The following is a 109,969-nucleotide window of genomic DNA, read 5'->3' as shown; positions in this document are numbered from 1 at the left end:
ATGAGATAACCGGTGGGGGTTTTGGTGTAGCGTGGTGTGGCTTCAGTGACACATTGCATAGGCGCTGCCGTCGCAGTGGGTGCGGTTTCTGCAACCGCCAGTGGGGAAAATGTTGAATTGATCAGAACGGCAGCGGTGACCGCCAACATCATCTTGGAGAGACGCAGTGTCGGGTGAAGTTGAACGTGCATGAGACTTCCTCTGTTTTTGTTGTTGTGGGCTACAGCGTTTTTTGAGGCGAGCGTATCCGGCGCCTATTTTTCGATAGGCGACGGAGTTGCTATTAACGGTGGGCGTTAGTGCGGTGACTTACAGCGCGTCACGGCTGCTGACACCGTCAACCAGTCGGGCAATGCTCAACGGGTTGGCGTTCTTCAGCGCGTCCGGCAACAAGCTGTCGGGGCAGTTCTGATAACAAACGGGACGCAGAAAACGATCAATCGCCAACGTTCCGACCGAGGTACCGCGAGCATCCGAAGTGGCCGGGTACGGTCCGCCGTGAACCATGGCATCGCAGACTTCCACCCCGGTCGGATAACCATTGAACAGCACGCGCCCGACTTTCTGTTCCAGCAAGGTCAGCACTTCGTTCAGGGTATTGAGGTCCGAATCTTCGACGATCAGCGTGGCGGTCAACTGACCGCGCAAACCGTGCAGTGCCTGGAGCAACTCGGTCTGGTCGGCGACTTCCACCACGATAGTGGTCGGGCCGAAGACTTCTTCCTGAAGCAACTCATCACCGTTGATCAACAGGCTGACGTCGGCCTTGAACACTTGCGGCTGCGCCTGGTTGCCCTGTTGTGCGGCGCCGGCCAGGTGCGTCATGCCAGCGTGAGCGCGAAGATTGTCCAGGCCGTGGCAATAGCTTTTCAGCGCGCCGACGTTGAGCATCGTTTGCGCGGATTGCTCGCCCATCAAACCGGTGAAACGTTCGAGGAAGGCCGTGAACTCTGGCGAACGAATGCCCAAAACCAAGCCGGGATTGGTGCAAAACTGACCCGCACCCAGCACCACGGAAGCGCTCAGCTCGGCAGCGACCTTGTCACCGCGCGCCTTCAGTGCTTCGGGCATCAACAACACCGGGTTGATGCTGCTCATCTCGGCGAACACCGGGATCGGTTGAGGCCGTGCCGCTGCCATGTCACACAAGGCCCGGCCACCGCGCAATGAACCAGTGAAACCCACCGCCTGGATCGCCGGATGCTTGACCAGTGCCTCGCCGACGCTGCCGTAGAGCATGTTGAACACGCCATCAGGCATTCCGGTTTTTCTGGCCGCGCGAGTGATCGCATCGGCGACGTAATCGGCAGTTGCCATGTGACCGCTGTGGGCCTTGAACACCACCGGGCAGCCCGCTGCGAGGGCGGAGGCGGTGTCGCCGCCGGCAGTCGAGAAGGCCAGCGGGAAGTTGCTGGCCCCGAACACGGCGACCGGACCGAGCCCGGTGCGGTACTGGCGCAGGTCGGGGCGAGGCAACGGTTGGCGGTCCGGGAGCGCTCTGTCGATGCGGGCGCCGTAGAAATCGCCGCGACGCAGCAGGGTGGCGAACAGGCGCATCTGGCCGCTGGTACGTGCCCGCTCACCTTGAATACGGCCGGCGGGCAGGGCGGTTTCCCGGCACACGAGGGCAATGAACGAGTCGTCCAGCGCCTCAAGCTCAGTGGCAATAGCCTCCAAAAACTGAGCGCGTCGGGCAGCTGAAAGGTTACGAAAGATCGGGTAAGCCGTGGCCGCCGCTTCTGCGGCCGCATTCACTTCTTCCACGGTCGCCTGATGGAAGCGATACGGCAGTGCTTCGCCGGTACTGGCGTCGTGGCTTTGCAGAGTGCTCGAGCCTTTAGCCGAACGAGCGCCAGCGATGTAGTTGTGGCCTGAAACTTCAAACATGGGAACTCCTGAAAGGCTGTTCAATGAGGGTCAAGTGAGCCGGTAAATGCGTCGGGCGTTGTCATGAAACAGGGCGAGCCGATCCGTCAGGGAGCGGTCGCTGACAATCGTTTTGAAGCCTTCGAAGATCTCGCTCATGCCGTTCACGACGCCGTCGACCGGGTAATTGCTGGCAAACGCGCAGCGACTGACATCGACAATCGAAATCGCGTCGTTCACCACCACGCGGTTCGACTCGACGGGCCACGCCTTACCGGGGATGCAAATGCCGGAAATCTTCAGGGCGACGTTCGGCTCCCGTGCCAGCAACGCGAGGTTTTCACGCCAGCCGGCTAACCCTTCTTCCGAACGATCAGATGGCAGCGCCGTGTGATTGACCACGATGGTTACGTCAGGAAAGTCTCTGGCCAGCTCGGCCGCTTCCGCCAGATGCCACCATGGCGCCTGCAACTCGAAATGCAGGCCGTTTTCAGCCAGTTGTGCGTAGCCGTCGCGCCAGCGGGGATCGCGCATGGAGCCTGGCGCGACGAAATCTTCGCGCCATGCCTCAAGGGTGGTGACCGCAGGTTTGTGGCGCACGCCGCGCACCAACGGATGATCGCCGTAGCGGCGCAAGAGGTCCGATGCGTCTTCACGGTCAAGCCAGGCCTGCGCCACCATCGCTGCCAGGGTCGGTTCGTTTTGTGCCAGTGATTCGACAAACCTCACCTCATCGGCGGGCGTCGCAGGGTCCCATTCACCCTCGATGACGACGGTCTGCACGATGCGATGGTTGCCCGTCAGCCGGCGATAGTCTTCAGGCAGGAAGTTGCGGCAGATCGATGAGTAATCGCCGTAACGAAAGGGGCGCAGCGGGCGGTCGTTCAGCCACGGGTAGTAATGCTTTTCGATGTCGAAATAATGTTGATGAGCGTCGACGATGGGTAAGTCCGCATCCTCGCCGCTGGCCAGAAAGCGCGCGCGCCAGTCGATCACCGATGGGTTATCCATGCTGTTCCTCCAGACGATAAAAGCGTTGTGCATTGCCGGCGAACACCGCTTCCTGCACGGCACGCCCCAGTGGCGCGAGCATCGCGGCCACGCCATCGGCAATCGTGTCGTAGGACGCGCGCAATCCGGCGACCGGGAAGTTGCTGGCGAACATGCAGCGCTCGGGGCCGAAGATCTCCAAGGCGGTCAGCACCACGATCCGGTTGTCGTCGTAGTTCCAGGGCGAGTCTTTGAGCCCGAACTCCGACAGCTTGATGTGCACGTTGGGCTGCAAGGCCAGTGCTTCCAGGCCCTTGCGCCAGCGGGTCATGCCTTGCGGGCTGCGATCCCAGGCGAAACCGGTGTGATTGAGGGCGATCCGGATCTGCGGAAACATCGCCGCCACTTCGGCGGCCTCGACCAGGTGCCACGGCGGTACGCGCAGGTCCCACGACAGATCGTGGTCAGCCAGACGCGAAAAGCCTTCCAGCCATTTCGGGTCCTGCATGGTGCCCTTGGCGCCGGCAATCGACACCTCCGGCGATGCCGAGGTCACTGGTTTGGAGCGTATGCCTTTTACCAGCGGCCTGGCGGCCTGAGCCGCGAGAATGTCCGCGCTGTCCTCACGGTCGAACCAGGCGTGGGCAACGATGGCATTCGGGAAGCCGTAACGGGCATTCACTTGTTCCAGCCAGCGTGTCTCGGCGACTTGCTCATCGCGAGCACGTTCGGCCTCGACATGCACCGTTCCCACCAACCGTTGTCTTTCGGTCAGGGCAAGAAAGTTTTCCGGCAAGAAATCACGGCACAGGCTGTGATAGTCACCGAGAAAAAAATCCTCGTGATAGTCGTCCTGCAGCCAGGGATAACGACCGTTGCCCAAGTCCCACAAGTGGTGGTGAGCATCGACAATCGGTAGCGCATCCTCGGCTGCAAGGTTGGGCAAGCCATTGCGTTCGTGCAGCGTGATCATGACGGGGTCCCTTGCTCAGCGCGACGCGGCGAATTGGGAAGGGTTGAGCACGCTGTCTTCAACTTCCCCTGCGGCGGCCGCCTCGGCCTTGGCCTGAACGCGGCTGCGCAGTTTGGCGACGTTCACCACCACCCGGGTATGCGCCGCCGTGGCCACCAGCTCGACGTCATCGCGCACTTCGACGTTGAAGGTGACGCTGCGACCTTCGATCCGGGTAACCGTGGCGACGATGCTGACCGACATGCCGAGCAGTGTGGCTCCGACATGGCGGATATCGACTGCCGCACCGACGGTGTTTTCGCCTTCATCGAGGAAGGTGAGCAGGTAATCAAGGCAGGTCCGTTCGATATCGTCGACCAACCGTGGCGTGGCGTAGATGCGCAAGTCTTCGCCGAGAAACGAGATGGTGCGCTCCTTGTCGACGATCAGTTGGCGTTCGGTGGCGGTGCCGGCTTCGAGTGTTGAAAAGTTCATGAGAAACCTCGTATTTACGTGCTGACAGTCAGAAAGTGATTCAGGCGTTGGGCAGGAAACCGATGGAAATCCATGGCACGGCGATCAGCACGCCCAGGGCTACAACGAGTGCGCCGAGATACGGCCAGACCCGGCGCATGGCGCCGCTGGGGTCGACCTTGGCGATGGCGCAAGCGGCATAGAAGCCCACGCCAAACGGTGGGGCGAACAAACCCAGGCCCATGGAGAAGATCGCGACCATGGCGTAATGCACGTCGTTGATGCCCATGGCCTTGGCAATCGGAAACAGCAGCGGCCCGAACAGCACGATGGCCGGGATGCCTTCCAGAAAACTGCCCAGAAGGATGAACGCCACGGCGGAGATGATCAGGAAGCCCATCGCGCCACCCGGCACCGTCGACATCACCTGCGCCAACTGGTGCGAGAAGCCCGACTGGGTCAATGCCCAGGCCATGGCGGTCGCGCTGCCGATGATGATCAGGATCGCGCCGGACAGTGACGCGGTGCTGACCAGAATCGGATACAGCCGGCGCCAGTCAAAGCAGCGGTAGCACAGCAAGCCGACGACAAAGGTGTAGGCCACGCCGATGGCGGCGACTTCGGTGGCGGTCGCGACCCCTTCAACCACCGCGGTGCGGATCACGAAGGGCAGGGCCAGTGCCGGTAATGCGACCAGCAGCGAGTGACCGATTTCCTTGCCTGAGGCGCGTTTACCGGTGGAGGCTTCGCCTTTGCGGTTTTTCCACCAGATCACGGCCGCCATGGCGATGGCACCCACCACCGCCGGCATGAAACCACCGGTGAACAGGGCGGAAATCGACACGCCGGTCACCGAGCCAATAGTGATCAGTACCAGGCTCGGCGGAATGGTTTCCGACATCGCCCCGGAGGCATTGAGCATCGCCACCAGTTCGTTTTCATCCTCACCGCGTTTCTTCATTTCCGGAAACAGCGCCGGCGCGATGGCGGCCATGTCGGCAGCCTTGGAACCGGAAATGCCGGAGATCAGGTAGATGGCCCCGATCAGCACGTAAGACAGGCCGCCACGTACATGGCCGATCAACGAGCAGAGGAAGCGGATCATCGCTCGGGCCATGCCCATGGCTTCGATCAACGCTCCCAAAAACACAAACAACGGGATGGCCAGCAAGATCAGGCTCGCCATGCCTTCGTCCATCCGACCCACCACCAGGGTCAAGGGCGTGCTGGTCATGGTCGACAGGTAAGCCACCGTCGCCAGGCCGAATGCGACCATGATCGGCACACCGATGACGATCATGGCCATCACGCCAATCATGAAGAAGACGACCAGGTTCCAGTTGCCCATCAGCAGCAGGGAGCCTTCAGCCACCCACAACAATGCGGCCAGGGAGGCCAGCATCGCCACCGACACGGAGAAGTCGATCAGCCGGGCGCTGGTCAGCAGGCGCGCGACACAGGTCATCAGCATCAGGCTCAGGCCGACCGCGATGGCGGACACGCGAAAGGCGTTGGGGATTTCAAGGGCGGCGGTGGTGATGATCCACTCGTCGCTGACGTACTCCCAGGCCGGCGTGAACAGCAACCCGATGAACGTGATGACGATCACCGCGCCCAAGGTGTCGACAAAGGCGCGTTTTTCCAGCGGCAGGCGCCCGATGAACGAGGTCAGCCGCATGTGCTCGCCTCGACGCATCGCCACCACTGAGCCGAGCATCGCCAGCCAGAGAAACAGCAGCGAGGCCAGTTCGTCGCCCCAGACGATGGGTTGATTGAGCACGTAGCGCGAGAACACATTGCAAAACAGCAGCGTGACTTCGATAACCACCAACAACGCTGCGCTGCCCTCGGTCAGCCAGCGCAGCCCGGTGTCCAAAGCGCGACCGAGACGAAACGTGGTGGGGCGGGTGCTGAGTCCTTCAGCGGGAGAAACATCCGTCATTGGTATTTCGCTTTTCATGACCTTGTCTCCGGCTTAGGACAGTTGACCCGCGTACTGCTCCAGCAAGCTCCAGGCTTCATCGCCGTACTTTTCTTTCCATTGGGTGTAGAAGCCTTTGGACTGCAATTCAGTCCTGAACAATGAACGGTCGACTTTGTTGAAGGTGATGCCGTGGGCGGTCAGGGACGGCTCCAGGCTGGAGTTGAGATCGATCACCTGTTGACGCTGAATCAGCGCGGCGGCGTTGATTTGCCGGGAGACGATTTCCTGCACATCTGCGGGCAGTTTTGGAAAGGTCTTGCCCGAGGCGACGATCCAGAAACCGCCCCAGATGTGGTCGGTCATGGAGCAGTATTTCTGCACTTCATAGAAGCGTGCGGCTTCGACAACCACCAGCGGGTTTTCCTGGCCGTCGACCACTTTGGTCTGCAACGCCGAGTAGGTCTCGTTGATGCTGATGCCGGTAGGGGAGGCACCGAGGGCGCTGAACATGGAGGTCCACAGCGGGCTCACCAATACGCGCAATTTGAAACCGGCCAGGTCTTGTGGTGTGTAGATCGGTCGCGTCGAACTGGTGATCTGGCGGAAGCCGTTGTTCCAGACTTTCTCCATCGGGATCAGGCCGACCTTCTCGGTCTTGGCGCGCACGTATTCGCCCAGCTTGCCGTCCAGCGCGGCCCAGACACTGTCGTAGTCCTTGAATGCGAACGGCATGCTTTCGATCGACATGGCCGGCACCAGCGTGGAGAGAATCGCGCCTGGCAAGGGAATGAAATCGATTGCCCCGGCGCGCACCTGGGACAGCATGTCGGTGTCGCCGCCCATGGCGCCGTTGGCGTACACCTGCAGGTCCACGGCACCGTTGGTTTCAGCCTTGATGGCCAGCGAAGCCGCCTTCATTTGGATGTTCAGTGGATGGGTGTCGGGCAGGCTGCTGGTGTAGCGCAACACAATGGGTTTGGTCGCGGCGAAGACGCTGGAGGGCAGCAGGTTGGCGGCGAATGCACCGCCAACGGTGACGCCGGCAGACACTAGAAATGATCGGCGGCTGACGGCCTCGGTCAAGATACGGCTCATGATGTTCACCTTATTGTTTTTGTAGTTGTTCTAACTGTGGGAGCGAGCTTGCTCGCGATGGACCTGAGGGCGCCGCGTTTATCCAGGAAGCACGCGTTATCGTTAACGCCCATCGCGAGCAAGCTCGCTCCCACAGGGTTTTCGGTCTGGTTCAGGACGCGAGTGCCACGACGGCCTGGGTTCGAATCAGTTCGTCGATTTCATCTTCCGCGTAGCCGCTTTCTTTCAGCACTTCGCGGGTGTGTTCACCGAGCAGCGGGGCATGCCGACTGGTCGGCGGCGCAGCGTTGTCCATGTCGGAGAAATGAATCGGCAGGCCCATGCCACGTACCCGGCCTTCGGTCGGGTGTTGGGTCTCGACGACCATGCCGCGTGCTTCGGTTTGCGGATGAGCCAGCGCCGCCGCGATATCGAGGACCGGCCCGGCAGGCAGGCCGAGGCTGTCGAACAGCACCATCCATTCATCGGTGGTGCGCGCGACCAGGACTTCGTTGAGGATTTCCACCAAGGCCAGACGGTGCTCCATGCGCAACGCGTTGCTGGCGAAGCGTGGGTCGGCTTCGAGTTGTGGCACGGCGAGCGCCTCGACCAGCCGTTCGTAGTTGGCCTGGTTGGCGGCACCAATGTTGATCCAGCCATCCGCGGTGCGGAACACCTGATACGGCGCGCTGGTGGAGTTGGCCGAACCCATCTTTGGCAGGATGGTGCCGTCGGCGAAATACGCCGCCGCCGGCCAGTACATCTGTTGCAGACCGGCTTCGAACAGCGAGGTGTCGACCATCTGCCCCAGGCCAGTTTTCTGCTTGGCAGCGTAGGCGGCGCAGATGCCGAGGGCGGCGAGAATGCCGGAGTTGATGTCAGCGACTGGCGAACCCGCCTTGACCGGCTCACGCCCGGCTTCACCGGTCATGCTCATCATGCCGCTCATGCCCTGGGCGATCAGGTCGAAGCCGCCTTTCTCGCCGAACGGCCCACTACGGCCGTAGCCGGAGATCGCGCAGTAGATCAGCCCTGGATTGAGGGTTTTCAGCGTTTCATAGCCCAGGCCGAATTTCTCCATGGTGCCGGCACGGAAGTTTTCCGTGACCACATCGGCGTCCATCAACAGGCGGCGCAACACGTCGCGCCCGCCCTCGGTTTTCAGGTTCAGGCCAATGCCGCGCTTGTTGCGGTTCACCACCATGAACGAAGCCGATTCACCGCTGGCCATGATCGGCGAGAAGCGGCGCGAATCATCACCGCCCGGGACTTTCTCGACCTTCACCACGTCGGCACCCATGTCGGCCAGCATCATTCCGCACACCGGGCCGGACATGATGTGAGCCAGTTCTACCACGCGCATTCCTGTCAGCGGTCCCATGTTATTTCCCCTTGAATTGTGGTTTGGCTTTCTCGATGAAAGCGTTCAGACCGATCTGAAAATCTTCGGTGTCGTAGCAGAAGTAACTCGCGTCAATCTGCTCGACCGTGGGTGCAACGCCGGTCTCAAGCTGGCGTGCGGCCTGGCGATGCCAGCGGGCGACGAGGGGCGCTCCGTTGGCGATGCGCTTGGCGGTAGCGAGGGTTTCGGACTCGACCTCGGCATCAGGTACGACGCGGGTCACAAGGTTTTTTACGTAGGCGTCATGGGCGTCGAGAATGCGACCCTCGAGGAGAATCTCCAGGGTCGTCGAGCGTCCGGCCAGCGCCACCAGACCGGCCATTTCGTCATACGACATGACCAGCCCCAATTTGCCGACCGGCGCGCCGAAACGACTGGAGGTGCCGCAGATACGCAGGTCGCACAGCGCAGCGATTTCCAGGCCGCCGCCGACACACACGCCATGGATCATCGCGATCACCGGGTGTGGGCAGTCGGCGACAGCGCGCATGGCCGCCGAGGTGACTTCGGCATACTCCCGGGCTTGTGCCAGGTTGGCGCGCACGGTCGGAAACTCGCTGACGTCGGCGCCGGCGGCGAAGGCTTGTTCGCCAGCACCGCGCAACACGACGCAGCGCACGCTGGCGTCGGCGGACAACTCGGTCATGACATCACCCAGGTCCTGCCACATGGACAAGGTCAGGGCGTTCATTTTCCCCGGGTGGCTGAGGGTGACGGTGGCAAGGCTGTCTTGCCGGTCGATCAGGACGGTGGGCTTCATGATTGTTGCGCTGGCGTCGGTTCAACCGACGACGCGGCTGCCTCCTCATTTTTTATTGTTGGATAGCGACGGTTACAACGACTGCGCGAGCATCGACAGGTAGTCCGCGGACGATGCTTCGCGGGGGTTGGTCTTGTGGCTGTGATCGTGCAATGCGCCTTCGACGATGCCGGCAAACAGGCTTTCGTCGACGCCGATTTCGCTCAGGCGGGTCGGCAGGCCCAGGCGTCGGGTCATGTCTTCGATGGCCGTACCGATGTTTGCGTCGGCCTCAAGGCCCATGGCATGTCGCAGGCGTTCAAGCTTGCGTTCGTCGCGAACGGTCGGGGCGTTGGCGTTGAAGTCCACGACCGCGGGCAGAAAGATGGCGTTCAAGGTGCCGTGGTGCAGCTTCGGATTGATGCCGCCCAAGGCGTGGGACAGGCTGTGCACGCAGCCCAATCCCTTCTGAAAAGCGAGTGCGCCTTGCATCGACGCGCTCATCATGTTCATCCGGGCTTCGCGATCACCGGGTTCGGCGGTAGCACGCTCGATGTGTTCCCAGGCACGCCACAGGCCATCAAGGGCGATGCCATCTGCCGCGGGGTTGAAGGCCGGCGCCATGAACGTCTCGATGCAATGAGCGATCGCGTCCATGCCGGTGGCGGCGGTCAGCATCGGTGGCAGGCCCAGGGTCAGTTCCGGGTCGCAGATGGCCACGCGAGGCACCACATAAGGTGAGATTACGCCCACCTTGCGACCATCGTCGAGGATCAGGATGGCGCCACGGCCGACTTCGCTGCCGGTGCCCGCCGTGGTGGGAATGGCAATCAGCGGCGCGGTGGCAGAGGTGATGCGATCCAGTCCGCCTTCGATCACCGCAAAGCTGTGCAGAGGACCGTCGTGCGTGGCGCAGACAGCCACGCCTTTGGCCAGATCGATGGAAGAACCACCGCCGACCGCGATGATGCCGTTGCACTCGTCGAGGTGGTATTGCGCCACGGCTTCACGTACGGCGTGTTCGTTGGGGTTGGACGGGGTGGCGTCGAAAATCGAAGGAGGGAGACTGGCGCCGAGGGCCGCGATGACCTTGTCGACGATGCCGGCATTGCGCACACCGATGTCGGTGACAATCAGCGGCCGGGTAATGCCCGCGCGCTCGGCTTCGGCTGCGAGATGCTGCAGGCTGTCGTAGCCGAACTGGATCTTGGTGACGTAATTGATGAGGGACATGATTCACCACAAGTTATACAGGATTGTTATTGTTGCAATCGGTCTGCGGCAGGAGGGCTTTCGCTCTCTGGTCAAACCCATTGCATTGCCTGGTTGTGGAGCGGACTATAGGGCCGTCGTGGCGAGCCTCGATACTGACAACTTTCGATACCTCTATAACTTTTAGTTAACCCTGATGACGCCCTCACTCAATTCGATCATGTCCCGCCTGCACATCAAGCAGCTGCGCTTGTTGATAGCCCTTGATGAACACGGCTCCTTGCTGGGCGCGGCCAAACAGGTCGCGCTGACCCAGCCCGGCGCCAGTAAAGCCCTGCAAGAAATTGAAACCACCTTCGGCACCTCGCTGTTCACCCGCACTAACCGCGGGCTTGAACCCAACGATGCCGGACGCTCGGTTATTCGTTACGCACGCTTGATCCAGACCGACCTTGCCCATCTGCGCGAAGAGATCATCGGCATCATGAGCGGAGAGGGCGGACGGGTGTCCGTCGGCACCATCATGGGCGCCGTCCCGCTGCTGACCACCGCGATCAGCCGGGTGATTGCCGACCACCCCAAGCTGTCCATCGAGATCGTCGAAGACACCAGCGCCGCACTGCTCAGCCAGCTTGACGCCGGGCGCCTCGACCTTGCGATCTGCCGTACGACCATCAGCACCACGCCCTACTTGTATGAGAGCTCGACCTTCGTCGAAGAAACCCTGGCGGTGATCGCCAGCACTCAGCATCCGTTCGCCTATGCCCGGCAGCTGTCGCTGAAGGACCTCGTGGATTACCGCTGGGTGGTCTATCGGGCCAACATGCCGATGCGTTTGCTGCTGGAGCGTGAGTTTCACGAGGCCGATCTGCGTTTTCCGGTGCACCTGCTGGAAACCACGTCGGCGTTTGCCACCCTGTCGTTACTTCAGGAAAACCCGACCCTCGTCGCGTTGGTGTCGACCGACGTGGCGAAGTTCTGCTCCGGCTACGGCTTCACCACCACGCTGCCGCTGCCCATCACCTCGCGCAGCGAACCGTATGAGCTGGTGTCGCGCAAAGGCGTGCCGGACTCGCCGGCAGCCAGGCTGTTACGAGAGGCGTTGTTGAACCCCGTTTGAGCTCAGGACCGGTTGAAACAGGCGCTTGCGATAGTGCCCGGCTTTGGAGGCGTGCATTCGTGCGTTTCAGGCAAATTTGATTTGCGGCAGGCGCGGTGTTTGAAACGGACCCGCGCCGCGATACTTCGCCGGGATTTTGCCTGCCCAATAATTGGCCCACGGATGGCCGTTGCGAGGTTAGAACAATGAATGTGTCCAACCGACTTGCGCTCTTGATGACCACTGCCGCGCTGCTCACCGCGTGTGGTGAGTCTTCCAAATTGCCGTCTCAGGCCAGCGTCGGTCCATCCCCGCAATTGCCTGAACCCACCACCTCGTTGATCCCTACGTTAAAAGTGTCCAAAGCGATCGGCTGGGCGGGTAGTGACATGCCCAAGGCACCCGCAGGTTTTAAAGTGACCGCGCTGGCCGAAAACCTCGATCACCCGCGCTGGGTGTACACGCTGCCCAATGGCGATGTCCTGGTTGCCGAGAGCAACCACCCGCCGATGCCGGAAGGCGCGACTGACGGTGGCACCGGCCCGATCGCCTGGGCAAAACGCACCGTCATGGGTTTTGTGATGGGCCGTATCGGCGCTGATGCACCCAGCGCCAATCGCATTACCTTGTTGCGCGATGCCGACGGTGATGGCCACGCGGAAGTCCGGAAGGTATTCATGAGCAACCTGGCGTCACCTTTTGGCATGGCGTTGGTGGGCAATGACTTGTTTATTGCCAATGCCGATGCACTGGTCAAGGTGCCGTACAACGCGGGTCAGACCGAGGTGAATGCGACGCCGGTGAAAGTGACCGATCTGCCCGCAGGCATTAATCACCACTGGACCAAGAATGTCATCGCCAACGCTGAGGGGACCAAGCTTTACGTCACGGTAGGTTCCAACAGCAATGTCGGCGAGAACGGCCTCGATGCGGAAGAAGGGCGCGCGGCGATTTGGGAAGTTGACGTCACAAGCGGCGACAAGCGCTTGTTCGCCAGCGGCCTGCGTAACCCCAACGGCTTGGCCTGGAAGCCGGGTTCGACGCAGTTGTGGACCGTGGTCAACGAGCGCGACGAAATCGGCAGCGACCTTGTGCCGGATTACCTGACGTCGGTGCAGGACGGTGCGTTCTACGGCTGGCCGTGGAGCTACTACGGCGATCATGTCGACACCCGTGTCGAGCCACCGCGTCCGGACAAAGTGGCCAAGGCCATCGCGCCGGACTACGCGCTGGGCACCCACGTTGCACCGTTAGGCCTGACGTTCTCTGATGCCCGAGGCATGCCCGCCAATTTTGCCAATGGCGTGTTCGTCGGTGAGCACGGCTCTTGGAACCGTAACCCCCAGGCCGGTTACAAAGTGGTGTTCATTCCCTTCAGCGACGGCAAACCTTCGGGGCTGCCGGTGGACTTCCTGACTGATTTCCTCAATGCCGACGGCGAAGCGCAAGGGCGTCCGGTGGGCGTCACGCTTGATCAGAGCGGAGCGTTGTTGGTGGCCGATGATGTCGGGAACAAGGTTTGGCGTATCGCAATCGCAAAGCCCTAGAGATGGGGTAGGCCAGTTAGATGGATGCTGGATGAGCTACCGTCATCGCGAGCAGGCTCGCTCCCACATTGGTTTTATGTTGTTCGCGAGATTTGTGGCCGACACCGGGCCCTGTGGGAGTGAGCCTGAACTGGCCTAATGATTTTGGACACTTCAATCGGGCGCTATGATGGCGCCCAAATCTGAGGTGTCTGGATATGCGTAAATCTTATTCGAGTGAGTTCAAACTCAAGGCTGCCAGTATGGTGCTGGACGAGGGGCAGTCAGTTCCCGACGTCTGTGCCAGTCTGGATATTGGCCCTACCGCCTTGCGCCGTTGGGTCGATCAGGTTCGCAAAGAACGCTTAGGTTCAACCCCGGAGGGGGCCAAGGCAATCACCGCCGATCAGCGAGAGATTCAGCAGCTCAAAGCGTTGCTCAGGCAAAAAGACCTGGACATTGAAATCTTAAAAAAGGCCAGTGCTCTCCTGCTTTTGGACTCCAAAGATCATTCTCGTTGATCAATGAGCTGGACGAGCAGTACGGCGTTAACAATTGCTGTCGGGCGTTTGGAGTCAACCGCAGCAGCTTTTACGCCTGGCGTCAGCGCCAAGGCAAGGTGAAGCCTGAGCGGGAGAAACTTAAAGCCGTGCTGGTCGAGCATCACAAGGAATCCAGAGCGTCTGCGGGGTCTCGCACCCTTTCCAAGGAGCTGCAAGCAAAGGGGCATCGTGTCGGGCGGCATATGGCTCGCAGTTTGATGCGCGAAGCCGGTGTTGCCAGTCATCAGCGGCAGCGGCACAAGTACAAATCTTCCGGCGTGGAAGCGTTGGTGGCGCCGCATGTGCTCAAGCGCAAGTTTGATGTCACGGCGATCAACCAGGTGTGGTGTGGCGATGTGACGTACATCAAGGTGGGCAAGCGCTGGATGTATTTCGCGGCGGTGCTGGATTTGTTTGCTCGCCGGATCGTGGGGTGGTCGTTTTCAATGATTTCCGATGCCACGCTGACCTGCGAAGCGTTGCGAATGGCGGTTCAATTGCGAGGTCGTCCAAAAGAGGTGCTGTTTCACTCTGATCAAGGTTGCCAATACACCAGCCACAAATTCAGGAATGAGATGCGTAAGCACGGACTCCTGCAAAGCATGAGTCGTAAAGGTGAGTGCTGGGACAACGCCCCGATGGAGCGTTTCTTTGGGAGCCTGAAATCAGAGTGGGTACCAGAAAACGGCTACAGCTCGGAGCATGAAGCACGCGTGGATGTGCAGCGTTATGTGATGCGTTACAACAACGTCAGACTCCATAGCTACAACGACTACCGGTCGCCGGTAGCCATGGAGAAATTGGCTGCGTGAACCTTAACTGGTGTCCAGAATTACTTGACCAGTTCAGCCTGCTCGCGATGGCGGTGGCACAGTCAAAAAATACTGTCGCCTGACACACCGCTTTCGCGAGCAAGCTCGCTCCCACATTGGTTTTATGTTGTTCGCGAAATTTGTGGCCGACGCAGGTCCCCTGTGGGAGCGAGCTTGCTCGCGATGGCGTCAGCCGGGGCACCGCATAAACCTGTTTAACGACATGCGTTTAAAGACACTCGGTGTTACGTCATAAGCGGCTACAACACCTTGCGTCGTTACCTACGCGTACGCCAGAATCCGCCGGCTTGTGCGGCTGTGGGGTGGGCTATATCGTTTCCGGGTCACTGCAAAACAGTGATCGGGTTTGGTAGCCCGTTGTAACAGCCGTATGGCAACGCCTTATGACGTCTCTTTTTTGGGACTCTGTTTTATATGGTGGTCATGCGTGGGGCTCCTTAGTGAGCGCCGGTTTTTCCTGTTGCACCGGTCTACCAATCCGCGCATGGCCGCCACCCTCGTTTGGTAGCGAGCGTGATGGCTTCTTAAGATTTGCAATAAGGAGTTTCATCTATGTTCAAAGTCACACCCAACCCCCCGAATACCAGTCCGTTACCCTACGACGCCTTTCTCGATCTTGACCCCAAGAAAATGACAGAGGCGGCCGACCGCGCACTCAGCTTCTACCTCAACCCCGGGGCGTCGAAAACGCAGATACCGCCCCGCAAACCCAGCACCATTTTCACCATCGACGCAGCGGTGGATGACGAAACGTTGCTCGTCGAGGCCTGTGAATCGTTGGCATCAGCCAGCGCCATGGTCAACGATCTCGCCGACGTAACGGACGGCCCGCGACGGCAAACGGTGCTGGTGCTGCAACGGGTGATCATGTTGGGTGAGTTAGCGGTCAATCGGGTTTTGGATAACCACAAGCCTGGGTAGCAGCCAGGCACTGTAGGAGCAAAGCTTGCCCGCGATGAACGATCACGCGGCGTGTCAGGCCTGACGCCATCGCGAGCAAGCTTTGCTCCTACAGCACTCGCATTACTCGTGACAATCCAGAACAAATGTATTGCCCATTCCTGTCTGTTTCCCCACAGAAGGGCTGCGTACCTTGGGTCCACTGCAACTTCACAAGGACCCCCCCTCATGCTGAATCGATTGGTACTGCCGTTTGCCCTGTTGTTCACCCTCAATGCCGCCCACGCCGCGGATGCCGAAAAATGGTATCCGTCAAAATACGGCGCCAACGATGAAATCGGTGCTCTGAATCTGCTCAACGCCGAGTCGGTGCTCAACGCCGCCAAACTGATCAAGACCGGCAAAACCTACCCCTTGGCCGTGCCCATCGACAAAACCCTGCCAGCCTTCCGTCATCGCAGCTTTCACCTGACCAACATCCAGCCAGGCGAAGCGGGCGGCACCACGATGGGGCCGAATAAATTCACCTTCAACGATGAACTGGTGGTGGGCTGGACCGGCGTCGGCACTCAGCTCAACGGCATCGGCCACATCGGCATCGACAACGTCTATTACAACGGCAATCGCGCCGCCGATTTCGTGACCGTCGAAGGGGTGAAAAAGCTTGGCATCGAAAAGGTCCCGCCGATCGTCACCCGAGGCGTAGTGCTGGACATGACAGCGGTGTATGGCAGCGCCATCGTGCCGGAGAAAACCGAGTTCAGCGTTGCCGACATTCAGAAGGCGCTGGACCTGCAAGGCATCAGCATTCAGAAGGGCGATGTGGTGTTGTTCAACACCGGTTGGCTGGAGCTGCTGGGCAAGGACAACGAGAAATTTCTCGCCGTGGAACCGGGCATCGGCATGGCCGCAGCCAAATGGTTGGTGGACAAGCAGATCGTCGCGTTCGGCGGTGACACCTGGGCTTCGGAAATCTACCCGGCCAAAGACGGCCAGGAGTTTCCGGTCAACCAGTACATGCTGGCCAAGAACGGCATCTACAACCTGGAGTTGATCGACAGCCGCGCGCTGGTGAAAGACAAGGCGTGGGAGTTTATGTTTGTCCTCGGCCAGCCGCTGTACAAGGGTTCGACCCAGGTCAACATCAACCCGGTCGCCATTCGCTGACAGCCACGCAACCGTAGCAGCTGGCGAAGCCTGCGTTCGGCTGCGGAGCAGTCGTAAAACCTGAGCACGCGGTTTTTCTGAAACACCGCATTGCCTGATCTCACGACTGCTCCGCAGCCGAACGCAGGCTACGCCAGCTGCTACAAAGTGGGCGTTGCCGCAGTCATTGGTTTACCTCTTGAATCGAGAACACACGGACATGGTTCCTTCCCTTTGCAGCATCGCTGCACGCTTGCGCCTCAAACAACTGCGTTTGCTGATCGCGCTGGATGATCGCGGCTCCTTGCACAAGGCCGCCGAGAAGATTTCGATTTCGCAGTCCGGCGCCACCAAAGCGCTGCATGAAGTCGAGTCGTTGCTCGGCATGCCGCTGTTCGAACGTCAGCCCAAAGGTCTGGTGGCCAACGAAATGGGTCGTTGCATGATTCGTTACGCACGGTTGATCTACAGCGATGTCGAGCATCTTCGCGAAGAAATGCTCAGCATCATGCAAGGCCAGGGCGGGCGGCTCTCGGTGGGGGTGATCATGGGGGCGGTGCCGTTGCTGACCCGAGCCCTGACCGAGTTGCGCCTCAAGCAGCCGGAGCTGTCGGTGGAACTGGTGGAAAACACCAGCGCCGCGTTGCTTGGGTTGCTGGATCAGGGACGGCTGGATCTGGCGATTTGTCGCACCAGTGTCGGCCAGCGCTCGGACGCTTACGACTGCATCGAACTGAGTGAAGAACCCTTGGCGGTGGTCGCCAGCAAGGACCATCCACTGGCCAGTGCCAAGTCTTTGCAGCTGTCGCAGTTGAGCGACTACCGCTGGGTGGTCTATCCCAAAGATATGCCGATGCGTCAGACCCTGGAGCGTGAGCTGAATGAGGCAGGGCTGGGGACTCCCCGTTATCCGCTGGAAACCTCGTCGATTTTCGCCACCATTTTGTTGGTGCAACAAGACCCGACCTTGTTGGCGGTGATCCCGGTGGAAGTGGCCAGGTTCTGCGAGCAATTCGACTTGCTGGTAAAGCTGCCGGTGTCGATGCGTGCATTGATCGAGCCTTACGGCGTGATCAGCCGGGCCGGCGCCGACTTGTCCCCGGCGGCGACCTTGCTGATCAACGAACTGCAGCAGGACCTGATTACTTGATCACGATCGGATTCACTGGTGCACCCGTGCCGCCCACGACCTTCAATGGCGCGGCGGTGTAGAGGAACTGCCACTGGCCGTCTTCGGCGCAATCACTGGCCAGATCATCGAGCATCGCCACTTCGGTGAAGGTCACGCCGAGATTGCGCATCAAGGCATTGTGCAGCGGGATCAGCACGCCTGAAGTGGGGTCGACCGCCACTTCGTTGGCCATGGTGTCGGTCACCAGGTTGGGGATTTCCATCTGGTGAAACCACTCCACCAGCTCGCGGCTGAAGGTCAGGCCCGGCTCGGCGAAGTCCTTGTAAAACTCTTCCGGCTCACGCTCATAAAACGAGCCGATCCAGCCGGTGCGGATGATCAGGATGTCGCGCTTCTGGATCTCGATGCCCTGGGCTTTTGCTGCGGCCAACAGGTCCAGGTGATTGAAGGTTTCGCCCTTGTCCAGCACCGCTTTGCCGCGATGGCGGGCCATGTCGATCAACACGGCGCGCCCGACAATCCCGCGCTCGGCAATCGGCAGGATGCTGGCCTTGTCCATGCTGCCGATGGTGCTCATGGCGTCATAGCCATTCCACAGTTTGTTGTCGTGCCAGACGTGGCCCAGCGCGTCGTATTGGGTCGAGCCTTGCAGGTGCATGAAGATCACGTCATCGGCATATTCCACATGGCCGTCGAAATGGGTCTTGCCGGCCAGGAAATGGCCCTTGTCCAGTACGTTGACCCGCATCGATGGACGTCGGCCGGGCCACAACGGCTCTCCTTTGGGATGGCCGATCTGCACTTGCAGGGTAAAGGTTTTGCCTTGGCGGACCGAGGCGATACCCCGGAGGATTTCCGCGCTTTGCAGGTAATTCAGGGCGCCGACTTCATCGTCCGGGCCCCATTTGCCCCAGTTGGTGGGCAGGCCTTCGAGCAAGGCTTTGATGTCGGGAGAACGGTCAGCGGCGGTGTTATTGGGATTGTGGTCGCACATGAGGTTGTCCTTGGGTTGAACGGATGCCGATGGTGACCTTGCAGACCTCCACAATCCCTGTGGGAGCGAGCTTGCTCGCGATAGCGGCGAGACAGTCGACATTGATGTTGAATGATCAACCGCAATCGCGAGCAAGCTGAACTGGTCAAGTAATTCTGGACACCAGTTAAGGTTCACGCAGCCAATTTCTCCATGGCTACCGGCGACCGGTAGTCGTTGTAGCTATGGAGTCTGACGTTGTTGTAACGCATCACATAACGCTGCACATCCACGCGTGCTTCATGCTCCGAGCTGTAGCCGTTTTCTGGTACCCACTCTGATTTCAGGCTCCCAAAGAAACGCTCCATCGGGGCGTTGTCCCAGCACTCACCTTTACGACTCATGCTTTGCAGGAGTCCGTGCTTACGCATCTCATTCCTGAATTTGTGGCTGGTGTATTGGCAACCTTGATCAGAGTGAAACAGCACCTCTTTTGGACGACCTCGCAATTGAACCGCCATTCGCAACGCTTCGCAGGTCAGCGTGGCATCGGAAATCATTGAAAACGACCACCCCACGATCCGGCGAGCAAACAAATCCAGCACCGCCGCGAAATACATCCAGCGCTTGCCCACCTTGATGTACGTCACATCGCCACACCACACCTGGTTGATCGCCGTGACATCAAACTTGCGCTTGAGCACATGCGGCGCCACCAACGCTTCCACGCCGGAAGATTTGTACTTGTGCCGCTGCCGCTGATGACTGGCAACACCGGCTTCGCGCATCAAACTGCGAGCCATATGCCGCCCGACACGATGCCCCTTTGCTTGCAGCTCCTTGGAAAGGGTGCGAGACCCCGCAGACGCTCTGGATTCCTTGTGATGCTCGACCAGCACGGCTTTAAGTTTCTCCCGCTCAGGCTTCACCTTGCCTTGGCGCTGACGCCAGGCGTAAAAGCTGCTGCGGTTGACTCCAAACGCCCGACAGCAATTGTTAACGCCGTACTGCTCGTCCAGCTCATTGATCAACGAGAATGATCTTTGGAGTCCAAAAGCAGGAGAGCACTGGCCTTTTTTAAGATTTCAATGTCCAGGTCTTTTTGCCTGAGCAACGCTTTGAGCTGCTGAATCTCTCGCTGATCGGCGGTGATTGCCTTGGCCCCCTCCGGGGTTGAACCTAAGCGTTCTTTGCGAACCTGATCGACCCAACGGCGCAAGGCGGTAGGGCCAATATCCAGACTGGCACAGACGTCGGGAACTGACTGCCCCTCGTCCAGCACCATACTGGCAGCCTTGAGTTTGAACTCACTCGAATAAGATTTACGCATATCCAGACACCTCAGATTTGGGCGCCATCATAGCGCCCGATTGAAGTGTCCAAAATCATTAGGCCAGTTCAAGCTCGCTCCCACATGGACTGCGCTGCCCATCGGAGCTGTGTTGGGATTATTTGATGGGGGAGAAATCCGCGGCGATCAGCAGTTTCGATTCCATCTTTTCCAACATCGGGAACGCCTTCGGCACGAAGCCTTCAAGCCAATCCGGATCCTGATACAGCGCGGCCCTTTTCTTGATCCGGTCATCGAGGCTCTCGTAGGCCCAGATGTGGATGACCTGATTCAGCTCGCCGATTTCGGTGTACCACCAGCCCACCAGCGTGGTGTAGCGGGAGATCACCGGCAGACCGGTTTCTTCGAAGTGCTTGAGGTAGGTCTGCATTTTTCCGATTTGAATCGTGTAGGTGCGCATTTCGTAAAACATGGGAGTCGTCTCTTAGGAATGAGTGCCGTGCCAGGCGTTGCTGATGATTCGTTCGATATCGGCGGCGGTGGTCAGGCGTGGGTTGACCAGCACGTTGCCGCTGCGCATCGAGTCGCTGACCATTTGCGGCATGTAGTCCAGGTCCACGCCCAGGTCCTTGATGTTGTCGGGAATGCCGATGGCCTTGTTCAACGCCACCACGTGCTCCACCACTTTTAGCCCGGCGGCGGCAACGCTCAGGCCATCGACGTTCTCGCCCATGGCCATGGCGATTTCACGGAAAAGCTCCGGGCAGGCCGCCAGGTTGTATTCGATGACGTAGGGCAGCAGCGTCGCGTTGGCGATGCCATGGGGAATGTTGAACACGCCGCCGAAGGTGTGGGAGATCGCGTGCACGTTGCCCAGTTTCGATTGAGCGAACGCGACGCCAGCGAGGAACGAACCGAGCAGCATCTGTTCCCGGGCGTGCAGGTCGGAGCCGCTGAAAAATGCTTTGGGCAGGTGGGTGCAGATCATCTTGATCGCTTGCAGCGCCAGGGCCTGGCTGACCGGGTTGGCCTGCTTCGACACGTAGGATTCAATGGCGTGGGTCAACGCGTCCATGCCCGTGGCAGCGGTGATCGACGGCGGCAGTTTGAGCGTCAGTTCGGCGTCGAGAATCGCCAGCTTCGGAAACAGCGCCGGGCTGATGATCACGGTCTTGAACAGGGTTTTGGTGTTGGTGAAAACCGTGGAGGCGGTGCATTCGCTGCCGGTGCCGGAGGTGGTCGGAATGGCAAAGATCTGCAGAGGCGGGTGCAGCAGTTTGTCGTAGCCCTCGTAGTCGAGGATGTTGCCGGGGTTGGTGGCCATGGCCGCCACACCCTTGGCGGTGTCGATGCTGCTGCCGCCCCCGACGCCGATCACCGAATCGCAGTCGTGGTTTTTCAGGAATGCCACGGCGCGTTCCAGCACGTCGGTGGTGGGGTTGGGTTCTACGCCGGAAAACACTTCGTAATGGATGTCACTGTCGGCCAACGAGGCGAAAAAACCTTCCATCACGCCCGAGGCCATCAAGCCTTCATCGGTGACCACCAGCAGTTTCTTTCGAACATGCGGCTTGAGCAGCGCACCGGCCTGGCGCACCAGGCCGTTGCCGCTTTTCAGGGTCGTGGGGAAGTAAAACTGGAACGGGTTCATGTGTGTCTCCGGTTCTTATTGGTCTGGAGACAGTAATAAGCGTGGGAGGCGGCTGATAATGAAAAGGTCTGATCTGGGGATCACTGTTTGTCATCACTTGTCGGTGGGGGGCAAGTCAGTGAGGATGTGTCCGCTTCAAGATCCAGCCCCTCACCCCAGCCCTCTCCCCACGGGGGAGAGGGGGAAAGGGAGCAGATCTCCATGCTTTTCAAACCGTGAGTTCGACTTGATATCTCAGGTCGCAATATTCCGGACAAACGCCGCGGTCAGTTCCCTCTCCCCCCGGGAGAGGGCTAGGGTGAGGGCTGGTTCCGAAGGCTGGTGCAAAGTCCAGAAACACCACGTCCTCACCCTAAACGCATGTCTTCCTCAACTCACAACCAACAGGAGCACCATCATGGATTTGGCTATTTCGGGTCGCTGGGCCATCGTCTGCGCCGCCAGCAAGGGCTTGGGTCTGGCCTGTGCGCGAGCCTTGGCGAAGGAGGGCGTCAACCTGGTGATCAACGCCCGTGGCAACGAAACCTTGCAGGCCGCTGCCGAAGAATTGCGCCAACTGGCACCGGGCATCGAAGTGCGCACAGTGGCCGGGGACATCAGTACGCCTGCGGTGCGCGAGCAGGTGTTGGCGGCGTGTCCGCAGGTGGACATCCTGATCAATAACGCTGGCGGTCCGCCGCCGGGTGACTTCCGAGACTGGCAGCGCGAAGACTGGTTGAAAGCGCTGGATGCCAACATGCTCACGCCCATCGAACTGATCAAGGCCTGCGTCGATAGCATGGCCGAGCGCGGTTTCGGGCGCATCGTCAACATTACGTCTGGCGCGGTGAAGGCGCCAATCGATGTGCTGGGCCTGTCCAACGGCGCCCGCAGCGGGCTGACCGGATTCATCGCCGGGCTCGCGCGCCAGTCGCGGCTGGCCGGGCACAATGTGACCATCAACAATTTGCTACCAGGCCCATTCGAGACCGAGCGCTTGCACAAAACCCTGAGTGCCGCTGCCGAAGCCAACAGCACCACGGTCGAGAGCATCAGCGAACAGCGGCGCAAGCACGTGCCGGCCCAGCGTTTCGGCCAGCCCGACGAGTTCGGCGCCTACTGCGCGTTCATCTGCAGCGCTCACGCTGGTTTCCTCACCGGGCAAAACCTGTTGCTGGACGGCGGCAGTTACCCCGGTACGTTCTGATCTTTTGGGGGGGATGACGATCGGTGATCCCCCAATCAGATCCCCTCATTATTCAGCTGTCGGGTGCGTGATTAGAGTGGGGCCGCTTGTCTCCACAACAATAAAGAGCGCCCCTCATGAACAACCCGAGTGCCGAAACCCTGCGGCTGACCGCCGCGTCTGCAACCGAGCGCCCGACCAGTGTGCGCTGGCGGATCTTCCTCATCATGTTGCTGCTGACCGCGATCAACTACATCGACCGCGCTTCGCTGTCGGTGGCCTTGCCGCTGATTTCCAGTGAGTTCCAGATTCCGCCGGCGCTGGAAGGCTTGATGCTCAGCGCGTTTTTCTGGTCTTACGCGTTGATGCAGATTCCCGGCGGCATGTTGCTGGATCGTTTTCAGACCCGCCGTGTGATCGTCATCGCGACCGTCGCCTGGGGCGCCTTTCAAGCACTGGCCGCCGGCGCGCACAACTGGATCACGCTGCTGATCACCCGCATGGGCCTGGGCATTGCAGAGTCGCCGATCATGCCGGCCGGGGCCAAGCTCAACGGCGCCTGGCTGACCCCTAACGAACGGGGGCGCGGCGCGGTGCTGGTCGACGGCGGCGCACCGCTGGGCAGTGCCTTCGGCGCGATCATCATCGCCGGCCTGATCGGCTGGTTCGACTCCTGGCGCATCGCCTTCGTGATCGCCGGCATCGGCACCATGCTCGCCGGCGTGCTGGCCTGGAAATACATCCGCAACCATCCCAGCGAACACCCCGGAGTCAACGCCGCAGAACTGGCGCACATCACCGAAGGCAATATCAAAGTCAGCCAACCCGGTGCGGTCACCAGCATCCCATTCAAAGAGCTGCTCAAGGATCGCTCGGTATTGGCCATGTTCGCCGGTTATTGCTGCATTCTCAGCGTGTTCTACGGCTTGCTGACCTGGATGCCGAGCTACCTGCACCAGACCCACGGCCTGAACATTTCGAGCATGGGCGGGGCGACGTTCCTGATCTTCATGTGCGGTTTCGTCGGCGAGCTGGTCGGCGGTTATCTGGGGGATAAATGGAAGTCCAGCGGCGCCTCGCCCAATCTGGTGATGCGCAGCATGTTCAGCGGCTCGGCGCTGGTGGCGGCCCTGTGCATGCTGGCGGTGGCGTATGCGAGTGAGGCCAGCAAAGCGATCGGCTTGCTCTGCGTGGCGATGTTTTTCATTCGCTGGTGCGGCATGTACTGGTGCATTCCGTCGATCCTCGGCGGCACTTCGAAAACCGGCGTGCTGGCCGGCACCATGAATTTCTGCGGGAACATGGCCGGGGTGATCGTGCCGATCCTGATCGGGCTGATCGTGCAGTTCACCGGGTCGTACTTCCTGGTGCTGATCTTCTTCGTGGTCATGGCCATGCTGCTGGCGATATTCTCCAGCCTGATCGATTATCGGGAACGAGGGCTGGCGTGAAAGGAGCGGAGGGCAGGTGAGCGTCGATATCGAGTGCGTGGTGGTCGGGGCCGGTGTGGTCGGGCTGGCGGTCGCCAGAGCCCTGGCCCGCAGCGGGCGGGAAGTGATCCTGGTCGAGGCGGGCGAGGGGATTGGCGTGGGCATCAGTTCGCGCAATTCGGAAGTGATCCACGCCGGCATTTACTACCCGAGCGGCAGCCTCAAGGCGCAAGTGTGCGTGGAGGGCAAGCAACGCCTTTACGCCTTTTGCGATGAGCGCGGCGTCGATTACCAGCGCCTGGGCAAGCTGATCGTGGCCACGGATGACGGTCAGTGTGCGGCCTTGCAGAAGTTGTTGGCGCAGGGTCGCAGCAACGGCGTCGATGACCTGCAATGGCTGGACGCCGAACAGGCGCGGGAACTTGAACCGGCAGTGTCCTGCGTTGCTGCGCTCTGGTCGCCGTCCACCGGAATTGTCGATTCCCATGCCTTGATGCTGGCGCTTCAGGCGGATGCCGAGGCCAGCGGCACGTCGCTGGTTTTTCATACGCCGCTGGCGTCAGCCCGTTGCACCGAGCAAGGTTTCGAACTGCAGATGGGCGGCGCCCAACCGATGACCTTGAGCTGCCGCGAGTTGATCAATTGCGCCGGACTGTCCGCGCCTGAGGTGGCGAGCCGGATTGAAGGTTTGCCGTCGCAGCATGTTCCCGAGGCACGATTGTGCAAGGGCAGCTATTTTAGTTTCAGCGGCCGGGCGCCGTTCCGGCATCTGGTGTATCCGGCACCGGAGAGCGCGGGGCTGGGCGTGCATATGACGCTGGATCTGGGCGGTCAGGCGCGCTTCGGGCCGGACGTCGAATGGATCGATCAGGTCGATTATCGTGTGGATCCACGCCGAGCCGATGGCTTCTACGAGGCGATCCGGCGCTACTGGCCGGCGTTGCCCGATAACAGTCTGCAACCGGCCTACAGCGGCATCCGCCCGAAAATCACCGGTCCGACCGAGCCGGCGGCCGACTTCGTCATTAGTGGCCCGGCTGAGCATGGTGTGCCGGGACTGGTGAACCTGTTCGGTATCGAATCACCGGGCTTGACCAGTTGCTTGGCGCTGGCCGATCGGGTGACGACGATGCTAGCCACACCACGACCTATGTAGCAGCTGCCGAGCCTGCGAGGCTGCGTTCGGCGGCGAAGCCGTCGCCAATTCAGACTCTGCGGTTAATCAGGTAAACCGCGTGCACAGGATTCACGACGGCTTCGCAGCCGAACGCAGCCTCGCGTTGCTCGACAGCTGCTACACAGGTCGTGAAGTGACCGGTAATCAGCGTTTGCAATGCAGCTCGCCCTGAGGGCTATGCTTGGCAGTGCGCCCATCACAATGGGAGACCTGCGATGATTAACGTACGCACTGCCCGCATGCTTGCCGATTACAAACGCTGGGCCAATCAACGCCTCTTTGACAGCCTGACCGCCTTGCCACCGGGTGAGGTCAATAAAGAGCGCGTGTCGGTGTTCAAGAACATGATCGGCACCCTGAACCACCTCTACGTGGTGGACTGCATCTGGCGGGCCCACCTCGAAGGCCGAGGGCACGGCTTTAAAACTTCACACGATCTGCTGCATCCCGACCTCGCTGAGTTGCGCCTGGCGCAAAAGGACATCGATCACTGGTACTGCGACTGGAGCGAACGGCAGACCGATGCCTCGCTGGATAAACCCGTCGAGTTCAGTTTTGTCTCGGGGGAAAGCGGCACCATGAGCGCTGGCGCGATACTGATGCATGTGGTCAATCACGCCAGTTATCACCGCGGCTGGGTGATCCAGATGTATTTCGAGATCCCGGTCATGCCGCCGGTCACTGACCTGCCGGTGTACCTGCGCGAGACCGACCCCGTATCTTTCCAATCGATTAATGCCCCGGCAGCGGCGCCGACATGTGTTGGGAAATTCGCGAGCGCAACCAACGTTCTGCCGGATCGTTATCGTTGACCCCGTTCCAGACCATGGACAGTTCGGACAGCACGATGTCAAACGGCGGGTCGTCGGCCCGCAGCTGGCTGCTGCCTTCGATCAGCGCGCACGCCGCGTAGTCCGGCACCGTGGCGAGCATGTCGGTGCCGGCCAGCAAGGCGCGCAGGCCGGCGAACTGCGGCACCGCCAGCACCACCCGGCGTGATCGGCCGATACGTGCGAGGTCGTTGTCGATGGCCCCAGTCAGATCCCCGGAAAACGACACCAGCGCGTGCGGACGTTCGCAGTATTCATCCAGGGTCAGGGTGCCGGGACGATTGTCGCCGCGCAGGATCTTCACGCTCAGATCACGTAACTTCTTGCGCTTGGCGTTGGCCGGCAGCTCCGTGGTGTAGCTGATCCCGACGGAAATCTCCCCGGTGGAGAGCATCGACGACATCAGCAGGAAATTCACCCGCCGCACCACCACCACAACGTTCTGCGCCTCTTCGCGTATTTGCTTGAGCAGCGGCGGAAACAGGCCGAACTCGGCGTCGTCGGACAGGCCGATGCGAAACACATCGCGGCTGGTGGACGGGTCGAAATCCTTGGCCCGGCTGACCGCGCCGGAGATGGTGTCCATCGCCGGCTGCAATTCCTGGAGAATCGCCAGGGCCCGCTGGGTCGGCTCCAGCACGCGACCGTTACGCACCAGCAGCGGGTCATCGAACAGGTCGCGCAACTTGGCCAATGAGGCACTGACGGCGGGCTGGCCGAGAAACAGCTTCTCCCCGGCCCGGGTCAGGTTCTTTTCGAACATCAGGGTTTCGAAAATCACCAGCAGGTTCATATCGACGCGGCGCAGGTCGTTGCGGTTCATGCAGGCTTCTCGCTGGGTTTCGGGATCTTTTCAGTAAAGCACCATGGGAACGATCATGTGGTCGGGCCCGGTTCTGTCAGCACTTTCCTGAACGTCTCCACCAGCGGTCGCAAATTGATCCGGTGCCACGCGGCCCACAGCGGCGTGGTGAAGGAAATCCACGGCACTTCCCGCAGCACCACGCCGGGCGGGGCGTTGCGGCTCAAACCTTTCTGGATCATGGCGATGCCCAGCCCCGACGCCACCAATCCCAACGCGGTAAACGGTTCAGTGGCTTCCATACGAATGTCCGGGGTGAAACCTGCGCGGATGCAGGCGCTGACGAAGTCGTCGCGGCTGGCGGCGTCCTGGCGGGGTTGCACGCCGATCCATTCCTGATCGGCCAGGTCTGCCGGGGTCAATGTTGGGTTGTTCGCCAAAGGATGATGTTCGGGCAGGGCCAGCAGCATCGGATCGTCCAGCACCTGAAAACCCAACAGGTCCGGGTCGTCGGCGACGGGCGGTTCGCTGACCAGTGCGATATCCAGACTACGCTGACGCAGGCCTTCGAGTTGTTCGGCGGAATTCAGGTTGTACAGCGCGACATGCACGTTCGGCCGGTCGACCCGCAGCACCCGCAAGGCATTCGGCAGGACGCCGGCGTGCATGGCGTTCTCGATGTAGCCGATGCACAAGCCGCCTTCTTCGCCACGGCCGAGGCGCTTGCCCAGGGATTCCAGGCGATTGGCGTGGGTCAGCAGGGCACGGGTTTCAGCCAGAAAAGTCTGGCCATCGCGGGTCAGGCGAATGCGTTGCTGGCTGCGTTCGAACAGGGTCAGGCCCAGGCGTTCTTCGAGCTGTGCAATCTGCCGGCTAAGCGGCGACTGGGAAATGTGCAGGCGTTCGGCGGCGCGACCGACGTGTTCTTCTTCGGCGACGGCGACGAAGTAGCGCAATTGGCGGATGTCGATCATGTCAGACCTATAGGGACTCAAGTGCTGCGCATTATGTCTTGGACGGTCCGATCATCGCAATCTAGGATCTGCTCAACGGTCACCTCTGATGACCCCTGACACTCAAGAGGAAAAACCCATGAGCTTGAAAGACAAACTACCTGGCGCCCTCGGTTTCGGCACCGCCCCATTGGGCAACATGTTCCGCGCCATTCCTGAAGAAGAGGCGATGGCCACCGTCCACGCTGCCTGGGATGCCGGCGTGCGTTACTTCGACACCGCGCCGTTTTACGGCTCGGGCCTGTCGGAAATTCGTCTGGGCGCCGCGCTGGCCCAGTACAACCGCGATGACTATGTGCTGAGCAGCAAAGTCGGCCGAGTGATTCTCGATGAAGTTGAAGATGCGGCGGCCCGTGACTTGGGCGAGAAGAGCGGGGTGTTCGAACACGGTCGCCCGAACAAGATCGTCAACGACTACAGCGCCGACGCCACGATGCGCTCCATCGAAGACAGCCTCAAGCGCCTGCAAACCGATCGTCTGGACATCGTCTGGGTGCATGACATCGCCCAGGACTTCTACGGCGATCAATGGCTGGAATACTTCAACCAGGCCCGCACCGGCGCCTTCAAAGTACTGACCCGCTTGCGCGAAGAAGGCGTGATCAAGGGCTGGGGCCTGGGCGTGAACAAGGTTGAACCGTGCGAACTGACCCTTGATCTGACCGAAGCCCAGCCGGACGGTTTTCTGCTGGCCGGTCGCTACACGCTGCTCGACCACGATCGTGCCTTGCAACGTCTGATGGACGCCGCGCTGGCGCAGAATGTCGAAATTGTGGTCGGTGGTCCTTACAGCTCGGGCATTTTGGCCGGTGGTGCACACTTCGAGTACCAGAAAGCCAGCCCGGCGATCATCAACAAAGTCGAGCAGATCAAACGCATCGCTGCCGCGCATGGCGTCGACATAAAAGCGGCTGCGTTGCAGTTCTCCCTGGCTAACCCGGCCGTGGCGGCGGTGATTCCAGGTTCCAGCCGTCCGGACCGGATTGCTGAAGACGTTGCGGCGATGTCGGCCGTCATTCCCGCCGCTTTCTGGCAGGCGATGCGCGACGCGAAACTGGTGTCTGAACGTGCGCCATTGCCGATTATTGGAGGTTGAGCATGAAAATCGATCTGACTGGAAAACTCGCCATTGTCAGCGGTAGCACCGCCGGTATTGGCCTGGGCATCAGCAAGGCGCTGGCCGAATCCGGCGCCACGGTGGTGGTGATCGGCCGTGAGACGGCCAAGGTCGAACAGGCGCTGGCGAGCATTCGCCAGAGCGTGCCGGACGCGCAGTTGCGTGGCCTGACCGCTGACCTCGGCACGGCCGAAGGCGCCGAGTTGTTGTTCGCCGCCGAACCGCGGGCGGACATCCTGGTGAACAACCTCGGGATCTTCAACGACGTGGACTTTTTCGACACGCCAGACAGCGAGTGGACGCGGTTTTATGAGGTCAACGTGATCTCCGGCGTGCGCCTGTCACGGCATTACGTGCCAGACATGGTCAAGCAGGGCTGGGGCCGGGTGATCTTCCTGTCCTCGGAATCCGGGATCGCCATTCCGGCCGACATGCTCAACTACGGCGTGACCAAAAGCGCCAACCTGGCGGTGTCCCATGGTTTGGCCAAGCGGCTGGCGGGCACCGGAGTGACGGTTAATGCGATCCTGCCTGGCCCAACGTTGACCGATGGCCTGGAGCAGATGCTCAAGGACGCCACCGCCGAATCCGGGCGCAGCGTTCGGGAAGAAGCCGACGCCTTCGTGCGCAAGGCCCGGCCGACCTCGATCATCCAGCGGGTGGCGGATGTCGAGGAAGTCGCCAACCTGGTGGCCTACATCGCCTCGCCACTGTCGTCGGCCACCACCGGCGCGGCTTTGCGGGTCGACGGCGGCGTCGTCGACAGCATGGCGATTTGAACCTTATTGATTGAGAGAGAATATTTCATGGCTACAGCATCAGCATTCATCGACATCCCGGCGACCGCCGACCAGGTTTGGCAATTGATTGGCGGCTTTAACTCGCTGCCGGACTGGCTGCCGTTTATTCCCAAAAGCGAGCTGAGTGAAGGCGGCCGGGTGCGTAGCTTGCAAACGGCGGATGGGGCGGTGGTGGTTGAGCGGTTGGAGGCGTTTGATAACGCTGGGAAGACTTACAGTTATTCGATATTGCAGGCGCCGTTTCCGGCTACTGACTATCTGGCGACCATCAGTGTTGAAGCGCAGGGGCAGAGCGCGCGAGTGACCTGGTCTGGGCGATTTGCACCTGTCGGTGTGAGTGACGAGGAAGTGGTGGCGCTGTTTACCGGTATCTATCAGGGTGGCCTGGAAGCTCTGCGCGCCAACTACCCGGCCTGACCCTGAACTGATCGTTCCCACGCTCCGCGTGGGAATGCCTCAAGGGACGCTCCGCGTTCCAGCTCTCGAAAGGGACGCGGAGCGTCCCGGGCTGCATTCCCACGCGGAGCGTGGGAACGATCATGTTACTGAGCCGGCAATCTAAGCTCCGCGCACAACCCACCCCCTTCACGATTACTCAACGTCAACGATCCCCCGATCGCCAACGCCAACTGCTGTGCAATCGCCAACCCCAACCCGGTCCCGCCGGTACTGCGGTTGCGCGAATTCTCCACGCGATAAAACGGTTCCATCACCTGAGCCAATTCTTCCTCGGCAATCCCCGGACCACGGTCCATCACCTTCACCGACAAACTGCCATCAGCCTTCGCTTCCACCCTCAATTCGGCGGCGCCAGCGAACTTCAGCGCGTTGTCTGTCAGGTTCACCAGCACTCGCCGCAAGGCGTGCGGCCGAGTGTTGATCACCGCGTCACTTTTACCGCCCAGCTGAACGTCTTTGCCCATGTCCTGATAGTCGAACACCAGGCTGTCGAGGAACGAATCCAGATTGGTGCGGCGACTTTCCTCGGTGGCGCCATGCACGCTGCGGGCATAGGCTACGCCTTCGCGCACCAGGTGTTCTATCTCGCCAAGGTCATTCCAGAGTTTGTCTTTCTCGGCGGAGTCGTCCATGAATTCGGCGCGCAGTTTCATGCGGGTGATCGGGGTTTGCAGGTCGTGGGAAATCGCCGCCAGCAGTTGCATGCGCTCCTTGAGGTAGGCGGCGATGCGCGCCTGCATCGAATTGAAGGCCATCGCGGCATGCGCGACTTCGGTCGGGCCTTTTTCGTCCAGGTGCACCGCGTGGGTGTTGGGGTCCAGGGCCTCTACCGCTTGGGCGAGGCGGGTGAGGGGGCGGATGGCGATTCTGACGGCCAGCCAGGTGCAGATGAGCATCAGTGCCAGTTGCCCGAGCAACACGATGGGTAACCACGGCGACAGCGGCACCATCGAGGGACGCACGTCGATGGTCACCGGGCTGCCGTCCGCCAGTTTCAGGTGGACCTGAAAATGTTTTTCCGGCCCGGGGATGTCGGTCACCGTCATCGGGTAATCCTTGCCGATGGCCTCTTTGATCGACGTCATCGCTATGGGCGAATCGCTCATGGGCATGCCCGGCGAACCTTCGTTCAACAAATAGCGGTAGTTACGTCGATCCAGTTGTTGCAGCCAACTCATGCGTTCTTCGGCCGGCAAGCGGTCGAGGATGGCGATGGAGGTCGAGACGTCGGTTTCCAGATTGCCCAGCATGGTGTTCTTCGTGCTTTCGTAGCGCTCGTAGTATTGCGCGCCGAAAGACAGCGCCTGCGCGAGAATCAAGCCGATCAGGAAGATCAGCGACAGCCGCGAGGCGAGGGTGCGAGGCCAGCGCATCGAGAGGTTCATGAGGGCGCCCCGAGGACTTCCACCGGCAGAGAAAATACATAGCCTTCGCTGCGCACGGTTTTGATGTAGGCCGGTTCGCGGGCATCGTCCAGCAAGCGCTGGCGCAAGCGGCTGACCAGCAAGTCGATGGAGCGGTCGAACAGGTCGGCATCGCGGCCTTGGGTCAGGTTCAGCAATTGATCGCGATTGAGTACCCGCTGCGGGTGATCGAGGAACACCCGCAACAGCCGATATTCCGCACCACTGAGCGCGACCATCGTGCCGTCTTCATCGAGCAAGTGCCGGGCCGAGGTGTCCAGGCGCCAGCGCCCGAAGGCCAGCAGGCGACCGCTTTCGGTGACCACCAGGTTGGGCGGCAGCATCCGCGTGCGGCGCAGCACGGCGTTGATTCGGGCGAGCAGTTCACGGGCGGCGAATGGCTTGACCAGGTAATCGTCGGCGCCCATTTCCAGGCCGATGATGCGGTCGGTTTCATCGTTGCGCGCGGTGAGCATCAGCACCGGCGTCGCCTTGTGTTTGCCAGCGCGCAACTCACGGCACAGCATCAGGCCATCGTCGCCCGGCATCATGATGTCGAGCACGATCAGGTCCACCGGCGTGGACTCCAGGAACGTGCGCATTTGCCGTCCATCCGCGACGACGGTGGTGCGCAGGCCGTTTTTCTTCAGGTAGTTGCCTACCAGCTCCCGGATCTCGCGGTCATCGTCCACGATGAGAATGTGATCGACGTGTTCCATTTGGCCAGGCCTTTGTAGGTGGGGGATGTCGCGCAGTCTATCGAGCCTTGGCCCGCTTGCCCGCAGTCCTTTGTATTGCAGTGTATCTGGCCTGTCGGCGGATACACGTGGACGTAAAAACACCCATTTTCAGGGCTTTTGTATCGCTCTGTATCCCGGCCCGGTTTTGATACGTACCGATTTACACGCGCCTGTTCCCGACACATATGGGATACCTCGCGAGCTTCTAATAGGTTCCATCGAGGCAAGCCAAACCGCCTCGGCCCAATCAACGATTGCCCTATTGAAGCCTTGAGGAAACCACCATGAACACCAAAGCCGTCTACGCCGCTTGCCTGTTTGCCGCCCTGAACATCTGCACCTTGTCGGCCCGCGCCGAAGCCGATGTCACCGCTAAAACCTACACCTACGGCTCGCACCTGGACATCAAGAAAGTGGTGTCGCTGAAACAGGACGCCTCGACTTCCTGTGGGGTTGTGGATGCCCAGCTGACTTACCTGGACTCCCATAACAAAACCCAGGTTCTGGACTATCGCAAATTGGCTGATGGCTGCAACTCAGACAACTGAGTCCTGCACTGACCCATTGCCCATCCCCATTGAAACAGGAAGAACATCATGAACAACGTCACCCGCTTTTTGACTGCCTTTGCCTTCTCCGCGGCTGGCGCCGCTGCCCATGCCAACGCGGCTGTTGAACAGAAAAGCTGTGGCAGCGCGACTTGCTTCCAGCTGACGCCGGTGGGGGAGAAGGGTGGGAGCGCCTTTTTGGCAGAGGATGGTTCGAGCCGTACGCCGCAGGGGCAGGTGCTGGATACCCAGACGGCTTGAGGGTGTCAGTGGAATCGACCCCTCACCCCAGCCCTCTCCCCATGGGGGAGAGGGGGAAAGGGGGCAGATCTCCTTGCTTTTCAAATCTTGAGTTCGACTCGGTATTTCACGTCGCAGCAGCTCGGACAAACCACTCGGTCAGTCCCCTCGCCCCTCCGGGGAGAGGGTTAGGGTGAGGGGTGGATTTCGAATCCTAACCACCATTTTCAAGGTGACAACTATGTTTCTCATCGCTTTCCTGGGCGGCATATTGACCGTCCTCAGCCCTTGCATCCTCCCGGTCGTGCCGTTCCTGTTCGCCGGTGTTAAACGTACACGTTCCTCGATCCTGCTCACCCTCGGCGGCATGGTCCTGACCTTCGCCCTGATCTCCAGCCTGGCCGTGGTCAGCAGCGAGTGGGTGATACAAGCCAACAACACCGGTCGTCATGTGGCCCTGATCGTGATGGTGCTGTTCGCCCTGTCGCTGATTTCCGCCCGTGTCGGTGACTGGCTGGCCCGTCCCTTCGTGGCGCTGGGCAACCGCCTCGATCCGGACACCCGCAAAATGTCCGGCCCGTTGGGTTCGGTCATGATCGGCGTTGCCACCGGTCTGCTCTGGGCACCGTGTGCCGGCCCGATCCTCGGGGTCATCCTCACGGGCGCCATGCTGCAAGGCGCGAACGCTCAAACCAGCCTGTTGCTGGTGGCGTACGGCCTGGGCAGCGCATTGTCCCTGGGCACCTTGATCTTCGCCGGTCGCGGCCTGGTCAATCGCTTGAAAGCGTCGATCCCGGTCACCGGTTGGCTGCGTCGTGGCGCGGGTGTTGCGGTGCTGGCGGCGGCGGCGGTGATTTCCACCGGTGCCGACAAAACACTGCTGGCCGGCACCTCGTCCGAAGGCGTGACGACGGTTGAGCAACGCGTGCTGGAAACCGTGCCGAAAGTCGTCGATTACTTCGTCAGCAAGGTCAAGGCAGACTCGTCCATGGACAACGCCAAAGGCGCCATGCCGTCCATTGCCGGTGCAGTGCAATGGCTTAACTCGCCAGCCCTGACCAACGAGTCCCTGAAAGGCAAAGTGGTGCTGGTGGACTTCTGGACCTTCGACTGCATCAATTGCCAACACACCTTGCCGTACGTGAAGGACTGGGCGAAGAAATACGAGAAGGATGGTCTGGTGGTGATCGGCGTTCACACCCCTGAATACGGTTTCGAACGTATCATCGACAACGTCAAGGATCAGGTGAAAAAGCTCGGCATCACCTACCCGGTGGCCATCGACAACAACTACGCGATCTGGCGCAATTTCGACAACCAGTACTGGCCGGCTCACTACCTGATCGACGCCAAGGGTCAGGTGCGTTACACCCACTTTGGTGAAGGCAGCTACGAGACTCAGGAGAAAGTGATTCAGCAGTTGCTGGAAGAGGCTAAAGCACCCGCTGCGTAATACTTCAAATCAATGGCTCACAGGCTGCACGCTGTGGGCCATTGGTTTTTTCTCCTGACTGCGCCGCCACGCCGCCGGTGGCGCTCCATACTCTCGACGAAAGGCCCGACTGAATGCCGTGTCAGTCTGGTAGCCCACCTCTTCGGCAATCCGCATTAATGAACTGTTACTGCTGCGTAACAGGTTGGCCGCCAGCAACATCCGCCATTGCGTCAGGTACTGCATCGGCGAACTCCCCACCAGTTGCTGGAAGCGCTCCGCCAACACCGACCTTGAAGTGCCGGCCGTGCGCGCCAGTTCATCCAGCGTCCAGGCGTGACACGGTTTTTTGTGCAACGCGTTGAGGGCGGCGCCGACAATCCGGTCGCTCACACCCGCCAGCCAACCGGTGCGACCTTCGCCCTGTTCGTGCATGTACAGACGCAGCACCTCGATGAACAACACCTCGGCCAGTTTCGCCAGTACACCCTCGCCGCCGGGGCGGGGCGAACGCGCTTCAGCCAACGCATAACGGACCGACGATTCCAGCCAGATACCGGCATTCGAGCCGCGCACATTGACCCGGACCACCGCCGGCAACCCGGTCAGCAACATGCCGGCCAGACGGGTATCGCATGCCAGATAGCCGCACACCAGACGCGTTACCGCGCCGCCACCGCCATAGCTCAATTGCCGTGGACGGCGCGCCAGCACCACGTCCAGCCGCGCACCCGTGGCGGGCGCGAGCCCCGGTTTAGAGCTCATGCGATGGGCATCTCCCTGAGGGAAAACCACCACATCGCCGGCCGTCAGCAGGAGCGGGGGATCATCACCCAGTTCGACATAACACTCGCCTTCGGTGATCAAGTGGAAGATCACCACGCGTTCGGCGCCGGGCTCCAGAAACGGCGCCGCCGTGTCGGCGCTCGGCGACTGGTAGCACCAGGGGGCAGTGAACCTGGCATTGATGAAAATCGCGCCGACCAGGCGGACGACGCGCAGGGTCTGGGACAGGGCGTCCATGGAGGTTTTCCCGTGTAGGCGGCTGCTTTGGGTGGTGAGCTTGATTGTGAGCCTGTCGCCGCAAGCCGTGAAATCTCCGGACGATCGGGCAGGGTTGGCCGACGATCGGGCAGGACGCCAGCGTTGCCCGGCGCGATAGTTGGCACACAGGGTCTGCCGACCCTGTCATCAATAACAAGAATGAGAGGTTGCCATGCCTAAGTTCGTTATAGAACGCGAGATTCCGGGTGCTGGAACACTGTCAGAAAGGGATTTGAAAGCCGCTTCGCAAAAGTCCTGCAGGACGTTGCGCGACTTGCCAGAGGTGCAGTGGCAGCAGAGTTATGTCACCGGTGACAAGCTCTACTGCGTGTACATCGCGCCCAACGAAGAGTTGATCAAGGAACACGCCAGGCAGAGCGGTTTTCCGGCCAACCGCATTTCCCAGGTCACGGCCATCATCGATCCCACCACGGCCGAATAAGCCGGGTTGCGTTCCAACCCGCAACGGAGCGGAATTCATGAGTACACCCATTGATCTTACTGCCTTGAAAAACCGTCAGATGGCCTCTTGGGCCAGTGGCGACTATGCCGTGATCGGCACTACCTTGCAGATTGTCGGCGAGCAACTCGCCGAAGCCTGCGACCTGCTTTGCGATGAACGCGTGCTCGACGTGGCCGCCGGCAACGGTAACGCGACGCTCGCTGCCGCGCGCCGTGGTTGCCTCGTCACGTCTACCGACTACGTGGCCGCGCTGCTGGAGCGCGGCGAAGACCGGGCCAGGGCAGAGCGCCTGGAAGTGACGTTTCAAGTGGCCGACGCTGAAGCCTTGCCCTTCGAGGATGCCAGCTTCGATGCCGTGCTTTCCACCTTCGGGGTGATGTTTACGCCGGACCAACCCAAGGCCGCCGCGGAACTGGCGAGGGTCTGTCGCCCCGGAGGGCGGATCGGCCTGGCGAACTGGACGCCCGAAGGGTTTGTCGGCCAGATGTTCAAGACCCTCGGCCGCCACCTGCCGCCACCGCCAGGCGCTCAACCGCCTTCGCAGTGGGGCACCGAAGCCTGGCTGCACACGCAGTTCGACGAACGTGACTTTCTGCTCCAGGTGACGCGCAAGACCTTCAACTTCCGTTACCGCTCGGCCGCGCATTTCATCGACACGTTCCGCACCTGGTATGGCCCGGTCCACAAGGCCTTCGCGGCGCTGCCTCCTGAAGGCGCCCAAGCGCTGGAAAGCGACCTGACCGAACTGATCAACCGCATGAACAGAGCGGGAGAGAAATCGCTGGTGGTGCCGAGTGAGTACCTTGAGGTGGTGATTACCCGGCGTTGACCTGAACGAGCTTCATGACAATGCAATACCCCTGTGGGAGCGAGCCTGCTCGCGATGAGGGCCTTACATTCAACATTGATGTTGACTGAAAGTCCGCCATCGCGAGCAGGCTCGCTCCCACAGGGTTATGTGGTGTCCGGTAGATCAATTATTCATCCAGCCGCTCGGTGTACACCACCCAAACGCTGCACGGCATTTTGTACAGCAGATGCTCCACCGTACTGCCGATCAGCCGGCCCATGCCGCGATGGCCGATCCGGCCCATGACAATCACGTCAACGTCATAGGCATCGACATAGCGGGTGAGGACCTTGGCCGGGTTGCCCATGATCATATGCCGCTGCTCCGGCGCGATGCCGTTGCGCTCGGCCAGGTCGTTGAAGGCATCCTCCTGGTAATCGAACACGGTCCTGGCCTTGCCCGACGAGAAGAATGCCGACCCGTTGTCGAAGCCGAATTCGTCGGCGCTGATGGATGAAAGGTCATAGGCGTAGACCACATCGAGCTCCGCATTACAGGAGCTCGCCAGTTTCGCCGCCTCGTGAAGGATTCGATCGTTGAAGGTTTTGTAATGGTCATCGCGATGAAAGGGGTCGACCGCCGCGACGATCTTTCGCGGCAAGGCGTGCACGGCGTGGCTGACGAAATGCAGCGGCACCGGGCATTCGCGCAACAAATGCACATCGAGCGGGGTAAACATCAACCGCGACAGCAGCGATTCGTGCTCCAGCGCCTTGATCAGCACGTCCATCGGCTGCTCTTTGAGGTGAATCAGGATTTCCTCCAATGGGCGTTCGACCCAGGCCACTTCGGTGGTTACATGCACCCCGATTTTGCGCAATGGGCGGGCCTGTTCCTCAAGCCATTGGCGGTGGCGCTCGACATAGCCCACGCGCATCTGTTCCAGGGCCTTTTCGTTGACCAGACTGGCGGTCGCCAGGCCTTCCAGATAATCGAAGGCGACGATGTGCAGCGCGGCGTCTTCGGCCTTGGCCAGTGCAGCGGCCCTGTCGAAAGCGGGGCTGTGTTCCATCAGCGGTGATGCAACCAGCATGAAGCGGGATTGACCAGACATGACGAACCTCCCGTGGAATAGCCGCCCGACGTGCGGCTCGTGCGACGTACATCCAGTCTCTAAGTATTGACCATGATCAACCTCCCGTCCGTAAACCGGGTGCAGGCTGAGGTTCGTGCTGAACTCACGCGCACGTGAACGCTCAGGAGAGCCCCGATGGCAACCATGAAAGCCGCGATATTCGTTGAGAAAAACCGCATCGTGCTGGATGACAAACCGATCCCCGAAGTCGGGCCGCTGGATGCGCTGGTCCGCATTACTACCACGACGATCTGCGGCACCGACGTGCACATCCTGCGGGGCGAATACCCTGTAGCCAAAGGGCTTACCATCGGTCACGAACCGGTGGGCGTCATCGAGCGGCTGGGCTCGCAGGTGCGTGGTTTTGTCGAAGGCCAGCGTGTGATTGCCGGCGCCATTACCCCCAGCGGACAAAGTTATGCGTGCCTGTGCGGTTGCAGCTCACAGGATGGCCCGGACACCCGCCATGGCTTCCGCGCCGCTGGGGGCTGGAAGTTCGGCAACACCATTGATGGCTGCCAGGCCGAGTACGTGCTGGTGCCGGATGCGTTGGCCAACCTGTGCCCGATCCCCGATGGCCTCAGCGACGAACAGGTGCTGATGTGCCCGGACATTATGTCCACCGGGTTTTCCGGGGCGGAGCGCGGCGAGGTCAAGATTGGCGATACCGTGGCAGTCTTCGCCCTCGGGCCGATCGGCCTGTGTGCCGTGGCCGGTGCGCGCCTCAAGGGCGCCAGCACCATTATCGGCATCGATACCGTCGCTGAACGGATGAGCGTCGCCCGGCAGTTGGGAGCGACCCATGTGGTCAATTTCAAGGATGGCGACGTGGTCGCACAGATCATGGCCCTGACCGACGGTCGAGGTGTCGACGTGGCCATCGAAGCGCTGGGCACCCAAGGTACTTTCGAGTCCGCACTGCGGGTGCTGCGCCCCGGTGGTCGTTTGTCCAGCCTGGGGGTTTATTCCAGTGATTTGCGCATTCCACTCGAAGCCTTTTCCGCGGGGCTCGGGGATTTCAGCATCGTCAGCACCCTGTGCCCCGGTGGTAAAGAACGCATGCGACGGCTGATGGCGGTGGTGCAAAGCGGTGGCGTCGACCTGTCGCCGCTGGTGACGCATCGCTTCAAACTCGACGACATCGAAGCTGCCTATGAGTTGTTTGCGCATCAGCAGGACGGGGTGATGAAGGTTGCGATTACGCCTTGAGGTTGCCCTCAGGGCTTCCAGATATCGACGTCTTTCGCATCCACGGCCTTGGGCAGTAAACCGGCGGCAAAAAAAACGTCGGCGATTTTCTGCTGCTCACCCAGTTGATCGCCTTTCACCGGCTGGACCTGGTAGCTGCGATGGGTGTTTGCCGTCTCGACGGTGTCCACATCAAGGTTGCCCCACAGTGGGCTGAGTATTTGCGCCGCGTCACGTGGGTGGGTTTTTACCCAGTCGCCCGTCTTGTGCAGTTGATCGTAAACCAGCTTGAGCACTTCGGGATGCGCCTTGGCGTATCTCGTGCTGGTCAGGTAATAGCGTTTGTAACTGGCCAGGCCTGCGCCGTCCGCCAGGGTGCGCGTCGGCAGTTGACGTTGTGCGCTGGTGAGGAAGGGTTCCCAGGTGACCCAGGCGTCGACCTTGTTGTTCTCGAAGGCCGCTCGGCCATCGGCGGGCGACAGGTAGGCGGGCTGGATGTCCGAAAACGCCAGGCCTGCTTTGTTCAGGGCGGCGATCAGCAAATAGTGGGAGCCGGCCGCCTTGGTGACCGCGACTTTCTTGCCTTTCAAATCCGACAGTTGCTTGAGGGGCGAGTCCTCACGCACGACGATTGCCTGGGCTGAAGGCGAGGGTGCTTCCTGCGCAAAGTAGGTCAGCTTGGCCTGCGCCGCCTGGGCAAAAATCGGCACCGTGTCCGCCACGTCAGCGCTGATATCGACATTGCCGACATTCAGCGCTTCGAGCAGTGGCAAACCACTTGAAAACTCATGCCAGCTCACGTCGATGTTCTTCTGCGCGAGGGTTTTTTCCAGCGTGCCTTGGGTTTTCAACAAGGTGATGAGGGTCGAGGATTTCTGGTAACCGATTCGTACCGTTTCCCGGGCCTGGGCAGGGAGGGCGAACGACAAGGCCAGTGCAACGACCAGACCGGCCAGTACCGGACGACGGAGTTTCGCTTCAGCATTTTGGGTTGATTTCGACATGGCACGCTCGGCATTCAGCTAAGGGAAGGGCTATCTGCCATGAATCATATGGTTCTAAAAAACATTCTATAAATAATTTTTAGGAATTAGCTTAGGGGTTTTTTATATTCCAATAATGAATAAATAAATCATTATATATTCCTTTTGTTGTCGGCTTGGGCGGCGCAGGATCGAACCCGGTATAACCATATAATTATATGATTCTTTCATAATTATTCGTCGTTAATATAATCAATGTTGTTTTTGGCGTGATCTCAAAACCTCGCCGGACGCAACATTGCTGACCCGTTTTTTTGCTCAGCCTCTTCGAACCCACTCATACCAAGGCCTTTCATGAAGTTGAAGAAACTCATCGTCGCCGCCAGTCTGTTGTTCGCCGCAGCGGGGGCTCATGCACAACAAGCCATCGATATCAGCTACCAGCGTTCTTCGACCTTATGGATTCTGCTCAAGCAGAACGGCCAACTCGAAGAGCGTCTGAAACCCTTGGGCTTCACTGTCAACTGGCATGAATTCAGCACCGGCCTGCTCAGCTCGCTGAACGCGGGCAGTGTCGATTTGCATGCCGACGTGGCGGATGCCTTCGCGCTGTTCACCCAGGCTGCCGATGCGCCGCTGACCTACTACGCCCGGGAAAATCCGTCGTCCAGCGCGCAAGCGATCATCGTTCAGGACAATTCGACGATTCACAGCGTCGCCGATCTGAAAGGCAAGACCGTCGCGGTCTCCAAAGGCTCGGGCAGTAACTTTCTGCTGATCTCCGCGTTGAAAAAAGCCGGCCTGACCCTCGCCGACATCACACCGCGTTACCTGGAAGCACCGGATGGCGGAGCGGCGTTCGCCAACGGCAGTGTCGATGCATGGGCGATCTGGGACCCGTTCCTTGCGACCCAACAACGGGAACATCACGTGCGCGTGCTGGCCGATGGCAAGGACGGAGTGGCCAACTACAACCGCTTTTACCTGGCGACCACCCAGTTCGCCAACGCGCACCCGGACGTGCTGCAAGTCACCTTCGATACCCTGCGCGAGACCGGGCAGTGGGTCAAAACGCACCCGCAAGAGGCCGCGAAGATTCTCGGGCCTGTGTGGGGGAACATTCCGCCCGCCACGGTGGAGCTGGCGAACACTCGCCGCAGCTACGACATCGTCCCGGTCAAGGTCGATGAGCTGGCCGAGCAGCAACGCATCGCCGACACCTATTACGCGGCGAAACTCACGCCCAAGCCGCTGAAGGTGTCCGACATCGCGGTCTGGACTCCAAAGACGAAGTAAGCACGAGCACTTCCAGCCCTTTGGAGCATTGCCATGAGTCGTCAAATTCACCTGTCTGCTTTCTTGCTGACCGGGCCGGTCATCCACAGTCACGCGGTGTGGCGCCATCCGGACACCGTTGGCAATTACCTTGAGCCCGAGTACTACGCGCGCGTTGCCAAAGTCGTGGAGGAGGGGTTGTTCGACTTTCTGTTCTTCGCCGATCGCCTTGCGGTCGGTGACCAGATGGGCGGCTCCCGGGATCTGGCATTGCGTTACGGCGCCCAGGACGCGACACGCCTGGACCCCTTGCCGATCCTGTCTTACCTGATCGGGCAAACCAGCAAGCTGGGCCTGGGCGCAACCCGTTCCACCACCTATTACGAACCGGCGCATATCGCCCGGGAGTTCGCCACCCTGGATCACCTGTCCAAGGGCCGTGCCGCGTGGAATATCGTCACCTCGATGAACGACAGCGAAGGGCGTCAGTTCGGCAAGGACAAGCACCTGGAGCATGACCTGCGCTACGACCGTGCCGACGAATTCGTCGAAGTGGCGTTGAAACTGTGGCGCAGTTGGGGGCCGGGCGCGCTCAAACTGGACCGCGAAAGCGGGGTGCTGGCCGACCCGTCGAAGATCCACTCGGTGCAACACCAAGGTGAGTGGTTCAAGGTCGAAGGACCGCTGAACATTCCGCGCACGCCACAAGGGCGGCCGGTGCTGATCCAGGCTGGTTCGTCCGGTCGTGGTCGGCGTTTCGGCGCGCGTTGGGCCGAGGCGATCTTCACCATTCACCCGCATTTGAGCGCCATGCGCGCCTTCCGTGACGACGTGCGGGCGCAGGTTGTGCAACAAGGGCGTGAGGCCGACAGCTGCAAAGTGCTGACGGCGGTCATGCCGTTCATTGGCGGCACCGAAGCCGAAGCGCGGGCCAAGCGTGATCGGCACAACGCCCTGGCGCGTCCCGAGTTGGGGCTGGTCACGCTGGCCTCACAACTGAATGTCGACCTGTCTCCGTTTCCGTTATCCGCGACGCTGGCCGAGATTGCCCAATCGCCGCTGATCCATCCTGCCGCCGCCGAAAAGCTGCTGATGCAAGGCGCCGAGACCACGCTGGAGCAACTGGGGCGGATTTTCGCCAGCAGCGTTCGCGTGCCGCAACTGGTGGGCACCGGGGCACAGATTGCCGATCAACTGGCCGAGCTGTTCCTGGGCGAAGGCTGCGACGGTTTTGTGATTTCGCCGGGTTACCTGCCGGGATCGTTCAGCGAATTCGTCGAAAGCGTGATCCCCCATTTGCAACGCAAAGGCTTGTTCCGTCGCGCTTACGAAGGCGCGACCTTGCGTGAGCACCTGGGGCTCGGCGAGCTGAAGGACTGAACTCTTCTACACCACCAAAGGGATATTTGAATGGCTGTTTTCGATCGATTGACCCGTCGTCACCTGCTGGGCCTGGCCAGCGTCGCCCTGGCGAGCCCGCTGCTGATGTCGTTGCCGCGTTCCAGTCGGGCTGCCGATGAACACGCCGGCCACGCCGTCGATACCGGCGCCGAGCCCACCGGAACTGGCGACTTCATTCGCCTGGACACACCGCGTGCGTTGAAACTGGCGGTCAACCTCAATGCGGTTTGCCTGGCGCCGGTGGTCATCGCTCACGGACAAGGCTTCTTCAAGAAACACAACCTCGATGTCGAGCTGGTCAACTTTGGTAACTCCACCGAAGTGCTGCTCGAAGCCATCGCCACCGGTAAGGCCGATGCCGGCGTCGGCATGGCGTTGCGCTGGCTCAAGGCGCTGGAGCAGGGCTTCGACGTCAAGCTCACCGCCGGTACTCACGGCGGTTGCCTGCGCTTGCTCAGTGCGGCCAATGGCAACGTGCTCAAACTCGAAGACCTCAAAGGCAAAACCATTGGCGTCACCGACATGGCCAGCCCGGACCGCAACTTCTTTTCGATCCTGCTGAAAAAACACGGCATCGATCCGGTGCGCGATGTGGACTGGCGGCTGTACCCGGCCGACCTGTTGGGCACTGCGCTGGAGCGCGGTGAAGTTCAGGCGGTCAGCGGCAGTGACCCGTTCATGTACCGCCTGATCAAGTCCGGCAAGGCCCAGGAACTGTCCACCAACCTGGTCGAGGAGTACGCCAACCTCAGCTGCTGCGTCGTCGGCGTCACCGGCAAATTGGTGCGTGAGGAAAAACGCGTGGCGGCGGCCCTGACCCAGGCGATTCTCGAGGCCCACGATTACTCGGTGAAAAATCCCCAGGCCGTGGCCAAGGGTTTTCAGGCCTATGCGCTGAATACCTCCGCCGAAGAAGTCGAGGCGATCCTGCACGACCATACCCACGGCCATCATGCCGTTGGCGCGCTGCTGACCAAAGAAATCACCACCTACGTCACCGACCTGCAAACCGTGGAAGTCATTCGCCAGAGCACCAACGCCGGCGAGTTTGCCAAGGAGATCACCGCCGATGTCTTCAGCTGAGATTTCGACACTGGCGACGCCGGCGACGCAGCGGGCGTTCAAGGTTTGGCGACAAGGCGCGGTGGCAGTGACGGCGTGGGTGGCGGTTGCGCTGCTGATCAGCTATTGGCCCAATGCCGCGCGCACTTGGCCGATGACCCAGGGTTTGGCGAATCTGTGTCTGGCGGTGGCGGCATTGATCGGTCTGCTGGGCATCGTCGGTCACTGGTCGGCAAAAGTCGCCACGCGTATTCGTGCCGCGGGTGCCTGGTTGATCGCGTTGCCGCTTCTGTTGGCTATCTGGGAACTGCTCACCGCCAAACTGGGCGTGCTGCCGGTGCCATTCTTCGCACCGCCGCAAGCGTTGCTCGCGGTGTACGTTGAAGACTGGCCGCGTCTGGCGGACAGCTTGCTGCATTCGGCACTGTTGCTGGGGACGGGTGTGGCGCTGGGTGCCGCGACCGGTTTTGTGGCCGGGGTGGCCATCGGTTGGTCGAGCAACATCGGCTACTGGCTGCACCCGGTGTTGCGCATTCTCGGGCCGGTGCCTTCGACGGCATTGTTGCCGCTGTGCTTCTTTCTGTTTCCCACCAGTTGGAGTGCCAGCGTGTTTTTGATCGCCCTGGCGACTTGGTTTCCAGTCACGGTGCTGACGTGGTCGGGTGTAGCCAGTGTCGATAAAGCCTATTACGACGTGGCGCGGACCTTGGGTGCGAAGCAGGGTTTTCTGATTTTCAAAGTGGCGATCCCGGCGGCGTTGCCCCATGTGTTCGTCGGTTTGTTCATGGGGCTGGGCGCCTCGTTCTCGACCCTGGTAGTCGCGGAAATGATGGGCGTCAAATCCGGCATCGGCTGGTACTTGCAGTGGGCCCAGGGTTGGGCCGCTTACGCCAATATGTACGCGGCGCTGTTGATCATGGCACTGGCTTGCTCGGGTTTGATCTCCGCGCTGTTCCTGATCCGTGACCGGCTGTTGGCCTGGCAAAAAGGAGCGATGAAATGGTAGCGCTGGCACACCCTTCGACCGCCCCGGTTTCGGCTGGGCTGGCGTTGCGCATTAATAATTTGAGCCACGGTTTTGCCCTGGACGGTCAGCATTTGCCGGTGCTGGAGCGGGTTTCCCTCGACGTGGCCCCCGGTGAATTCGTCGCCTTGCTCGGGCCTTCGGGCTGCGGCAAGTCCACGCTGTTGCGACTGGTGGCGGGGCTGGAACCGGCCGACGCCGGTACGGTGCTGGCCGATGGTGCACCGATTACCGGCCCGGACCCGAGCCGGGTCGTGGTGTTTCAGGACCCGACGCTGTACCCGTGGCGGCGCGTGTGGGACAACGTCGCCCTTGGCCTTGAGGCTCAGGGCCTGCTCAAAACCCACTCTGCCAAGGTCGATGCCGCACTGGAGAAAGTCGGCCTCAGCCCGTTCGCCCGGGCGTATCCGCGGCAGTTATCAGGCGGCATGGCGCAACGAGTCGCGTTGGCCCGAGCGCTGGTCAACGAACCGCGCCTGCTGATTCTCGACGAGCCGTTGGGCAAGCTGGATTCGCTGACCCGCATCACCATGCAGAAGGAACTGATCGACTTGTGGCAGCGCCAGGGCTACACCGCGCTACTGGTGACCCATGATGTTGAAGAAGCCTTGCTGCTGGCCAATCGAGTGATCGTGTTCAGTGACCGGCCCGCTGCGATCAAGGCACAACTGACCATCGAGCGACCTTATCCGCGCCATCGCGACGATCCGTATCTGGTGGACTTGCGACGCCAGATCATGGGCTTGCTCGGGCTGGGTGAGAGCTGGTAATCATTGGTTGAAACATGAACACCAAAACCTGTGGCAAGCACTCTTTACAAGACAATGAGGAACCAATGTGGGAGCGAGCTTGCTCGCGATAGCGGGGTGTCAGACAACAGAGATGTTGAATGAATCTCCGTCATCGCGAGCAAGCTCGCTCCCACAAGGGGGGCACTCATTTAGAAACTGAACCGCTGCAAAATAACGCCCAGTCCGTCGGACATCGCCTTGAGTTCCTGGGTAGTTCGTACGATCCCGCTTTGGGCTGCGGCGTTCTCTTCCACGCTTTGCGCCACTCTTTCGACGTTGCAGGCGACTTGCTCACTGGCGGCGCGCTGTTCCTGCAGCGACAACGAAATGAAGCTGACGGCCGCAAGGGATTCGTCCAGTGCGCCCTTGATCCTGCTCATGGAATCGCCAGCGCTTTCGACCAGTTTCTGACCATGGGTTACGCGTTCACAGCCAGCGGCCATGCTGTCTTTGGCTTTGACCATGCCGTTTTGGATGGAATTGACCAAAGCGACGATTTCTGTGGTGGATTGCGCTGTGCGGGCGGCCAGACTGCGCACTTCATCGGCGACCACGGCGAAGCCGCGACCTTGCTCGCCCGCGCGTGCCGCTTCGATGGCGGCATTGAGGGCCAGGAGATTGGTCTGTTCGGCGATGCCTCGAATCACCCCGACAATCAGGCTGATGTCGTTCGACTGGATCGCCAGTTGATCGATGTCCGATGAGCTTTGTGCAACCAGGTTGGCAATCTGCCCCATTTCCTGGATGGAGGCTTGCATCACCGCCATGCCTTCGCCGGTGATTTCGCCCGCCTTCTGCGCAGTGCTCTGGGCCTGTCGAGCATTGTCGGCGATGTGAGTGATGCTCACGGAAAGCTCTTCCACCGTGGCCGCCATGGAGGAGGCGGTCTCGCTTTGCAGGGCGGCGCTGCTCAATCCTTGTTCGGAGGACGCAGACAATTGCAGCGTGGCGCCCTCGATCTGCTCGGAGGCCTGGCTGATCTTGCCAATCATGTCGCTCAGACTGTGGCGCATGGCCTGGACGGAGTGCAGAACGCCGGTCGACGGTTGTTGTCGATCAAGCTGCGTAGCGGCCAATTTCCCCTCAGCGATGTTCGAACTGATCGCGGCAAGTTCCGCGGGTTCCGCACCGAGCTGGCGGCCCAACAGCCTGGAGAAAAAGAACGTATAGGCGGCGCCCGCGATCACCGCCAATAGCAGAATCAGCAGGCTGGTTCTGAGGTTGGAGGTGTAGGCGATCTGGTTCTGGTCGAACTGGTTCTTGGCTTCCACCAGTTGAACCTCGATCAACTCGGAAAATTTGTCTGACAAGGGGTCAATCAGCGGATACAACTGCTCGGTCGCGAAACGTGCCAGACCTGCATCGTCGTTCTGGCGCAGCATGCCCTGCAAGTTTTGCAGCGGCCCGCGGGTGGCTTCCATCAGCGGGTTGATTTGCGCGATCAGGCGCGTTTCTGCCGGAATCAGTTGCGTCGATTTATAGGCTTGCCACGTCTGGTCGATATCCCGCTGGGCCTGCTCGATCCGGCTCAGTGACTCAGCTTTGGTGAAGTTGCCATTGCGCGCCTTGTGGGTGGCGTCGACGATGTTCACGGCATACAGGTCAGCGATTTTTTTCAGATCCCGCAGGGGCACGACTCGATCGAGGTAGACGGTCTCCAGACTGCGTACCGCCGATTGCATGCCAAAGAGTCCAAGTCCGCCGACACACAACAATCCCAGCAATAAAGCGCTGGTGAGCAAAAGCAGATGAGTTCTGATTTTCCAGCTTTCCATAGTCCGGTATTCCTAGATCATTTCATTCAGGAGGGCGATCGAGAGGTCAGAGTCTGTGGCTTCAATGCGCAGTAAAGGCACATTGGCATCATGTTCTGTATAGACGAAAAAAACCGCTGCATTACCGGCGAGCATTTACGAATTTGCGACGTTCGATCATTGCCAGGATCGCAGCTTGCGTCAGACCTACTCCTGAACGAGCTGGCTCATAGACGTTCCTCTTGCTGGCGCTCGGCGAACACCGCTTTGCCGACACCTTGCAGAACGGCGTCGTTCTGCGGCGTGTGAACACGACTGCACAACACGTCGCGGTAATGCCGTTGCAGCGGATTGTTGCGTGACAGGCCGGGATTGCCGGACGCCTCGATGGCCAGCTCGACGGCGCGGATGGCATTGCCGGTCACCAGGTATTTCAGTTGTGCCGCATGGCGGGCCGGCGTGTGACCCTCGGCGGCGGTGTCGAGCAGGCTGCGGTTGGCGAACAGCAGGGTGTCGATATGGCCGACGGTTTCCTGAACGCGTGGCAGGGTCGATAACGCCGCCCCGAGGTTGGACGGCTTGCGTGTTTCCAGCCAACCCACCAGCCAGTCACGGGCGGCCTGGGCGACCCCGTCGTAGACTGATGACAGCAACACCGACATCCACAGCAGGCCGTCGCCATCGAGTTCGGCTTGCGGGGCGCTCCAGCGGCTGACGCTGACCGCGTGATCCAGTGGCACCAGCACATTGTCGAACACCACCTCGTGGCTGCACGTGGCGCGCATGCCCAGATGATCCCAATCCTCGATGATGCTGATGCCGGGCGTGTCCTTGTGCACCAGCCAGGCGCCGACCAGCGGATCTTCATCGTTGCTGCGCGCCCAGACGCTGAGCCAGCTCAGGCCATGGCTGCCAGTGGAGTAGATTTTTCTGCCGCTGATACGCCAACCGGCGGCGGTGCGCCGGGCGATGGTCGCCGGCAGACCGCCGCGGGCCGGGGTGCCAAGGTCGGGCTCGACGCGCAAGGCGTTGATCAACGCGCCTTTCTGGACCGCGTCTTGAGCCACCTGCAGACGCAACGCTTCGGGCCAGTGCTGACTGTTTTGCAGGCGCGAATGCTGAAGGTATTGCATGACCAGGATCAAGGCTGTCGAGGGTTCGCCTTTGGCAATCGCGCTGATGGCTTTGCGCGCCTGTGCCAGGTTCGCGCCGCCACCGCCCAACGCTTTGGGCACCGTCAATGCCACAAGGCCGTGCTCATGCAGCAGCTTGAAATTGTCATGCGGGAAAGCGCCGCTTTCGTCATATACATGGGCAGTGGCGCCCAGTTGTTTGCCGATGCTGTCGAGCAACGCATCGAAATGGACTGCCTCGGCCGATCGCAGTTGAGGTGGGTGTTGAGAAGAAAGGCTCATGGGGAATTCACTCGATCAAAAAAGGTAGGCGTCCTCGTTAGCGGGAGGCCTGGTTAAGTTGGGCGCGCCGGGCGTTGAAGCTCTTGTCGAAGCCTTGGGAGACGTCGATGTGTTTGCTGAGAATGCCTTCTTCCTGATAGATGTCCGCGGTGGTTTGCAGGCCGCTGATGACCTTGTCGTCAATCTCCACGGGTTGCATGTGCGTGCCTTTGGCCACGGCGACATGCACGGCCAGTGGCAAGCCGGTGACCTTTGCCTGAGCGGCGGCGAAGGCTTCGGGATGCGCATTGGTCCAGCGGTAGGCGCGGTCGATCCGTGCGACGAAGTCGTCCAGTTGCTGGCGTTTGCCGGCGATGGCCTGACTGGTGGCGGCGAAGTACAAATGGTTCGTCAGTAAAGACTCGCCGCTGACCAGCACTTTGGCCTGGCTTTGAGTGGTGGCAATGGTGGTGTAGGGGTCCCAGGTCGACCAGGCATCGGCGCTGCCGTTATCCAGCAGGATTCGCGATTCGCTCGGCAGCAGGTAGATGAACTGCACGTCATGGGTGCTCAGGCCGACGCTGCGCAAGGCTTTGATCGCCAGGAAGTGGCCGATGGAGCCGCGGGTGGTGACAATCCGCTTGCCCCTGAGGTCGCTGGGAGTGTTCAGTGCCGAGTCCTTGGGCGCGAGAATGGCCGTGGTGTAGCGGCCCTCGGCGTGCACGATGCTGACGACTTTGATCGGGGCACCGGCCCCGAGGGCGAACACGTAAGGCGCATCGCCCAGGGCACCGATGTCCACCGCGCCGGCATTCAACGCCTCGCCCAACGGCGCGGCGGCTGGAAACTCGGAGAACTGGATCTCGTAAGGCACATCCTTCAATTCACCGGACACCTCCAGCAGTACCTTGATCGTGGATTTTTGATTGGCCACCCGCAGCGGTTGGAGGTCGGCTGCGTAGGCGGTCGCGCCGACGGTGAGGGCGACGGCGATCAGCAGGTGTTTGAAGGGCAGGGTAAAGCTCATATCGGCGTGCTCCAGGCGGATTTTGCTGCTTTTGGGTCACCTCCGCCTGGAGCAGGGGTCGGCTCTGATTCAACGGTAGGTGTATGCAACGGCGCTGCCCGGCGTTCGGAACAGAAGCCTGGCTGAATCAGATCACGAAAAAACCATGGGTGCCGTCGCGGGCCAACTGATCCACCAACCCGTATTCCCAGTCCAGATAGGCTTGCATGGCTTCGCGAGGGTTATCGGTGCCCTCGTAAGGGCGGCGATAGCGGTCGATGCGTGGCGACGCCAGCCGACTTTCTCCTTCCTCAAGGGGCAGTTTCGCGGCGATCCAGCTGGCGGTGCCGTCTTTAAGCAGGAACACCTGTTGACCGGTCAGCGCCTCGACCTCGTGGACCGCGAAGCGTGCCAACTGACTACTGCCGCAGGTCAGTACATAGCGCTGCGCCGAGGGCACCTTGGCCAACGCTTCGCGCAATTGCCCGCGCAACACCCACCACGCACCGGGGATATGGCGTTTGACGTAATTGGCGCTGCTGGTGAAATCCAGCACCACGCTGTCGCCCTCGGCCAGCCATTGTACGAGGGTTTCGGGGCTGATTTCTTCGGCCTGTTGTGGCGCGGGAACTGGCGCTTTCCAGGCACCTTTTTCAATGAAGTGCGCAGGCTGCAGGTCATCCAGCACATGCACTTCCCAGCCCAGTTGCGAGAGCCAGGACGCCGACATGTTGGCGCGCACGCCATCGTCATCAACCAGCACCAGGCGCGCACCGCGCACACTGGCGAAGTGGTCGGTTTCCTGCACCAGTTGGCCACCGGGTGTGGCGCGGGAAGAGGGCAGGTGGCCGGCGTCGAATTCTTCCGGAGTGCGTACGTCGAACAGGTAGGTGCTGCGTGTCGGTTGTTGTTGCCAGCGTTGCAAGTCGGCGAGAGTAGCGCGGCCCACCAACGCTTTGTCGGCGACGCGACGGGCATCGCGGGCGGCGATTTGACGATGCTCTTCGCTGGTTGGCGCGAACCGGCGTGACTGGCCGTGTTGGAGTGTCTGACCGGCCAGGGTCCAGCCGATGGTGCCGTTGCGCAAGGCTGACACCGGGTTGGTGATGCCGGCATTGATCAACGACTGAGTGCCGATGATGCTGCGTGTACGCCCGGCACAGTTGACGATGATGCGCGTCGCCGGGTCCGGCGCCAGCTCCCGGGCGCGCAACACCAATTCCGCTCCCGGTACGCTGATGCCGGTGGGAATGCTCATGGTCTGGTACTCATCGAAGCGCCGGGCATCGAGCACCACCACGTCGGCCTCGTTATCAAGCAGCGCCTGAACATCTTCAGCGGCCAGTGACGGCGTGTGACGCTGGCTTTCCACCAGTTCACCGAAGGCTTTGCTCGGCACATTGACGTCGATAAACAGCTCGCCACCGGCGATGCGCCAACCGTCCAGACCACCTTCCAGCAGGCTGACATTGACGTAGCCCAGGCCCTGCAAGCGCTGAGCGGCGATCTGTGCCAGGCCTTCGCCGTTGTCGTAGACGGTCACTTGGGTATCGAGCCGTGGAATCCGCGAGTACACCTCAAGCTCAAGTTTCGACAATGGAATGTTGGCCGCAAACAGTGGGTGCGCCTGCGCGAAAGGCGCTTCTTCACGCACATCCACCAGCGCCAGTTCTGCTTTGTTCAGCAGTGCCTGTCGAATCTCGGCGAAGGAGCGGGTCAGTACACTTTTGTCAGGACTTGGGCTCATAGGGCTTGGCTCTCTTTGGACACATCCCAGATGTTGGGGAGATAGGCGTTGGAATAACCGGAGATGAACAGTTTTTCGCTGCCATCGGCCTGGTACACCGCGCGGCGTACTGCACCGATGTTGGCGCCGTAGACATGGATGCTGATGGAGACCTGGTCATCAAAGGCGTTGCTGACTTGATGAATGTCGCCGATCTTGGGTGATACAGCCTCGACCTGACCCGGCCGCAGATGGATCGGGCTGCCGTCGGCCACCAACGTGCCGTCCGTGGCGCGTTCGAAACCTTGCGAGTACTCCGCGCCACGCAACATGCCGATCAGGCCCCAGACCCGGTGATCATGGACCGGCGTACGTTGCCCCGGCCCCCAGACAAAACTGACGATACTGAAACGCTGCCGTGAATCGGCATGCAGCAAATATTGTTGATAGCGCTCCGGGTCTGGCCGGGCAAACTCTTCAGGCAGCCAGTCGTCGTGGCTAACCAGCTGACCGAGCAGCTTGCCCCCGCGATGCAGCAGGTCGCCCTCGCGAGGGTGGCTGTCGATCAATTCCGCCAGGGCACCTATGAATGCTCTGAGTCTCTCCGGGTGTCGGGCCTGGGTCATGACGACTCCATCGTTCGTGGTGAATATTGGTCTCAGGATTTAAGCATAATGTTTTTGCTCAATATGCGATTCTTTAATGATTAGGTTATAACTGGATGGAATTTATAACCTGTTTGAATAGCGTCAGACGTTATCGAAAGTAGCTGCGGGCTATCCAGATACCGACAATAGAACTATGCTTTTCAGACATCTTATTGACTGTTCTCTATGTGCGGGCCAAATGAAAATTGACGATATCGATGCCTTTGTCGAAGTGATTCGTTGCCAGTCCATCAGCCATGCGGCCGAGTCGTTGCAACTGACTCAGCCGGCCATTACGCGGCGCGTGCAGAACTTTGAGCAGGCGCTGGGCGTGGAGTTGTTCGACCGCAATACCAAACCGCTCAAGCCCACACTGATCGGCACGCGAGTGTACGAACAGTGTCGTTTGATCCTGCGGGAAATGGATGCGTTGCGTGAACTGGTTGCCACCGATGCGCCGCCTACGGGGTTGCTGCGTCTGGGCGTTCCGCAAACTATCGGCGACGTGGTGCTGCTCGATGCGCTCAAGCACTTGCGAATGGAGTACCCGGAATTGCGCGCCCAGGTGGCCACGGGATGGGGCAGTCAATTGGTCGGCAAGATCGAGCGGGGCGAACTGGATGCGGCCGCGGCACTGTTCCCGGCCGGCAAGATTTTCCCGGACAACATCATTGGTGAGTCCATCGGCAAGATGGAGTTGGTGGTGGTGTGCGCCAAGGATCAGTTGCCCAAGCGTCCGTGCAAACTTGCCGACGTTTACCAGAGTGGCTGGATTCTCAACCCCGATGGCTGCGGCTTCCGGGCCGGATTGCAGCGCACTTTGTCGGACCAAGGCTTGGTGCTTCGGGTCAACCTGGAAACCTTCGGTACAGAATTGCAGTTGGGTCTGGTCGCTGACGGGCTAGGACTCGGGTTAGTGCCGCGCCCGTTACTCGAGCGCAGCGCTCATTTCGAACAGTTGGCGGTGATGCCACTGAAAGACTTCAAACCGGTGATGGACCTGTGGCTGATCTACCCGCATTTTCTTGGCAATCTGCAAGGGCCGGTCGATGCCTTTGGCAAACTGGTCGCCGGGTCGTTGCAGAAAATCAAGAGTGCGGCATGAATAGAGTGGCTGAACATAATAAAAAAAAATGATAATTAGCTTAGATTAAAATGTGCTTTTTATTATGTTTTGGCTTCCCATAGGCTTGCTGGAGATCCTTAAGGCCATCCAGGAAGTTTTGCCATGAGCAGCGTCAGCCCGTTATCCAGCGTCTCGAAACATGTTCGCCAGCGCGTCAGCCCCGAAGAATGGGACGTGCGGGTGAAGCTGGCCGCGGCCTATCGGCTGGCGGCCCTGTTCAAATGGACCGATCACATCTACACGCATTTTTCGGCACGGGTGCCAGGGCCCGACGAGCATTTCCTGATCAATGCCTTCGGGCTGCTGTTCGACGAAATCACCGCCTCCAACCTGGTCAAGGTCGACATCGACGGTACTCTCGTCGATGACCCGACAGGGCTGGGCATCAACTACGCCGGTTACGTGATCCACAGCGCTATTCACGGTGCGCGTCCTGACCTGCAAGCGGTCTTGCACACCCACACGCGTGACGGCATTGCGGTGTCCGCCCAGCGCAAAGGTTTGTTGCCGATTTCCCAGCACTCCATTGGTTTTTCCGGAAGGGTGGCCTATCACGGTTACGAAGGCGTGGCGCTGGACCTGGACGAGCGCGAGCGTCTGGTGGCCGATCTGGGCGATAAAAGTGTGTTGATCCTGCGTAACCACGGTTTGTTGACCGCAGGCATCAGCGTCGAACATGCGTTCCAGCAGCTGCACGTGTTGGAACGCGCCTGCAACATTCAGATCGCCGCCCAGGCCGGCGGCAATGCCGAACTGATCTTCCCGCCGGCCGAGGTAGTGGCCAAGGTCGAGAAGCAGGCCGAGGTGCTCAAGAGCGGCGACGGCCCGGGTGTGGCACGGCACTGGAATGCACTGATCCGGCAATTGGAGCGCAGTGATACGGCTTACAAAGAGTGAATAACGAGATCAATCAGGGCAGCAAACCGGCCGCTCGATAGGAATCGATCATTTGGTCGTACACCGAAATGTCGTTGCGCCCTCGGGACACCAGTTGCGCACCTTGAATGGCGGCAAATACCGACAGTGCTTGCCGTTCGAATGCCTCTGGCTGAGCGTCCGGTTGTTTCAGCGCCAGCACCTTGGCCAGCCAGCGGACATTCGCGTCCGTGAACCCGTCTACCTCGACCCGCACTTCGACCGGAAGATCGTGGTGCTCGGCCGCCATGATTCCGCACAGGCACATCCGGTTGTCATTTTCCAGGGCGACACGGAAGGCTGCGGTGTAGTCCTTCATCATCGACGCTGGGTCCTGTGATTCCACCAGCAACTGATCCAGATACGCGGCGGTGTCTTCGGTATAACGTCGAGCCAGTGCAGCACCCAAATCACCCTTGGTGGGAAAGTGGTAGTGGATGCTGGCGCTTTTGATCCCCACTTCTTTTGCCAATTCGCGAAAACTCAATGCGTTGTAGCCGCGAGCCTGCACGACCCGGCGGGCTGCTTGCAGAATGGTTTGCTTGGTGTCCGTTGTCGTCATGATGTTTTTGCCTACCTACTGATAGATATCTGTTGACCTGCGTGATCGATGGTTGCATTGTCTACCTCTCGATAGATAGATAGCAACGGAGTTAACGTGAAGATCTACGACATCCCTGGTTTTCCTAGCCCTTTACGCATTCGGGTGGTCATCGCCGAGAAAGCGTTGGCATCCAGAATCGAGTTCATCAAGATCGATTTGCCGGCAGCCGAACACAAGCAAAGCCCTTTTTTGGCGATCAACCCGACCGGCACGGTTCCGGTGCTGGAGCTGGATGACGGCACTTATCTGTCCGAATGCACGGCCATCACCGAGTATCTCGACAACCTTGAAGGCAACCCCACGCTCACCGGCAATACGCCGAAAGAGAAAGGGCTGATCCACATGATGCAGAAACGCGCCGATGACCAACTCATTGACGCCATTGGCATCTATTTCCACCACGCCACTGACGGGCTCGGGCCTCAACTCAAGCCGTATAAAAAACCCGAGTGGAGCGACCGCGTTGTATGGGGTGAGATGCACCGTGAGAAAGCCATCAACGGCATGAAGTATTTCGATCAGGTTTTGAAGAATCAGCCGTACGTGGCTGGCGATCAATTCTCTATGGCGGATATCACCGTTTGGGCGGGTCTGATCTTCGCCGGTTTCGCACAGATACCGATCCCCGATGACTGCACGGCACTCGTGGCCTGGAATGCGAAAGTCAGTGAGCGGCCCAGTGTGAAATCCCCGGCGTGACCCTGAGCAATGCGCGTTCCCTATTCAAGGCTTGCGATCAGCCAGCTCTTCGAGCAAGTCTGCTGACGGGATGAAAAACAAACCTCCAGTGACCGCCGTGCTGAAATCAAGCAAACGGTCATAGTTGCCCGCGGGTCTGCCGACAAACATATTCTCGAGCATCTGTTCAATGGGTTCTGGCGAACGGGCATAGCCGATGAAGTAAGTGCCAAACTCTCCTGCGCCTGGTCGGCCGAACGGCATGTTATCGCGCAGGATTTTCACCTCCTGACCGTCCTGGGTGATGGTCGTCAGGGCACTGTGCGACGAAGTCGGTTTCACCGAATCATCGAGTTCGATATCGGACAGTTTTGTTCGTCCGATAATCCGCTCTTGAGCTTCAACGGATAATTCGTTCCACGCGGCCATGTTGTGCAGGTACTTCTGAACCAGCACGTAGCTACCGCCGGTAAAGGACGGATCTTCGTCACCAATGATCGTGAAGTCGACGGCATGGCGACCGACCGGGTTTTCGGTGCCATCAACAAAGCCGATGATGCTGCGCATGTCGAAATAACGGAAACCCTGGACTTCATCAACGACCGAAATTGCATCGCCCAACGCTGAGAGCAACTGCGTGGCCAATTCAAAACAGAGATCCATCTGGTCTGCACGAATGTGCAGCAAAATGTCCCCCGGCGTTGCAACGGCGCGACGTCCCTCTGCACCGAACTCGCGAAACGCGTGCAGCGAGGCAGGGCGCGGGCCGCTAAAGAGCGTATCCCAGGCACTGGAACCAAAGCCGCATACGCACGACAAGTTGCCGGAGGGCACCCGTTTGCCAACTGATCGGGTGAGGGCCGCAATGTCTGCGCACCAGGCCCGCACTTTTTCGGCGCAGGCACTGCCAGACGTCAGTGTCGCAACGATGAAGATTGCGCTGCTGGTAATGGGATTACAGACGGATTGAGGATCAGGAATCGGGTGGGTCATCGGCGTGAGCATTGTCATTGATCCTTCCACAAGCGCTTGAACACGGTCGAAAGACACTACCAGAAAATGGCATCGAAACAGCAATCGAGGCGCATAGGCAATCCAGACCAAAAGAGGGACTTACCGCAAGGTAAGCCCCTCTTTTGTTATCGACCGTTATCGGCACAAGGCGCGCAGCCTCACGCTACTTTTTCAGCCGCTTGCCGCTCACGTTCGGCCACCAGTTTGCGGGTCAGGGGGATCAAACGCTTGCCGTAGTCGATGGCATCGTCGAGTGGGTCGAAACCGCGGATCAGGAAGGTGGTGATGCCCAGGTCGTAGTAGTCGAGCAGGGCTTCGGCCACTTGCTCCGGAGTGCCGACCAATGACGTCGAGTTGCCTTGTGCCCCCAGCAGGCCGGCGATCCCGGTCCACAGTCGCTTGTCCAGTCGCGAGCCTTGAGCGGCTGCCGCCAGCAGGCGTCGGGAACCTTCGTTCGGTGGTTCACGGCGCACAAAGCCATTCTGTTCAGCCAGGGCGGTGGCCTGTTGCAGGATGCGGTCGGCACGTTCCCAGGCTTGCGCTTCGGTGTCTGCCAGAATAGGTCGCAGCGACAGGCTGAAGCGAATGCTGCGGCCGTGTTTGGCGGCCTCGGCGCGCACCTGCTTCACCACGTCACGCACTTGTTCGTAGGTTTCACCCCACAGCGCATAAACGTCGGCATGCTTGCCCGCGACTGCAATGGCGGCCGCTGATGAACCGCCGAAGTACAGCGGAATATGCGGCTGTTGCGGCGACTTCACGAGTGAGTGTGCGCCCTCGAACCGGTAATACTCGCCTTCATAATTGAAAGGCTTTTCGCTGGTCCATTCCTGGCGCAACACGTCGAGGTATTCGTCAGTGCGCGCGTAGCGCTCATCCTTGCCAATGTAGCTGCCGTCGGCCCGCAGTTCGCGATCATCGCCGCCGGTGATGATGTGCACGGCGGTGCGTCCGCCATTGAAGACATCGAGGGTTGCGAACTGGCGCGCGGCCAGGGTGGGCGCCGCAAAACCCGGCCGGTGGGCGATGAGGAACTTCAGGTTTTTCGTCACGCTGGCCGCGTGCGAGGCAATCAGCGTGCTGTCCGGGCTGTTGGAGTGAAAGGCCACCAGTGCGCGGTCGAAACCTGCCTCGTCATGCGCGCGGGCGACAGTTTCCACGTAATCAGGCTGTAACACGGGGCCGCTGCGGGGGTGGATTTCCGAAGCATGGTGGCCGGCAATGTAGCCGATGAATTCAATACTCATGGGATTTCCTTGTCGTTGGATAGCGTGATTCATGCCTCCACCTGGCATTGGGGTCGGACAGTGGGGTCGAAGGTAAGCGCAGCGGGCAGGGCTGTGAAATGCCGATTTGTTCTAAGTTAATTATTAAATAAATGAATCATAAGAAATCGCTGATATCAGGTAATGGCATTTTAATCAGGGGCCGCCATGCAGCCTGCAAGGCGCGGGGGGTGAGGGTGTTTATTATGAAAATAATTTATCTAGATAATTTTCTATCTGATTTTTAATCATATTAGGTTATTCCCAAAAAGAATTTCACTGAGGTTTTTTATGCGAATAGCATGAATTCTGAAGCTGACACATGGCGCCTCCGGCCATGTTCTTTAGAAGGAAGGAAGCCTGATGACTGAAAAGTCTTTCGATGCACAGAGCGCCAGTGGCTCGTTTTCCGTCAATAAGGCCATTCGCCTGACCGGTGATCTGCAGGGGGCGTCAACGCAGAACCCCAACTGGCTGCGCAACTGGCGAACACCCGAAGTGTTGCTGCGGCTGGTGAGCCCGATTGCGCTGCTGCTGTTGTGGGAACTGGCGTCGCAGGCGGGGCTGATCCCGCAACGGATCATCGCGGCGCCGTCGCAGATCGGCGGCACGCTCTGGGCGATGATCGTTTCCGGGGAGCTGGGCAAGCATTTGCTGGTGTCACTGCAGCGTGCGCTGCTGGGCTTGAGCATCGGGGTCAGCGTCGGTGTCGTCGCGGCACTGATCACCGGTCTGTCGAAGCGCGGCGAGGTGATCCTCGATTCGCCGATGCAGATGCTGCGCACCATTCCTTCGCTGGCGCTGGTGCCGTTGTTCATTCTCTGGTTCGGCATCGGCGAGTTCACCAAGGTCGCGTTGATCGTGATGGGTACGACCTTCCCGGTGTACCTGAACCTGTTCGCCGGCATTCGCAATATCGACCCCAAACTGATCGAGGCCGCCAACACCCTGGGCCTGAATCGTCGCGAGTTGATCTGGCACGTGATTCTGCCGGGCGCCTTGCCTTCATTCTTTGTCGGCTTGCGTTACTCCCTGGGGATTTCCTGGCTGGCGCTGGTGTTTGTCGAGCAAATCAACACCACCGCCGGCATCGGTTTTCTGGCCAGCGATGCGCGGGACTTCATGCGCACTGACGTGATCGTGATCTGCCTGCTTATTTACAGTGTCCTCGGCTTATTGATCGACGGACTGATCCGCACGCTGGAGCGTTTTGCCCTGGCCTGGCGCCCAACGTTTGTGAGGACCTGATATGTCGACTATCGCGACAAAGAACCTGCAGTCAGAAGCACCGGTACAACTGCGCAATGTCGTGCGCCAATTTGGCCAACAGCGGGTCATCGACGGCCTGGACCTGGACATCGCACCGGGCGAATTCGTCGCGCTGCTCGGGGCCAGCGGTTCGGGCAAGACGACGTTGCTGCGCAGCCTGGCCGGGCTGGACAGTATCGACAGCGGTCAGTTGTTGGTGCCCAAGGCACGGGCCGCGGTGTTTCAGGAGCCTCGGTTGATGCCCTGGAAACGCGCCTGGAAAAACGTGATTCTCGGCCTGCACATCCCGGACGCCAAGGCGCGTGCGGTGCAGGCTCTGACGGAGGTAGGCCTGGCCCATCGACTGGAAGCTTACCCGGCCACGCTCTCCGGCGGCGAAGCGCAACGCGTGGCGCTGGCCCGTGGTTTGGTGCGCGAGCCCAAGCTGTTGCTGCTCGACGAGCCGTTCGCCGCACTCGATGCGCTGACCCGGATTCGCATGCATCGGCTGATCATTGAGTTGTGGCGCAAACACACACCGGCCGTGCTGCTGGTGACCCACGACGTGGACGAAGCGATCCTGCTGGCCGATCGGGTCATCGTGCTGGCCAACGGCAAGATTGCCGAGCAACTGACGATCGACTTGCCGCGAGCCCGGGACACGGGGCAGCAAGGCTTTCAGGCCATCCGCGCACGGCTGCTGAGTCTATTGGGGGTTGAAGTGGAAACCGTTGCGGTGGCTGAGCGTCAGGCCACGAACAGCACGGTCAGGCGGTTTGCCCATGGTTGATCATTTGAAACAGGGAGGTTGCGTTATGCCAATACGTGTCTGGAGATCTGCGATGTTGATGCTGTCTGGCGCGGCGTTGCTGCTCAGCGGCTGCGGCGATACCGTCGAGACCAAAGCCCCATCCACTGCCCAGTCAGATTTGTCCGGCGTCACGTTGGTGCTGGGCGATCAAGCCAAGGGCCTGCGCACGGTGGTCGAGGCGGCGAATGCCTTCGAGGGCATTGACTACAAGGTTGAGTGGGCCAATTTTCAGGGCGCAGCACCATTGTTTGAAGCCTTGCGCGCCGGCGCTGTTGATCTTGGGCCGGCCGGTGATACCCCGGTGCTCGCCGCCGCGACCGGTGGCACACCCTTGCGCATCGTCGCGGTGCGGCGCAGCCAATCAAGAGGCATTGCGATCCTGGTTCCAGCCGATTCGCCCATTCATAGCGTCGCGGATTTGAAAGGCCGCAACGTCGTGGTGTCGTCGGCGCGCGGCAGCATTTCTCAGTATCTGTTGATTCGCGCTCTGGCCAATGCCGGGGTTGATGAGAAAGACGTCAACGTCGGTTTCGTCCTGCCGACCGACGCCTTGTCGGCGTTCAATGCCGGGAAGATCGAAGCCTGGGCCACGTTCGGTATCTATCAAGCGTTTGCCGAGCAGCAGGGCGCCCGGGTGTTGATCAGCGGCGAGGGCATCAACACTGGCCTGACGTTCATCACCGCATCAGATGAAGTGCTGACCGACCCGCTCAAGCGCAAAGCACTGAGCGATGTGTTGCAGCGTTTCGCCAAGGCCTTCGAGTGGGCCCGACAGAACCCCGACGAGTACGCGCGGGTCTTCGCCAAGGTCAACGATATCCCCCTTGAAGTCTCGCAGCGGCTGCGCAGTTGGGGCGACGAGTCGCTGTTGTCGGTGGAGTCGCGGGATGTGAAGGCGTTGCAGCAAGTCGACGACTTGTTCGTGGAAAAGAAGATCTTTCCCCATCGCGTCGACGTGGAAAAGCTGACCGACGCTCAAGTGTTTTCTGCCGAGTCGCTGACATTGAGCCGCTGAACTAAAAAAACCGGATCCTGTTTAGATCGATTATTTCTTTCGGTTATTTATATAGCTGTTGTTCGCATATCCATGACCCGCAAAGCCGCGTCATGGCTGTGCATGTATTCGCGATGACAGCGGCTTGTTCGTTGTAGCAGCCATTGTTGCCCTGAAGGCCGCACTAGGGCGGTTCCAGCATCTATTTTTGCTGTTCGGTCATCATCTTGCCGCCTCTGCGTCAGTCCTTAGAATCGGCTCCATCAGCTTCGTCCAACTATTCAATCCTTCAGGGAGCAACACCAAGATGAACGCCATGCAAATGCAAATGCCGATGAACACCACCATGCCAATGATGCCGATGATGGGCATGCCGATGATGATGGCGACCATGTCGTGCGAAATGATGGACGACGGCATGATGTGCAAGATGATGCCGGCGGCGGGCATGGACATGGCCATGTTCAAGAACAGCGCTGAAATGATGCAGATGATGATGAACTGCGGCATGCCGATGATGATGCATTGCGGCAACATGAGCATGATGTGCATGTCCCAGGCGAGCATGGCCATGCCGATGATGAGCACCATGATGCCAATGCCGATGATGGGCATGCCGATGCCATCGATGAAGTGCGTGATGGAATGCACGCTGATGGCCGACTGCATGATGTGCAAAATCATGCCGATGGCCGGCATGAACATGGACATGATGAAAAACTGCTGCGCCCTGATGATGAAAATGATGAACGACTGCAGCATGCCGATGATGATGAGCTGCAATGGCATGCCGCTGATGTGCTGCACCTGCTGATCCCAGGACGCACAAAAAAGCCCCCGCGACCATAAGGTCGCGGGGGCTTTTTCATTCCCGAAAACACCACAAATCCCTGTGAAGAAGAGATCCCTGTGGGAGCGAGCTTGCTCGCGATAGCGGTGTGTCAGTCAATGAATATGTTGAATGTTAAGCCGCTATCGCGAGCAAGCTCGCTCCCACAGGGGATGTGGTTCAGTCCAGGCGTTCCGGGTACGTTACCACCAGATAGGCCACCGCCTCACTGTCGGCCGGGTTGCGGTAGCGGTGCGGCTGGTCGGCATAGAACAGGATCGAATCGCCGGTGGAGAGTAGGTAGCGTTCGTCGTTGACACTGATTTCCAGCACCCCCTGCGACACCACCAGGTTTTCCTGCACGCCGGGGCCATGCCCCTCGGACACATCCTCACCTAGCGGGCTCAGGCGCAGTTCGTAAAACTCCGATTGGCGCGCTACGTCGAACGGGAACAGCGCGCGGCTGACAAAGGCGCCGCTGGCACTGACCAGGCGCTTGCTCTGGCTGGCCGACAGCACCGCCACGCCTTCGAAGGCCCGATGCTCAAGAAACGCGGCCACCGACACCTTCAAGCCCTTGGCGATTTTGCACAGCACTTTGATCGACGGCACGCTGCGCCCGGATTCGATCTGCGCCAGCATGGCCCGGCTTACGCCGCACTGTCGGGCGAGGGCGTCGAGGGACAGATGACGCTTGCCGCGCAGACGTTGCAGGTTCTGTGCGACGCGTTCGCAGATCGGGTCTTCTTCCAGTGGTTCCAGGTTATTCAAATCCAGCACGGGTTCGTCGGCGCTCGCCAGAAAGCGCGAGGGTTGCTGCGCGTTCATGCGTGACGCGTCTCGGTGGCTTTAGCGGCTTGCACCCACTGAAAAGCCTGTAAACCTGCATTGCGTGCGTACATTTCCCACATGGCCCGTGCCCGTTGCTGAGCCTGTTTGCGTTTGCGGTAGCTGGCGAAGTCGATGAGGTTGTCAGTCGGATTCATGGGGCACTTCACTGTGGTGATGAATGACGGGATGAGCTGAGAGTACGCGGATATTTTTATAACGATAAATACTGATTTTGTATTTATTAATGCCTTTTGGTTCTTATTAAGGCAGCGCATCCACTCAAGTGAGCGCAAGTGTTGGTGAGGCAACAGGGATTAGGCAGGCTGTGCTCAAGCAATACAGGGAGCTGGATCGGTAGCTTCGTTTAACTCATTGATAAATAAGCATTTAGTGGCTGGCACGGAGGCTGCAATGGCTGTTGGCAGACAGCACTCCGAAGGAAGGCCACATGATCCAGACACTGCCCCAGGCCTTATTGATACAAGCCGAAGCCCGAGGTTCGGCGATCGCCCTGCGCTACAAACGCCTGGGCATCTGGCACGTCCGCAGCTGGAGCCAACTGGCACAGGATGTCAGGCGTCTCGCCGCTGCTTTACATCAACGCGGGTTCAGTCGCGGTGATGACTTGCTGATCATCAGCCAGGCACGGTCCGAAGCGTTGTTGCTGGCATTGGCCGCGCAGTGGCTGAGTGGCAGCGTCACGCTGCTGGATCCTGATCTCGACAATCGACAGCTGTTGACCCGACTGAAACCGGCCTTTGTGTTGGCCGAAGCCTTGGACGCCGTGCAACAGGTACGCAGTACCGATACACCGCCACGGGTATTGCTGTACCTGGACGGGCGTGGACTGAACACTCCCGAAGATCGCGGATTGAACGCTTATGCCGAGTTGTCCGTTGGCGTAACGGCTGATGCGCCCGCACCCGTCAGTGACTCGACGGCCACGGCGTTTGTTTTTCATCCTGCCGGCCTTGGTCAGCCCCAGCGTTTGAGTCATGGGCAGTTGCTGGACGGTGCCCGCAAATTGGTGGCGCGAGAATCGCTGAGCGCCCGCGAAGAAGCGCTGGCGGCTCGGGTGTTCGCCGCCAGCGGCCAGGCGCGTTACTTGCTGGCGCCGTGGCTGAGCGCCGGCTTCTGCCTGAACTTCCCTGAGGCCCTGGCCACGCGCGACACCGATCGTCGCGAGCTCGGGCCGACGCTTGTGCTGGGTACCCGCGAATCCTATGCCCGCCTTGAATTCTGGGCCCGGGAACGCCTGCCGTTGCCGGGCTCGCTCAGTCATCGTGTGTACCGCTGGGCGATGGTGCCGGAGGTGAACAGTGTTCGCCGCTGGCTCGGTAACTGGCTGATCCGCCGACCGTTGCTCGACGTGCTGGGCATGAGTCGCCTGCGGGTGCCGTTGTTGGTCGGGCCAGCGCTGAGCCAAGAGAGCGCCGAGTTCTTTGGTGCCCTGGGCATTCGCCCAGGCAACTGGCAGGAGCCATCCACCCCTCGGGCACTGGTCGAAGCGCCAGCCCACCTGATTTCTCAATCCGTCTGACGAGCCCCCATGAGCGCAACCACTGAATCCGTATTACTGCGGCTCGATGACATCTCCCTGTCGTTCAAGGGCGTCAAGGCCATTACGTCCATCAGCTTCGCTGTGAAGACCGGGGAAATCTGCGCGCTGATCGGTCCCAACGGCGCGGGTAAAAGTTCGCTGCTGAATGTGATCAATGGCGTCTACCAGGCCCAGAGCGGCAGTGTCAGTTATGCCGGGCAGACGCGTCGGCGCATGCGCCCGCACCAGGCTGCCGAGCGCGGCATTGCGCGGACCTTTCAAAACATCGCGCTGTTCAAGGGCATGAGCGTGCTTGACAACGTGCTGACCGGCCGCAACCTCAAACGCCGCAGCAGCTGGGTCGAGCAGATGCTGCGCCTGGGCCGTGCCCCACGCGAGGACGACGAGCAGCGCCGCCACGCCGAAAAAGTCATCGAGTTTCTGCGCATCCATCCCTGGCGCCATGTGCTGGTGGGCAAGTTGCCTTATGGCTTGCAGAAGCGTGTCGAACTGGCCCGAGCCCTGGCCGCTGAACCGAAGTTGTTGCTGCTGGATGAGCCGATGGCCGGTATGAACGCGGAAGAGAAGGGTGAGATGAGCCAGTTCATCCGTGACATCAACCTTGAATTCGGCACCACCGTTGTGCTGATCGAGCACGACATCGGTGTGGTCATGGGGCTGTGTGATCACGTGGTCGTGCTCGATTACGGTCGCAAAATTGGCGATGGCACCCCTGAGCAAGTGCGCGCCAATCCCGAGGTGATCGCGGCCTATCTGGGCACGCGGCGAACCCGCACGGAGCGCCACTGAGCATGGAATTTTTCTTTGAAGTGCTGATTGGCGGGTTGCTGGCCGGTGTCATGTATTCCTTGGTGGCCATCGGTTTTGTGCTGATCTACAAGGCCTCCGGCGTGTTCAATTTCGCCCAGGGGGCGATGGTGCTGTTCGCCGCGCTGACTTTTGTCAGCCTGCTCGAACGCGGTTTTCCATTCGTTTGGGCCTTTATCGCCACCCTGGCGAGCATGGTGGTGCTGGCGTTGCTGGTCGAGAAAATGGTCCTTCGGCCCTTGGTCAATCGGCCGCCGATCATCCTGTTCATGGCGACGCTCGGGCTGTCGTACATGATCGAAGGCCTTGCGCAGTTTCTTTGGGGCGCTCAGGTCCACGGCCTGGAATTGGGCATTGCCGATGAGCCACTGGAAATCCGCGGCATGTTGCTCTCGCAATTCGACCTGTTCGCCGCAGGCACCGCTGCCACCCTGGTGATTGCCTTGTCGCTGTTGTTCAACAAGACCCGGGTCGGTTTGTCCTTGCGAGCGGTGGCCGATGATCCCTTGGCTTCCCTGGCGGTAGGCATTCGCCTGCCACGAATCTGGGCGCTGGTGTGGGCGGTGGCGGGTTTCGTCGGCCTGGTCGCGGGGCTGCTCTGGGGCGCTCGTCTTGGAGTGCAGTTTTCCCTGTCGCTGGTGGTACTCAAGGCGTTGCCGGTACTGATCATCGGCGGTTTCTCTTCTATCGGTGGCGCCATTGCCGGCGGGCTAATCATCGGAGCGGCGGAAAAACTCGCCGAGATTTACCTAGGCCCGATCATCGGCAGCGGGATCGAAAACTGGGTGCCTTACGTCCTTGCGTTGCTGTTTCTGTTGGTGCGGCCTGCCGGGTTGTTCGGCGAGCGGGCGATCGAGCGGGTCTGATTTTCTTTCAAGGAATACTTCCATGCTTTATCGAGAAGCCGGTCAACTGAGCACCACCTACGCGGCGGAGCGGCGCACGTTTCGCTTGCGCCAGGACCGCGTGGGTCTGTGGCTGCTATTGGGCTTTGCGTTCATCGCGGTGCCTTTGCTCGGCAATGACTATTGGTTCAGCGCGATTCTGGTGCCGCTGCTGGTGCTGTCCCTGGCGGGGCTGGGTCTGAACCTGCTGACCGGCTACGCCGGGCAATTGTCCTTGGGCTCGGCGGCGTTCATGGCGGTGGGCGCTTTTGCGGCCTACAACCTGCAATTGCGAGTTCCCGGCTTGCCCTTGCTGGTGAGTTTTACCCTGGGCGGAGTGATCGCCGCGCTGGTGGCCGTGCTCTTCGGTTTGCCGAGCCTACGGATCAAGGGTTTTTACCTGTTGGTGGCGACCCTGGCTGCGCAGTTTGTCGTCGAGTGGGTGCTGACCCGGTTCAGCTGGTTTACCAACGACAACGCGTCCGGGGTCATCACCTCGCCACCGCTGCTGATCGCCGGGCTGGATTTCAGTTCGCCCCGTGGTCGTTACCTGTTGACCCTGGCCGTGGTGGTGGCGCTGTTCTGGCTGGGCAAGAACCTGGTGCGCAGCGAGTTGGGGCGCAACTGGATGGCGGTGCGCGACATGGACACGGCCGCGGCGGTGATCGGCATTCGTCTGTTCAAAGCCAAGCTGCTGGCGTTTGCCATCAGCGGCTTCTACCTCGGCGTCGCCGGTTCGCTGTGGGCGTTTGCCTACCTGGGCACGGTGGAGCCCCACGGCTTTGATCTCAGCCGCTCATTCCAGGTGTTGTTCATCATCATTATCGGCGGCCTGGGCAGTGTGCTCGGCAACTTTCTGGGCGCTGCGTTCATCGTGCTGTTCCCGATTCTGTTGGCCAATGTCTTCGGGCTGTTGCCTACGGGGCTGATCGATTCCGGGCAGTTGGAAAACATCCAGAAAATGCTTTTCGGCGCGCTGATCATCGCCTTCCTGATCAAGGAACCCGAAGGCCTGGCGCGGCTCTGGCAGCGCTTTCGTCAACGGGTGCGGGTCTGGCCGTTGCGTTACTGACTCCTTTTATCCCTGACAAAACACCATCGATCTCCCACGAGGAACTGCCCTTATGACTCACCGTAAACCGCTGCGCCGCCTGGCGTTGGGCCTGGCTTTGCTGACTGCCGGGCTCAGTGCCGGCGTTCAGGCTGCCAACGAGCAGTACTTTCCTTTGCAGAGCTATCGGGTCGGCCCGTACGCCGCCGGTGGCACTGGCTTCTTCGGCGGGTTTATCGATTACCTGCAATACGTCAACGCCAAGGGCGGGGTCAACGGGGTCAAGCTGACCTGGAGCGAATGCGAAACCGAGTACGTGGTGGAGAAGGGCGTCGAATGCTACGAGCGTCTCAAAGGTGGCCTCAACGGTGCGCCAGCGGCCGCGACCAACCCACTGTCGGTGGGCATTGCCTACGCGACACTGGATCGTTCAACGGCCGACAAACTGCCGCTGATCACCATCAACCATGGCCGCACCGATTCCACCGATGGCAGCGTCTTCCCTTACGTGTTTCCGTTGCAGCTCAACCCGTATTCTGAAGTCTCGGCGATCATCAATTACATCGGCCAGCGCGAAGGCGGGGCCGACAAACTCAAAGGCAAGAAAATCGCCGTGCTCTACCACGGCTCGCCGTATGGCAAGGAAACCAACGGCGTACTGGAAACCCTGGCGAAAAACGCTGGTTTCGAGCTGACCCTTCTGGAAGTGCCGCACCCCGGCAACGAGCAACAATCGCAATGGCTGAATATCCGTCGCCTCAAGCCTGACTGGGTGATCCTGCGCGGCTGGGGGGTGATGAATCCGGTGGCGCTGAAGTCGGCGCAAAAAGTCGGTTACCCGGCGGATCACATCATCGGCAATATCTGGAGTAACTCGGAAGAAGACGTGGTCCCGGCCGGTGCTGCCGCCAAGGGGTTCATCTCGATCACCACCCACCCTTCGGGCACCGATTTCCCGGTGCTGCAAGGCATCAAGCAAAACGTGGTGGACGCCGGCAAAGGCAATCTGGCCGATCCGAAACGTTTCGGCACCGTGTACTACAACCTCGGCGTGGTGAACGGCATTCTCAACGTCGAAGCCCTGCGACTGGCTCAGGAAAAATACGGCAACAAGCCACTGACCGGTGAGCAAGTGCGCTGGGGCTTCGAGCACCTGAACCTCGATGATGCGCGTTTGCAGGCCTTGGGCGCCAAAGGATTGGTGCAGCCATTGAAGCTGTCGTGTGCCGACCATGAAGGCGGCGGTGCCGTGCGCTTTCAGCAATGGGACGGCCAACGCTGGAACCTGATCAGTGACTGGGTCCAGGCTGATCGTGCCTTGTTGCGGCCGATCATCGAAGCCTCCGCCGCCCAGTACGCCAAGGAAAAGGGCATCACCCCGCGCGACTGCAGCCAGGAGCAATAAGGTCCGATGAGCCAGAGCCTACAAGCCGACCCACCATTGCTGAGCGTGGAGCAGGTCGAAGTTTTCTACGAACAGTCGATTCTCGCCTTGCGCGGCGTCACGCTGCAGGTCGGCAAGGGGCAAATGGTGGCCCTGCTCGGGGCCAATGGGGCAGGCAAGAGCACGACGCTCAAGGCGATTTCCAGCCTGGTGCGGGCCGAACGCGGTGAAGTGGTCAAGGGCCGAATTGTCTATCAAGGGCAAGTGATCACCGATGCCGACCCTGCCAGCCTGGTGCTGGCGGGGCTGGCCCAGGTGCTTGAAGGGCGGCATTGCTTCACCCACCTGAGCGTCGAACAGAACCTGCTGATCGGCGGATTTGTCGGGCGGCCGTCACGCAAGGTGCTGAATCAGCGTCTGGAGCGCATCTACGGTTACTTCCCGCGGTTGCGCCTGCTGCGCAAGCGCCTGACCGGCTACACCTCCGGTGGCGAGCAGCAAATGGTTGCCATCGGCCGGGCACTGATGTCCGAGCCGCGCCTGTTGTTGCTGGATGAACCGTCCATGGGCCTGGCGCCCCAGGTGGTCGAGGAGATTTTCGAGATCCTCGCCCGGCTCAACCGCGATGAGGGTTTGAGCCTGCTGGTGGCCGAGCAAAACATCAACATCGCCCTGGATTACGCTCAGTACGCTTTTGTGCTGGAGAACGGCCGGGTGGTGGATGAAGGTTCGGCGGCCGAGTTGGCTGCGCGCGAGGATATCCAGAACTATTACTTGGGGGTCGTGGGGCAGGGCACTGTTGAGCACTAACTGCACATGACGCTGACGGCCTTCGCGGCGCGTCGCAGTTCTTGTTTAACGTCGACCGGTATCCGCTGTTTCACGAGTCGTTGCTCGAGGAATGTCTGATCGCCTTGGGTATCAACCTGAGCGTCAATAGCCGCATCCTCTGCTTCGATGGTGGCAGCGTGAGCCTCTATGACCGAGTCGACTTCTGCGTCGTTCTTGGCGGCGTCGAGCGCACCAATGAGTGTCGCCACTTCGTCTTCTTCAGCCTTGCCATAGGCTTCTACAGACAGTCCGGCAGCCAATGCCCGCGCCCGGATTTCCACGCCTTTCAGCGTCTGCTTGGCCTGTCCGCACAGCATGTCGTGTTTTTGGCTTTCGACGATTTTCCATTGGAAAAATCCATACGTCATCGTGCCGATAATTGCTGCGGTGATACCACCGATCAGGATCCGTTTCATGGCTACAGTCGTGAGTATGGGGGTTGAGAGTTCGGTGGACATCGCTTCGTTCTCTATCAGGAAATGAAAGCGTAGCACCGGAACCGGCCTGGCCCCGTCCAACGTCAGTGCTAATTACAGTAGTGAAGGAACGGCGTGTCTTCAAGATTATAGCCTCACGACCCTCGGCGATCAGCTTGGACAATGAAACGTACCGGCGGTCAGACTGCCTGAATTTTCCCTCCTGGCGGTACTCCACCGTCCGAGGAGCAGCCGCTCCTTAATAGCGGTGTAATCCGCCGGGGGAACACGTAATGCCATCGGTCGAAGATTTCAGAATCCAGTCCCACGCTTTCCTGATCGAGTTGGACGCCGCAACGATGGGCATGATGACGCTGGTCTCTTCCAAATGTGTTTCAGGACCAGAATGGGAAGAGGCGACCAAACGGCATCACGATGCTTACGAAATCTGGAATGCCTTCCTTAATGTTTCTGCTTCAAGCACTAACGTCGTGTCCGGGATTAGTTGACCACTACAGGAAGAAAAATTGGCGTCATGAAATAGACGACTGGCGCCACCCCCTGTCGCTTGCAAAGTCTCTACCTTGATCTTTACTAGTCACTGAACGTGGGAGCGTTCCTCATCAAATATGTCTTTTATATCAAGGTTTAAGCTCGCCTCTTGAAGTTCCGCCTTGATCTTTTTCTGATCTACCCAAAATAAAGCTCAACGGATGACGAAGAAATGAAAGAGAACGTGGCGGCAGTTGTCAGGAAACTTATATCTCCTTCAATGCGATATGAGATAAGGAACGCTTTAAACTGGTTGCGAAACTTCCTTCGCCGTGCGTGTTTCTGGCGCTGGGAGATTGCCAGGTTCAGAGTGCAGAACAAAAGTCCTTACGAAATCCTCTATATCGGAAGGAAAAAGAAGCGGGAGATGGCCAAGCTTCTCATAAGGGGAAAGGCTCAAGGTGATTCCCCCATGGTCGACAGCGAACCAGAACCTGGCGCGTTGAATCATGTGGTAGTGGTCAGTGAAATGCCGACCTCGGGGGCCTTGTCTGTACCCTTGTATCTGAGTGCCGTCGTACCGCTGGGGAGATCCATCGAGGAGATCACCACAAAATACGATAGCGAATTGCGTCGAAACATACGCAAGAACCGACCGCGCTACCGAATGGTCCAGACGCTGTTGGATGAAGACATTGAAAAGGCAGACAAGGAAATGCTTCGACCTTATGCCACGGCAAGGCAAGGCATCCACGCTGCGCAACTTGCCACGCAGGAGGTTTCCAGGATCGCCAAGACTGTCGGCCGGCTCGACCTGATCATGCTGGAGGACGAGGTTGTTGCATGTCACCTTGGCTGCGTAATAACCCGGGGCGGAAAACGCTACTGGAGCACGCTACGTTTCGGATATACCGAGGCGATTTTTTCAGACGCCAAAAAACTGCGTGAAGTGAACTCGATTACTACCTTCATGGCACTTGAATGGGCGATAGACAATGGCTTCGATTATTACGACATCGGTCTTTGCCTGGCACGACCAGATGACGGACTTCTGAAATGGAAAAGAAGGCGCGGCGGTGATATTGATTCCCTGGGAAACCACGCTTATATGTTTGTCCGGCTGCCCAAGACTGGGGCAGCCAAATTCCTTTGGGACACGCCGTTATTCGCTGTCGAAGGAAAGGAGTTGACCCTTCACCTTGGCTTGCCGGACGGGCTAAGTGATGAGGAAGTCGCCAGTCGTTATCATGAAATGGTATTTGGCGGGCTGCACAAAATTTATCTTTATTGCGCCAAGAGCTCGGGCGAACAGTTTCTCGACACCTTGCGTAGTCGCTACGCCAGTTTGCAGACCGCACCCATTATGAAAAGGATTGCATCCAGCTGAGCAGTTTCCACGACTGAAATAAACAGAGCGCTTCGTGTCTGGCTATTGACCCTGTCCCGCAGGGAGGACTCTTCATGGAAAGCGATGTCTCGCCAATAAGCACTTCGGCCACTGGCAATCGGAAAAAATGGACCCTTGCCGCCTACCGGTATATGGCAAGAAAAAGACTCGCACGAAAGGCGGAGATCAGTTTAAAAAAACTGGCGGTGAAAAGCTGGGATGTTGCTCCGGGTGGGATATCGCATTCTCCACCGGCTTTCTTCCTGCCCAATCAAATGGACCGTGTGACAGGATGGGAGGCGAAGCGCTTTTATCCTTTCGAGCATCCCGCTCGCACAATGGAAGGGCTGGGCGACGTAGTACAAGGCCCGACACGTGGCTACTTGATCAAGGATGTCTGGCTGATCGATGGCGCGCTCTACAAGGACAATGCAAGTATCTGGCTGTCTCTCAAGCCTGGTATGTTTCCGCGAATTGTCGTGGAAAACGAGATCGATCGCGCGGCCGCTTACTGCACGCAAAATGGAAATACATGGTTTGGGACATGGTTGATGGAAGACTGCCCGACCTATTCATTGGCCTGCGATGAAGGCGTCCCGATAACCACTGCGCCATCTGCCAGGTTTCCCTTGTTTACCCAGGCCCCTGCTTACGAGGACTGGTTTGGCATGAAACCGGTTCGCTTGAACGGTGCGTTCTTTCGTGAGCTCGTGCTATTCGACGATGTGAGCAACAATCAAAGCAGGCATTTACGTTTCCGTGCCATGGGTGAAAAGCTACTGTCGCACGTGAGCTATGACGCTCACCCTGGCGTGTTCATTCTCCGGGGTGGCGACGGTGACTTGCGCTTTTTGCGCAATGAAATGGAACTCGCTGAACATCTGCGCAAGACCAGGGGTTTTCGCATAATCAATCCTTTGAAAACCGATGTCCCTACCATAGTGGCGACGTGTGCCGGGGCGCGGACCGTGGTAGGGGTCGAAGGGAGCCAGCTTGTACATGGTGTCAATGTACTGCCGCAGGGTGGTTCGTTGCTGGTACTGCAGCCACCGAACCGTTTCGTCAGCTACTTCAAGTACCTGACGGATCGCGACAACCAGAATTTTGGCTTTGTGGTTGGAACGCCGGAGGGCGATGGCTTCAACATCGACATTCAAGAGGTTGAGCGCACACTGGACCTGTTCCCATCCTGATGAATGATGGCGCCTCCCGGCGATTCACCGTTTCAGTGCTCTTTGACTTTCTTGATGCGGAAAATAATCAGCGCAAGGATCGCAATCGCGAGGGGCGTCATCGCCAGCATCGCTTCTCGCGGGGCCACCTCGACGCCGAGCAGGTGCAACCCTGAGTAGCCAAGCTTGAGCAGGTTCAGCAGGTAGTAAGTAATGGCAATAATCGACAGACCTTCGACGGCGCGCTGGATCTTGATCTGGGCGTCGGCGCGGGCGTTCAGGCTTTTGAGAATTTCCGAGTTCTGTTCTTCCATTTCCACCTGAACCCGGGCTTGCAACAGGTCGCCCAGGTTGGCCACGCTTTTGGCCAGGTGCTCCAGGCGTTGTTCGGTGGCGGTGCAGTACCTGACGGTGGGTTTGAAGCGGCGCTCGATGAACACCCCGAGGCGCTGGCAATCGCCTACGTGACTTTCCCGCAACTCGCCCAGGCGCTCGTACACGAGTTGCGCATAGGCTTGGGTGGCACTGAAGCGGTGGCGGGTTTTCGCGGTACTGCTGACGACTTGGGCTGACAGGTTGGAGATGTCCGCCAGCAGGGCTTTCGCGTTGCCGCTGTCAGCGTCGGCGTTACGCTCGGAGAGGGTGACCAAGGTCTTGTCAAAGACATCGAGTTGCGCGCTCAAGGTCTTGGCCGTGGTCAACGACAGCGAGGCCATCATGCGGTAGGTCTCGATTTCCAGCAGACGACGGATCATCCGCCCTTGGCGGTAGGCGTTGAGGCGCCGGTTGACGAACAGGATGTGGTTGTTGCCATCCTCGCTGAGACGAAAATCGCTCCAGACCACCGCATCGCCACCGCCCACGCAGGAACCGCACGGGTCCTTGAAGCCGTAGCCGGCGAGGTCCAGGTCGGCTTCGCCACGCACAACGATCTGCACCGAGTTGATCAGCTGCGGCAAATGCGCTTCGACCTTCTGCGCCAGCACCTCGGGCAGCGATGTCCAGGACAGGTCATCGCTGGATGAAGTGACCACCAGGGTCAGGGTGAAGAACTCGGCGTGGCGCTCCCATTTCAGGGCGTGGCCATCGAGTTGGGTGATGCCTTGGGCGGCATGAGGATCGATCGGGGTAGGGCAGCAGCGCTCCAGCAGCGCATTGCACTCCGGTTCCCCGCCAAGGAAGGCCAGATGAAACACATGGGCCGGCTCGTCGAAATACAGTGACGGACGCGCGTGCAGTTCGTTGTGCAGGGTTTGTCTTTGCGGATGCATGCTGTTCAGGCCATTGATCGACTGCTGTTGTAGGTGGGACAGGTCGATGAACTGATGAGTCACAAGCTCAAAAAAAGGCGCCTTCTACAGCGTGAATCAGGCGCCCAAAATGGAAAAAATTGCCGCTCACTTCTTGCTTGATTGCTCTCTGATCTGAGTCAGGCTGAGTCGAGGGGTCAATGCTTCAGGGTCGACTCTGACCTCAATCAAGGATGGCCGGGACATATCAAGGCAGCGTTCAAACGCTGGCGCAAACTCCGACGTGGTTGTTACCACCTCGCCATGCAGTCCATAGGCTTGGGCAAGTGCGGCGAAATCCGGGTTGAGCAATTCAGTGCCTGACACGCGTCCAGGGTAATTGCGTTCCTGGTGCATTCTGATGGTTCCGTACATTCCGTTGTTGATCACAACGAAAATCACATGGGCGCCATATTGCGCTGCAGTCGCTATCTCCTGACCGTTCATCAAGAAGCAGCCATCCCCGGAAAACGAAACCACCACTCGATCCGGGCAAGTCAGTTTGGCGGCCACAGCAGCAGGAACGCCGTAGCCCATGGAGCCATTGGTAGGGCCTAGCTGGGTGCGGTATTGGCGGAACTGATAGAAGCGTTGAAGCCAGACGGCATAATTTCCGGCGCCATTGGTCAGGATCGCGTCGTCTGGAAGTCTGCGATTCAACCACTCAATGATTTCGGCCATCTGGACGTCGCCTGGGGAGGGCGAGTGTTGCAGATTTTCGCGGTAGTTTTTGTTGAGGGTGCGCGTCCATTCACTCTTTATCTGGCTGGTCACCGCCGGAAGTTTTGCGGCTGATTTGGCAAAGGTCGACATGCTGCTGTTTATCGCTAACGCAGGCTGGTAAACCCGCCCCAGTTCCTCGATGCCTTGGTGAATATGGATCAAGGTTTGCTTCGGTACCGGGATGTCCAAGGCCGCATATCCGCCCGTTGAAACCTCACCCATTCTGGAGCCCACGACCAACAGCAGGTCGGCGTTCTTTACCGCGGAGGACAGCTGCGCTGACGCGGCGAAACCAAGATCACCGACATAGTTCGGGTGTCGATTGTCGAACAGGTCCTGGCAGCGAAAGGAGGCGGCAACCGGGATATTTTGCTGTTCAGCAAAAAGGCGAATGTCGCGTACTGACTCGGTATCCCAACCGCTGCCACCCAGCACCATCAATGGCCGCTCCGATCGCTCAAGCAGTGGCTGCATGGCGGCCATTTGCTCGGCTGCCGGGGTCATCAATACGCGTTTGAACGGCCCTGCATCACTGACTTCCGCCATTTCGGTCAGCATGTCTTCCGGCAGTGCGACCACTACAGGCCCAGGCCTGCCATTGACCGCTCGGTGGAACGCCTGGCTGATCAGTTCGGGAATTCTGCGGGTGTCGTCTATTTGCACGACCCATTTCGCCAAGGGGCCAAACATCTGGCGAAAATCAACTTCCTGAAAGGCTTCGCGATACTGCTGATCGCGAGCGACCTGGCCAATGAACAGAATCATCGGCGATGAATCCTGGAACGCAGTGTGAACGCCAACCGAGGCGTTCGTTGCACCCGGGCCTCGGGTCACGAAGCAGATGCCAGGCTCTCCAGTGAGCTTGCCGTAGGCTTCTGCCATATAGGCCGCCCCACCTTCCTGACGGCACACCACCAGATCGATTTCTTCTGGCACGTCATGCAATGCGTCGAGAACCGCGAGGTAGCTTTCTCCCGGAACACAAAAAGCTCTTTTGACGCCATGGATGCGTAAGGCATCCACCAATATCTGACCTCCGCTACGACGAGAAATGGTTTTATTCATTGTTATCTCCTGAGTCGAATGGTGCGGTGTGAAAGGGTGAATCGCTCTCTTTCTGACAGGTACTGACTCGATCAATTGGAAGAACAACGGCTAACGTCTGCACCACGAATTCTGAGCATCATCGAGTAGGGGTACAAACGATGATTGCTCAGCACTTCATTCCCTCAGCTATTGAAGTCGGACTTCAAGTCGCCAGATTTTCCCGGTGAGACGGAGTAGGTGGGTGCCTCATACCATCCTTGACTGGCGAAAAGGAAGTCCGTACCTTTCTGGAATGATCATTCCAGAGAAGTAATCCGATGCGTCCCAAGGAATTTGAGCACGACGAAATTGTCGACGCTGCCATGCAGGTTTTTTGGCAACTCGGCTATTGCGCCACGTCGATACAGCATCTGGTTGACGGTACCGGATTGTCTCGAAGCAGCCTCTACAACGCCTTTGAGAACAAGCATGGATTGTACGAGCATGCACTGCGCCGGTATCACGATCTGACTGTCACGAACGTAGCGCTGCTCGAGGAGTCTGGCTCGGTCAAAGGACTGATCCAGCAATTGCTGATGAGGATCGTGAATGATGAACTCAGCGATACCGGGCAACGTGGCTGCCTTGCTGCCAATGCCACACTGGAACTGGCCGGCCAGGACGAGTCTGTTGCCGAGTTGGTCTCGCGTAACTTCCTGCGTCTGGAGAAAGCGTTGGAGCGCGCGCTCATCCGTGGCCAGGCAGAAGGAGAAATCGCCATGCATAAGAACCCTCGCGCGCTCGCACGTTTTATCGTGAACACGATCCAGGGCCTGCGGGTATTGAGTAAAGGCAGCGCTCACCAGAATCGTCGGCAACGCTTGCTGGATGTGGTCGATGTCGCGCTAGATTCGTTATAGCGCGCAAGCGATTGTTCCGGCGTCGCGAGCGCGATACCTGGCATCGGCCAGGATTTTTTTGTCCAGTACTGGAACGATCATTCCAGGGAATGAAGTCTTTATCAGGGATACCAGGATGACCATGCAACGCGACAATGGATTGATAACAACGGGGCCCGACGAAACGTCTTCTGCGCAAAGGCTGCCTGTGTGGAGACTGTTGGCATTTACGATGGCTGGCTTCATCACCATCATGACGGAAACCATGCCTGCCGGCCTGCTGCCCCTGATCGGGCAGGGGCTGGGTGTCTCGCAGGCCATGGCGGGTCAGTTGATTACGCTCTACGCCTTGGGTTCGGTGCTGGCGGCGATTCCGGTCGTTGCTGCTACGCGAAAATGGCGCAGGAGGCCGTTGTTCCTGATGGCGATCGGCGGGTTGTTGGTCTTCAACACCGTGACGGCATTGTCCTCCCACTATGTACTGACCCTGGTCGCGCGCTTCATCGCCGGAATGGCGGCGGGCGTGATATGGGGACTGTTGGCCGGTTATGCACGCCGCATGGTGCCCCATGATTTGCAGGGACGGGCCTTGGCGGTGGTCGGTATCGGTCAACCCGTTGCTTTGTGTCTCGGTGTGCCCCTGGGCACTTGGCTGGGTGCTCTGTTTGATTGGCGTGGCGTGTTCTGGATCATGTCAGCCCTCGCGTTACTGCTGTTCGTGTGGGTGCGGTTTGGCGTTCCTGACTACGCGGGACAAACTGACCGTCAGCGTCAGCCGATCCGCAGCATTCTTCTGACCCCAGGACTGCGCTCGATACTCTTTGTGATTTTCGTTTGGATACTTGCGCACAACATCCTTTATACCTACATAGCGCCATTCCTGGTTTCCGTCGGACTTGGCCAGCGAATAGACCTCGTGCTTCTACTCTTTGGTGTCGCCTCTATCGTCGGCATTGCAGTCACCGGAATGTGGGTGGATCGCGGGTTGCGCGCGCTGACACTTCTTAGTCTGGCAGTCTTCGCGATGGCGGCGCTGGTGTTGGGAATGGCAAGCACCTCGCCCGGCCTTGTGCTCCTGAGCATTGCGATCTGGGGGCTGACGTTCGGTGGGGCGCCAACGCTGCTACAGACGGCCATTGCCGATACCGCCGGTGACGGCGCCGATGTCGCGCAGTCGATGCTGGTCACCATTTTCAATCTGGCAGTGGCAGCGGGTGCCATCGTTGGTGGGCTGTTGCTGGAGAAGGAGGGACCCAGTTCTTTTCCCCCAACGCTGCTGGTTTTGGCGTTGCTCGGTCTGGTCGTGGTTTGGCAAGCCAGGGATGTTGGCTTCAAGTCTGGCCATCGAGCAATCTTGCAATAGGAGTGGTTCAACAGTGCGGATCGTGGGGCAGGGGCGACCTCATAGGCCCAGGCCTCACAAATATTCCTTCTCTGGCATAGATGAAACGTAATCGTCTTGTGCCAAGCCAGCCGCAAGCAGCAGGCCAATCAACGATGCCAGTCCTGTCGCCAACCAGGTCCAATGCCACCCACCCGCCCAACCGGCCAACTTGGCCAGCAGTGGTGGCATGACAAACATGCCCATTGATGAAATCTGCTGCACCCAACCCACAGCCGTCGACACGGTTCGTTCACTGGGCGCAACGCTCACGGCGATCATGAATAGCGTCCCCGGGATGACGCCGCCGACGGCTGAAAAGACCAGTACGGCGCCATAACGCACGACAGGCATGCCTTGAGTGAACTGGCCAAACGCGAGCAGCGTCGTGATGGCCATGCACATGTATCCGACCAACAACAGCCGCCTGGCACTGATACCCCGATGCAGCAACAGCGCTGCCGAGGTACTTCCGCTGATATTGACGAACGCGGCGAGCGCCGTCAGCGCACCTGCCATCGGCACCGACAAACCGGTGTCGGCATAGATCGATGGCAGAAAGCCAATGACGGCAATCCACTGCCCCGCGTACATGGCAAAGGCGATGCCTACGCGCCAAGGGCCGCTCGCCTTCAGCGTTGTCCATAGTCGATGCGTCCAGGCTTCACTGGCCGCCGCTGTGCACCGCGCAGAAGCAGTCTCTGGTGGCCGGCGCTGTCGATCGGATGGCACGGCCCGTACAAGCCAGATAATCATTACGGCCGAACAGATGGCCGGAACGCCCCACCACCCTTGCCATCCCATAACTTCTATCAATGTGGGGCCAGCGATAAAAGCAATGGACGTACCGATCGCTACGTAGCATCCCCATAGCCCCAGATGTAAAGCCAGGCGCTCGCGAGAAACCAGTTGTCGTATCAATCCGGGCGTCGGCAATGTTGTGAGCAGGAAGCCCAGGCCTTCCAGGGCTCGAAGCATCAGCAGCTCATCGGGCTGCCGCGCCCCCATACCAATGACACTGGCGACGCACAGGATCATCTGACCGCTAATGATACTTCTGCGCAGGCCCATGCCATCGCTGAATACACCGATCAAAACGCCGGCAAGCATACCCGCCAGTTGCGTCAGCGATAGCAGGAACCCTGCCTGCACCATCGTCAGGTTCAACGAGGCCTGGAGAGCGGGAATGGCCGGGGAAACCTTGCCCAAGTGCAGGGCGGCGACCACGCCCGACAGGATGACGATGCCGGCCGGGGAAAAACTGATTTTCCGCATGAGATCTCCACCGCCACAGCGCACGAGCACAGGCACGGAGCACTGTGCGGTTTGCGTCCCTACCGAGGCAGATCGCCTGGTTTGATGGGAAAAGAGTGACGGACAAACTGAATGGTTAGTTTGCCGACTGGAGCCGATATTGTTTGATCAGTATTTCGTGGTGGTGCACTACTATGAAATTCTGAATTCACAAGTAGGCCTAAAATGGAAAAAACCATTCAGCTCGATAATCTGGATCGACGTATCCTTCGTACCTTGCAGTCCGATGCCAGCCTCAATGGAATAGCGTTGGCTGAAGCGGTGTCCAGTTCGCCAGCCTCCTGCTGGAGAAGAGTTCGGGCATTGGAAGAAACAGGCGTCCTGGGGGCTACCGTTCGCTTGATTGATCGACGGGCAGTCAATCGCGATGTCGATGTGATCTGCTCGCTGCGGCTCAAGTCCCACGACGAGCAGGATGCCGAAGTCTTCGAACGCTTCGTCGCAGACCAGGAGAACATTCTCGAGTGCTACACCGTATCGGGCGAATGGGATTACCTGCTTCGGATCGTCGCGGCTGATATTCGAGACTACGAGCAATTCTTGATGCACACCCTGTTGCGACATCCCTCTGTTGCGAATGCCAGCTCACAGTTCGCGCTATCGCGGGTGAAGTACACCACTCGCGTGCCGGTCTGAACCCGTTCACCATCGGTTGCACCTGATCCGCCTTCAATCCAGGCGGCCTCAGCGCGTTTTGTCCGTGAAATTGCAATTTCACACGACTACCGACTAATATACGATCCATATACATTTCATATTGGATTGAGCAGTGGGTATCGTAAAAATTTCAGAAGCCATGCACGAGAATCTGCGCGTCGCCAGCGATGCGTTGAGTCGCTCGATCAACGCACAAGCCGAGCACTGGATGCGCATCGGGATGCTTGCGGAGTTACATCCCAACCTGGACCACAGCGACATCTGCCGCGTGCTGATTCGTGCCGAACTGGCTGGCGGCCTCGATGTAAAACAGCTGTGCGCACTCGCCGATTTTTCGCAAAGCGCCCAGGTTGATGCAGCATCAGGAACCAAGCAATGAAGACCAATGTAAAGCTCAATACCCCGGCAGAAATAGCCATGTCTCGGGCTGCGGGCACGCTGGCCGCCGAGGTCCTGGCCATGATTGCTCCGCATGTCAAAGCGGGGGTCACCACCGACGAACTGGATCGGCTCTGTCACGACTACATCGTCAACGTGCAGAAAGCGATTCCGGGCAATGTCGGCTATCACGGCTTCCCGAAAACCGTGTGTGCATCGGTCAACCAAGTGGTCTGCCATGGCATTCCTTCGGCCACGCCACTAAAGGATGGCGATATCGTCAATATCGACATTGCCGTTATCAAGGAGGGTTGGTACGGCGACACCAGCCGCATGTACTTCGTGGGTGAGCCCGGCCCGGAAGCCCGACGTCTGGCAGAGACGACCTATGAAGCGATGTGTGCCGGTATTCGCGTCGTCCGCCCCGGCGCTACCTTGGGTGACATTGGCCATGCCATTCAGAAGGTGGCCGAAAGAGACGGATTCAGCGTCGTGCGCGAATACTGCGGTCACGGTATCGGCAAGATTTATCACGATGAGCCGCAGGTCCTTCACTACGGCTTCCCAGGCCAGGGCCTGAAACTGAAAGCCGGCATGATCTTCACCATTGAACCCATGTTGAACGCTGGCAAACGCCATGTGAAAACCCTGGCTGATGGCTGGACCGTGGTCACCAAGGATCACTCACTTTCGGCTCAGTGGGAGCATATGGTCGCGGTCACTGACGACGGCTTCGAGGTTCTGACCCGTTGGCCCGACAGTGTCGATGGGTATCCCGCCATCGTTTAGGCGCAGCGTCTGATCATCTGCGCGTATAGATCACCATCAGAATGGCCCCTTGTACCGAGCCCGCACTGTGTGCCGCGTCGGGGGCACGGCAACAGTAGTCGCCGACGTTCAGCGTTCGATCCTGATCAAAGAATGAGCCTTGCAACACGAACAGTTGTTCAAGCTCCCCTTCGTGGGTGTGGCTGGCGACATGCGCGCCAGGGTCGACTTTCATCAACAGGGTTTTTTCACCGCGCTCGCTGTCCTCGAACAGCGGTTTGATCCAGAAGCCTTCAGCTTTTGTCGGCAACCAGTCATCCATCGAGGACGAGTAATAGAGAGAACCTTCGATCGGCCCCTGAATGCCGTTTTTTCCGGCAATTCTCCACGAGGGTGTTTCATCTCTTGGCATGATTCTTCACCTGGGTTCGTTTACAAGTCCTTGACCAGTCTCAAGGCATCGTAGATCGCCGCGTGGGTGTTGCGCGCAGCCACGGCATCGCCAATGCGAAACAACTGGAATCTGCCGTCCGGGTTGGTCAGCACGTTTTGTGGGTTGCCGACGATCAAGTCCTGATGTTCGACCACGCCGCCGTTGCTGGAGACGGGTTTCAACTCGAAATACAGTTCGTCCAGCGGTCGGGTGCCATGGTTGACCACCACTTGATCGACGCGTCGGACCTTGCGCGCACTGCCATAGTCACTGTCGATGGTCGCCAGCAGATCATGGCCCTCGCGTTCGACGGCGAGCAGTCGGAAGGTGACGGTGAAGGTGGTATCCAGGGCTTGCAGCGAGCGCATGTAGGGCACCAGGTTCATCGCCATGACTTCCGGTGCGAAGGTCCGGTCCGGCGTCATGATCTCGATTTTTGCACCGCTTTTGGCGATGAACTCGGCGGCCTGCAGGCCCGCATGATCACCAGCGTCGTCGAACAGCAGGACATTGCGCCCGGGTTTCACATCCCCGGAAATAATGTCCCAGGCCGAGACCACCAGCTCATTGCCCGCAGAAAGAATCTCGGTGTGGGGCAGGCCGCCGGTGGCGATGATCACCACGTCCGGATTTTCGTCGTGGACGGTGCTGGCCTCGGCCCAGGTATTGAAACGAAAGCTGACGCCTCGGGCCATGCACTGGGCCATGCGCCACTCGACGATGCTGATCATTTCCCGCCGCCGCTCCGATTGCGCGGTGAGTCGAACCTGGCCGCCGGCCTGATTGGCCGCTTCGAACACCACCACCTCGTGACCGCGCTCGGCCGCCACTCGCGCCGCTTCCAGCCCGGCGACACCGGCGCCGACAATCACGATTTTGCGTTTCCTCGGCGCCTTGGGGATGTCATGGGGCAGGGTGGTTTCACGGCCGGTGGCCGGGTTGTGGATGCAATAGGCCGCACCGCCCTGGTAGATCCGGTCCAGGCAATAGTTGGCGCCGACACAGGGGCGAATATCCTCTTCGCGACCCTCGATAATCTTGCGCACGATATGGGGATCGGTCATGTGCGCGCGGGTCATGCCCACCATGTCGATCTTGCCCGAGGCGATGGCATGGCGGGCGGTGGCCACGTCCGGGATCTTCGCCGCATGAAAGGTGGGGAAGTCGGTGGCGGCGCGAATCTCTCCTGCGAAGTCCAGGTGCGGTGAGTTGCGCATGCCCTGGATCGGAATCAGGTCGGTCAAGCCAGCGTCGGTGTCGATGTGTCCACGCACAACGTTAAGAAAATCCACCATGCCGCTGTCTTTCAAACGTCTGGAGATGTCCAGACCATCGGCCGGGGTCAGTCCACCGGGCAGTTGTTCGTCGCCGGTATAGCGCACGCCGACGATGAACTCATGGCCGACGCGCTGGCGAATGGCGCTGAGGACGTCGAAGGTAAAGCGCAGTCGGTTATCGATGGAGCCGCCATAGGGGCCATCGAGGTCGTTGGTCAGCGGCGACCAGAATTGATCCATCAGATGCCCGTAGGCTTGCAGTTCGATGCCGTCCAGACCCGCAAATTTCATCCGCTCGGCGGCGTCGGCATAGTCCTTGATGATGCGTTCCACATCCCAGTCTTCCATCTTCTTCGGGAAGGAGCGATGGGAAGCCTCTCGCTCGAATGACGGTGAGACCACGGGCAACCAGTCGCCCTTGTCCCAACGCGTGCGCCGACCAAGATGGGTCAACTGGATCATGACCGCAGCGCCATGTTCGTGGCAGGCGTCGGTGAGGTCTCTCATCCAGCCGACCACCTCATCCTTGTAGGCGAGGATGTTGTTGAACACCGGTGGGCTGTCCCGCGAAACCGCAGCGGACCCGGCCGTCATGGTCAAGGCCACGCCGGCCTTCGCCCGCTCCACGTGGTAGGCGCGATAGAGATCCTTGGGCATGCCGTCTACGGGATAGGCCGGCTCGTGGGCGGTGGTCATGATGCGGTTTCTGAGAGTCAGGTGCTTCAACTGATAGGGCTGGAGGAGCGGATCATTCAGCATCGTCAAGACTCTCCGGAAGAGGGCAAGGACCTACGTTGAAATTACGTTAGGGCGAAATGTACACCTGTGTCAACAAGCTGAACACAGGTGTACATTTTGCTTGCGCGGTGTCGGGTGAGCGACTAGGATCGAGCCATGAACGAACAAACCAAAGCAGTAGAAACCGGCTGGAGAGGGTCCCTGGAAGGGTGGCTCGATGCAGCGTATGAAAGCCTGACCGAGTGCGGCGTCGACACGGTGCGGGTGATGCCGCTGGCCAAAAAACTGGGGTTGTCGAGAACCAGTTTTTACTGGTTTTTCAAGGATCGCGAAGAGCTGCTGGCCGCATTGATCGAGCGCTGGCGGGTGAAGAACACCGGCAATCTGATCGCCCAGACAGAGTGTTATGCCGAAAGCATTGCCGAGGCGATGCTCAACGTTTTTGACTGTTGGCTGAACCCGGAACTGTTCGATTCACAGTTTGAATTTGCGATGCGCAGCTGGGCCTTGCAGTCCGCTGAAGTGGCCGAACATATCCGGGTGGCGGACATTGCCAGGCGCGAAGCCCTTATCCGGATGTTCGTGCGTTTCGACTATGCATTTGACGCCGCCGATGTGCGGGCTCGAACGATTTACCTGACGCAGATTGGCTATATCAGCACCAACACCCGAGAGGATGTCGGGGAGCGAATGCGGCGGATTCCCGAGTACGTGAAGATATTCACCGGCCATGAACCCCTGGAGCGAGAATTGAAACGCTTCTACTCCCGCCATGGGTATGTGATGGATGAAGTTTCACCGCCAACTCCTGATTGACCGCGACTTCTGACTGACGAAGGCAGGTTCAAATGTTCGACGAACCCACGATAGGCATTATCGGTGGATCGGGATGGCTTGGCCGCTCGATTGCTCTGGCGATGCTCGACAAGGCTTTTGTCCAGCCCGGTGCGTTGGTGCTTTCGAATCGCAGCGCCAGCAACCCGTTACCGAGTGCCAAGTGGTCACAGGTGTCGGTAACGCGGGACAACCAGGCACTGGTGGAACGTTGTGATGTGGTCATCGTGTCAGTACGTCCCGAGCAGTTTGTCGACGTGAAGATTTTTGCTGAAAACCGACTGGTGATTTCGTTGATGGCCGGCGTGTCCCTGGAAGAGGTGGTACAGCGTACTGGCAGTCGTCAGGTGATTCGCGCCATGGCCAACGCCGCCGCGGAGATCGGCAAGTCCTATACACCCTGGTTGGTCACGCAAGAGGTCACCGACGAGCAGAAAGCGTTCGCCCAGCGGCTGTTCGAAACCTTCGGCAGCGCCGATGAAGTCTTTACCGAACACCAGTTGAACTACCTGACAGCGCTGGTGGGAACAGGGCCTGCTTACCCGGCGTTGCTGGCTCGCAGCTTGTTCCAACATGCCGTGAGTAGAGGCTTGCCTCCCGCCATTGCCCAACGCGCGGCCAATGCGGTGGTGGTCGATGCCAGCCAGCTGATCGGCAATGGGCACACCGTCGACGAACTCTTGCAGGCGCTCATCAGTTACCGCGGCGTCACAGCGGCGGGCCTCGAAGCCATGATCGCCGACGGCTTCGATAAAACAATAAAAGCAGGTCTGGATTCGGCGGCTTCGGTCGCCAGTTCCATGAGTCCATTTGCCCATTCTGCTGACACGAAAGAAGGTCCAATGACGCGGTAGTTGGCCCTCCTTAACTCTGGCCGCAATCGAGGTTAGCGTTTATGAATATAAAGTCTTTCTCGAAGACGGGACTTGCACTGGGGATTGTTGCCTTCACGGGTTGGGTATCAGCGTCTGAGTGTGGTGATGTGACGATCGCCAACATGAACTGGCAATCAGCTGAAGTGATGGCCAATGTCGACAAGCTGATCCTCAATGCCGGCTACGGTTGTAATGCCGATCTGGTCTCTGGCGATACGGTTCCAACCATCACTTCGATGACTGAAAAGGGTCGGCCCGATATCGCCCCCGAAGGCTGGATCGACCTGGTTCCGGAGGTCGCGAAGAAGGGTATTCAAAGCGGTAACCTGGTTCAGGCAGCAAGCTCCTTATCCGACGGCGGTTCTCAAGGCTGGTGGATTCCAAAGTACATTGCTGACGCCCACCCCGACATCAAGAGCTTCGATGATGTGAAGAAGCATCCCGAACTGTTCCCGGCCCCTGACGACAAGAAAAAAGGCGCGATCTACAACGGCCCGCAAGGTTGGGGCGGCACCGTGGTGACCAGTCAGTTCTTCAAGGCCTATGGCTTCGAGAAGGCCGGTTTTGTGCTGGTGGATACCGGTTCGGCAGCGGCGCTGGACGGCTCCATTGCCAAAGCCTACGAGCGCAAGGCGCCCTGGTTGGGGTTTTATTGGGAGCCCACCGCCTTGTTGGGCAAGTACCCGATGGTGAAACTGGAAAATGGCCTTGCTGTCGATCCGGTGGAGTGGAAACGTTGCAATACGGTCGCCGACTGCCCTGATCCAAAACCGAATGGCTGGCCGATCGATCGGGTCTTTACCTTGACCACCAAATCCTTCGCGGCTCGCTCGCCGACCGTCATGGCGTACCTGAACAAGCGCGCCTGGTCCAACGAGACGGTGAACAAACTGATTGCCTGGATGACCGATAACCAGGCCACCGGGGAGGAAGGCGCCAAGTACTTCCTGAAAAACAACGAAGCGCTCTGGAGTCAGTGGGTCACGCCTGAAGCGAGCAGCAAGATCAAAGCTGCACTTTAATCTCTCGGGTCAATGCAGCCCGTTGTGACCGGCTGCATCGACCCCTTTGCGCAGACAACAATAAAAACACCCATGTATTGAAATGACCTGCCAGCGTTCTTACGGTCTTCTACGAAAGGGGAATGTCATGGAGTGGTTACTCAGCTTTCCACATATGGAGGACGAAAGACTCCGGGCCTTGAAAAAGGCCATCGACGGTGCCTTTCGCAATTTCACCAGCACCTACGGCGATAGCTTCGAGGCCTTTTTCCAGCCGTTGCAAGTGTTCCTTAATCAGTCCGAACGGTTCATGACCACGACGCCATGGCCGATCATCATTGTGCTGGTCGCCCTGATTGCCTGGTTCGCCAGCCGCAGCTGGAAAATTGTCCTGGGTTGCGTGTTCACGCTGATGGCTATCGGGTATCTGGACATGTGGTCCGACACGATGAAGACGCTGTCGATGATCTTCGTCTGCACGGTGATATCCGTTGTCATCGGCTTGCCGACCGGCATCGCGATGGCCCGCTCCAATCGTCTGCAGAACCTGGTCAGCCCGGTACTGGACGTGATGCAGACCCTGCCAAGTTTTGTCTATTTGATTCCGGTGGTGATGTTGCTGGGGATCGGCAAGGTCGCGGGGCTGATTGCGGTCGTGGTCTACGCCTTGCCGCCAATGATCCGCCTGACCAATCTCGGTATCCGCCACGTCGACGCCGAGATGATGGAGTGTGCCGACGCCTTTGGCTCATCCAGCTGGCAGAAGCTGAAAAATGTCCAGTTACCTCTGGCGTTGCCATCGATCATGGCCGGCATCAACCAGACAATCATGATGGCCTTGGCCATGGTGGTCATCGCGTCGATGATTGGGGTTCAGGGGCTCGGGCAACCGGTGCTCAAAGCCATTTCCAACCAATACTTCACCCTGGGCATGTTCAACGGCCTGGCCATTGTCGGTATTGCGGTGATCTTCGATCGGGTCAGCCAAGCCTACGGCAGAAGGTTGCAAAAGCATCTGGAGCGGGTCCATGGCCACTAATCTGACCAACGATTTCGGCATCGAAATCAAGCATCTCTACAAGATCTTCGGTTACCAGGCGCACGCCAGTATCGAACGGGTCAAACAGGGCATGAGCAAGGCCGAACTGCTGAGCAATCACAGTCATGTACTGGGCTTGAAGGACATCAATATCAGCATGCCGTCGGGGGGCATTCAGGTGATCATGGGGCTTTCCGGCTCGGGCAAATCGACCTTGATCCGACATATCAATAGATTGATCGAACCCACGGCCGGCGAAGTCATCGTCGGTGGCGTCGATGTGCTCAAGATGAGCCAGAATGATTTGCGAGAATTTCGCCGGCACAGAATTTCCATGGTGTTTCAGAAGTTCGCGCTGCTGCCGAACCGGACCGTGCTCGACAATGCGGTCTATGGGCTGGAGATCCAGGGATTGGCCCGTGGCAAACAAGAAGAGATCGCCAGGGGCTGGCTGGATCGGGTAGGGCTCAAAGGTTACGAGCGTCACTATCCCAATCAGCTTTCCGGCGGCATGCAGCAGCGCGTTGGCCTGGCCCGGGCACTGGCCAGTGATGCGCCGATCCTGTTGATGGATGAAGCCTTCTCGGCCCTTGATCCGCTGATCCGCATGGACATGCAATCGGTGCTCCTGGACCTGCAAAAAGAGATTAAGAAGACCATCGTGTTCATTACCCATGACCTTGATGAGGCGCTGCGCATCGGTGATCGCATCGCTATCTTGCGTGACGGTGAGGTGGTGCAACAAGGCACCCGGCAGGAGATCGTCATGAGTCCTGCCGACGATTACATTGCCAACTTCGTCAAGGAAGTGAACCGGGGGCGGGTGATCAGCGTCGAGGCCATCATGCGGCCGTTTGTTCGGGCGAAGGCTGGAGCAACGCTGGCGGTAACCATGGGGACGTCACTCGAGTCGGCGGTCAAACGACTGGTTGAAGCGGGACTCGACGAATTGGTAGTCACTGACAGTCAGGGTCAGCCGGTGGGGCAGTTGGCGCTCAAGTCCATTATTGCAACGATGGTCACCTCGACGGTGAGCGAGGAATCACAGGTGGTTCAGTTACGAGCCGCAGCGAAAGTGACACGGCTCGCCGAGGAGTAATCCTCTTGGTTTTTCAGTTCGTCATGGAAAACGGATAAGGACCCTCTACGTCACGGCTTTCAGCTGGCCTGATCAATCGCAAAAATGGCGCTAGTGGTTTTGAAACTTCTACAGTTAGCATTGAGGTTTATCAACGCACCCAACGACAGGTTGGGTTACGTAACCGAGTAGGTCGAACATTGATCGAACGACGCCAATTTAGCGGAGGCATGAAGGGGAAAAATCTCCGCTATCTGAATGAGAACCCCAACGAGAAAACTCAAATGGTTCGGGCAGGATTTCTGTTGCTTGAGCATTTCTCGCTGCCCGCATTCACGCAAGCACTGGATACGATTGTCACCGCGAATCTTCTGCGACCCGGGTTGTTCTCTTCCCGAACGTTCGGCTTGACCGATGAGGAGGTCATCAGTGACCTGGGCCTGGTCATTCGGCCGGATGCCCGTTTCGATTGTTCAGCGATCCAGGACCTGGATCTTCTGGTCATTTGTGGCGGTTACAGGACAGAACTCAAAGCGACGGATGAACTCATCTCCCTGTTGAGGGCTGCATCAGACCAGGGTGTCAGTCTGGCCGGGTTGTGGAATGGCGCATGGTTCCTGGGAAGGGCAGGCTTGCTTGACGGATATCGTTGCGCGATTCACCCCGAACATCGCCCCGCACTCGCGGAAATCTCCAAGGCGACGCATGTCACCAGTGAGCCCTACGTCATTGATCGAGACCGGCTCACGGCTTCCAGTCCCTCGGGGGCATTCCACATGGCGCTGGACTGGATCAAAGGCTTGCACGACAAAGCCCTCGTCGAGGGGATTGAGGACATTCTTGCTTTCGAGGAGTCGCGTTATCGGCGGATAAAACCGACTGAAAATGTCTGCGTGAGTGCGCCATTACGCGAGGTGGTGAAGCTGATGGATGCCAACCTCGAAGAGCCTCTGGAGTTGGAGCAGTTGGCCGTATACGCAGGCCGTTCGCGTCGACAACTCGAGCGCTTGTTCAAGGAGCAACTGGGCACAACGCCGCAACGGTATTACATGGAGCTGCGGATTACCGAGGCGCGTCGACTGCTCCAGCACACGGAGCTGTCCCAGGTGGACGTGTTGGTTGCGTGTGGCTTTGTATCGCCCAGCCACTTCAGCAAGTGCTATAGCTCGTACTTCGGATACAGGCCTTCCAAGGAAACACGACTCGTCAAATAGCACTGCTTCTTGAGTCTGTGCTGACTCGTGATTTGCGCAGGTTTACGACGACCCTTTGCCAATCATGTTTTGGTTACGGACGGCGGCTTGCCCGGTAGGTGTATCGCAAACCAATCAACAGAAAAAGGGTGATCAGGCCGAGGGCTAGCCCACGAGTAATCGCCGGTTTAACCAATGGCGCAGGGTTGTCTTGTTGGCAGGCTGCGCTATCGGCTTCCGCGACGGTGATTTGCCCGTTGTCTGTCAGGAGCAGCTTTTCGTCATTCAGGATCACCGCCTGTTGTTCCAGATCCAAAGCCTGATACTTCCAGAGCGTTGGCGATCCTTCTCGGCAATAGGTGAACGTTTTCGGGTTTGAAGCGGCAACGATACAAGCGTCGTTGATTCCCCGTTTTTTCAGCGTTTCAGCAGCCGACCTTGTGAAGTCCAGGTCGATGACGGGAATCATCCCTGTAGCAGTAGCCGCGACCGAAACCAAAAGGCTGCCCGCGACGCAGATTGTTGAAATTTTCAAGGTAGGGCTCCCCTTGTTGTTCATTTATTTTTTTTATTTGCGCGCGGAGCGTGGCCAGCCTGCTTTTAGTGAAGTTTGGCAATTAATAAGCCTGCCAGCTCTGGCGGGCGAAAGTCCCCAACCTTGGGGGGTGTTCCTGAAAGTAGGGCGGTCTGTCGTCTAGATGCTTGCCACAATCAACACCCCGTTCAGGTTCTGCATAAACGCCATGATCGTTGCCAGGCTTGCGGTCTGCATCCTGCAACGCCCATCACGCAAAAGATGCCAAAGCAAGGCGCGGGCCAATAGCCAAGTATTTCGACGAGACCGATGCGTTGTGTTGTTCGTCGCCGCAACAAACGACCGAGTGGTTGTTCGAGGGGCGTCAGCCGGGGAAGTGATCTCCGAACATGGGATGGCCGCCCGCGGAGCTTTCGCGCGTGGCCTCGTCCTGGATGACATCCCAATGCTCGACCATCACGCCGTTCTCGAGGCGGAGTATGTCGACCACGACCCAGTTCACCGGCTGGCCGAGGCCAGAGAATCGGCCGTGCAGCATGACGAAATCGCCTTGTGCCACCGCGAGCTGGCATTCGTAATGCAGGGTGGGCGATCCCGTGGCGACGAGATCGAACAGGCCCTCGCGACCTGGGGGCACATGAGCACTGTGTTGAATATAAGAGGGCGACCAGAAGTGTTCGGCCGCAGCCAAATCCTTGCGGTTGAATAGGGTGTCGAAGCCTTCGAGAACGATGGCCTTGTTCTCGGCGGGTGTGCGTGCGGTCATGGTCTTGATCCTGTTAGCAATATGAGGGCAGACGATCGCTGAGGCCGCCTGATGTTGCCAGTTCTGACATCGTCGCGGTCAGCCCAAAGCGGGCCCGGCTGCGATCATGTCGTTGAACTGATTGACCCACGCATGCTCATTCGGGCCAGGGTTGGCACGCATCGCCTCGGCGGGTGATACGAGGATTTCGTCCACGCCGCTCTCGAACTGCTTCATCGCTTCCGTAATGAACTGGTCGAGAGGAATGGCGCGCTCTTCCTCGCTGCTATCGAGCAGCTCGGTGCGTACCCAAGGCGGCGCGACTTCGACCAGTTGGATGCCATGTCCCCGCAGCAGGTAGCGCTGTGACAACGTGTAGGAATGGAGGGCTGCCTTGGTCGCCGAATAGACCGCCGTCACTGCCATCGGCACGAAGCCGAGAACGGAGGAGACGTTGACGATCACCGCATCAGGTTGCGCCTTCAGATGCTCGATCAGGACCGAGGTCATGCGAATCGGGCCGAGCAGGTTAGTGGTGACGGTCGACAGTGCGAGCGCATCGTCCACTGGCTTGTCTGCGTGATCCAGCATCATGACGCCGGCATTGTTGATCAGCACATTCACGTTCGGGTAATTGGAAATGAGCTTCTGCGCTGCCGCCTGGATGCTGTCCGGGTCGGTAATGTCGAGCTCAATGGCGGCCATACCCGGATTGGCGCCGAGCGTCTCCTGTAGCCGCTCCATCCGCCGGCCAGAGATGATCACCTGATTGCCGAGCGTGTGGAAGGCTTCGGCCAAGCCTCGTCCAATGCCGGAGCCGCCGCCGGTGATGAAGATAGTATTGCCGGTCATACGCATGACACTTCTCCTGGAAGGATGAAAATAAAGGCCGTCCAGCGCGCCGTCCGGATGAATAGATCGACCGGTGCGTCGTGCAGGGGGGTGACACTAAATTGGCAGCTTCGGCGGGATCTGATTAGCCACTCTTTTTCGCTATCTTCTATGCAAGGGATGCATAAACCTACAGGCCCGACGTGTCACAACCCTCAGCCAGAAGACTGGTTACAAGATGCTCGATCAAGGCGCGGCCGGCACCCCGGGTGCGTGAACCATGGGGGAAGTAGGCATGAACAGGTACGGATTCGGTCTCCCAATCGGTGAGCAGTGTGACGAGTTCACCACTTTCCAGCTCACGCCGGCACGCCCAGGCCGTTGTCGACGTGATCCCCAACCCAGCGGCTGCGGCTGCGACAGCGCCCTCATTTTCGTCGGTGGAGAAGTGAGCCTCGAGCTGAATGGTCCTGGTCTCTCCATTGCGTGTGAACATCCAGCCGCTCGGGACAGTCGAGGCTGGGCCTGCAACTATTCGATGTGATTGCAAGTCTTCCGGTGTGATCGGCTCTCCAGCGGCGCGCAAGTAGGAGGGAGAGGCGAGAATGAATCGCTTGATGGTCATGATCTGACGGCTCGTTGCGCTGGAATCCAAGAGCCGCCCTAGCCTTATCGCAACATCGATGTTTTCGCGGACCAGATCCTGCCAGTGATCGGCGAGCAGGACCTGGATATGCAAGTTGGGATGTAATGTCGCGAACGGAGCGATACGCGGAATGATTTCCCTGATGCCGATGCTCGTTGGCATGCTGATCCGGACGACACCACGCAGCTCGCCACCCCCGCGAACGCTCTGCTCAGCTTCTTCCACCGCTGCAAGGATGGGCTCCATGCGCGACAGAAAATCCGCCCCTGCCTCCGTGGGCACGACCGCGCGTGTCGATCTTGCCAAGAGCAGAGTGCCGAGATCGGCTTCGAGTTCGGCCACAATTCTGGAAACCTGGGATTGAGAAAGACCCACTTCGCGTGCCGCGGCCGAAAAACTGCCCAGTCGCGCCACCCTGGTGAAAAGCCTGTAGGTGAAAAGGTCCTTCATCTGTTCAGCACCTCCCATCAGCCAGTATGCACCTTGGGCCCGGCAGGTCCCGTTAATGAGGTGGATCAGGTTTTTTGGACAGCTGGGGGTACTACGACCCCCAGTTGCCCGCGGTGCGAATGATCATGCAGCTTCGGTATGGAAAGGATAGTCCGTGTAACCCACCTCGGTGCCCCCGAAGAACGTCTCGCGGTCGTATGGGTTCAGCGGCCAGCCCTTGCGCAGGCGCTCTGGCAAGTCAGGGTTGGCGATGAAGTGGCGGCCAAAAGCGACCAGGTCGGCATCGCCGGCTTCAAGGATCGCCTTGGCCGATTCACCGGAAAAGCCGCCCGCCGCGATAAGGGTGCCCTTGTAGTGCTGGCGGATGAGTTGGGACGCCACCGGATTCTGGTCCCGGCGATCGTCCTCGGCGACACCTAAAATGCGCGGCTCGATCAGATGCAGATAGGCGAGGTCCAGCTTGTTCAGCTCGCGCGCGACATAGGTGAACAGGCCGACGGGGTCGCTGTCGGACATATCGCCGAAATTGCCGCTTGGCCCCAGACGCACCGCCACCCGATTGCTGCCCCAGACGGCGATCACCGCTTCTACTGCTTCCAGCAGGAACCGGCTGCGGTTCTCGAACGAGCCACCGTAGATATCCGTACGTTTGTTGCTACCGTCCTGGAGGAATTGATCGAACAGGTAGCCGTTGGCCGAGTGCAACTCCACGCCGTCGAATCCGGCTGCGATACCGCGTTCGGCCGCGGCGCTGAAACTGTCTACCAGCCCGCGGATTTCCGCGATGGTCAGTTCGCGCGCCGGGGTGCCGGGTGTCCAGCCGGTCTCGGTGAAGGCGAGGCCGCCGTGGTCCACAACGGAAGGGGCCACTGGCTGGCCGCCGTCCGGCTGCAGGAGGCTATTGGACTGACGCCCCGCATGATAGAGCTGCAGAAAGATTTTGCCGCCCTTGGCATGAACCGCGTCGGTCACGAGCTTCCAGCCGGCGATCTGGCTGTCGTCATACAGGCCAGGAGCACCGAGGTATCCATTGCCATTGGGTGCGGCGATAGTGGCTTCGCCAATCAGCAGCCCGCCAGCGGTTGTACGCTGGGCGTAGTACTCGGCCATCAACTGGCCAGGGATGGCGCCCGGCTCGGCGCGCATCCGGGTAAGTGGCGCCAGGACGACGCGATGGGCAATTTGGTAGGGGCCTATTTGGATGCTCGTATGCAGTTTGGACATAACATCGATACCTATCAGTGGTGAGATGGGCGCAATGTAGGCGTAAAGTTCGTGAAGAAAAATATCCCGCGATGCCGAACATTTCGGATGATTTTTCCGTAATCCCACCTTGTTGGTGAGGTACTACCGGGCAAGCAGGAAAAGTGATGGAAAGTCTGAGTGGCATCTCAATGTTCGTGCAGGTTGCCGAAACGCGCAGCTTTACCGAGGCCGCCCGCCAGTTAGGGGTGTCGTCCTCGACCGTGGGCAAAACCATCGCTCGAATGGAAGAGCGCTTGCATGTACGGCTGTTTCATCGCAGCACACGCAGCATCACGCTGACGGCCGAGGGGACCCTGTTCCTTGAGCGATGCCGCCGCATCCTCAGCGAGGTCACCGCTGCCGAGTCCGAGCTGTCAGGTCTGGCGGGCAGTCCACGTGGGCGGCTTCGCGTGGGCACACCTCTACTGGGCGACCTGATGATGCCGGCCTTTGACGGGTTCATGGAGCAGTATCCGGAAGTCGAACTGGATATCGATTTTTGCGACCGCATGGTCGATGTGATCGAGGAGGGGTTCGATGCGGTGATTCGGACCGGCGAGCAAACCGATTCGCGCTTGACCGCGCGCCGCTTGGGTTCCTGCGCACATGTGCTGGTGGCATCGCCCACGTATCTCAAGCGGCAGGGTGTACCCGCTAATCCTCGTGAACTGGAACGCCATTTATGCCTGCAACACAAATTCCCCGCAACGGGAAAGCTGGAGCGTTGGCCGCTGCGGCTCGAAGCCTCCGAGACTGAATTGGTGCTGCCCGCCACGATGACGTCGAACACGATCGAGCCTCTTGCCTATGCCGCAATCCAGGGCAGGGGTATTGCCTTTCTGCCTGCCTTCCTGGTGCGCGAAGCGCTGGAAAGCGGCCAGTTGGTCACCGTGCTGGACGATTACATTGACCGCCAGGTCGTCTTCTGGATGCTGTGGCCGGCCAGCCGTTATGCCTCGCCCAAGCTGCGCGTTTTCATTGACTACATGAGTGCGCACTTGCGCATCTGATTCCTCACGCCTCAAGCCTTAGCTTGCGATTCGACGCAATAACTCGTCTGCGTTCTTGCAGACGGAGAAATCCCTGCTTAACTCTGAACATATGGTCAGTCAGTGACTAATTGGTCACGGTAACCATCGGAGCACCCTCGCGCTGTTGTTGCTTGTTCGTGTTGCCAGATTAAGCCCGAGGAGGCCTGTGCGTTGACGCTTGAAAATCACCCTGAGTTATTAATGTATTGGCCTGGCACTTCGCTGTCAGGTCCACGTGTACTGCTTTCTGCGATAGGGCCCTGTGGGCATCCCAAACGCTGTGCGCTTAGTCCAATGGGTTCAAGGAAGTAAATGTCATGATGCCGAAAACTGCCATCGTCGAGATCTGCGGGAAGTACAAGGTTTATACCGAGCACTATCTCAACACAGCCGCTGACAAGACCATCATTCTGGTCAATGGCTCACTGGCAACGACCGCATCTTTTGCCCAAACGGTGCGTTACCTGCAGCCGCGATTCAATGTGGTTCTCTACGACCAGCCCTACGCCGGTCAGTCGAAGGAACACAACCTCCACGGCCAACCGATCCGAAAGGAAGACGAGGCCGCGATACTGCTGGATTTAATCGAACACTTTGGTGCGCACCACGTGCTGTCCTTTTCCTGGGGCGGTGCGGCCACTTTGCTGGCGCTGGCCCAGCGGCCGCGACGAATCGAGAAGGCGGTGATCAATTCATTCGCAGCGCGGATCAATACGCCGATGCGCGATTACCTGGAGAGCGGCCTGAACCATCTCCAGGCTTGCGACCGCCTCGGTGTCGGTCGCTTGATCAACAGCACGATCGGCAAGCACCTGCCATCGCTGTTCAAACGCTTTAATGACCGCCATGTCAGAAGCTTGGACGAACACGAGTACAGGCAGATGCATTTCCACGTCAATGAGGTGCTGACCCAAGACACCCATTGCTATGTCGCCTGTGCCGCTGCCATCGAGATACCGCTGCTGTTTGTCAACGGCGAATGGGATGAGTACACCTCGGTCGAAGACGCCCGGCTGTTCGCCGATCATGCCCCTCAGTCCCGTTTCCATACCATCAAGAACACCGGACATTTCCTCGATATGGAACACTCGGCGGCCTTGCATGACACCCGCCAAGCCTTGCTCGGTTTTCTGGACCCGGCTTCCAGGAGGCAGGGCCGCGTTGCCTCAGATATCCAGGTCAATCACGTATGAGCCATTAAAATCCGGATTTTCATTAATGCCATTTTTTGCATAGCCCCGGGCGTTGCAAATGACGCGAGTTTTGCCTACCTGGTAGTCAAAGCTCCCATGGGTATGGCCATGCAGCCAAAGTGCCGGCTGCCAGACCTTGATTCGGTCTTCGAGGTCTGAAACAAAACTCGCGTTAATCGGCGAATTCTCAAATAACGGGCTTATGCTCAACTGTGTCGGCGCAAAATGCGAAACCACCACCGTGGGAGTGGTTCTGTCGCGGGTGAAGCAGTCTTCCAGCCAGGCGACGGTCTGTAAAAAAATCAGTTGGGAAACCGCCGGGCTGAACAGGTCTGGAAAATCGGGCGAGATTTTTATGTGGGTGAAGTCCCGCATGAGCTTCGTAGCCAGATCAACACCCTGTGCCCGATGCTCTGCAGAATCGAAAAGTCGATAGTCCGACCACAGGGTGCAACCCAAAAACCGCACGCCGTTGTGGAGATACTCCGAGCGTTCCAATACGTGGATCTGTGTGCCTTGCGACAACCTGTTCAAATGTTCGTAGGTAGAGATCAAGTCGCTGCCATAAAACTCGTGATTCCCTGCCACGTACACGATCGGAACAGGGCACGATTTGGCCCACTCAATGGCCGCAGCCGGTCGGGAGATGTCTCCCGCGAGGACGACAATATCGGCATCCACATCGGGAAAAGGTAACGCGTTGACGGACAAGTGGATGTCTGACAGCAAGGCGATGCGCATCGATCAACTCCTACCTGTTTTGAATGGCAGTCCATTCTACTGACAAGTTGATAACCTCCTGCCACACCTTATTTTCGTTGCAACCAGAGGTGCTGGCGTTCCAGCACCGATCGAGCCGTCTCTCCCACCAGTTCGCCGTAAACGGCAGGAGCGGTGGCGCCTTCGGTGCTGATGAGCAGAACCCGTGAGCACTCATCAAGGCCCACTTCAGCGGCCAGGTGGGGCGACTTGAGCAACTGGATCAACCCCGCGAGCCCGGCCACCGCCGACTCACCGGCCACCAGCGGAACGTCCCGATCACTGCCCCGCGCCAGCATGCGCATGGCGTTCACGGCGTCCTCGTCTTCAATCGTCATGAAGTGGTCGATGCTGGTCTGCAGGAACTTCCAGGCCAGGGGCGAGGTTTCACCGCAGGCCAGCCCGGCCATTACTGAGTCCACCGAGCCTTGGGTTTTCGCCGCATGGCCGGCGAGGGCGCTTTGGAAGAGGCAGTCGGCCTGTTGCGGTTCAACGACGATCATCGCCGGTCGTGCTGTGCCATAAAGCTCCCAGAAATAACTGGCGAGGCCAGCCGCCAAACCACCCACGCCGCCCTGAAGGAACACGTGAGTGAAGGCTTGGCCATCGGCCTGCTCAACGACTTCCGCTGCAATAGTGCCGTAGCCTTGCATCACATCCCGAGGAATGTCTTCGTAGCCCTCGTAGGAGGTGTCGGACACCACCTGCCAGTTGTGCTCGACAGCCAGCGCGGCGGCTTCTTCAACCGATTCATCGTAGTTGCCGGGGACTCGCACGATCTGCGCACCATAGGCGGCGATGGCCTGTTCCCGTTCGATGCTGACGTTGGCGTGCAGCACGATGACGCAACGGCAACCGACGCTTTGTGCCGCCGCGGCGAGGGCACGGCCATGGTTGCCGTCGGTGGCGCTGATCACCGTAATGTCCTTCAAGGCGTCGCCGTAGTCGCCCATCAGCAGGCCCCGGGGTTCGAAAGGGTGTTCGGGAAACAGCCGCAGGATTAACCGCACCAAGGCTATCGGTGCGCCCAGTGCTTTGAAACTGCCCAGCTGGGAACGGCTCGACTCATCCTTGATCAGGAGTTCGGCGATACCAAGATGGGCGGCCAGGTCGGGCAGGCTGAACAAGGGTGTGCCGGCGCGGTTGAGGGTGTTCCAGTTCGCCAGCCAGGCGCGGCTTTCGGCGGCTGTCTGAATGTTCAGGATGGCCTTGAGGTCATCGGGGTAGGGGATACGGCTGGCGTTAGGGTTGGCGATCAGCATCGTCGGCTCCAGGTGTCGGGCAGCGGAGTGAAATAATATCTCGCAACTCTCACACTCTTTTCTTGAAATTGGCGCCGTCGCCGCACTTCCATTACTCATTTATGCGATTTACATCAATTTTATTGCGAGCCCCCACACCATGAGTCTCGATGCCTTCGACCTGCAGCTGATTGCAGAAGTCCAGCAAGACGCTGGCCTGTCCCAAATCGAACTGGGCGCGCGGGTCAATTTGTCTTCAGCCGCCGTTAACCGCCGCCTTAAACGCCTGACTCAGGATGGCTTCATCAAAGGCACTGTGGCGGTGGTGGATCAGGAGAAGCTCGGCTACCCGCTGACCATCGTCGCCCAAGTCGAAGTGGAGAGTGAGCGTCTGGATTTGCTGGACGCCATGAAGCGTAGCTTCACCAATTGCCCGCAAGTGCAGCAGTGTTACTACGTCGCCGGGGAGTGGGACTTTGTGCTGGTGTTGGCGGTGCGCAATATGGAGCAGTACACGGAACTGACACGGGAATTGTTTTTTGAGAACAACAATGTGAAGCGCTTCAAGACGCTGGTTTCCATGAGCAACGTCAAGGTGGGGTTGCAGGTGCCGGTGGAGGAGGAGACCGGCCACTGACTATTTTGCCCTCGCACGTCTCGGGCTTTCTGGCTATGCATAGCCATTCTCGGATTTCCCAGCATGTTTAATCCAGCTGGTCAGCTCGGTGACCAGTTGATTGACTTCACTGCCTTCGGGCTCGGAGGGGCGGATAATCGCGTTCCAGGCGATATCCAGGCCGTCATTCAGGGCTGCCCATGCAAGCTCTCCGCGCTCAAGGCTGGGCGTCACCAAGTCGCGTTGCAATATGCTGATTCCGTATCCCGAGCGCACCAGTTCGACGATGGCTTCAATCAACTCCACGGTAATCATTCGGCGCGGCAAAATACTCGCGGGCGCGAAGAACCGGTCATATTCCCAGCCGCTTGCGCGGTCCGTTGAATACGTCACCAGGTTGTAGGTTTTGAAGTCTTCGGCATAAATGTTTTTCCTGTGCGCCAGTGGGTGATCGGTTGCCATGATCGCAATCAGGTCGTCACGGAAAAGCGGCAACTTGGCAACACCACTAGGCACCATACCGTCATCAATAATCGACACATCGAGCCTGCCTTGCATCAGGCTGGCATACACATCGTTACGGGGCACGGTCACCAGTGTTATTTCGATGTCTGGACGAAGACTGGAGTAATGCTTGATAAATTTTGGAATCCAGCGAAACGGCCCGTATGAGGTGACACCCATACGCACAAAGGCTGTGACCCCGCCTGCCATGGATCTGGCCTCCGCCTCCGCTTCGTTAAGAATCGCAATGATGTCCCTTGCTGCTCGCTCCAGGCGCACACCCGCAGGGCTGAGTCGCAACTTTCCCCCTGAACGCTCTGTCAGGGTCACACCAAGCCGGCGTTCCGCCTCTCGCATGCGATGACTGACGGCTGAAGGCGTCAGCCATAGACGCTCGGCCACAGCGGTCACCGAATCGACTTCCGACAGGGTTTGCAGCATCACGAGGTGATCCAGAGTAAGTCTCATAGGGCGCGACCTGAAAATAATTCACAAAATAGCGTAAAAATATGAGCGTGACTTGTTTTTGCCTCCGATGCAATCTGACTCCAGCAAGAGCCAACGGAGACCAATAATCATGCCTATGCTGCCTCTCACCCCCGCCGTAACCCTGGGCGATGTCATCGACCTTGAGCGTTATCCCATTACCGATCGAACCCACCCCGCTTATCGGGCGCTGGTCACTCATAGCCAATCATTGCTCGGCCAGGAAGGCGTCGCGATCTTCCCGGGATTTGTCCGTGATGAGTCGGTTGCGACGATGGCGAATCAAACGCTTGAACTGCACCCGCGCATGTTTCATTTCCGGGAAAACCACACGGTTTATTTCAAACCTCAAGAGGAAAGCGTCGATTCAGGGCATCCCCTGCGGCGTTTGATGAAAACCGAAAAAGATACTGTCGCCTACGCGGATATTCCTGCCGACAACTTGATCAGGCGGATCTATGAATCGGACGAAGTACTTTCTTTCATCAAGGACGTGTTGGGTCTGGACACGCTCTATCGCCATGCAGATCCGTTAGCCGCACTTAACTTGCAGGGCTTTACGACGGGACAGCAACTGGGGTGGCACTTTGATCGCTCCGACTTCAGCGTCACGCTGTCACTCCAGGCCGCAAGCGCCGGCGGGGATTTTGAATATGTACGCATGCTTCGTAATCAGGACGACGACTGTTATGACGCGGTCAGGCAATTCCTTGATAACCCCGACACCCAGCAGATAGAGGTTCTGCCCCAAGTGCCTGGAACACTGACATTGTTTCGCGGCCGCTATTCACTGCATCGTGTTACGCCGGTGGTGGGCGACAGGTTAAGACTCAACGCTGTATTTGCTTACGTGGATCAGCCAAATGTCGAGTTCAGCGACTATGCCCGTCAATTGTTTTACGGGCGTACCACGGTAGAGCCTTTGAATTAAGTTAACCCACTAACAATAAAGCTATTCACTCACTCCATCGCTTCACGTGTATGCACAGGCACCTGTCCACGTTAGATCTGATGGCACTCGCTTGCCTCTTTTGTAGCAAGCAAGAGCTCCCTGCCCCCCATAATGTTTCGGAGCGTCTGATCATGAAATACAAGAAGAACTTGCTGGCCTCGTTACTTACCCTTGGCTTACTCGTCGGTAGCGCTTCAAGTCAGGCTTCAGGGTGGTGTGAGTCAGGCAAATCGGTGAAATTTGCCGGTCTGAATTGGGAGAGCGGGATGCTCCTCACCGACATCATGATGATCGTTCTCAAGGATGGCTATGGCTGTGAAACCGACCAGTTGGTGGGTAACACCATCATTCTTGAGACCGCCCTGGCCAGCAACGACATTCAAGTATTTGGCGAAGAGTGGATGGAGCGCAGCGAAGTCTGGAAGAAAGCCGCGGCCGCCGGAAAGGTCATTGCAGTTGGTTCTCCGATCATTGGTGCAGTCCAGGGCTGGTACGTGCCGCGTTATGTGGTTGAGGGGGACGCTAAACGCAATAAACCCGCTCGCGCTCCGGACCTCAAGACGGTTGCCGACCTGAGCAAATACCCAGAGGTTTTTCGAGACTCGGAGGAGCCTTCCAAAGGACGCTTCTACAACTGTCCCGCGGGCTGGATTTGTGAACAGGACAATACCGAGATGTTGAAAGAGTACGGTCTTGAAAACACCTACACCAACTTCCGCCCGGGAACCGGCGCTGCACTGGATGCGGCTGTGCTGTCCAGCTATAAGCGCGGTGAACCTGTGCTGTTCTACTACTGGTCACCGACGCCGCTGATGGGGCAGATCGATGCAATAAGACTGGAAGAGAAGCCAGGGGTCGACAAAAACGTCATCACTAAAGTCGGACTCTCCAAAGCTTTTCATGAGCAGGCACCAGAACTGGTGGCGGTTCTGGAGAAGGTCAACATCCCCATCGATCTGTTGAATCAGAACCTGGCGAGGATGACCAAGGAACGCATCGAATCCCCCAAACTGGCCAGGATTTTCCTCAAGGAACACCCGGAAGTGTGGCACGCCTGGGTCAGTGAAGCCGTCGCGAAAAAAATCGACGCATCGCTCTAATCGGCAGAGGGGCAAGGACGCCTGTCCGTTGTAACGTCTCCCTGAACACACGCTTACTACTGAATTTTCTTTGCTTCTACAAAGAGGCGGCGCCTCTTTGCGCCCGGGAATTATGAATATGATCAAATCACGAGCTGCCGTAGCTTTTGCAGCCAACCAACCCCTGCAAATTGTCGAAGTCGATGTGGCTGCACCGCAAGCCGGGGAAGTGCTGGTGCGCATCATTGCAACCGGCGTCTGCCATACCGATGCTTTTACCCTTTCCGGTGCTGACCCTGAAGGCCTCTTTCCAGTCATTCTTGGTCACGAAGGCGGCGGCATCGTCGAGGCGGTTGGCGAGGGTGTCACCTCAGTGGCGGTGGGCGATCATGTGATCCCGCTGTACACCCCGGAATGTGGCGAGTGCAAATTCTGCACGTCCGGCAAGACCAACCTCTGCCAGAAAATTCGCGCCACTCAGGGTAAAGGCCTGATGCCAGATGGCACCAGCCGTTTTTCCTACAAGGGCCAACCCATCTTCCACTACATGGGTACCTCGACCTTCTCCGAGTACACCGTGCTGCCGGAAATCTCTCTGGCCAGGATTCCCAAGGAGGCTCCGCTAGAGAAGGTCTGCTTGCTCGGTTGCGGTGTGACGACCGGAATTGGCGCAGTGCTCAACACGGCCAAGGTGGAAGAGGGCGCCAGCGTGGCGATCTTCGGTCTTGGCGGTATCGGCCTGGCAGCCATCATCGGCGCCACCATGGCCAAGGCTGGTCGAATAATCGCGATCGATATCAATCCGGCCAAGTTCGAGATCGCCAGGCAATTGGGCGCCACCGACTTCATCAATCCGAAGGATTACGACAAGCCGATCCAGGACGTGATAGTCGAGATGACCGAGGGTGGTGTGGATTACTCCTTCGAATGCATTGGCAACGTCAATCTCATGCGCGCGGCCCTGGAGTGCTGTCACAAGGGGTGGGGCGAGTCGGTGATTATTGGCGTCGCCGGAGCCGGTCAGGAAATCAGTACTCGTCCTTTCCAGCTGGTGACCGGGCGCGTCTGGCGCGGCTCGGCATTTGGTGGTGTGAAAGGACGCAGCGAACTACCCAGCTATGTCGAGAGCGCGCAAAAAGGTGAAATTCCACTGGATATGTTCATCACCCACACCATGGGGTTGGAGGCGATCAACAAAGCCTTCGACCTGATGCATAACGGTGAAAGCATCCGCACCGTCATCCATTTTGATCGCTGACTCAACAGGTTTGACGAAGGCCGCCAGGGCGAGTCTCACCTGGGAAAAACTGCAATATCAACCACCGCATTTCTACCAAAGAGAGCACTAAGATGACCATTTTCACTCATGTGACCGTCGGTACTAACAACCTGCAACAAGCGCGCAGCTTCTACGACAGCGTCCTGGGTACACTGGGCCAAAAACGCATCGCCGATCTGGACGACAATGGCTCGATTTGGGGTGAGAGCGCTCCCTCGTTCTTCGTACTGAAACCTGCCAACGGTGCGCCTGCCACCGTCGGCAACGGCGTAACCGTCAGCTTCGAGGCTCCTAGTCGGGCCGCTGTTCAGGCTTTCCATGAAACCGCGCTGGCCAACGGCGGCACTTGTGAAGGACAACCTGGGCCACGCAACTGGGCTCCAGACGCCTATGCGGCTTACGCAAGGGACCTCGATGGTAACAAGCTGGCTGCGTACTGTTTCAAGCCAGCCTAAGCGTCAGGCACGACATCAACTGGGCCGCGTCATTCATCCTAATTACCAGGTGAATCTCCGTTGGTGTCGTCGTCACTTTCGACAGCCTGTTAGTGAACATGTCTATTGTTCGCGCAACAGGCTGTTTAGGGGCGGCATAAGGTCCAGGCTGTGTGAAAACGCACTGAATACGTCGAAAGTTGAGACCTACGGGCGTTGCCTGCGAAACCAGCAGACTGAAGCGCGAATTGCCCTCGTCAGGTACATAGGCGCCCGTAAATGCTGTTTGGGCCGCGTCAGTGGCCCAAACAGCCACTCACGGACGATCAGGCGGCTGGATTCACGCCCTGATCGCTTCAAGCAGTCCTGCGATGCCCAAGATGCTTATCATTCGTTTGAGGTTGTAGGCGAGCACATGAAGACTCATCTCAGTGCTCACCCTCGGCAGGGTTTTGGTCAGGAAGTGGGTACTTCCCATCCAGTACTTGAGCGTTCCAAAAGGATGTTCAACGGTCTGTCGACGAACCCTCATCATCGCTGGATCATGTTCTAGTCGAACCTGCATCGCGTCGACTACAGCCTCATGTTCCCAGCGCTTCACACGGCGTTCCTTACCCGTCGTACATTGCTTTTGCATTGCGCAGGACTGGCAGCCCGAGAAGTAGTAACAGTGCAACAACATGCCGTCTTCCATCGACGAATGCCGCCGGGTCAGCAACTGTCCCGCAGGGCATCGATACGCGTCCGATGCAGCAACGTAGATAAAGTCCTGCTTACCAAATCGGCCTTCGGCTTTGCTGCCTGATGTCAGGGGTTTTGGTACAAAGGTGGTGATGCCCGCCTGCTCGCAGGCAAGGATTTCCAGACCTTTGTAGTAGCCTCGGTCGGCCACCACCGTTAGCGTTTCAGCCTCGATTTCTTCACGCGTCAGGTTCGCCATATTGCTCAGTTGCCCACGATCATTACCAACGTTGGTCACCTCATGGGCAATGATCAAATGGTGCTTGTCGTCGACAGCTGTTTGGACGTTATAGCCAACCGTTCCAGTGCCTCGTCCGCTCGTGGCCATTGAGCGTGCATCTGGGTCTGTGAGGGAGATTTGCTGGTCTGGACTGTCGTGGAGCTGCACCTCGATATCCTTGAGTTTCTGCATCTGCTTTTTCAGCGTTTCGATTTTTTCTTTCAGCCGCTCGGCCTTGGCCTCGGCCACTTCGGGCGTTGCCCGATCCGCCGAATCCATCGCCGCCAGATAACGGTCAATGCTCTGTTCGATCTGCTGCATGCGTGCCTTCACTTTGCCCTGGGTGAAGTTACGGTCACGATTGTTGACGGCTTTGAATTTGCTGCCGTCGATGGCGATGATCGACTGAGAGAAGAGATTGAGGTTGCGGCAAAGAACTACGAACTGACGGCATACGCTGCGAATGGCTTTGCCATTGTCTTTGCGAAAGTCGGCAATAGTTTTGAAGTCTGGAGCCAAACGCCCCGTTAGCCACATCAACTCGACGTTACGCTGGGCCTCGCGTTCAAGCCGGCGGCTGGACTGAATCCGATTGAGGTAGCCGTAGATATAGATCTTCAACAACACCGCTGGGTGGTAGGCAGGACGACCCGTAGCGGCAGGATCGACGCCCTCAAAACCAAGTGCGCCCAGGTCGAGTTCATCGACGAAAACATCGACCACGCGGACTGGATTTTCTTCGACTACGTAATCGTCCAGGCACTCTGGCAGCAGCGTCACCTGCGTCCGAGTCTTACCCTCAATGAATCGCTTCATGATCGCCCCCGATACGATCTCGACGATCAGAAGGTTAGACAATCTGGGGAGTTTTTCACCAAGCCTGGGACCAATTGGTCGCTCACGACGGGCATAAATCAGCGAAGAGTTGACGATAGACACTTGATCGCGAGGTGCCTAATCTAGGCTTCGAAGTCACGACAGGGAAAAGGATATGGCAGGAGGGAACATCATTTGCGGTACGTTCCAAAGTGCCGACAAATCGGGATCAGCCTTGGAGGCAGTGTTAGATGCACTCCCATTGCAGGCTCACGAACTGGTCGAGAATGTTAAACAGCAACTCGATACAGCAGACTTTGTCCTCATAGATGTAGAACAAGCGAAAAGCTTGCTTCCATTTTTACGGGTCTACCAGGCGCAACTGATCGCTGAGATCGGGCACGATGATTGGGCTCGGGCAACGCAGGAGGAAGAGTTTTCGCTTGAAACGGTCGCTGCCAAGTGGGGATCGGGTAAGGGATGGAGACTTTACTGCGTGCGAGATCTCGTAGGTGCTTGTGAAAATGCGTTGGTAGAGATGGAATCTGTTTGCATAGCGTTCAGTTAACTGCATCCAGCCCGTTTTCACACAACCTGGGTCAGTAACGGACATTCGCTGGCGTCAGTTTGCGTAGTCGACAACGGGCGTCAAACGCCGCTCCATAATGATCGTGCGCTCGGCCCCGTGAAACTCGTCGCGGATTTTTCGATAACCCAACTTGAAGTAAAAGGCTTCTGCGGTAATGGAGGAAGGGACGCGCAGTACCTCGATTTTTGCGTCCTGGGCGACAGATTGAATCGTTGCCATCAACTGCCTGCCGAGTCCGCGCCCCTGATGGCCTGGCTCGACGAATACGCTACGCACAACGTCTTGATCAAGGCTGGCGGTGGCGACGACACGCTTATCGATGGTGACGACAAAGACCTGGCGTTGGTTCAACAAGGCGCGGATGGCCTCGCTAGAAAAGCTTTTCTCTACTTGTGTGATGACTTCGGGCGGGTAATCCAGGGCATTGGACTGGCGCAGCGATTGAATGATGACTTGGCTGATGGCTGTCGCATCGTCAAGGGTGGCGAGTCGAATCTGGTTATTCATTTGAAGACCCTAATCCTTGTGTCTTTACCGAAATCTTTTAGCTCGATCTTGAGCGACTATTTGAGCTGCGCACCACGCTCCTCTAACAACGCCCGCAATACCGACCGATGGCAATGCGCTTCATCTTCGCAATAACAGCCAATCGCCAGTGACGTTTGATGGGACAACGCCGCCAACAAGTCGAGCAATTGGCTGGGTGCCGGGTGGTTCATTTCAGTCTTGAATTTGCGCTTGAAGGCTTCCCACGCCTTGGCGTCTTCCGCCGCTTTGGCTTCTGCGACCAGTTCTGCACTGGGAGACAGCAGCGGCTGCCACACGTCATAAAAATCCCGGCTGGCAAACTCGGCCTTGGGCACGCCACGCGGCGGGCGACGCACCGTGCCCAGGCGCAGGCCTTCATTGGCGGCGCGTGGTGAACCGAGGCGCACGATATGGATGGGCATGGCCGATGTGTTCCCTTATCCCCGCGAGTTTTCGAACCACTCCAGCGCTGTGCGCCAGATGCAGATCCCCAGGAAGTAAGCCGACATCAGCAGCCAAAGCCCCATCACCAGCGGGTTGATCACTGGATGGTTGACCACCAGCGACAAGCTGCACAGCAGCCAGATGGCCGTTACCGCGATGTTGATCGGCATGAACTTGCGCACGCGGAACGGGTGAAGGAACTTCATCCGCGTCACGGTCAACAGCGCCAGGCCGATGATGGTGAGAAAAGTGATCCACGGTGACGGGGCGATGATGTACAGGCACAGGGCGACCACGTTCCAGGCGGCAGGGAAGCCCTGGAAGTAGTTGTCCTTGCTCTTCATGTTGACGTTGCAGAAGCAAAACAGCGACGAGACCAGAATCAGCGACACGGACAGCAGCAGCGTGTAGTCCGGCAAGGGGATGTAACGATAAATGAACAGTGCGGGGATAAACACATACGTCAGGTAGTCGATGACCAGATCGAGGATCGAGCCATCGAAACTTGGCAGTACCGACTGGACATTGACCTTGCGTGCCAACGCGCCATCCAGCCCATCGACGATCAGGGCGACGCCCAGCCACAGCAGGCAGTTTGTGGCCTGGTTTTCCAGCAGGGCGAGGGTCGCGAGGAAGGCAGTGACCACGCCGGTGGCGGTAAAACCATGGGCGCCCCATGCTTTGAGCCTGGCGATGTGTAGGGTCGATATCACGGGGGCGTTCTCCAAAAAGTGAAGCAAGCCTGTTATCACCCCTTCAATCGGGGGTGTCGGCAAACCAAGTCAGGTTGCATGTATCGACCGGGTATCCGGGGATAAGGTTCACCATCTGTAAATCTTAGCTGTGCGGCAAAAAAATACCCCGGATTAATCCGGGTTATTAAATGAAACAGATCGGCGCAGGCGATACCTTTGACTCAAGCGTGCCGATCGCCGGATTGATCAGGTACAGACAGGCTCATTCACAGCGCCTTGCTCATGAACACCCGACTCGTGCCTGGCGGGTCGCAAGGCACTTCCCCGAAGCGCTGCCAGCCGTGTTTTTCATAGAACTGCGGGGCCTGGAAACTGAGGGTATAGAGCACTGCCGAGCGGCAACCGCGACGACGGCCTTCGTCCTCGTACGCTTTGAGCAGTCGAGACCCGAGCCCGGAGCCGCGCAGAGACTCGGGCAAGTAGAACAAATCGAGAAACAGCAGACCGAGCGACGTACGCCCGGTAATACCGCCCAGCACCTGATGGGTATCCGGATCGCGGACCGTGACTGCCAGCGACCGGCGGTCGTTGATGCCGGTCATCTGATCATTGAAGGCACTCAGCCCGGCGCTGAGTACGTGCTCGACTTCAGGTTCGATGACGTCGCTGACGACAATCAGGTGGCGGTCCATGTATTCGTTGATCCTGTGGGCATCGGGTTTGCGAGGGTAGAACACTTGCAGCCGATGGTCATCAGGGTCAAGGGCGATAAGGGGTTCACGTCAGCCAAACGGTGGTGGCGCATTTGCCGGCGAGGACTATCGTTGCCTGACTGGATCACTCCAATCGATGAGGACATCGTCATGAACACCAGCGATCTGCTCGAACAATTACTAAGGGCCGGCCAAGGCTCAATGTCGCAACAGGGTGGCGGTGGTGCGTCGGCCCAAGGTGGTCTCGGCGGTCTCGGTGGATTGCTCGGTGGCCTGTTGGGCGGTGGTGCCGGTTCAAGCGCTGGGGGCGGAGGCCTGGGTGGTTTGCTCGGTGGTCTGCTGGGCGGTGGCTCAACCATGGGTGGTTCGACCCAGACCCGCTCGGGGGGAGGCACCAATTACGCGGCGCTGGCTTCGCTCGGAATGATGGCATTCCAGGCCTATCAAGCCTGGCAGCGCAGCCAGGCCTCGGCGCCGCAACAGGCACCGCGCACTGTCGACCTGTTGTCCGGCCCGGAAGTCGAGGACCACAGCCACGCGATTCTTCGTGCATTGATTGCGGCGGCGAAGGCCGATGGCCGGATAGATGACGCCGAGAAGCAGATGATCAGCACCGAAATCGGCCGCCACACCGATGACCCCGAGCTCCAGCAATGGCTGGACGATGAAGTTGCGCGGCCGCTGGACGCCGCCGATGTGGCGCAGTCGGCCACGGATTCCGGCATGGCGGCGGAGATGTATCTGGCCAGTGTGATGCTGGTCGACGATCAGCAGGACGCCGAACGTAGCTATCTGGATGAACTGGCTGCGGCGCTGAAAATCGATCCGGAGCTGCAAGTGCATCTGGAACAACAGGCCAAAGGTGGCGTGGCCTGATGATCGTTCCCACGCTGGGAACGATCATAAAAACGGCCCTGCGAAGGCGAAGTTTAAGGAGCGACACAGTCCGTAGCAGCTGGCGAAGCCTGCGTTCGGCTGCGTAGCAGTCGTGAAATCAGACGATGCGGAGTTTCAGGAAGACCGAAAACTCAGGTTTTACGACTGCTGCGCAGCCGAACGCAGGCTTCGCCAGCTGCTACGGATTGCGTTTTGGATTAACTGATCGGAATTAGCCTGCGAAGACCGTTCGTTAGTCTGGCCTCTATAGGGGGGCAGGTGCTTTCGGCAGCAGAAACGTAACGCCGAAGCTCTCGGCAATTGCCAGTATCCGCGGCAAATCCCGCGGCACTTTGAGCTGATCCAGCGCGGCAAAGAACTGACCACCGCGCGGATCAGACACCACGCCGATCATCTTCGCCGTCGCACTGATGTTCTTGTAAGCATGAACAGTCCCGGCGGGAATATGCACATAACCGCCGGGGAAAATGGTGGTGGCATTGCCCGCAACCGTCACTTCCACCTGCCCGTCAATGACGTAGAACGCTTCGTC

Annotated in this window: 113 protein-coding genes (2 of these 113 running past the window's edge); 61 read left to right on the top strand and 52 right to left on the bottom strand. The window is 59.0% G+C overall.

The window, feature by feature from the left end:
- The 10 genes from AC3IUE_RS20750 to AC3IUE_RS20705 all read right to left on the bottom strand — a co-directional run.
- A protein-coding gene (locus AC3IUE_RS20750) for a PPC domain-containing DNA-binding protein (protein WP_489263567.1) crosses the window boundary here: on the bottom strand, positions 1 to 191 show its start. Its footprint begins 382 nt before the window's first position; only the first 191 of its 573 coding nucleotides appear in the window; it begins with the start codon at positions 189 to 191; its stop codon lies off the left edge, out of view.
- Between the two features lie 118 nt (positions 192 to 309).
- Positions 310 to 1,887, bottom strand: coding sequence for an aldehyde dehydrogenase (NADP(+)) (locus AC3IUE_RS20745; RefSeq protein WP_489263566.1), 1,578 nt, complete (start codon positions 1,885 to 1,887; stop codon positions 310 to 312).
- A gap of 30 nt (positions 1,888 to 1,917) precedes the next feature.
- Positions 1,918 to 2,877 (bottom strand): amidohydrolase family protein, encoded by a 960-nt coding sequence (locus AC3IUE_RS20740; RefSeq protein ID WP_489263565.1) that lies wholly within the window; start codon positions 2,875 to 2,877, stop codon positions 1,918 to 1,920.
- Entirely contained in the window at positions 2,870 to 3,829 is a 960-nt protein-coding gene (locus AC3IUE_RS20735) for an amidohydrolase family protein (protein WP_489263564.1), read from the bottom strand. The genes AC3IUE_RS20740 and AC3IUE_RS20735 overlap by 8 nt, the downstream gene beginning before the upstream one ends.
- Positions 3,830 to 3,844: 15 nt before the next feature.
- Positions 3,845 to 4,303: a thioesterase family protein gene (locus AC3IUE_RS20730; protein WP_489263563.1), complete on the bottom strand. Its 459-nt coding sequence runs from the start codon at positions 4,301 to 4,303 to the stop codon at positions 3,845 to 3,847.
- Between the two features lie 40 nt (positions 4,304 to 4,343).
- Positions 4,344 to 6,242: a TRAP transporter large permease gene (locus tag AC3IUE_RS20725; protein WP_461998985.1), complete on the bottom strand. Its 1,899-nt coding sequence runs from the start codon at positions 6,240 to 6,242 to the stop codon at positions 4,344 to 4,346.
- 15 nt (positions 6,243 to 6,257) lie between these two features.
- On the bottom strand, positions 6,258 to 7,301 hold the full coding sequence (locus AC3IUE_RS20720; protein ID WP_436274227.1) for a TRAP transporter substrate-binding protein: 1,044 nt from the start codon (positions 7,299 to 7,301) through the stop codon (positions 6,258 to 6,260).
- 151 nt (positions 7,302 to 7,452) lie between these two features.
- The gene (locus tag AC3IUE_RS20715; protein ID WP_150656111.1) at positions 7,453 to 8,661 is read right to left on the bottom strand and encodes a CaiB/BaiF CoA transferase family protein; all 1,209 of its coding nucleotides are present in this window, start codon (positions 8,659 to 8,661) and stop codon (positions 7,453 to 7,455) included.
- A gap of 1 nt (position 8,662) precedes the next feature.
- Positions 8,663 to 9,442, bottom strand: a complete 780-nt coding sequence (locus AC3IUE_RS20710) for an enoyl-CoA hydratase-related protein (protein WP_489263562.1) — start codon at positions 9,440 to 9,442, stop codon at positions 8,663 to 8,665.
- A gap of 72 nt (positions 9,443 to 9,514) precedes the next feature.
- Complete coding sequence (locus AC3IUE_RS20705; RefSeq protein WP_140683705.1) at positions 9,515 to 10,654, bottom strand: iron-containing alcohol dehydrogenase; 1,140 nt, start codon at positions 10,652 to 10,654, stop codon at positions 9,515 to 9,517.
- 175 nt (positions 10,655 to 10,829) lie between these two features.
- Between AC3IUE_RS20705 and AC3IUE_RS20700 the strand changes: the two genes are divergently transcribed.
- From AC3IUE_RS20700 to AC3IUE_RS20670, 7 genes are all read left to right on the top strand, one after another.
- Positions 10,830 to 11,753, top strand: coding sequence for a LysR family transcriptional regulator (locus AC3IUE_RS20700; RefSeq protein ID WP_056741875.1), 924 nt, complete (start codon positions 10,830 to 10,832; stop codon positions 11,751 to 11,753).
- A gap of 185 nt (positions 11,754 to 11,938) precedes the next feature.
- Entirely contained in the window at positions 11,939 to 13,279 is a 1,341-nt protein-coding gene (locus tag AC3IUE_RS20695) for a PQQ-dependent sugar dehydrogenase (RefSeq protein WP_489263561.1), read from the top strand.
- Between the two features lie 197 nt (positions 13,280 to 13,476).
- Positions 13,477 to 13,779 (top strand): transposase, encoded by a 303-nt coding sequence (locus AC3IUE_RS20690; protein ID WP_056739092.1) that lies wholly within the window; start codon positions 13,477 to 13,479, stop codon positions 13,777 to 13,779.
- Complete coding sequence (locus AC3IUE_RS20685) at positions 13,776 to 14,612, top strand: IS3 family transposase (protein WP_056739091.1); 837 nt, start codon at positions 13,776 to 13,778, stop codon at positions 14,610 to 14,612. Before AC3IUE_RS20690 ends, AC3IUE_RS20685 begins: the two co-directional genes overlap by 4 nt.
- Positions 14,613 to 15,185: 573 nt before the next feature.
- The gene (locus AC3IUE_RS20680) at positions 15,186 to 15,554 is read left to right on the top strand and encodes a DUF6124 family protein (RefSeq protein ID WP_489263560.1); all 369 of its coding nucleotides are present in this window, start codon (positions 15,186 to 15,188) and stop codon (positions 15,552 to 15,554) included.
- A 207-nt stretch (positions 15,555 to 15,761) separates the two neighbouring features.
- Positions 15,762 to 16,700: a cyclase family protein gene (locus AC3IUE_RS20675; protein ID WP_489263559.1), complete on the top strand. Its 939-nt coding sequence runs from the start codon at positions 15,762 to 15,764 to the stop codon at positions 16,698 to 16,700.
- A gap of 199 nt (positions 16,701 to 16,899) precedes the next feature.
- Positions 16,900 to 17,829 (top strand): LysR family transcriptional regulator, encoded by a 930-nt coding sequence (locus tag AC3IUE_RS20670; protein ID WP_489263558.1) that lies wholly within the window; start codon positions 16,900 to 16,902, stop codon positions 17,827 to 17,829.
- On the opposite strand, the gene AC3IUE_RS20665 is transcribed toward AC3IUE_RS20670, so the two are convergent.
- From AC3IUE_RS20665 to AC3IUE_RS20645, 5 genes are all read right to left on the bottom strand, one after another.
- Positions 17,822 to 18,805, bottom strand: a complete 984-nt coding sequence (locus AC3IUE_RS20665; RefSeq protein ID WP_123366449.1) for a cyclase family protein — start codon at positions 18,803 to 18,805, stop codon at positions 17,822 to 17,824. The genes AC3IUE_RS20670 and AC3IUE_RS20665 overlap by 8 nt on opposite strands.
- Before the next feature lie 173 nt (positions 18,806 to 18,978).
- Complete coding sequence (locus tag AC3IUE_RS20660) at positions 18,979 to 19,815, bottom strand: IS3 family transposase (RefSeq protein WP_056739091.1); 837 nt, start codon at positions 19,813 to 19,815, stop codon at positions 18,979 to 18,981.
- Positions 19,812 to 20,114: a transposase gene (locus AC3IUE_RS20655; protein ID WP_056739092.1), complete on the bottom strand. Its 303-nt coding sequence runs from the start codon at positions 20,112 to 20,114 to the stop codon at positions 19,812 to 19,814. Before AC3IUE_RS20655 ends, AC3IUE_RS20660 begins: the two co-directional genes overlap by 4 nt.
- A 118-nt stretch (positions 20,115 to 20,232) precedes the next feature.
- Positions 20,233 to 20,547 (bottom strand): NIPSNAP family protein, encoded by a 315-nt coding sequence (locus AC3IUE_RS20650; protein ID WP_046055817.1) that lies wholly within the window; start codon positions 20,545 to 20,547, stop codon positions 20,233 to 20,235.
- 12 nt (positions 20,548 to 20,559) lie between these two features.
- On the bottom strand, positions 20,560 to 21,726 hold the full coding sequence (locus AC3IUE_RS20645) for an iron-containing alcohol dehydrogenase (protein ID WP_489263557.1): 1,167 nt from the start codon (positions 21,724 to 21,726) through the stop codon (positions 20,560 to 20,562).
- Between the two features lie 397 nt (positions 21,727 to 22,123).
- Between AC3IUE_RS20645 and AC3IUE_RS20640 the strand changes: the two genes are divergently transcribed.
- From AC3IUE_RS20640 to AC3IUE_RS20625, 4 genes are all read left to right on the top strand, one after another.
- Complete coding sequence (locus AC3IUE_RS20640) at positions 22,124 to 22,912, top strand: SDR family oxidoreductase (RefSeq protein ID WP_489263556.1); 789 nt, start codon at positions 22,124 to 22,126, stop codon at positions 22,910 to 22,912.
- A 116-nt stretch (positions 22,913 to 23,028) separates the two neighbouring features.
- Positions 23,029 to 24,342: an MFS transporter gene (locus AC3IUE_RS20635; RefSeq protein ID WP_436274221.1), complete on the top strand. Its 1,314-nt coding sequence runs from the start codon at positions 23,029 to 23,031 to the stop codon at positions 24,340 to 24,342.
- A gap of 16 nt (positions 24,343 to 24,358) precedes the next feature.
- A complete protein-coding gene (locus tag AC3IUE_RS20630; RefSeq protein WP_489263555.1) occupies positions 24,359 to 25,477 on the top strand; it encodes an NAD(P)/FAD-dependent oxidoreductase in 1,119 nt (372 codons plus the stop codon).
- Between the two features lie 236 nt (positions 25,478 to 25,713).
- A complete protein-coding gene (locus AC3IUE_RS20625; RefSeq protein WP_489263554.1) occupies positions 25,714 to 26,310 on the top strand; it encodes a DinB family protein in 597 nt (198 codons plus the stop codon).
- Here the strand turns inward: AC3IUE_RS20625 and AC3IUE_RS20620 are convergent.
- A complete protein-coding gene (locus AC3IUE_RS20620; RefSeq protein ID WP_489263552.1) occupies positions 26,231 to 27,151 on the bottom strand; it encodes a LysR substrate-binding domain-containing protein in 921 nt (306 codons plus the stop codon). The two genes, AC3IUE_RS20625 and AC3IUE_RS20620, sit on opposite strands and share 80 nt — an antisense overlap.
- 53 nt (positions 27,152 to 27,204) lie before the next feature.
- Positions 27,205 to 28,104, bottom strand: a complete 900-nt coding sequence (locus AC3IUE_RS20615; RefSeq protein ID WP_489263550.1) for a LysR substrate-binding domain-containing protein — start codon at positions 28,102 to 28,104, stop codon at positions 27,205 to 27,207.
- 118 nt (positions 28,105 to 28,222) lie between these two features.
- Here AC3IUE_RS20615 and AC3IUE_RS20610 point away from each other — a divergent pair, with 118 nt between their 5' ends.
- The 3 genes from AC3IUE_RS20610 to AC3IUE_RS20600 are packed head-to-tail and all read left to right on the top strand — an operon-like array spanning position 28,223 to position 30,477.
- A complete protein-coding gene (locus tag AC3IUE_RS20610; protein ID WP_489263549.1) occupies positions 28,223 to 29,239 on the top strand; it encodes an aldo/keto reductase in 1,017 nt (338 codons plus the stop codon).
- Positions 29,240 to 29,241: 2 nt separating this feature from the next.
- A complete protein-coding gene (locus AC3IUE_RS20605; RefSeq protein WP_489263548.1) occupies positions 29,242 to 30,039 on the top strand; it encodes an SDR family NAD(P)-dependent oxidoreductase in 798 nt (265 codons plus the stop codon).
- A gap of 27 nt (positions 30,040 to 30,066) precedes the next feature.
- Complete coding sequence (locus tag AC3IUE_RS20600; RefSeq protein ID WP_489263547.1) at positions 30,067 to 30,477, top strand: SRPBCC family protein; 411 nt, start codon at positions 30,067 to 30,069, stop codon at positions 30,475 to 30,477.
- 125 nt (positions 30,478 to 30,602) lie between these two features.
- Here AC3IUE_RS20600 and AC3IUE_RS20595 read toward each other — a convergent pair whose 3' ends face one another.
- Positions 30,603 to 31,904, bottom strand: coding sequence for a sensor histidine kinase (locus AC3IUE_RS20595; RefSeq protein WP_489263546.1), 1,302 nt, complete (start codon positions 31,902 to 31,904; stop codon positions 30,603 to 30,605).
- On the bottom strand, positions 31,901 to 32,641 hold the full coding sequence (locus AC3IUE_RS20590; RefSeq protein ID WP_033060285.1) for a response regulator: 741 nt from the start codon (positions 32,639 to 32,641) through the stop codon (positions 31,901 to 31,903). The genes AC3IUE_RS20595 and AC3IUE_RS20590 overlap by 4 nt, the downstream gene beginning before the upstream one ends.
- Before the next feature lie 305 nt (positions 32,642 to 32,946).
- Between AC3IUE_RS20590 and AC3IUE_RS20585 the strand changes: the two genes are divergently transcribed.
- From AC3IUE_RS20585 to AC3IUE_RS20575, 3 genes are all read left to right on the top strand, one after another.
- Positions 32,947 to 33,210, top strand: coding sequence for a DUF2790 domain-containing protein (locus AC3IUE_RS20585; RefSeq protein WP_489263545.1), 264 nt, complete (start codon positions 32,947 to 32,949; stop codon positions 33,208 to 33,210).
- A 48-nt stretch (positions 33,211 to 33,258) separates the two neighbouring features.
- On the top strand, positions 33,259 to 33,471 hold the full coding sequence (locus AC3IUE_RS20580; protein ID WP_489263544.1) for a hypothetical protein: 213 nt from the start codon (positions 33,259 to 33,261) through the stop codon (positions 33,469 to 33,471).
- A gap of 220 nt (positions 33,472 to 33,691) precedes the next feature.
- Entirely contained in the window at positions 33,692 to 34,903 is a 1,212-nt protein-coding gene (locus tag AC3IUE_RS20575; RefSeq protein ID WP_489263543.1) for a cytochrome c biogenesis protein DipZ, read from the top strand.
- Positions 34,904 to 34,912: 9 nt separating this feature from the next.
- Here the strand turns inward: AC3IUE_RS20575 and AC3IUE_RS20570 are convergent, their stop codons facing one another.
- The gene (locus AC3IUE_RS20570; RefSeq protein WP_489263542.1) at positions 34,913 to 35,905 is read right to left on the bottom strand and encodes an AraC family transcriptional regulator; all 993 of its coding nucleotides are present in this window, start codon (positions 35,903 to 35,905) and stop codon (positions 34,913 to 34,915) included.
- Positions 35,906 to 36,098: 193 nt separating this feature from the next.
- Here AC3IUE_RS20570 and AC3IUE_RS20565 point away from each other — a divergent pair, with 193 nt between their 5' ends.
- Together AC3IUE_RS20565 and AC3IUE_RS20560 are read left to right on the top strand one after the other, a co-directional pair.
- Complete coding sequence (locus AC3IUE_RS20565; RefSeq protein ID WP_033060295.1) at positions 36,099 to 36,368, top strand: DUF4242 domain-containing protein; 270 nt, start codon at positions 36,099 to 36,101, stop codon at positions 36,366 to 36,368.
- A 37-nt stretch (positions 36,369 to 36,405) separates the two neighbouring features.
- Positions 36,406 to 37,218 (top strand): class I SAM-dependent methyltransferase, encoded by an 813-nt coding sequence (locus AC3IUE_RS20560; RefSeq protein ID WP_489263541.1) that lies wholly within the window; start codon positions 36,406 to 36,408, stop codon positions 37,216 to 37,218.
- 148 nt (positions 37,219 to 37,366) lie between these two features.
- On the opposite strand, the gene AC3IUE_RS20555 is transcribed toward AC3IUE_RS20560, so the two are convergent.
- The gene (locus AC3IUE_RS20555) at positions 37,367 to 38,293 is read right to left on the bottom strand and encodes a universal stress protein (RefSeq protein WP_489263540.1); all 927 of its coding nucleotides are present in this window, start codon (positions 38,291 to 38,293) and stop codon (positions 37,367 to 37,369) included.
- 156 nt (positions 38,294 to 38,449) lie between these two features.
- On the opposite strand from AC3IUE_RS20555, the gene AC3IUE_RS20550 reads away from it, so the two are divergent.
- The gene (locus AC3IUE_RS20550) at positions 38,450 to 39,523 is read left to right on the top strand and encodes an NAD(P)-dependent alcohol dehydrogenase (RefSeq protein ID WP_489263539.1); all 1,074 of its coding nucleotides are present in this window, start codon (positions 38,450 to 38,452) and stop codon (positions 39,521 to 39,523) included.
- An 8-nt stretch (positions 39,524 to 39,531) separates the two neighbouring features.
- On the opposite strand, the gene AC3IUE_RS20545 is transcribed toward AC3IUE_RS20550, so the two are convergent.
- A complete protein-coding gene (locus tag AC3IUE_RS20545; protein WP_489263538.1) occupies positions 39,532 to 40,506 on the bottom strand; it encodes an aliphatic sulfonate ABC transporter substrate-binding protein in 975 nt (324 codons plus the stop codon).
- A 333-nt stretch (positions 40,507 to 40,839) separates the two neighbouring features.
- Between AC3IUE_RS20545 and AC3IUE_RS20540 the strand changes: the two genes are divergently transcribed.
- The 5 genes from AC3IUE_RS20540 to AC3IUE_RS20520 are packed head-to-tail and all read left to right on the top strand — an operon-like array spanning position 40,840 to position 46,017.
- Positions 40,840 to 41,781, top strand: coding sequence for an aliphatic sulfonate ABC transporter substrate-binding protein (locus AC3IUE_RS20540; RefSeq protein ID WP_489263537.1), 942 nt, complete (start codon positions 40,840 to 40,842; stop codon positions 41,779 to 41,781).
- Between the two features lie 33 nt (positions 41,782 to 41,814).
- Entirely contained in the window at positions 41,815 to 43,140 is a 1,326-nt protein-coding gene (locus tag AC3IUE_RS20535) for an LLM class flavin-dependent oxidoreductase (protein WP_489263536.1), read from the top strand.
- A gap of 30 nt (positions 43,141 to 43,170) precedes the next feature.
- Positions 43,171 to 44,244 (top strand): ABC transporter substrate-binding protein, encoded by a 1,074-nt coding sequence (locus tag AC3IUE_RS20530; protein ID WP_489263535.1) that lies wholly within the window; start codon positions 43,171 to 43,173, stop codon positions 44,242 to 44,244.
- Positions 44,231 to 45,229 carry an ABC transporter permease gene (locus AC3IUE_RS20525; RefSeq protein WP_489263534.1) on the top strand — a complete coding sequence of 333 codons (999 nt, stop codon included), beginning with the start codon at positions 44,231 to 44,233 and terminating at the stop codon, positions 45,227 to 45,229. Before AC3IUE_RS20530 ends, AC3IUE_RS20525 begins: the two co-directional genes overlap by 14 nt.
- A complete protein-coding gene (locus AC3IUE_RS20520) occupies positions 45,223 to 46,017 on the top strand; it encodes an ABC transporter ATP-binding protein (RefSeq protein ID WP_489263533.1) in 795 nt (264 codons plus the stop codon). Before AC3IUE_RS20525 ends, AC3IUE_RS20520 begins: the two co-directional genes overlap by 7 nt.
- Positions 46,018 to 46,187: 170 nt before the next feature.
- Here the strand turns inward: AC3IUE_RS20520 and AC3IUE_RS20515 are convergent, their stop codons facing one another.
- The 5 genes from AC3IUE_RS20515 to AC3IUE_RS20495 form a co-directional block, all read right to left on the bottom strand.
- On the bottom strand, positions 46,188 to 47,813 hold the full coding sequence (locus AC3IUE_RS20515; RefSeq protein WP_489263532.1) for a methyl-accepting chemotaxis protein: 1,626 nt from the start codon (positions 47,811 to 47,813) through the stop codon (positions 46,188 to 46,190).
- Between the two features lie 206 nt (positions 47,814 to 48,019).
- Positions 48,020 to 49,207 carry an acyl-CoA dehydrogenase family protein gene (locus AC3IUE_RS20510; protein WP_489263531.1) on the bottom strand — a complete coding sequence of 396 codons (1,188 nt, stop codon included), beginning with the start codon at positions 49,205 to 49,207 and terminating at the stop codon, positions 48,020 to 48,022.
- A gap of 37 nt (positions 49,208 to 49,244) precedes the next feature.
- Positions 49,245 to 50,213 carry an ABC transporter substrate-binding protein gene (locus tag AC3IUE_RS20505; protein ID WP_489263530.1) on the bottom strand — a complete coding sequence of 323 codons (969 nt, stop codon included), beginning with the start codon at positions 50,211 to 50,213 and terminating at the stop codon, positions 49,245 to 49,247.
- A gap of 127 nt (positions 50,214 to 50,340) precedes the next feature.
- Positions 50,341 to 51,939 (bottom strand): rhodanese homology domain-containing protein, encoded by a 1,599-nt coding sequence (locus AC3IUE_RS20500; RefSeq protein ID WP_489263529.1) that lies wholly within the window; start codon positions 51,937 to 51,939, stop codon positions 50,341 to 50,343.
- The gene (locus AC3IUE_RS20495) at positions 51,936 to 52,544 is read right to left on the bottom strand and encodes a cysteine dioxygenase family protein (RefSeq protein WP_489263528.1); all 609 of its coding nucleotides are present in this window, start codon (positions 52,542 to 52,544) and stop codon (positions 51,936 to 51,938) included. Before AC3IUE_RS20495 ends, AC3IUE_RS20500 begins: the two co-directional genes overlap by 4 nt.
- Positions 52,545 to 52,764: 220 nt before the next feature.
- On the opposite strand from AC3IUE_RS20495, the gene AC3IUE_RS20490 reads away from it, so the two are divergent.
- Both AC3IUE_RS20490 and AC3IUE_RS20485 read left to right on the top strand, forming a co-directional pair.
- Positions 52,765 to 53,670 (top strand): LysR family transcriptional regulator, encoded by a 906-nt coding sequence (locus AC3IUE_RS20490; protein ID WP_489263526.1) that lies wholly within the window; start codon positions 52,765 to 52,767, stop codon positions 53,668 to 53,670.
- Positions 53,671 to 53,793: 123 nt separating this feature from the next.
- Complete coding sequence (locus AC3IUE_RS20485) at positions 53,794 to 54,588, top strand: class II aldolase/adducin family protein (protein WP_489263525.1); 795 nt, start codon at positions 53,794 to 53,796, stop codon at positions 54,586 to 54,588.
- Positions 54,589 to 54,601: 13 nt separating this feature from the next.
- Here the strand turns inward: AC3IUE_RS20485 and AC3IUE_RS20480 are convergent, their stop codons facing one another.
- A complete protein-coding gene (locus AC3IUE_RS20480) occupies positions 54,602 to 55,168 on the bottom strand; it encodes a TetR/AcrR family transcriptional regulator (protein WP_489263524.1) in 567 nt (188 codons plus the stop codon).
- A gap of 96 nt (positions 55,169 to 55,264) precedes the next feature.
- Here AC3IUE_RS20480 and AC3IUE_RS20475 point away from each other — a divergent pair, with 96 nt between their 5' ends.
- Positions 55,265 to 55,909: a glutathione S-transferase gene (locus tag AC3IUE_RS20475; protein ID WP_489263523.1), complete on the top strand. Its 645-nt coding sequence runs from the start codon at positions 55,265 to 55,267 to the stop codon at positions 55,907 to 55,909.
- A gap of 24 nt (positions 55,910 to 55,933) precedes the next feature.
- On the opposite strand, the gene AC3IUE_RS20470 is transcribed toward AC3IUE_RS20475, so the two are convergent.
- Both AC3IUE_RS20470 and AC3IUE_RS20465 read right to left on the bottom strand, forming a co-directional pair.
- The gene (locus AC3IUE_RS20470) at positions 55,934 to 56,881 is read right to left on the bottom strand and encodes a Dyp-type peroxidase (protein WP_489268906.1); all 948 of its coding nucleotides are present in this window, start codon (positions 56,879 to 56,881) and stop codon (positions 55,934 to 55,936) included.
- Positions 56,882 to 57,060: 179 nt separating this feature from the next.
- Complete coding sequence (locus tag AC3IUE_RS20465) at positions 57,061 to 58,149, bottom strand: LLM class flavin-dependent oxidoreductase (RefSeq protein ID WP_489263522.1); 1,089 nt, start codon at positions 58,147 to 58,149, stop codon at positions 57,061 to 57,063.
- 381 nt (positions 58,150 to 58,530) lie between these two features.
- Between AC3IUE_RS20465 and AC3IUE_RS20460 the strand changes: the two genes are divergently transcribed.
- From AC3IUE_RS20460 to AC3IUE_RS20445, 4 genes are all read left to right on the top strand, one after another.
- On the top strand, positions 58,531 to 59,415 hold the full coding sequence (locus tag AC3IUE_RS20460) for an ABC transporter permease (protein ID WP_489263521.1): 885 nt from the start codon (positions 58,531 to 58,533) through the stop codon (positions 59,413 to 59,415).
- Position 59,416: 1 nt separating this feature from the next.
- Positions 59,417 to 60,205: an ABC transporter ATP-binding protein gene (locus tag AC3IUE_RS20455; RefSeq protein WP_489263520.1), complete on the top strand. Its 789-nt coding sequence runs from the start codon at positions 59,417 to 59,419 to the stop codon at positions 60,203 to 60,205.
- A 25-nt stretch (positions 60,206 to 60,230) separates the two neighbouring features.
- The gene (locus AC3IUE_RS20450; RefSeq protein WP_489263519.1) at positions 60,231 to 61,241 is read left to right on the top strand and encodes an ABC transporter substrate-binding protein; all 1,011 of its coding nucleotides are present in this window, start codon (positions 60,231 to 60,233) and stop codon (positions 61,239 to 61,241) included.
- 286 nt (positions 61,242 to 61,527) lie between these two features.
- Positions 61,528 to 62,034, top strand: coding sequence for a hypothetical protein (locus AC3IUE_RS20445; RefSeq protein WP_489263518.1), 507 nt, complete (start codon positions 61,528 to 61,530; stop codon positions 62,032 to 62,034).
- Between the two features lie 195 nt (positions 62,035 to 62,229).
- Here the strand turns inward: AC3IUE_RS20445 and AC3IUE_RS20440 are convergent, their stop codons facing one another.
- Positions 62,230 to 62,877 carry a helix-turn-helix domain-containing protein gene (locus tag AC3IUE_RS20440; protein ID WP_008156932.1) on the bottom strand — a complete coding sequence of 216 codons (648 nt, stop codon included), beginning with the start codon at positions 62,875 to 62,877 and terminating at the stop codon, positions 62,230 to 62,232.
- Positions 62,874 to 63,035 (bottom strand): hypothetical protein, encoded by a 162-nt coding sequence (locus tag AC3IUE_RS20435; RefSeq protein WP_008156931.1) that lies wholly within the window; start codon positions 63,033 to 63,035, stop codon positions 62,874 to 62,876. The genes AC3IUE_RS20440 and AC3IUE_RS20435 overlap by 4 nt, the downstream gene beginning before the upstream one ends.
- Positions 63,036 to 63,328: 293 nt before the next feature.
- Between AC3IUE_RS20435 and AC3IUE_RS20430 the strand changes: the two genes are divergently transcribed.
- From AC3IUE_RS20430 to AC3IUE_RS20405, 6 genes are read left to right on the top strand one after another with little or no spacing between them, the layout of a single operon-like run.
- Positions 63,329 to 64,420: an AMP-binding protein gene (locus tag AC3IUE_RS20430; RefSeq protein ID WP_489263517.1), complete on the top strand. Its 1,092-nt coding sequence runs from the start codon at positions 63,329 to 63,331 to the stop codon at positions 64,418 to 64,420.
- Between the two features lie 9 nt (positions 64,421 to 64,429).
- On the top strand, positions 64,430 to 65,230 hold the full coding sequence (locus AC3IUE_RS20425) for an ABC transporter ATP-binding protein (RefSeq protein WP_489263516.1): 801 nt from the start codon (positions 64,430 to 64,432) through the stop codon (positions 65,228 to 65,230).
- Between the two features lie 2 nt (positions 65,231 to 65,232).
- Positions 65,233 to 66,114: a branched-chain amino acid ABC transporter permease gene (locus AC3IUE_RS20420; RefSeq protein ID WP_056741856.1), complete on the top strand. Its 882-nt coding sequence runs from the start codon at positions 65,233 to 65,235 to the stop codon at positions 66,112 to 66,114.
- Between the two features lie 22 nt (positions 66,115 to 66,136).
- The gene (locus AC3IUE_RS20415; RefSeq protein ID WP_489263515.1) at positions 66,137 to 67,204 is read left to right on the top strand and encodes a branched-chain amino acid ABC transporter permease; all 1,068 of its coding nucleotides are present in this window, start codon (positions 66,137 to 66,139) and stop codon (positions 67,202 to 67,204) included.
- 52 nt (positions 67,205 to 67,256) lie between these two features.
- On the top strand, positions 67,257 to 68,588 hold the full coding sequence (locus tag AC3IUE_RS20410) for an ABC transporter substrate-binding protein (RefSeq protein ID WP_489263514.1): 1,332 nt from the start codon (positions 67,257 to 67,259) through the stop codon (positions 68,586 to 68,588).
- A 6-nt stretch (positions 68,589 to 68,594) separates the two neighbouring features.
- Positions 68,595 to 69,377, top strand: coding sequence for an ABC transporter ATP-binding protein (locus tag AC3IUE_RS20405; protein ID WP_489263513.1), 783 nt, complete (start codon positions 68,595 to 68,597; stop codon positions 69,375 to 69,377).
- Here the strand turns inward: AC3IUE_RS20405 and AC3IUE_RS20400 are convergent.
- Positions 69,374 to 69,814, bottom strand: a complete 441-nt coding sequence (locus tag AC3IUE_RS20400) for a hypothetical protein (protein ID WP_489263512.1) — start codon at positions 69,812 to 69,814, stop codon at positions 69,374 to 69,376. The two genes, AC3IUE_RS20405 and AC3IUE_RS20400, sit on opposite strands and share 4 nt — an antisense overlap.
- Positions 69,815 to 70,107: 293 nt before the next feature.
- Here AC3IUE_RS20400 and AC3IUE_RS20395 point away from each other — a divergent pair, with 293 nt between their 5' ends.
- From AC3IUE_RS20395 to AC3IUE_RS20385, 3 genes are all read left to right on the top strand, one after another.
- Positions 70,108 to 70,323, top strand: a complete 216-nt coding sequence (locus tag AC3IUE_RS20395) for a hypothetical protein (protein WP_056741852.1) — start codon at positions 70,108 to 70,110, stop codon at positions 70,321 to 70,323.
- Positions 70,324 to 70,538: 215 nt separating this feature from the next.
- Positions 70,539 to 71,693, top strand: a complete 1,155-nt coding sequence (locus AC3IUE_RS20390) for a hypothetical protein (protein ID WP_489263510.1) — start codon at positions 70,539 to 70,541, stop codon at positions 71,691 to 71,693.
- Positions 71,694 to 71,767: 74 nt separating this feature from the next.
- Positions 71,768 to 72,886: a glycosyltransferase 61 family protein gene (locus tag AC3IUE_RS20385; RefSeq protein WP_489263508.1), complete on the top strand. Its 1,119-nt coding sequence runs from the start codon at positions 71,768 to 71,770 to the stop codon at positions 72,884 to 72,886.
- A 32-nt stretch (positions 72,887 to 72,918) separates the two neighbouring features.
- On the opposite strand, the gene AC3IUE_RS20380 is transcribed toward AC3IUE_RS20385, so the two are convergent.
- Together AC3IUE_RS20380 and AC3IUE_RS20375 are read right to left on the bottom strand one after the other, a co-directional pair.
- Positions 72,919 to 74,136, bottom strand: coding sequence for a DUF3422 domain-containing protein (locus AC3IUE_RS20380; protein ID WP_489268904.1), 1,218 nt, complete (start codon positions 74,134 to 74,136; stop codon positions 72,919 to 72,921).
- 126 nt (positions 74,137 to 74,262) lie between these two features.
- Positions 74,263 to 75,942 carry a thiamine pyrophosphate-binding protein gene (locus tag AC3IUE_RS20375; RefSeq protein WP_489263507.1) on the bottom strand — a complete coding sequence of 560 codons (1,680 nt, stop codon included), beginning with the start codon at positions 75,940 to 75,942 and terminating at the stop codon, positions 74,263 to 74,265.
- A 299-nt stretch (positions 75,943 to 76,241) separates the two neighbouring features.
- Between AC3IUE_RS20375 and AC3IUE_RS20370 the strand changes: the two genes are divergently transcribed.
- Both AC3IUE_RS20370 and AC3IUE_RS20365 read left to right on the top strand, forming a co-directional pair.
- Entirely contained in the window at positions 76,242 to 76,823 is a 582-nt protein-coding gene (locus tag AC3IUE_RS20370; protein ID WP_056741848.1) for a TetR/AcrR family transcriptional regulator, read from the top strand.
- 121 nt (positions 76,824 to 76,944) lie between these two features.
- A complete protein-coding gene (locus AC3IUE_RS20365) occupies positions 76,945 to 78,165 on the top strand; it encodes an MFS transporter (RefSeq protein ID WP_489268902.1) in 1,221 nt (406 codons plus the stop codon).
- 54 nt (positions 78,166 to 78,219) lie between these two features.
- Here AC3IUE_RS20365 and AC3IUE_RS20360 read toward each other — a convergent pair whose 3' ends face one another.
- On the bottom strand, positions 78,220 to 79,458 hold the full coding sequence (locus AC3IUE_RS20360; protein WP_489263506.1) for an MFS transporter: 1,239 nt from the start codon (positions 79,456 to 79,458) through the stop codon (positions 78,220 to 78,222).
- 204 nt (positions 79,459 to 79,662) lie between these two features.
- On the opposite strand from AC3IUE_RS20360, the gene AC3IUE_RS20355 reads away from it, so the two are divergent.
- The 3 genes from AC3IUE_RS20355 (at position 79,663) to map (ending at position 81,321) form a co-directional block, all read left to right on the top strand.
- Positions 79,663 to 80,133: an Lrp/AsnC family transcriptional regulator gene (locus AC3IUE_RS20355; RefSeq protein ID WP_489263505.1), complete on the top strand. Its 471-nt coding sequence runs from the start codon at positions 79,663 to 79,665 to the stop codon at positions 80,131 to 80,133.
- A 133-nt stretch (positions 80,134 to 80,266) separates the two neighbouring features.
- Positions 80,267 to 80,533: a ParD-like family protein gene (locus AC3IUE_RS20350; protein ID WP_489263504.1), complete on the top strand. Its 267-nt coding sequence runs from the start codon at positions 80,267 to 80,269 to the stop codon at positions 80,531 to 80,533.
- The gene (gene map / locus AC3IUE_RS20345; protein ID WP_056741846.1) at positions 80,530 to 81,321 is read left to right on the top strand and encodes a type I methionyl aminopeptidase; all 792 of its coding nucleotides are present in this window, start codon (positions 80,530 to 80,532) and stop codon (positions 81,319 to 81,321) included. Before AC3IUE_RS20350 ends, map begins: the two co-directional genes overlap by 4 nt.
- A 13-nt stretch (positions 81,322 to 81,334) precedes the next feature.
- On the opposite strand, the gene AC3IUE_RS20340 is transcribed toward map, so the two are convergent.
- Both AC3IUE_RS20340 and AC3IUE_RS20335 read right to left on the bottom strand, forming a co-directional pair.
- Positions 81,335 to 81,712: a cupin domain-containing protein gene (locus tag AC3IUE_RS20340; protein ID WP_489263503.1), complete on the bottom strand. Its 378-nt coding sequence runs from the start codon at positions 81,710 to 81,712 to the stop codon at positions 81,335 to 81,337.
- Positions 81,713 to 81,732: 20 nt separating this feature from the next.
- On the bottom strand, positions 81,733 to 83,769 hold the full coding sequence (locus AC3IUE_RS20335; RefSeq protein ID WP_489263502.1) for an oxidoreductase: 2,037 nt from the start codon (positions 83,767 to 83,769) through the stop codon (positions 81,733 to 81,735).
- A gap of 135 nt (positions 83,770 to 83,904) precedes the next feature.
- On the opposite strand from AC3IUE_RS20335, the gene AC3IUE_RS20330 reads away from it, so the two are divergent.
- The 6 genes from AC3IUE_RS20330 (at position 83,905) to AC3IUE_RS20305 (ending at position 89,789) form a co-directional block, all read left to right on the top strand.
- Positions 83,905 to 84,564, top strand: a complete 660-nt coding sequence (locus AC3IUE_RS20330) for a TetR/AcrR family transcriptional regulator (protein ID WP_489263501.1) — start codon at positions 83,905 to 83,907, stop codon at positions 84,562 to 84,564.
- Positions 84,565 to 84,596: 32 nt separating this feature from the next.
- Complete coding sequence (locus AC3IUE_RS20325) at positions 84,597 to 85,436, top strand: pyrroline-5-carboxylate reductase family protein (RefSeq protein WP_489263500.1); 840 nt, start codon at positions 84,597 to 84,599, stop codon at positions 85,434 to 85,436.
- Positions 85,437 to 85,477: 41 nt separating this feature from the next.
- A complete protein-coding gene (locus tag AC3IUE_RS20320) occupies positions 85,478 to 86,479 on the top strand; it encodes an ABC transporter substrate-binding protein (RefSeq protein ID WP_461998944.1) in 1,002 nt (333 codons plus the stop codon).
- A gap of 154 nt (positions 86,480 to 86,633) precedes the next feature.
- Complete coding sequence (locus AC3IUE_RS20315; protein WP_489268900.1) at positions 86,634 to 87,497, top strand: ABC transporter permease; 864 nt, start codon at positions 86,634 to 86,636, stop codon at positions 87,495 to 87,497.
- Positions 87,487 to 88,596, top strand: a complete 1,110-nt coding sequence (locus AC3IUE_RS20310) for a quaternary amine ABC transporter ATP-binding protein (RefSeq protein ID WP_489263499.1) — start codon at positions 87,487 to 87,489, stop codon at positions 88,594 to 88,596. The genes AC3IUE_RS20315 and AC3IUE_RS20310 overlap by 11 nt, the downstream gene beginning before the upstream one ends.
- Positions 88,597 to 88,775: 179 nt before the next feature.
- Entirely contained in the window at positions 88,776 to 89,789 is a 1,014-nt protein-coding gene (locus tag AC3IUE_RS20305) for a GlxA family transcriptional regulator (protein ID WP_176471602.1), read from the top strand.
- Between the two features lie 73 nt (positions 89,790 to 89,862).
- On the opposite strand, the gene AC3IUE_RS20300 is transcribed toward AC3IUE_RS20305, so the two are convergent.
- The 5 genes from AC3IUE_RS20300 to AC3IUE_RS20280 all read right to left on the bottom strand — a co-directional run bounded on the left by AC3IUE_RS20300 (position 89,863) and on the right by AC3IUE_RS20280 (position 94,199).
- Entirely contained in the window at positions 89,863 to 90,303 is a 441-nt protein-coding gene (locus tag AC3IUE_RS20300; RefSeq protein WP_489263498.1) for a hypothetical protein, read from the bottom strand.
- Positions 90,304 to 90,667: 364 nt separating this feature from the next.
- Positions 90,668 to 91,069: a nuclear transport factor 2 family protein gene (locus AC3IUE_RS20295; RefSeq protein WP_056741842.1), complete on the bottom strand. Its 402-nt coding sequence runs from the start codon at positions 91,067 to 91,069 to the stop codon at positions 90,668 to 90,670.
- A gap of 78 nt (positions 91,070 to 91,147) precedes the next feature.
- Positions 91,148 to 91,906, bottom strand: coding sequence for an SDR family oxidoreductase (locus tag AC3IUE_RS20290; protein ID WP_489263497.1), 759 nt, complete (start codon positions 91,904 to 91,906; stop codon positions 91,148 to 91,150).
- A gap of 163 nt (positions 91,907 to 92,069) precedes the next feature.
- Complete coding sequence (locus tag AC3IUE_RS20285) at positions 92,070 to 92,975, bottom strand: LysR family transcriptional regulator (protein WP_489263496.1); 906 nt, start codon at positions 92,973 to 92,975, stop codon at positions 92,070 to 92,072.
- Positions 92,976 to 93,098: 123 nt separating this feature from the next.
- Positions 93,099 to 94,199 carry an alkene reductase gene (locus AC3IUE_RS20280; protein ID WP_489263495.1) on the bottom strand — a complete coding sequence of 367 codons (1,101 nt, stop codon included), beginning with the start codon at positions 94,197 to 94,199 and terminating at the stop codon, positions 93,099 to 93,101.
- A 146-nt stretch (positions 94,200 to 94,345) separates the two neighbouring features.
- Between AC3IUE_RS20280 and AC3IUE_RS20275 the strand changes: the two genes are divergently transcribed.
- A complete protein-coding gene (locus AC3IUE_RS20275; protein ID WP_489263493.1) occupies positions 94,346 to 95,230 on the top strand; it encodes a LysR family transcriptional regulator in 885 nt (294 codons plus the stop codon).
- 338 nt (positions 95,231 to 95,568) lie between these two features.
- Entirely contained in the window at positions 95,569 to 96,444 is an 876-nt protein-coding gene (locus tag AC3IUE_RS20270) for an alpha/beta fold hydrolase (protein WP_489263492.1), read from the top strand.
- Here AC3IUE_RS20270 and AC3IUE_RS20265 read toward each other — a convergent pair.
- Positions 96,418 to 97,185 carry a metallophosphoesterase gene (locus tag AC3IUE_RS20265; protein WP_489263490.1) on the bottom strand — a complete coding sequence of 256 codons (768 nt, stop codon included), beginning with the start codon at positions 97,183 to 97,185 and terminating at the stop codon, positions 96,418 to 96,420. The two genes, AC3IUE_RS20270 and AC3IUE_RS20265, sit on opposite strands and share 27 nt — an antisense overlap.
- Before the next feature lie 68 nt (positions 97,186 to 97,253).
- On the bottom strand, positions 97,254 to 98,465 hold the full coding sequence (locus AC3IUE_RS20260; RefSeq protein WP_489263489.1) for a diaminopropionate ammonia-lyase: 1,212 nt from the start codon (positions 98,463 to 98,465) through the stop codon (positions 97,254 to 97,256).
- A 139-nt stretch (positions 98,466 to 98,604) separates the two neighbouring features.
- On the opposite strand from AC3IUE_RS20260, the gene AC3IUE_RS20255 reads away from it, so the two are divergent.
- A complete protein-coding gene (locus AC3IUE_RS20255; protein WP_489263488.1) occupies positions 98,605 to 99,081 on the top strand; it encodes an Lrp/AsnC family transcriptional regulator in 477 nt (158 codons plus the stop codon).
- Between the two features lie 33 nt (positions 99,082 to 99,114).
- On the opposite strand, the gene AC3IUE_RS20250 is transcribed toward AC3IUE_RS20255, so the two are convergent.
- Entirely contained in the window at positions 99,115 to 100,005 is an 891-nt protein-coding gene (locus AC3IUE_RS20250) for a LysR family transcriptional regulator (protein WP_489268898.1), read from the bottom strand.
- 136 nt (positions 100,006 to 100,141) lie between these two features.
- Between AC3IUE_RS20250 and AC3IUE_RS20245 the strand changes: the two genes are divergently transcribed.
- From AC3IUE_RS20245 to AC3IUE_RS20230, 4 genes are all read left to right on the top strand, one after another.
- Positions 100,142 to 100,981, top strand: coding sequence for a HalD/BesD family halogenase (locus AC3IUE_RS20245; protein ID WP_046046563.1), 840 nt, complete (start codon positions 100,142 to 100,144; stop codon positions 100,979 to 100,981).
- Between the two features lie 152 nt (positions 100,982 to 101,133).
- Complete coding sequence (locus AC3IUE_RS20240; protein ID WP_046046562.1) at positions 101,134 to 102,102, top strand: ABC transporter substrate-binding protein; 969 nt, start codon at positions 101,134 to 101,136, stop codon at positions 102,100 to 102,102.
- Between the two features lie 118 nt (positions 102,103 to 102,220).
- Positions 102,221 to 103,339, top strand: a complete 1,119-nt coding sequence (locus AC3IUE_RS20235) for an S-(hydroxymethyl)glutathione dehydrogenase/class III alcohol dehydrogenase (protein ID WP_489263487.1) — start codon at positions 102,221 to 102,223, stop codon at positions 103,337 to 103,339.
- Positions 103,340 to 103,431: 92 nt separating this feature from the next.
- The gene (locus AC3IUE_RS20230; RefSeq protein WP_415756848.1) at positions 103,432 to 103,815 is read left to right on the top strand and encodes a VOC family protein; all 384 of its coding nucleotides are present in this window, start codon (positions 103,432 to 103,434) and stop codon (positions 103,813 to 103,815) included.
- A gap of 319 nt (positions 103,816 to 104,134) precedes the next feature.
- Here the strand turns inward: AC3IUE_RS20230 and AC3IUE_RS20225 are convergent, their stop codons facing one another.
- Positions 104,135 to 105,571: an IS1182 family transposase gene (locus AC3IUE_RS20225; protein ID WP_489268896.1), complete on the bottom strand. Its 1,437-nt coding sequence runs from the start codon at positions 105,569 to 105,571 to the stop codon at positions 104,135 to 104,137.
- Positions 105,572 to 105,746: 175 nt separating this feature from the next.
- Between AC3IUE_RS20225 and AC3IUE_RS20220 the strand changes: the two genes are divergently transcribed.
- Positions 105,747 to 106,139 (top strand): hypothetical protein, encoded by a 393-nt coding sequence (locus AC3IUE_RS20220; protein ID WP_489263486.1) that lies wholly within the window; start codon positions 105,747 to 105,749, stop codon positions 106,137 to 106,139.
- 54 nt (positions 106,140 to 106,193) lie between these two features.
- Here the strand turns inward: AC3IUE_RS20220 and AC3IUE_RS20215 are convergent, their stop codons facing one another.
- The 4 genes from AC3IUE_RS20215 to AC3IUE_RS20200 all read right to left on the bottom strand — a co-directional run bounded on the left by AC3IUE_RS20215 (position 106,194) and on the right by AC3IUE_RS20200 (position 108,519).
- Positions 106,194 to 106,667 carry a GNAT family N-acetyltransferase gene (locus tag AC3IUE_RS20215; protein ID WP_489263485.1) on the bottom strand — a complete coding sequence of 158 codons (474 nt, stop codon included), beginning with the start codon at positions 106,665 to 106,667 and terminating at the stop codon, positions 106,194 to 106,196.
- A 56-nt stretch (positions 106,668 to 106,723) separates the two neighbouring features.
- On the bottom strand, positions 106,724 to 107,110 hold the full coding sequence (locus AC3IUE_RS20210; protein WP_056741836.1) for a DUF488 domain-containing protein: 387 nt from the start codon (positions 107,108 to 107,110) through the stop codon (positions 106,724 to 106,726).
- A gap of 15 nt (positions 107,111 to 107,125) precedes the next feature.
- The gene (pcsA, locus tag AC3IUE_RS20205) at positions 107,126 to 107,845 is read right to left on the bottom strand and encodes a phosphatidylcholine synthase (protein WP_056741835.1); all 720 of its coding nucleotides are present in this window, start codon (positions 107,843 to 107,845) and stop codon (positions 107,126 to 107,128) included.
- Positions 107,846 to 108,093: 248 nt separating this feature from the next.
- On the bottom strand, positions 108,094 to 108,519 hold the full coding sequence (locus tag AC3IUE_RS20200; protein WP_489263484.1) for a GNAT family N-acetyltransferase: 426 nt from the start codon (positions 108,517 to 108,519) through the stop codon (positions 108,094 to 108,096).
- 171 nt (positions 108,520 to 108,690) lie between these two features.
- Here AC3IUE_RS20200 and AC3IUE_RS20195 point away from each other — a divergent pair, with 171 nt between their 5' ends.
- Positions 108,691 to 109,416: a tellurite resistance TerB family protein gene (locus tag AC3IUE_RS20195; protein ID WP_056741833.1), complete on the top strand. Its 726-nt coding sequence runs from the start codon at positions 108,691 to 108,693 to the stop codon at positions 109,414 to 109,416.
- Between the two features lie 265 nt (positions 109,417 to 109,681).
- Here the strand turns inward: AC3IUE_RS20195 and AC3IUE_RS20190 are convergent, their stop codons facing one another.
- Positions 109,682 to 109,969 carry the 3' portion of a cupin domain-containing protein gene (locus tag AC3IUE_RS20190; RefSeq protein WP_489263483.1) on the bottom strand. It continues 165 nt past the right edge of the window, so 288 of the gene's 453 nt are visible here — the last part of the coding sequence; its start codon lies off the right edge, out of view; its stop codon occupies positions 109,682 to 109,684.

Source organism: Pseudomonas sp. GL_093, assembly GCF_057837605.1.
Note: the sequence above shows the minus strand (reverse complement) of the source record. Positions and strands in the feature narration are given on the sequence as shown.

Excerpts from the sequence above, each read along its gene's own strand:
- AC3IUE_RS20745 (WP_489263566.1), bottom strand. The coding sequence starts at position 1,887 with ATGTTTGAAGTTTCAGGCCACAACTACATCGCTGGCGCTCGTTCGGCT.
- AC3IUE_RS20740 (WP_489263565.1), bottom strand. The coding sequence starts at position 2,877 with ATGGATAACCCATCGGTGATCGACTGGCGCGCGCGCTTTCTGGCCAGC.
- AC3IUE_RS20735 (WP_489263564.1), bottom strand. The coding sequence starts at position 3,829 with ATGATCACGCTGCACGAACGCAATGGCTTGCCCAACCTTGCAGCCGAG.
- AC3IUE_RS20730 (WP_489263563.1), bottom strand. The coding sequence starts at position 4,303 with ATGAACTTTTCAACACTCGAAGCCGGCACCGCCACCGAACGCCAACTG.
- AC3IUE_RS20725 (WP_461998985.1), bottom strand. The coding sequence starts at position 6,242 with ATGAAAAGCGAAATACCAATGACGGATGTTTCTCCCGCTGAAGGACTC.
- AC3IUE_RS20720 (WP_436274227.1), bottom strand. The coding sequence starts at position 7,301 with ATGAGCCGTATCTTGACCGAGGCCGTCAGCCGCCGATCATTTCTAGTG.
- AC3IUE_RS20715 (WP_150656111.1), bottom strand. The coding sequence starts at position 8,661 with ATGGGACCGCTGACAGGAATGCGCGTGGTAGAACTGGCTCACATCATG.
- AC3IUE_RS20710 (WP_489263562.1), bottom strand. The coding sequence starts at position 9,442 with ATGAAGCCCACCGTCCTGATCGACCGGCAAGACAGCCTTGCCACCGTC.
- AC3IUE_RS20705 (WP_140683705.1), bottom strand. The coding sequence starts at position 10,654 with ATGTCCCTCATCAATTACGTCACCAAGATCCAGTTCGGCTACGACAGC.
- AC3IUE_RS20700 (WP_056741875.1), top strand. The coding sequence starts at position 10,830 with ATGACGCCCTCACTCAATTCGATCATGTCCCGCCTGCACATCAAGCAG.
- AC3IUE_RS20695 (WP_489263561.1), top strand. The coding sequence starts at position 11,939 with ATGAATGTGTCCAACCGACTTGCGCTCTTGATGACCACTGCCGCGCTG.
- AC3IUE_RS20690 (WP_056739092.1), top strand. The coding sequence starts at position 13,477 with ATGCGTAAATCTTATTCGAGTGAGTTCAAACTCAAGGCTGCCAGTATG.
- AC3IUE_RS20680 (WP_489263560.1), top strand. The coding sequence starts at position 15,186 with ATGTTCAAAGTCACACCCAACCCCCCGAATACCAGTCCGTTACCCTAC.
- AC3IUE_RS20675 (WP_489263559.1), top strand. The coding sequence starts at position 15,762 with ATGCTGAATCGATTGGTACTGCCGTTTGCCCTGTTGTTCACCCTCAAT.
- AC3IUE_RS20670 (WP_489263558.1), top strand. The coding sequence starts at position 16,900 with ATGGTTCCTTCCCTTTGCAGCATCGCTGCACGCTTGCGCCTCAAACAA.
- AC3IUE_RS20665 (WP_123366449.1), bottom strand. The coding sequence starts at position 18,805 with ATGTGCGACCACAATCCCAATAACACCGCCGCTGACCGTTCTCCCGAC.
- AC3IUE_RS20655 (WP_056739092.1), bottom strand. The coding sequence starts at position 20,114 with ATGCGTAAATCTTATTCGAGTGAGTTCAAACTCAAGGCTGCCAGTATG.
- AC3IUE_RS20650 (WP_046055817.1), bottom strand. The coding sequence starts at position 20,547 with ATGTTTTACGAAATGCGCACCTACACGATTCAAATCGGAAAAATGCAG.
- AC3IUE_RS20645 (WP_489263557.1), bottom strand. The coding sequence starts at position 21,726 with ATGAACCCGTTCCAGTTTTACTTCCCCACGACCCTGAAAAGCGGCAAC.
- AC3IUE_RS20640 (WP_489263556.1), top strand. The coding sequence starts at position 22,124 with ATGGATTTGGCTATTTCGGGTCGCTGGGCCATCGTCTGCGCCGCCAGC.
- AC3IUE_RS20635 (WP_436274221.1), top strand. The coding sequence starts at position 23,029 with ATGAACAACCCGAGTGCCGAAACCCTGCGGCTGACCGCCGCGTCTGCA.
- AC3IUE_RS20625 (WP_489263554.1), top strand. The coding sequence starts at position 25,714 with ATGATTAACGTACGCACTGCCCGCATGCTTGCCGATTACAAACGCTGG.
- AC3IUE_RS20620 (WP_489263552.1), bottom strand. The coding sequence starts at position 27,151 with ATGAACCGCAACGACCTGCGCCGCGTCGATATGAACCTGCTGGTGATT.
- AC3IUE_RS20615 (WP_489263550.1), bottom strand. The coding sequence starts at position 28,104 with ATGATCGACATCCGCCAATTGCGCTACTTCGTCGCCGTCGCCGAAGAA.
- AC3IUE_RS20610 (WP_489263549.1), top strand. The coding sequence starts at position 28,223 with ATGAGCTTGAAAGACAAACTACCTGGCGCCCTCGGTTTCGGCACCGCC.
- AC3IUE_RS20605 (WP_489263548.1), top strand. The coding sequence starts at position 29,242 with ATGAAAATCGATCTGACTGGAAAACTCGCCATTGTCAGCGGTAGCACC.
- AC3IUE_RS20600 (WP_489263547.1), top strand. The coding sequence starts at position 30,067 with ATGGCTACAGCATCAGCATTCATCGACATCCCGGCGACCGCCGACCAG.
- AC3IUE_RS20595 (WP_489263546.1), bottom strand. The coding sequence starts at position 31,904 with ATGAACCTCTCGATGCGCTGGCCTCGCACCCTCGCCTCGCGGCTGTCG.
- AC3IUE_RS20590 (WP_033060285.1), bottom strand. The coding sequence starts at position 32,641 with ATGGAACACGTCGATCACATTCTCATCGTGGACGATGACCGCGAGATC.
- AC3IUE_RS20585 (WP_489263545.1), top strand. The coding sequence starts at position 32,947 with ATGAACACCAAAGCCGTCTACGCCGCTTGCCTGTTTGCCGCCCTGAAC.
- AC3IUE_RS20580 (WP_489263544.1), top strand. The coding sequence starts at position 33,259 with ATGAACAACGTCACCCGCTTTTTGACTGCCTTTGCCTTCTCCGCGGCT.
- AC3IUE_RS20575 (WP_489263543.1), top strand. The coding sequence starts at position 33,692 with ATGTTTCTCATCGCTTTCCTGGGCGGCATATTGACCGTCCTCAGCCCT.
- AC3IUE_RS20570 (WP_489263542.1), bottom strand. The coding sequence starts at position 35,905 with ATGGACGCCCTGTCCCAGACCCTGCGCGTCGTCCGCCTGGTCGGCGCG.
- AC3IUE_RS20565 (WP_033060295.1), top strand. The coding sequence starts at position 36,099 with ATGCCTAAGTTCGTTATAGAACGCGAGATTCCGGGTGCTGGAACACTG.
- AC3IUE_RS20560 (WP_489263541.1), top strand. The coding sequence starts at position 36,406 with ATGAGTACACCCATTGATCTTACTGCCTTGAAAAACCGTCAGATGGCC.
- AC3IUE_RS20555 (WP_489263540.1), bottom strand. The coding sequence starts at position 38,293 with ATGTCTGGTCAATCCCGCTTCATGCTGGTTGCATCACCGCTGATGGAA.
- AC3IUE_RS20550 (WP_489263539.1), top strand. The coding sequence starts at position 38,450 with ATGGCAACCATGAAAGCCGCGATATTCGTTGAGAAAAACCGCATCGTG.
- AC3IUE_RS20545 (WP_489263538.1), bottom strand. The coding sequence starts at position 40,506 with ATGTCGAAATCAACCCAAAATGCTGAAGCGAAACTCCGTCGTCCGGTA.
- AC3IUE_RS20540 (WP_489263537.1), top strand. The coding sequence starts at position 40,840 with ATGAAGTTGAAGAAACTCATCGTCGCCGCCAGTCTGTTGTTCGCCGCA.
- AC3IUE_RS20535 (WP_489263536.1), top strand. The coding sequence starts at position 41,815 with ATGAGTCGTCAAATTCACCTGTCTGCTTTCTTGCTGACCGGGCCGGTC.
- AC3IUE_RS20530 (WP_489263535.1), top strand. The coding sequence starts at position 43,171 with ATGGCTGTTTTCGATCGATTGACCCGTCGTCACCTGCTGGGCCTGGCC.
- AC3IUE_RS20525 (WP_489263534.1), top strand. The coding sequence starts at position 44,231 with ATGTCTTCAGCTGAGATTTCGACACTGGCGACGCCGGCGACGCAGCGG.
- AC3IUE_RS20520 (WP_489263533.1), top strand. The coding sequence starts at position 45,223 with ATGGTAGCGCTGGCACACCCTTCGACCGCCCCGGTTTCGGCTGGGCTG.
- AC3IUE_RS20515 (WP_489263532.1), bottom strand. The coding sequence starts at position 47,813 with ATGGAAAGCTGGAAAATCAGAACTCATCTGCTTTTGCTCACCAGCGCT.
- AC3IUE_RS20510 (WP_489263531.1), bottom strand. The coding sequence starts at position 49,207 with ATGAGCCTTTCTTCTCAACACCCACCTCAACTGCGATCGGCCGAGGCA.
- AC3IUE_RS20505 (WP_489263530.1), bottom strand. The coding sequence starts at position 50,213 with ATGAGCTTTACCCTGCCCTTCAAACACCTGCTGATCGCCGTCGCCCTC.
- AC3IUE_RS20500 (WP_489263529.1), bottom strand. The coding sequence starts at position 51,939 with ATGAGCCCAAGTCCTGACAAAAGTGTACTGACCCGCTCCTTCGCCGAG.
- AC3IUE_RS20495 (WP_489263528.1), bottom strand. The coding sequence starts at position 52,544 with ATGACCCAGGCCCGACACCCGGAGAGACTCAGAGCATTCATAGGTGCC.
- AC3IUE_RS20490 (WP_489263526.1), top strand. The coding sequence starts at position 52,765 with ATGAAAATTGACGATATCGATGCCTTTGTCGAAGTGATTCGTTGCCAG.
- AC3IUE_RS20485 (WP_489263525.1), top strand. The coding sequence starts at position 53,794 with ATGAGCAGCGTCAGCCCGTTATCCAGCGTCTCGAAACATGTTCGCCAG.
- AC3IUE_RS20480 (WP_489263524.1), bottom strand. The coding sequence starts at position 55,168 with ATGACGACAACGGACACCAAGCAAACCATTCTGCAAGCAGCCCGCCGG.
- AC3IUE_RS20470 (WP_489268906.1), bottom strand. The coding sequence starts at position 56,881 with ATGACCCACCCGATTCCTGATCCTCAATCCGTCTGTAATCCCATTACC.
- AC3IUE_RS20465 (WP_489263522.1), bottom strand. The coding sequence starts at position 58,149 with ATGAGTATTGAATTCATCGGCTACATTGCCGGCCACCATGCTTCGGAA.
- AC3IUE_RS20460 (WP_489263521.1), top strand. The coding sequence starts at position 58,531 with ATGACTGAAAAGTCTTTCGATGCACAGAGCGCCAGTGGCTCGTTTTCC.
- AC3IUE_RS20455 (WP_489263520.1), top strand. The coding sequence starts at position 59,417 with ATGTCGACTATCGCGACAAAGAACCTGCAGTCAGAAGCACCGGTACAA.
- AC3IUE_RS20450 (WP_489263519.1), top strand. The coding sequence starts at position 60,231 with ATGCCAATACGTGTCTGGAGATCTGCGATGTTGATGCTGTCTGGCGCG.
- AC3IUE_RS20445 (WP_489263518.1), top strand. The coding sequence starts at position 61,528 with ATGAACGCCATGCAAATGCAAATGCCGATGAACACCACCATGCCAATG.
- AC3IUE_RS20440 (WP_008156932.1), bottom strand. The coding sequence starts at position 62,877 with ATGAACGCGCAGCAACCCTCGCGCTTTCTGGCGAGCGCCGACGAACCC.
- AC3IUE_RS20435 (WP_008156931.1), bottom strand. The coding sequence starts at position 63,035 with ATGAATCCGACTGACAACCTCATCGACTTCGCCAGCTACCGCAAACGC.
- AC3IUE_RS20430 (WP_489263517.1), top strand. The coding sequence starts at position 63,329 with ATGATCCAGACACTGCCCCAGGCCTTATTGATACAAGCCGAAGCCCGA.
- AC3IUE_RS20425 (WP_489263516.1), top strand. The coding sequence starts at position 64,430 with ATGAGCGCAACCACTGAATCCGTATTACTGCGGCTCGATGACATCTCC.
- AC3IUE_RS20420 (WP_056741856.1), top strand. The coding sequence starts at position 65,233 with ATGGAATTTTTCTTTGAAGTGCTGATTGGCGGGTTGCTGGCCGGTGTC.
- AC3IUE_RS20415 (WP_489263515.1), top strand. The coding sequence starts at position 66,137 with ATGCTTTATCGAGAAGCCGGTCAACTGAGCACCACCTACGCGGCGGAG.
- AC3IUE_RS20410 (WP_489263514.1), top strand. The coding sequence starts at position 67,257 with ATGACTCACCGTAAACCGCTGCGCCGCCTGGCGTTGGGCCTGGCTTTG.
- AC3IUE_RS20405 (WP_489263513.1), top strand. The coding sequence starts at position 68,595 with ATGAGCCAGAGCCTACAAGCCGACCCACCATTGCTGAGCGTGGAGCAG.
- AC3IUE_RS20400 (WP_489263512.1), bottom strand. The coding sequence starts at position 69,814 with ATGAAACGGATCCTGATCGGTGGTATCACCGCAGCAATTATCGGCACG.
- AC3IUE_RS20395 (WP_056741852.1), top strand. The coding sequence starts at position 70,108 with ATGCCATCGGTCGAAGATTTCAGAATCCAGTCCCACGCTTTCCTGATC.
- AC3IUE_RS20390 (WP_489263510.1), top strand. The coding sequence starts at position 70,539 with ATGAAAGAGAACGTGGCGGCAGTTGTCAGGAAACTTATATCTCCTTCA.
- AC3IUE_RS20385 (WP_489263508.1), top strand. The coding sequence starts at position 71,768 with ATGGAAAGCGATGTCTCGCCAATAAGCACTTCGGCCACTGGCAATCGG.
- AC3IUE_RS20380 (WP_489268904.1), bottom strand. The coding sequence starts at position 74,136 with ATGCATCCGCAAAGACAAACCCTGCACAACGAACTGCACGCGCGTCCG.
- AC3IUE_RS20375 (WP_489263507.1), bottom strand. The coding sequence starts at position 75,942 with ATGAATAAAACCATTTCTCGTCGTAGCGGAGGTCAGATATTGGTGGAT.
- AC3IUE_RS20370 (WP_056741848.1), top strand. The coding sequence starts at position 76,242 with ATGCGTCCCAAGGAATTTGAGCACGACGAAATTGTCGACGCTGCCATG.
- AC3IUE_RS20365 (WP_489268902.1), top strand. The coding sequence starts at position 76,945 with ATGCAACGCGACAATGGATTGATAACAACGGGGCCCGACGAAACGTCT.
- AC3IUE_RS20360 (WP_489263506.1), bottom strand. The coding sequence starts at position 79,458 with ATGCGGAAAATCAGTTTTTCCCCGGCCGGCATCGTCATCCTGTCGGGC.
- AC3IUE_RS20355 (WP_489263505.1), top strand. The coding sequence starts at position 79,663 with ATGGAAAAAACCATTCAGCTCGATAATCTGGATCGACGTATCCTTCGT.
- map (WP_056741846.1), top strand. The coding sequence starts at position 80,530 with ATGAAGACCAATGTAAAGCTCAATACCCCGGCAGAAATAGCCATGTCT.
- AC3IUE_RS20340 (WP_489263503.1), bottom strand. The coding sequence starts at position 81,712 with ATGCCAAGAGATGAAACACCCTCGTGGAGAATTGCCGGAAAAAACGGC.
- AC3IUE_RS20335 (WP_489263502.1), bottom strand. The coding sequence starts at position 83,769 with ATGCTGAATGATCCGCTCCTCCAGCCCTATCAGTTGAAGCACCTGACT.
- AC3IUE_RS20330 (WP_489263501.1), top strand. The coding sequence starts at position 83,905 with ATGAACGAACAAACCAAAGCAGTAGAAACCGGCTGGAGAGGGTCCCTG.
- AC3IUE_RS20325 (WP_489263500.1), top strand. The coding sequence starts at position 84,597 with ATGTTCGACGAACCCACGATAGGCATTATCGGTGGATCGGGATGGCTT.
- AC3IUE_RS20320 (WP_461998944.1), top strand. The coding sequence starts at position 85,478 with ATGAATATAAAGTCTTTCTCGAAGACGGGACTTGCACTGGGGATTGTT.
- AC3IUE_RS20315 (WP_489268900.1), top strand. The coding sequence starts at position 86,634 with ATGGAGGACGAAAGACTCCGGGCCTTGAAAAAGGCCATCGACGGTGCC.
- AC3IUE_RS20310 (WP_489263499.1), top strand. The coding sequence starts at position 87,487 with ATGGCCACTAATCTGACCAACGATTTCGGCATCGAAATCAAGCATCTC.
- AC3IUE_RS20295 (WP_056741842.1), bottom strand. The coding sequence starts at position 91,069 with ATGACCGCACGCACACCCGCCGAGAACAAGGCCATCGTTCTCGAAGGC.
- AC3IUE_RS20290 (WP_489263497.1), bottom strand. The coding sequence starts at position 91,906 with ATGCGTATGACCGGCAATACTATCTTCATCACCGGCGGCGGCTCCGGC.
- AC3IUE_RS20285 (WP_489263496.1), bottom strand. The coding sequence starts at position 92,975 with ATGAAGGACCTTTTCACCTACAGGCTTTTCACCAGGGTGGCGCGACTG.
- AC3IUE_RS20280 (WP_489263495.1), bottom strand. The coding sequence starts at position 94,199 with ATGTCCAAACTGCATACGAGCATCCAAATAGGCCCCTACCAAATTGCC.
- AC3IUE_RS20275 (WP_489263493.1), top strand. The coding sequence starts at position 94,346 with ATGGAAAGTCTGAGTGGCATCTCAATGTTCGTGCAGGTTGCCGAAACG.
- AC3IUE_RS20270 (WP_489263492.1), top strand. The coding sequence starts at position 95,569 with ATGATGCCGAAAACTGCCATCGTCGAGATCTGCGGGAAGTACAAGGTT.
- AC3IUE_RS20265 (WP_489263490.1), bottom strand. The coding sequence starts at position 97,185 with ATGCGCATCGCCTTGCTGTCAGACATCCACTTGTCCGTCAACGCGTTA.
- AC3IUE_RS20260 (WP_489263489.1), bottom strand. The coding sequence starts at position 98,465 with ATGCTGATCGCCAACCCTAACGCCAGCCGTATCCCCTACCCCGATGAC.
- AC3IUE_RS20255 (WP_489263488.1), top strand. The coding sequence starts at position 98,605 with ATGAGTCTCGATGCCTTCGACCTGCAGCTGATTGCAGAAGTCCAGCAA.
- AC3IUE_RS20250 (WP_489268898.1), bottom strand. The coding sequence starts at position 100,005 with ATGCTGCAAACCCTGTCGGAAGTCGATTCGGTGACCGCTGTGGCCGAG.
- AC3IUE_RS20245 (WP_046046563.1), top strand. The coding sequence starts at position 100,142 with ATGCCTATGCTGCCTCTCACCCCCGCCGTAACCCTGGGCGATGTCATC.
- AC3IUE_RS20240 (WP_046046562.1), top strand. The coding sequence starts at position 101,134 with ATGAAATACAAGAAGAACTTGCTGGCCTCGTTACTTACCCTTGGCTTA.
- AC3IUE_RS20235 (WP_489263487.1), top strand. The coding sequence starts at position 102,221 with ATGATCAAATCACGAGCTGCCGTAGCTTTTGCAGCCAACCAACCCCTG.
- AC3IUE_RS20230 (WP_415756848.1), top strand. The coding sequence starts at position 103,432 with ATGACCATTTTCACTCATGTGACCGTCGGTACTAACAACCTGCAACAA.
- AC3IUE_RS20225 (WP_489268896.1), bottom strand. The coding sequence starts at position 105,571 with ATGAAGCGATTCATTGAGGGTAAGACTCGGACGCAGGTGACGCTGCTG.
- AC3IUE_RS20220 (WP_489263486.1), top strand. The coding sequence starts at position 105,747 with ATGGCAGGAGGGAACATCATTTGCGGTACGTTCCAAAGTGCCGACAAA.
- AC3IUE_RS20215 (WP_489263485.1), bottom strand. The coding sequence starts at position 106,667 with ATGAATAACCAGATTCGACTCGCCACCCTTGACGATGCGACAGCCATC.
- AC3IUE_RS20210 (WP_056741836.1), bottom strand. The coding sequence starts at position 107,110 with ATGCCCATCCATATCGTGCGCCTCGGTTCACCACGCGCCGCCAATGAA.
- AC3IUE_RS20200 (WP_489263484.1), bottom strand. The coding sequence starts at position 108,519 with ATGGACCGCCACCTGATTGTCGTCAGCGACGTCATCGAACCTGAAGTC.
- AC3IUE_RS20195 (WP_056741833.1), top strand. The coding sequence starts at position 108,691 with ATGAACACCAGCGATCTGCTCGAACAATTACTAAGGGCCGGCCAAGGC.